The 111,054-nt window shown below is 68.9% G+C and carries 111 protein-coding genes (1 of these 111 only partly in view); 46 read left to right on the top strand and 65 right to left on the bottom strand.

The annotated features are described in order from the left end of the window. From JWP60_RS24045 to JWP60_RS23975, 15 genes are all read right to left on the bottom strand, one after another. Positions 1-37, bottom strand: partial view of an MFS transporter gene (locus tag JWP60_RS24045; RefSeq protein ID WP_299797193.1) — the beginning only. It extends 1,187 nt beyond the left edge of the window; the window shows 37 of its 1,224 coding nt (coding positions 1-37); it begins with the start codon at positions 35-37; its stop codon lies off the left edge, out of view. Further along, on the bottom strand, positions 34-510 hold the full coding sequence (locus tag JWP60_RS24040; RefSeq protein ID WP_299797190.1) for a MarR family transcriptional regulator: 477 nt from the start codon (positions 508-510) through the stop codon (positions 34-36). The genes JWP60_RS24045 and JWP60_RS24040 overlap by 4 nt, the downstream gene beginning before the upstream one ends. Positions 511-1,107: 597 nt before the next feature. Next, positions 1,108-3,408 carry a xanthine dehydrogenase family protein molybdopterin-binding subunit gene (locus tag JWP60_RS24035; RefSeq protein ID WP_299797252.1) on the bottom strand — a complete coding sequence of 767 codons (2,301 nt, stop codon included), beginning with the start codon at positions 3,406-3,408 and terminating at the stop codon, positions 1,108-1,110. 56 nt (positions 3,409-3,464) lie between these two features. After that, positions 3,465-3,932 (bottom strand): (2Fe-2S)-binding protein, encoded by a 468-nt coding sequence (locus JWP60_RS24030; RefSeq protein ID WP_299797187.1) that lies wholly within the window; start codon positions 3,930-3,932, stop codon positions 3,465-3,467. A gap of 175 nt (positions 3,933-4,107) precedes the next feature. Beyond that, entirely contained in the window at positions 4,108-4,389 is a 282-nt protein-coding gene (locus JWP60_RS24025) for a hypothetical protein (protein WP_299797184.1), read from the bottom strand. Between the two features lie 42 nt (positions 4,390-4,431). After that, positions 4,432-4,812 carry a nuclear transport factor 2 family protein gene (locus JWP60_RS24020; protein WP_299797181.1) on the bottom strand — a complete coding sequence of 127 codons (381 nt, stop codon included), beginning with the start codon at positions 4,810-4,812 and terminating at the stop codon, positions 4,432-4,434. 82 nt (positions 4,813-4,894) lie between these two features. Continuing rightward, on the bottom strand, positions 4,895-5,170 hold the full coding sequence (locus tag JWP60_RS24015) for a hypothetical protein (RefSeq protein WP_299797178.1): 276 nt from the start codon (positions 5,168-5,170) through the stop codon (positions 4,895-4,897). Positions 5,171-5,216: 46 nt separating this feature from the next. After that, a complete protein-coding gene (locus JWP60_RS24010; protein WP_299797175.1) occupies positions 5,217-6,917 on the bottom strand; it encodes a methyl-accepting chemotaxis protein in 1,701 nt (566 codons plus the stop codon). A gap of 264 nt (positions 6,918-7,181) precedes the next feature. Beyond that, the gene (locus tag JWP60_RS24005) at positions 7,182-8,138 is read right to left on the bottom strand and encodes a tripartite tricarboxylate transporter substrate-binding protein (protein ID WP_299797171.1); all 957 of its coding nucleotides are present in this window, start codon (positions 8,136-8,138) and stop codon (positions 7,182-7,184) included. Between the two features lie 93 nt (positions 8,139-8,231). Then, positions 8,232-8,864: a response regulator transcription factor gene (locus JWP60_RS24000; protein WP_299797168.1), complete on the bottom strand. Its 633-nt coding sequence runs from the start codon at positions 8,862-8,864 to the stop codon at positions 8,232-8,234. Next, positions 8,861-9,187 (bottom strand): hypothetical protein, encoded by a 327-nt coding sequence (locus tag JWP60_RS23995; protein WP_299797165.1) that lies wholly within the window; start codon positions 9,185-9,187, stop codon positions 8,861-8,863. The genes JWP60_RS24000 and JWP60_RS23995 overlap by 4 nt, the downstream gene beginning before the upstream one ends. Positions 9,188-9,371: 184 nt before the next feature. Further along, positions 9,372-10,361, bottom strand: a complete 990-nt coding sequence (locus tag JWP60_RS23990) for a tripartite tricarboxylate transporter substrate binding protein (RefSeq protein WP_299797162.1) — start codon at positions 10,359-10,361, stop codon at positions 9,372-9,374. 15 nt (positions 10,362-10,376) lie between these two features. Further along, entirely contained in the window at positions 10,377-11,267 is an 891-nt protein-coding gene (locus tag JWP60_RS23985; protein ID WP_299797159.1) for a TauD/TfdA family dioxygenase, read from the bottom strand. Positions 11,268-11,353: 86 nt separating this feature from the next. After that, positions 11,354-12,733 (bottom strand): amidase, encoded by a 1,380-nt coding sequence (locus JWP60_RS23980; RefSeq protein ID WP_299797156.1) that lies wholly within the window; start codon positions 12,731-12,733, stop codon positions 11,354-11,356. 42 nt (positions 12,734-12,775) lie between these two features. Further along, positions 12,776-13,375 carry a TetR/AcrR family transcriptional regulator gene (locus tag JWP60_RS23975; protein ID WP_299797153.1) on the bottom strand — a complete coding sequence of 200 codons (600 nt, stop codon included), beginning with the start codon at positions 13,373-13,375 and terminating at the stop codon, positions 12,776-12,778. A 70-nt stretch (positions 13,376-13,445) separates the two neighbouring features. On the opposite strand from JWP60_RS23975, the gene JWP60_RS23970 reads away from it, so the two are divergent. Next, positions 13,446-14,657, top strand: a complete 1,212-nt coding sequence (locus tag JWP60_RS23970; protein WP_299797150.1) for an MFS transporter — start codon at positions 13,446-13,448, stop codon at positions 14,655-14,657. A gap of 4 nt (positions 14,658-14,661) precedes the next feature. Here the strand turns inward: JWP60_RS23970 and JWP60_RS23965 are convergent, their stop codons facing one another. Further along, on the bottom strand, positions 14,662-15,432 hold the full coding sequence (locus JWP60_RS23965; protein ID WP_299797147.1) for a transporter substrate-binding domain-containing protein: 771 nt from the start codon (positions 15,430-15,432) through the stop codon (positions 14,662-14,664). A gap of 131 nt (positions 15,433-15,563) precedes the next feature. Between JWP60_RS23965 and JWP60_RS23960 the strand changes: the two genes are divergently transcribed. Both JWP60_RS23960 and mctP read left to right on the top strand, forming a co-directional pair. Continuing rightward, positions 15,564-15,794 (top strand): DUF3311 domain-containing protein, encoded by a 231-nt coding sequence (locus JWP60_RS23960; protein ID WP_299797144.1) that lies wholly within the window; start codon positions 15,564-15,566, stop codon positions 15,792-15,794. Beyond that, positions 15,791-17,341 carry a monocarboxylate uptake permease MctP gene (gene mctP / locus JWP60_RS23955; RefSeq protein ID WP_299797142.1) on the top strand — a complete coding sequence of 517 codons (1,551 nt, stop codon included), beginning with the start codon at positions 15,791-15,793 and terminating at the stop codon, positions 17,339-17,341. Before JWP60_RS23960 ends, mctP begins: the two co-directional genes overlap by 4 nt. Here mctP and JWP60_RS23950 read toward each other — a convergent pair. Next, on the bottom strand, positions 17,317-18,285 hold the full coding sequence (locus JWP60_RS23950; RefSeq protein WP_299797139.1) for a tripartite tricarboxylate transporter substrate binding protein: 969 nt from the start codon (positions 18,283-18,285) through the stop codon (positions 17,317-17,319). The two genes, mctP and JWP60_RS23950, sit on opposite strands and share 25 nt — an antisense overlap. 174 nt (positions 18,286-18,459) lie before the next feature. Here JWP60_RS23950 and JWP60_RS23945 point away from each other — a divergent pair, with 174 nt between their 5' ends. From JWP60_RS23945 to JWP60_RS23920, 6 genes are all read left to right on the top strand, one after another. Then, positions 18,460-19,761, top strand: a complete 1,302-nt coding sequence (locus tag JWP60_RS23945) for a M20/M25/M40 family metallo-hydrolase (protein ID WP_299797136.1) — start codon at positions 18,460-18,462, stop codon at positions 19,759-19,761. 113 nt (positions 19,762-19,874) lie between these two features. Continuing rightward, on the top strand, positions 19,875-20,672 hold the full coding sequence (locus tag JWP60_RS23940; RefSeq protein ID WP_299797134.1) for a substrate-binding domain-containing protein: 798 nt from the start codon (positions 19,875-19,877) through the stop codon (positions 20,670-20,672). 230 nt (positions 20,673-20,902) lie between these two features. After that, complete coding sequence (locus JWP60_RS23935) at positions 20,903-22,147, top strand: ABC transporter substrate-binding protein (RefSeq protein ID WP_299797132.1); 1,245 nt, start codon at positions 20,903-20,905, stop codon at positions 22,145-22,147. Positions 22,148-22,223: 76 nt separating this feature from the next. Next, entirely contained in the window at positions 22,224-23,099 is an 876-nt protein-coding gene (locus tag JWP60_RS23930) for a branched-chain amino acid ABC transporter permease (RefSeq protein ID WP_299797130.1), read from the top strand. Then, positions 23,099-24,037 carry a branched-chain amino acid ABC transporter permease gene (locus JWP60_RS23925; protein WP_299797129.1) on the top strand — a complete coding sequence of 313 codons (939 nt, stop codon included), beginning with the start codon at positions 23,099-23,101 and terminating at the stop codon, positions 24,035-24,037. Before JWP60_RS23930 ends, JWP60_RS23925 begins: the two co-directional genes overlap by 1 nt. Then, positions 24,030-25,499, top strand: coding sequence for an ATP-binding cassette domain-containing protein (locus JWP60_RS23920; RefSeq protein ID WP_299797127.1), 1,470 nt, complete (start codon positions 24,030-24,032; stop codon positions 25,497-25,499). The genes JWP60_RS23925 and JWP60_RS23920 overlap by 8 nt, the downstream gene beginning before the upstream one ends. A gap of 208 nt (positions 25,500-25,707) precedes the next feature. Here JWP60_RS23920 and JWP60_RS23915 read toward each other — a convergent pair whose 3' ends face one another. Then, the gene (locus JWP60_RS23915) at positions 25,708-26,193 is read right to left on the bottom strand and encodes a cache domain-containing protein (RefSeq protein ID WP_299797125.1); all 486 of its coding nucleotides are present in this window, start codon (positions 26,191-26,193) and stop codon (positions 25,708-25,710) included. 283 nt (positions 26,194-26,476) lie between these two features. Between JWP60_RS23915 and JWP60_RS23910 the strand changes: the two genes are divergently transcribed. Both JWP60_RS23910 and JWP60_RS23905 read left to right on the top strand, forming a co-directional pair. Further along, complete coding sequence (locus JWP60_RS23910) at positions 26,477-28,150, top strand: AMP-binding protein (protein WP_299797123.1); 1,674 nt, start codon at positions 26,477-26,479, stop codon at positions 28,148-28,150. Positions 28,151-28,241: 91 nt separating this feature from the next. Beyond that, positions 28,242-29,027: a transporter substrate-binding domain-containing protein gene (locus tag JWP60_RS23905; RefSeq protein ID WP_299797121.1), complete on the top strand. Its 786-nt coding sequence runs from the start codon at positions 28,242-28,244 to the stop codon at positions 29,025-29,027. A gap of 69 nt (positions 29,028-29,096) precedes the next feature. On the opposite strand, the gene JWP60_RS23900 is transcribed toward JWP60_RS23905, so the two are convergent. Continuing rightward, positions 29,097-30,014, bottom strand: a complete 918-nt coding sequence (locus JWP60_RS23900) for a dienelactone hydrolase (protein WP_299797249.1) — start codon at positions 30,012-30,014, stop codon at positions 29,097-29,099. A gap of 194 nt (positions 30,015-30,208) precedes the next feature. Here JWP60_RS23900 and dapA point away from each other — a divergent pair, with 194 nt between their 5' ends. Together dapA and JWP60_RS23890 are read left to right on the top strand one after the other, a co-directional pair. Next, entirely contained in the window at positions 30,209-31,108 is a 900-nt protein-coding gene (gene dapA, locus JWP60_RS23895; protein WP_299797119.1) for a 4-hydroxy-tetrahydrodipicolinate synthase, read from the top strand. Positions 31,109-31,163: 55 nt separating this feature from the next. Continuing rightward, the gene (locus tag JWP60_RS23890; RefSeq protein ID WP_299797117.1) at positions 31,164-32,159 is read left to right on the top strand and encodes an aldo/keto reductase; all 996 of its coding nucleotides are present in this window, start codon (positions 31,164-31,166) and stop codon (positions 32,157-32,159) included. A gap of 144 nt (positions 32,160-32,303) precedes the next feature. Here JWP60_RS23890 and JWP60_RS23885 read toward each other — a convergent pair whose 3' ends face one another. Genes JWP60_RS23885 through JWP60_RS23840 form a run of 10 tightly spaced genes read right to left on the bottom strand, consistent with a single transcriptional unit; the run spans position 32,304 to position 40,997 of the window. Then, positions 32,304-32,939, bottom strand: coding sequence for a flavin reductase family protein (locus tag JWP60_RS23885; RefSeq protein ID WP_299797115.1), 636 nt, complete (start codon positions 32,937-32,939; stop codon positions 32,304-32,306). Then, positions 32,939-34,045, bottom strand: a complete 1,107-nt coding sequence (locus JWP60_RS23880) for a BMP family ABC transporter substrate-binding protein (RefSeq protein WP_299797113.1) — start codon at positions 34,043-34,045, stop codon at positions 32,939-32,941. Before JWP60_RS23880 ends, JWP60_RS23885 begins: the two co-directional genes overlap by 1 nt. Beyond that, entirely contained in the window at positions 34,042-34,998 is a 957-nt protein-coding gene (locus JWP60_RS23875; protein ID WP_299797111.1) for an urea carboxylase-associated family protein, read from the bottom strand. Before JWP60_RS23875 ends, JWP60_RS23880 begins: the two co-directional genes overlap by 4 nt. Continuing rightward, on the bottom strand, positions 34,995-35,162 hold the full coding sequence (locus JWP60_RS23870; protein ID WP_299797109.1) for a hypothetical protein: 168 nt from the start codon (positions 35,160-35,162) through the stop codon (positions 34,995-34,997). Before JWP60_RS23870 ends, JWP60_RS23875 begins: the two co-directional genes overlap by 4 nt. Before the next feature lie 7 nt (positions 35,163-35,169). Next, positions 35,170-36,078: a polysaccharide deacetylase family protein gene (locus tag JWP60_RS23865; protein ID WP_299797106.1), complete on the bottom strand. Its 909-nt coding sequence runs from the start codon at positions 36,076-36,078 to the stop codon at positions 35,170-35,172. Positions 36,079-36,137: 59 nt separating this feature from the next. Then, positions 36,138-36,872 carry an aspartate/glutamate racemase family protein gene (locus tag JWP60_RS23860; RefSeq protein ID WP_299797246.1) on the bottom strand — a complete coding sequence of 245 codons (735 nt, stop codon included), beginning with the start codon at positions 36,870-36,872 and terminating at the stop codon, positions 36,138-36,140. Positions 36,873-36,877: 5 nt separating this feature from the next. Further along, a complete protein-coding gene (locus JWP60_RS23855; protein WP_299797103.1) occupies positions 36,878-37,771 on the bottom strand; it encodes an ABC transporter permease in 894 nt (297 codons plus the stop codon). 1 nt (position 37,772) lies between these two features. After that, positions 37,773-38,672, bottom strand: a complete 900-nt coding sequence (locus tag JWP60_RS23850; protein ID WP_299797100.1) for an ABC transporter permease — start codon at positions 38,670-38,672, stop codon at positions 37,773-37,775. Continuing rightward, complete coding sequence (locus tag JWP60_RS23845) at positions 38,659-39,933, bottom strand: extracellular solute-binding protein (protein WP_299797097.1); 1,275 nt, start codon at positions 39,931-39,933, stop codon at positions 38,659-38,661. Before JWP60_RS23845 ends, JWP60_RS23850 begins: the two co-directional genes overlap by 14 nt. 35 nt (positions 39,934-39,968) lie before the next feature. Then, a complete protein-coding gene (locus tag JWP60_RS23840) occupies positions 39,969-40,997 on the bottom strand; it encodes an ABC transporter ATP-binding protein (protein ID WP_299797094.1) in 1,029 nt (342 codons plus the stop codon). A gap of 114 nt (positions 40,998-41,111) precedes the next feature. Here JWP60_RS23840 and JWP60_RS23835 point away from each other — a divergent pair, with 114 nt between their 5' ends. The 4 genes from JWP60_RS23835 to JWP60_RS23820 all read left to right on the top strand — a co-directional run bounded on the left by JWP60_RS23835 (position 41,112) and on the right by JWP60_RS23820 (position 44,416). Beyond that, positions 41,112-42,212 (top strand): ring-opening amidohydrolase, encoded by a 1,101-nt coding sequence (locus JWP60_RS23835; RefSeq protein ID WP_299797091.1) that lies wholly within the window; start codon positions 41,112-41,114, stop codon positions 42,210-42,212. Between the two features lie 89 nt (positions 42,213-42,301). Next, complete coding sequence (locus JWP60_RS23830; RefSeq protein ID WP_299797088.1) at positions 42,302-42,739, top strand: DUF2844 domain-containing protein; 438 nt, start codon at positions 42,302-42,304, stop codon at positions 42,737-42,739. Further along, positions 42,736-43,926 (top strand): DUF3443 domain-containing protein, encoded by a 1,191-nt coding sequence (locus tag JWP60_RS23825; RefSeq protein WP_299797085.1) that lies wholly within the window; start codon positions 42,736-42,738, stop codon positions 43,924-43,926. Before JWP60_RS23830 ends, JWP60_RS23825 begins: the two co-directional genes overlap by 4 nt. A gap of 88 nt (positions 43,927-44,014) precedes the next feature. Beyond that, the gene (locus JWP60_RS23820) at positions 44,015-44,416 is read left to right on the top strand and encodes a hypothetical protein (protein WP_299797082.1); all 402 of its coding nucleotides are present in this window, start codon (positions 44,015-44,017) and stop codon (positions 44,414-44,416) included. Positions 44,417-44,444: 28 nt separating this feature from the next. Here JWP60_RS23820 and JWP60_RS23815 read toward each other — a convergent pair whose 3' ends face one another. Then, complete coding sequence (locus JWP60_RS23815) at positions 44,445-46,079, bottom strand: DUF2334 domain-containing protein (protein WP_299797079.1); 1,635 nt, start codon at positions 46,077-46,079, stop codon at positions 44,445-44,447. Positions 46,080-46,314: 235 nt separating this feature from the next. Between JWP60_RS23815 and JWP60_RS23810 the strand changes: the two genes are divergently transcribed. Then, the gene (locus JWP60_RS23810; RefSeq protein WP_299797076.1) at positions 46,315-46,659 is read left to right on the top strand and encodes a hypothetical protein; all 345 of its coding nucleotides are present in this window, start codon (positions 46,315-46,317) and stop codon (positions 46,657-46,659) included. A gap of 74 nt (positions 46,660-46,733) precedes the next feature. Here the strand turns inward: JWP60_RS23810 and JWP60_RS23805 are convergent, their stop codons facing one another. Both JWP60_RS23805 and JWP60_RS23800 read right to left on the bottom strand, forming a co-directional pair. Then, the gene (locus tag JWP60_RS23805) at positions 46,734-47,633 is read right to left on the bottom strand and encodes an alpha/beta hydrolase (RefSeq protein WP_299797073.1); all 900 of its coding nucleotides are present in this window, start codon (positions 47,631-47,633) and stop codon (positions 46,734-46,736) included. Between the two features lie 369 nt (positions 47,634-48,002). Further along, a complete protein-coding gene (locus tag JWP60_RS23800; RefSeq protein WP_299797070.1) occupies positions 48,003-48,944 on the bottom strand; it encodes a LysR family transcriptional regulator in 942 nt (313 codons plus the stop codon). Between the two features lie 141 nt (positions 48,945-49,085). On the opposite strand from JWP60_RS23800, the gene JWP60_RS23795 reads away from it, so the two are divergent. Next, the gene (locus JWP60_RS23795) at positions 49,086-50,306 is read left to right on the top strand and encodes an MFS transporter (RefSeq protein WP_299797067.1); all 1,221 of its coding nucleotides are present in this window, start codon (positions 49,086-49,088) and stop codon (positions 50,304-50,306) included. 33 nt (positions 50,307-50,339) lie between these two features. Here the strand turns inward: JWP60_RS23795 and JWP60_RS23790 are convergent, their stop codons facing one another. After that, complete coding sequence (locus tag JWP60_RS23790) at positions 50,340-51,128, bottom strand: pentapeptide repeat-containing protein (protein WP_299797064.1); 789 nt, start codon at positions 51,126-51,128, stop codon at positions 50,340-50,342. 139 nt (positions 51,129-51,267) lie between these two features. Between JWP60_RS23790 and JWP60_RS23785 the strand changes: the two genes are divergently transcribed. From JWP60_RS23785 to JWP60_RS23775, 3 genes are all read left to right on the top strand, one after another. Further along, entirely contained in the window at positions 51,268-51,873 is a 606-nt protein-coding gene (locus JWP60_RS23785) for a DUF2239 family protein (protein WP_299797061.1), read from the top strand. 98 nt (positions 51,874-51,971) lie between these two features. Then, positions 51,972-53,270, top strand: a complete 1,299-nt coding sequence (locus JWP60_RS23780) for an MATE family efflux transporter (protein WP_299797243.1) — start codon at positions 51,972-51,974, stop codon at positions 53,268-53,270. Between the two features lie 89 nt (positions 53,271-53,359). After that, complete coding sequence (locus tag JWP60_RS23775; RefSeq protein ID WP_299797058.1) at positions 53,360-54,094, top strand: siderophore-interacting protein; 735 nt, start codon at positions 53,360-53,362, stop codon at positions 54,092-54,094. Between the two features lie 31 nt (positions 54,095-54,125). Here JWP60_RS23775 and fahA read toward each other — a convergent pair whose 3' ends face one another. Genes fahA through JWP60_RS23745 form a run of 6 tightly spaced genes read right to left on the bottom strand, consistent with a single transcriptional unit; the run spans position 54,126 to position 60,593 of the window. Beyond that, positions 54,126-55,442: a fumarylacetoacetase gene (fahA, locus tag JWP60_RS23770; RefSeq protein WP_299797055.1), complete on the bottom strand. Its 1,317-nt coding sequence runs from the start codon at positions 55,440-55,442 to the stop codon at positions 54,126-54,128. After that, positions 55,439-56,737 (bottom strand): homogentisate 1,2-dioxygenase, encoded by a 1,299-nt coding sequence (gene hmgA, locus JWP60_RS23765; protein WP_299797052.1) that lies wholly within the window; start codon positions 56,735-56,737, stop codon positions 55,439-55,441. The genes fahA and hmgA overlap by 4 nt, the downstream gene beginning before the upstream one ends. A gap of 8 nt (positions 56,738-56,745) precedes the next feature. Then, positions 56,746-57,693 (bottom strand): tripartite tricarboxylate transporter substrate binding protein, encoded by a 948-nt coding sequence (locus JWP60_RS23760; RefSeq protein WP_299797240.1) that lies wholly within the window; start codon positions 57,691-57,693, stop codon positions 56,746-56,748. Positions 57,694-57,751: 58 nt separating this feature from the next. Then, a complete protein-coding gene (locus JWP60_RS23755; RefSeq protein WP_299797049.1) occupies positions 57,752-57,949 on the bottom strand; it encodes a DUF2783 domain-containing protein in 198 nt (65 codons plus the stop codon). 5 nt (positions 57,950-57,954) lie between these two features. Further along, the gene (locus JWP60_RS23750; protein ID WP_299797046.1) at positions 57,955-59,637 is read right to left on the bottom strand and encodes an FAD-dependent oxidoreductase; all 1,683 of its coding nucleotides are present in this window, start codon (positions 59,635-59,637) and stop codon (positions 57,955-57,957) included. A 2-nt stretch (positions 59,638-59,639) separates the two neighbouring features. Next, positions 59,640-60,593 carry an MBL fold metallo-hydrolase gene (locus tag JWP60_RS23745; protein ID WP_299797044.1) on the bottom strand — a complete coding sequence of 318 codons (954 nt, stop codon included), beginning with the start codon at positions 60,591-60,593 and terminating at the stop codon, positions 59,640-59,642. An 86-nt stretch (positions 60,594-60,679) separates the two neighbouring features. Between JWP60_RS23745 and JWP60_RS23740 the strand changes: the two genes are divergently transcribed. From JWP60_RS23740 to JWP60_RS23715, 6 genes are all read left to right on the top strand, one after another. After that, positions 60,680-61,486, top strand: a complete 807-nt coding sequence (locus tag JWP60_RS23740) for an IclR family transcriptional regulator (RefSeq protein ID WP_299797042.1) — start codon at positions 60,680-60,682, stop codon at positions 61,484-61,486. A gap of 268 nt (positions 61,487-61,754) precedes the next feature. Next, the gene (locus JWP60_RS23735; protein WP_299797039.1) at positions 61,755-62,303 is read left to right on the top strand and encodes a DUF6622 family protein; all 549 of its coding nucleotides are present in this window, start codon (positions 61,755-61,757) and stop codon (positions 62,301-62,303) included. 115 nt (positions 62,304-62,418) lie between these two features. Next, positions 62,419-63,288 carry a hypothetical protein gene (locus JWP60_RS23730; RefSeq protein WP_299797036.1) on the top strand — a complete coding sequence of 290 codons (870 nt, stop codon included), beginning with the start codon at positions 62,419-62,421 and terminating at the stop codon, positions 63,286-63,288. Positions 63,289-63,400: 112 nt separating this feature from the next. Beyond that, positions 63,401-65,587 (top strand): FUSC family protein, encoded by a 2,187-nt coding sequence (locus tag JWP60_RS23725; protein ID WP_299797033.1) that lies wholly within the window; start codon positions 63,401-63,403, stop codon positions 65,585-65,587. Between the two features lie 132 nt (positions 65,588-65,719). Continuing rightward, on the top strand, positions 65,720-66,529 hold the full coding sequence (locus JWP60_RS23720) for an N-acyl homoserine lactonase family protein (RefSeq protein WP_299797030.1): 810 nt from the start codon (positions 65,720-65,722) through the stop codon (positions 66,527-66,529). 208 nt (positions 66,530-66,737) lie between these two features. Further along, on the top strand, positions 66,738-67,580 hold the full coding sequence (locus tag JWP60_RS23715) for a polysaccharide lyase family 7 protein (RefSeq protein WP_299797027.1): 843 nt from the start codon (positions 66,738-66,740) through the stop codon (positions 67,578-67,580). Between the two features lie 295 nt (positions 67,581-67,875). On the opposite strand, the gene JWP60_RS23710 is transcribed toward JWP60_RS23715, so the two are convergent. Then, complete coding sequence (locus JWP60_RS23710) at positions 67,876-68,853, bottom strand: hypothetical protein (RefSeq protein ID WP_299797024.1); 978 nt, start codon at positions 68,851-68,853, stop codon at positions 67,876-67,878. Positions 68,854-68,985: 132 nt separating this feature from the next. Here JWP60_RS23710 and JWP60_RS23705 point away from each other — a divergent pair, with 132 nt between their 5' ends. Together JWP60_RS23705 and JWP60_RS23700 are read left to right on the top strand one after the other, a co-directional pair. Next, positions 68,986-69,957 carry a tripartite tricarboxylate transporter substrate binding protein gene (locus JWP60_RS23705; protein WP_299797021.1) on the top strand — a complete coding sequence of 324 codons (972 nt, stop codon included), beginning with the start codon at positions 68,986-68,988 and terminating at the stop codon, positions 69,955-69,957. Between the two features lie 2 nt (positions 69,958-69,959). Next, entirely contained in the window at positions 69,960-70,829 is an 870-nt protein-coding gene (locus JWP60_RS23700) for an isocitrate lyase/PEP mutase family protein (protein ID WP_299797019.1), read from the top strand. A gap of 262 nt (positions 70,830-71,091) precedes the next feature. Here JWP60_RS23700 and JWP60_RS23695 read toward each other — a convergent pair whose 3' ends face one another. From JWP60_RS23695 to JWP60_RS23660, 8 genes are all read right to left on the bottom strand, one after another. Then, positions 71,092-71,676 (bottom strand): YbhB/YbcL family Raf kinase inhibitor-like protein, encoded by a 585-nt coding sequence (locus JWP60_RS23695; protein ID WP_299797016.1) that lies wholly within the window; start codon positions 71,674-71,676, stop codon positions 71,092-71,094. 12 nt (positions 71,677-71,688) lie between these two features. Further along, positions 71,689-72,471 carry a transporter substrate-binding domain-containing protein gene (locus JWP60_RS23690; RefSeq protein WP_299797014.1) on the bottom strand — a complete coding sequence of 261 codons (783 nt, stop codon included), beginning with the start codon at positions 72,469-72,471 and terminating at the stop codon, positions 71,689-71,691. A gap of 8 nt (positions 72,472-72,479) precedes the next feature. Next, complete coding sequence (locus tag JWP60_RS23685) at positions 72,480-73,451, bottom strand: tripartite tricarboxylate transporter substrate-binding protein (RefSeq protein ID WP_299797011.1); 972 nt, start codon at positions 73,449-73,451, stop codon at positions 72,480-72,482. A gap of 44 nt (positions 73,452-73,495) precedes the next feature. Further along, positions 73,496-74,158, bottom strand: a complete 663-nt coding sequence (locus JWP60_RS23680; protein ID WP_299797009.1) for a glutathione S-transferase family protein — start codon at positions 74,156-74,158, stop codon at positions 73,496-73,498. 9 nt (positions 74,159-74,167) lie between these two features. Then, positions 74,168-75,694 carry a bifunctional 3-(3-hydroxy-phenyl)propionate/3-hydroxycinnamic acid hydroxylase gene (locus JWP60_RS23675; protein ID WP_299797007.1) on the bottom strand — a complete coding sequence of 509 codons (1,527 nt, stop codon included), beginning with the start codon at positions 75,692-75,694 and terminating at the stop codon, positions 74,168-74,170. Positions 75,695-75,734: 40 nt separating this feature from the next. Beyond that, a complete protein-coding gene (locus JWP60_RS23670) occupies positions 75,735-76,652 on the bottom strand; it encodes a VOC family protein (protein WP_299797004.1) in 918 nt (305 codons plus the stop codon). Continuing rightward, entirely contained in the window at positions 76,649-76,864 is a 216-nt protein-coding gene (locus tag JWP60_RS23665) for a hypothetical protein (RefSeq protein WP_299797002.1), read from the bottom strand. Before JWP60_RS23665 ends, JWP60_RS23670 begins: the two co-directional genes overlap by 4 nt. Positions 76,865-76,925: 61 nt before the next feature. Beyond that, the gene (locus tag JWP60_RS23660; protein ID WP_299797001.1) at positions 76,926-77,906 is read right to left on the bottom strand and encodes a tripartite tricarboxylate transporter substrate binding protein; all 981 of its coding nucleotides are present in this window, start codon (positions 77,904-77,906) and stop codon (positions 76,926-76,928) included. A 313-nt stretch (positions 77,907-78,219) separates the two neighbouring features. On the opposite strand from JWP60_RS23660, the gene JWP60_RS23655 reads away from it, so the two are divergent. After that, a complete protein-coding gene (locus JWP60_RS23655; RefSeq protein ID WP_299797000.1) occupies positions 78,220-78,579 on the top strand; it encodes a copper resistance CopC family protein in 360 nt (119 codons plus the stop codon). Beyond that, positions 78,579-79,559: a CopD family protein gene (locus JWP60_RS23650; RefSeq protein WP_299796998.1), complete on the top strand. Its 981-nt coding sequence runs from the start codon at positions 78,579-78,581 to the stop codon at positions 79,557-79,559. The genes JWP60_RS23655 and JWP60_RS23650 overlap by 1 nt, the downstream gene beginning before the upstream one ends. 165 nt (positions 79,560-79,724) lie before the next feature. Here the strand turns inward: JWP60_RS23650 and JWP60_RS23645 are convergent, their stop codons facing one another. The 9 genes from JWP60_RS23645 to JWP60_RS23605 form a co-directional block, all read right to left on the bottom strand. Next, on the bottom strand, positions 79,725-81,992 hold the full coding sequence (locus JWP60_RS23645; protein ID WP_299796996.1) for an ATP-dependent DNA helicase: 2,268 nt from the start codon (positions 81,990-81,992) through the stop codon (positions 79,725-79,727). A gap of 17 nt (positions 81,993-82,009) precedes the next feature. Next, positions 82,010-82,726 (bottom strand): RNA pseudouridine synthase, encoded by a 717-nt coding sequence (locus JWP60_RS23640; protein ID WP_299796994.1) that lies wholly within the window; start codon positions 82,724-82,726, stop codon positions 82,010-82,012. Beyond that, positions 82,719-83,369, bottom strand: coding sequence for a 3'-5' exonuclease (locus JWP60_RS23635; protein ID WP_299796992.1), 651 nt, complete (start codon positions 83,367-83,369; stop codon positions 82,719-82,721). The genes JWP60_RS23640 and JWP60_RS23635 overlap by 8 nt, the downstream gene beginning before the upstream one ends. Positions 83,370-83,435: 66 nt before the next feature. Then, positions 83,436-84,086: a hemolysin III family protein gene (locus JWP60_RS23630; RefSeq protein WP_299796989.1), complete on the bottom strand. Its 651-nt coding sequence runs from the start codon at positions 84,084-84,086 to the stop codon at positions 83,436-83,438. A gap of 144 nt (positions 84,087-84,230) precedes the next feature. Beyond that, positions 84,231-84,746, bottom strand: a complete 516-nt coding sequence (locus JWP60_RS23625; protein WP_299796987.1) for a hypothetical protein — start codon at positions 84,744-84,746, stop codon at positions 84,231-84,233. A gap of 33 nt (positions 84,747-84,779) precedes the next feature. After that, entirely contained in the window at positions 84,780-85,703 is a 924-nt protein-coding gene (locus tag JWP60_RS23620; protein ID WP_299796985.1) for an EamA family transporter, read from the bottom strand. 44 nt (positions 85,704-85,747) lie between these two features. Continuing rightward, complete coding sequence (gene arfB / locus JWP60_RS23615; protein WP_299796983.1) at positions 85,748-86,146, bottom strand: alternative ribosome rescue aminoacyl-tRNA hydrolase ArfB; 399 nt, start codon at positions 86,144-86,146, stop codon at positions 85,748-85,750. Between the two features lie 74 nt (positions 86,147-86,220). Then, positions 86,221-86,664: a hemerythrin domain-containing protein gene (locus JWP60_RS23610; protein ID WP_299796980.1), complete on the bottom strand. Its 444-nt coding sequence runs from the start codon at positions 86,662-86,664 to the stop codon at positions 86,221-86,223. Positions 86,665-86,807: 143 nt separating this feature from the next. Beyond that, complete coding sequence (locus JWP60_RS23605) at positions 86,808-87,611, bottom strand: hypothetical protein (protein WP_299796977.1); 804 nt, start codon at positions 87,609-87,611, stop codon at positions 86,808-86,810. A gap of 224 nt (positions 87,612-87,835) precedes the next feature. Between JWP60_RS23605 and JWP60_RS23600 the strand changes: the two genes are divergently transcribed. The 4 genes from JWP60_RS23600 to JWP60_RS23585 all read left to right on the top strand — a co-directional run bounded on the left by JWP60_RS23600 (position 87,836) and on the right by JWP60_RS23585 (position 91,181). Then, the gene (locus JWP60_RS23600; protein ID WP_299796974.1) at positions 87,836-88,675 is read left to right on the top strand and encodes a hypothetical protein; all 840 of its coding nucleotides are present in this window, start codon (positions 87,836-87,838) and stop codon (positions 88,673-88,675) included. Positions 88,676-88,733: 58 nt separating this feature from the next. After that, a complete protein-coding gene (locus JWP60_RS23595; RefSeq protein ID WP_299796971.1) occupies positions 88,734-90,344 on the top strand; it encodes a rhodanese-like domain-containing protein in 1,611 nt (536 codons plus the stop codon). 164 nt (positions 90,345-90,508) lie between these two features. After that, a complete protein-coding gene (locus JWP60_RS23590; RefSeq protein WP_299796969.1) occupies positions 90,509-90,715 on the top strand; it encodes a hypothetical protein in 207 nt (68 codons plus the stop codon). Between the two features lie 130 nt (positions 90,716-90,845). After that, positions 90,846-91,181, top strand: a complete 336-nt coding sequence (locus tag JWP60_RS23585; protein WP_299796966.1) for an H-NS histone family protein — start codon at positions 90,846-90,848, stop codon at positions 91,179-91,181. A gap of 17 nt (positions 91,182-91,198) precedes the next feature. On the opposite strand, the gene JWP60_RS23580 is transcribed toward JWP60_RS23585, so the two are convergent. From JWP60_RS23580 to JWP60_RS23570, 3 genes are all read right to left on the bottom strand, one after another. Then, positions 91,199-92,734 carry a tetratricopeptide repeat protein gene (locus JWP60_RS23580; protein WP_299796963.1) on the bottom strand — a complete coding sequence of 512 codons (1,536 nt, stop codon included), beginning with the start codon at positions 92,732-92,734 and terminating at the stop codon, positions 91,199-91,201. A gap of 282 nt (positions 92,735-93,016) precedes the next feature. After that, a complete protein-coding gene (locus tag JWP60_RS23575) occupies positions 93,017-94,363 on the bottom strand; it encodes a pitrilysin family protein (protein ID WP_299796960.1) in 1,347 nt (448 codons plus the stop codon). Positions 94,364-94,379: 16 nt separating this feature from the next. Further along, the gene (locus JWP60_RS23570; RefSeq protein ID WP_299796957.1) at positions 94,380-95,150 is read right to left on the bottom strand and encodes a hypothetical protein; all 771 of its coding nucleotides are present in this window, start codon (positions 95,148-95,150) and stop codon (positions 94,380-94,382) included. A gap of 118 nt (positions 95,151-95,268) precedes the next feature. Here JWP60_RS23570 and JWP60_RS23565 point away from each other — a divergent pair, with 118 nt between their 5' ends. Then, the gene (locus JWP60_RS23565) at positions 95,269-96,387 is read left to right on the top strand and encodes a PAS domain-containing sensor histidine kinase (protein ID WP_299796954.1); all 1,119 of its coding nucleotides are present in this window, start codon (positions 95,269-95,271) and stop codon (positions 96,385-96,387) included. 107 nt (positions 96,388-96,494) lie between these two features. Then, positions 96,495-96,680: a hypothetical protein gene (locus JWP60_RS23560; RefSeq protein WP_299796951.1), complete on the top strand. Its 186-nt coding sequence runs from the start codon at positions 96,495-96,497 to the stop codon at positions 96,678-96,680. Positions 96,681-96,705: 25 nt separating this feature from the next. Here JWP60_RS23560 and JWP60_RS23555 read toward each other — a convergent pair whose 3' ends face one another. After that, positions 96,706-97,242: a tripartite tricarboxylate transporter substrate-binding protein gene (locus JWP60_RS23555; RefSeq protein ID WP_299796948.1), complete on the bottom strand. Its 537-nt coding sequence runs from the start codon at positions 97,240-97,242 to the stop codon at positions 96,706-96,708. A 271-nt stretch (positions 97,243-97,513) separates the two neighbouring features. Here JWP60_RS23555 and kdgD point away from each other — a divergent pair, with 271 nt between their 5' ends. The 6 genes from kdgD (at position 97,514) to garD (ending at position 104,902) form a co-directional block, all read left to right on the top strand. Next, positions 97,514-98,425, top strand: coding sequence for a 5-dehydro-4-deoxyglucarate dehydratase (gene kdgD / locus JWP60_RS23550; protein ID WP_299797237.1), 912 nt, complete (start codon positions 97,514-97,516; stop codon positions 98,423-98,425). Positions 98,426-98,457: 32 nt separating this feature from the next. Then, on the top strand, positions 98,458-99,417 hold the full coding sequence (locus tag JWP60_RS23545; protein ID WP_299797235.1) for a tripartite tricarboxylate transporter substrate binding protein: 960 nt from the start codon (positions 98,458-98,460) through the stop codon (positions 99,415-99,417). Further along, positions 99,417-100,742, top strand: coding sequence for a glucarate dehydratase (gene gudD / locus JWP60_RS23540; protein ID WP_299796945.1), 1,326 nt, complete (start codon positions 99,417-99,419; stop codon positions 100,740-100,742). The genes JWP60_RS23545 and gudD overlap by 1 nt, the downstream gene beginning before the upstream one ends. Positions 100,743-100,887: 145 nt before the next feature. Further along, positions 100,888-102,327: an aldehyde dehydrogenase family protein gene (locus JWP60_RS23535; protein WP_299796942.1), complete on the top strand. Its 1,440-nt coding sequence runs from the start codon at positions 100,888-100,890 to the stop codon at positions 102,325-102,327. A 50-nt stretch (positions 102,328-102,377) separates the two neighbouring features. Beyond that, on the top strand, positions 102,378-103,343 hold the full coding sequence (locus JWP60_RS23530) for a tripartite tricarboxylate transporter substrate binding protein (protein WP_299796940.1): 966 nt from the start codon (positions 102,378-102,380) through the stop codon (positions 103,341-103,343). Between the two features lie 2 nt (positions 103,344-103,345). Further along, the gene (garD, locus tag JWP60_RS23525; RefSeq protein ID WP_299796937.1) at positions 103,346-104,902 is read left to right on the top strand and encodes a galactarate dehydratase; all 1,557 of its coding nucleotides are present in this window, start codon (positions 103,346-103,348) and stop codon (positions 104,900-104,902) included. Between the two features lie 114 nt (positions 104,903-105,016). Here the strand turns inward: garD and JWP60_RS23520 are convergent, their stop codons facing one another. The 4 genes from JWP60_RS23520 to JWP60_RS23505 form a co-directional block, all read right to left on the bottom strand. Next, the gene (locus JWP60_RS23520; protein ID WP_299796934.1) at positions 105,017-105,193 is read right to left on the bottom strand and encodes a hypothetical protein; all 177 of its coding nucleotides are present in this window, start codon (positions 105,191-105,193) and stop codon (positions 105,017-105,019) included. Positions 105,194-105,445: 252 nt separating this feature from the next. Continuing rightward, positions 105,446-106,486, bottom strand: coding sequence for an NUDIX domain-containing protein (locus JWP60_RS23515; RefSeq protein WP_299796932.1), 1,041 nt, complete (start codon positions 106,484-106,486; stop codon positions 105,446-105,448). A gap of 131 nt (positions 106,487-106,617) precedes the next feature. Further along, entirely contained in the window at positions 106,618-107,250 is a 633-nt protein-coding gene (locus tag JWP60_RS23510; RefSeq protein WP_299796929.1) for a hypothetical protein, read from the bottom strand. A gap of 140 nt (positions 107,251-107,390) precedes the next feature. Continuing rightward, positions 107,391-108,689 carry a lytic murein transglycosylase gene (locus tag JWP60_RS23505; protein WP_299796926.1) on the bottom strand — a complete coding sequence of 433 codons (1,299 nt, stop codon included), beginning with the start codon at positions 108,687-108,689 and terminating at the stop codon, positions 107,391-107,393. A 95-nt stretch (positions 108,690-108,784) separates the two neighbouring features. On the opposite strand from JWP60_RS23505, the gene JWP60_RS23500 reads away from it, so the two are divergent. Together JWP60_RS23500 and JWP60_RS23495 are read left to right on the top strand one after the other, a co-directional pair. Further along, positions 108,785-109,741: a tripartite tricarboxylate transporter substrate binding protein gene (locus JWP60_RS23500; protein WP_299796923.1), complete on the top strand. Its 957-nt coding sequence runs from the start codon at positions 108,785-108,787 to the stop codon at positions 109,739-109,741. Position 109,742: 1 nt separating this feature from the next. Then, positions 109,743-110,705, top strand: a complete 963-nt coding sequence (locus JWP60_RS23495; RefSeq protein WP_299796921.1) for a 2-hydroxyacid dehydrogenase — start codon at positions 109,743-109,745, stop codon at positions 110,703-110,705. Positions 110,706-111,054: the final 349 nt, after the last annotated feature.

Raw genomic sequence — 111,054 nt, 5'->3', positions numbered from 1 at the left:
AGTTGAAGTTGACCAGCGAGCGGAAGGTGGTCCTCACTGCGCGCGGTCCTTCGCGGCGGGCGCCGCGGGCTGCGCGGCGATCACACGCTGCAGCAGTGCGAGCGCGCGGGCCAGCTCCTGCTGCTCGCGGGCGCCGAGCTCCGAGGCGATCGCGCGCGACAGCCAGTCGTGCTTGGCCGCGCGGGTCTGGCGGATCCATTTGCGGCAGGCCGGCGTGAGCGACAGCAGGGTCTGGCGGCCGTCGGCGGGATCGGGCGCACCAGCGACGAGGCCCGCCGCCTGCAGCGCGGCGATCGTGGCGCCCATCGACTGCGAACGCATGCCGGCGCCGCGCGCGAGACCGCTGACGGTGAGAGGACCTTCGCTTTCCAGCCGGCGCAGCACCGTCACCTGCGAGGGCGGCAAGTCGCCGGCATCGGCCTGTTCGCGCATGCGTCGGCGCAGCTTGCCGACGATATCGTGCAGTTCGACCGCCAGGCTGGCGGCGAAGTCGGGGCTGGGGGCGGTCAAGACGGTGGGGCGCGCGGTCGAAGGATGACTGCGAAGTTTACCTTCGTATTGCCAAGTAGGGTGGATTGCCGCAGGCATCCCACCTGCGCACGCGGGAAACGGTGGGGCGCCTGCGGCGTCCCACCCTACGAGGTCACGTGTACCCTGCGCGTTTGCGCAGCAGTTCCTCGACGAGGCTGGCCACCTGCGCCACGTCGACCGGCCGCACGAGATAGCCGTATCGAACAGCACGTTGCGACCGTCATGCCGATACGGCAGCCTGCTGGCCCTGGAAACTCGCATGGGCCGGCTGGATCGTCCCCGCCCCGATCCGCGACGCCGCCTACCGTTCGGTGGCCCGCCGCCGCTATCGCATCTTCGGCCGCAGCGAGATGTGCATGCTGCCGCCGGTGGGCGCGAGCGGGCGGTTTCTCGACTGAGCGGATCGCATCCGATCGCTCATCGCGCGCAGCGCTGGTGGAGAGGCCGTCGTGGATCCCGGGTCAAGCCCGGGACGACATCCGAAGACTTTTCGGATGTCATTGCCGGCTCGAGCCGCGGATGACCTCCGAAGAGTTCTTTCGGATGTCATTGCGGGCTCGCCCCGCAATCCACGCGCTACACCGGCGGCGACAGCTGGTTGCGCAACGGCAGTGCGCGGATGCGCCTGCCGGTAGCCGCGTGGATCGCGTTCATCAGCGCCGGTGCGATCACCGGCACGCCCGGTTCGCCGGCGCCGCCCAGGGGCACGTCATACGTCGAGGGCATGATGTGCACGACGATCTTCTTCGGTGCGAGGTTCATGCGCGCCACCTCGAACTGGTGGAAGTTGTCCTGCTCGGCGCGGCCTTTCTTGAAGGTGATCTGGCTCAGCATCGCCTGGCTCACTCCCATCACGCAGGCGCCTTCCATCTGCGAGCGCACGCGGTCGGGATTGACCGTCGGCCCGCAGTCCACGGCAATGTCCACGCGCGGGATGGTGATGTCGCCCTTGGGGCTGACCTCCACGTGCACCACGGCCGCGATGTAGCTCACGAAGCTGTAATGCGCCGCGAGCCCCAGCCCCTGGCCGGCCGGCAGCTTCTTGCCCCATCCCGCTTCCTTGGTGGCCCTCAGCACCACTTGGCGCAGCCGCCCCGTGTTGATCGGATAACGCTCGGGCGACTCGCCGTGGTTCCAGCCTTCGCCGATCTTGCGCGGATCGATCATCCGGTCGGGGCCGAGCAGCTCCAGCAGGTAGTCTCGATGGTCCTTGCCCTGCGCCTGCGCCAGCTCCGCGACGAAAGACTGCGAGGCAAACGCATGCTGGATGTTGTTCACCGAGCGCAGCCAGCCGATGCGCGTGTGCGCGGTGGCCGCGGGGTTTTCGATCCGCACGTTGGGGATCTGGTAAGGCAGGCCGACCAGGCCCAGGCCCAGCTCAAAGGGCGCGAGCTGCTTCGGGTCGGGTCCGAAGATCGAGGTGATCGTGGGTTCGGCCGTGCGCTGCAGCCAGGCGACCACCTTGCCGTTGGCGTCCAGCCCCGCCTCGACGTGCTGGGCCGACACGGCGTGGAAGTAGTCGTTGTGCAGGTCGTCCTCGCGCGTCCACGTCAGCTTCACCGGCTGGCCGCCCATCTCCTTCGAGACGAGCGCTGCTTCCAGCACGAAGTCCTGCTTGGACTTGCGCCCGAAGCCGCCGCCCAGCAGCGTGACGTTGACGGTGACCTTCTCCGGCGCGAGTCCGAGCCGCTTCACCAGCCGGTCGTGCGCGGCCTGCGGCGATTGCGTCGGCGCCCACACTTCGCAGACACCGTTCTGGATGCGGGCGGTGGCCGCCGGGCATTCCATGGATGCGTGCGCATAGTGCGGCACGTAATAGTTGGCCTCGATCCGCTTTGCCGCACCGGCCAGGGCAGCGGCCGCATCGCCATCGTTGCGCACCACCTTGCCACCGGTCTTGAGCACCGCCTGCTCCAGTTCGAGGCGAAATGCGTCGGAGTCGTAGCTCGCGTGCGGGCCGTCGTCCCAGTCGATCTTCAGCAGGCTGCGGCCCTTGATCGCGGCCCAGGTGTCGCGGCCCACGACCACCACGCCGCCGACCGGCTGGAACTCCGAGGGCGGCGGCGTGCCCTCGAGCTGGAAGATCTTGACGACGCCGGGCACCTTCTGCGCCTCGCTCATGTCCACGGAGCGCACCTTGCCGCCCAGCACCGGCGGCCGCGCGATCACGGCGTAGAGCATGCCGGGCAGGCGCGTGTCGATGCCGTACTGCGTCTTGCCGGTGACGATGGCTTCGCCGTCGGTGAGGAAGGTATCGGTCTTGCCGATGTAGCGGAAGCGGGACGGGTCCTTCAGCCGCAGCTTCGCGGCCGGCGGCACCTCGAGCTTCGCGGCCGCGACGGCAAGCGCACCATAACCGAGCTTGCGGCCCGTGGCCTTGTGGATCACCTCGTGGTTGCGCGCCTCGACCTGCGCGACCGGCACCTTCCAGCGATTGGCGGCGGCCTGCTCCAGCATCTGGCGGGCGGCGGCGCCGCAGCGGCGCATCGGGTCGAACCAGTGGCGGGTGGAGCGCGAGCCGTCGGTGTCCTGGTTGCCGTACTTCGCCTCGTTGCCTTCGGCTTGCACGACGCGCACGTGCTTCCAGTCGGCTTCCAGCTCGTCGGCGAGGATCTTCGGGATGCTGGTACGCACGCCCTGCCCCATTTCGGAGCGGCTGCAGACGATGTGCACCAGGCCGTCCGGCGCGATCGAGACGAACACCAGCGGGCTCTCGCGCAGCCCCTGCGGCATGCCGTCGCCGCCGTATTTCTGCGGCTCTTCGGCGCGCCCCGCGAGCGGCAGGCCGACGGAGAGCACGAGGCCGGCGAGCGGAACGCCCTTGAGCAAGGTACGGCGCTTCAGCGCGCCAGCCCCGGTGGCTTCGGCAAGGTCCATGCCGGCGGCGAGGGACGCAGCGGCGGCGATGCCGGCCGGGAGCGTGGCGGGGTTGGTCATACGCTTTCCTCCCGCATGCCGGCGGCGCGCTTGATCGCCGTGCGGATGCGCGTGTAGGTGCCGCAGCGGCAGATGTTGCCGCTCATCGCGCCTTCGATATCGGCGTCGCTGGGTTTGCTCTTGCTTTGCAGCAGCGCGCAGGCGCTCATGATCTGGCCGGCCTGGCAGTAACCGCACTGCGGCACGCCGACCTGCAGCCACGCCGTCTGCACGGCCTTGCCGATGCGGGTGGCGCCGACGCCTTCGATGGTGGTGACCTTCTTGTCCGCCGCGGCCGAGAGCGGCGTCTGGCACGAACGCACCGCCTGGCCATCGAGGTGAACGGTGCAGGCGCCGCACAGCGCCATGCCGCAACCGAACTTCGTGCCGGTCAGGCCGACGTGGTCGCGCAGCACCCACAACAGTGGAGTGTCTCCCGGCGCGTCGACCGTGGTCGACTTCCCGTTGATCTGAAGCGTGGTCACATCGTTCTCCTCGTCAATACCAGCAAGCGAACGGCGCGCGACGGCTCAGGTGTCGCCCATCGCCGAGCCAACAAGCACAGCGGGGGATCATGCGCCCGCGGCAAGCGCTCGGGCAATGAGCGGATGAGACCCTGCTGAGGCAGTGCCTTTGTGTGCAGGCGTCACTTGCATTGCGCTACATCCCGGCTCCGCTGCTTGGCCGGCACTGCCAGGTGCTGGACAGCAAGCCGCTGGCCTCGCTGGCCAGTGACGCAGCCACTTCGTCGACCGGGCGACCGCCGCAATACGCGATCGCCTCGGCGCGCACGCGGGCCGCGTTGGTGACTTTCGGATTCCACCGGATGCGGATCGTGTCGGCCGCCGCAAAGACGATCTCGTCCCGGCCGCCGCTGCCAACCGGCACGCCGGCGCATGCCGCAAGCGCCGCGCACACCGTCGCCAGTTGGAGCATTCGCATCGCAGACCTCCGCGTGCGGCGATTGTCCTGCGGGGGCCGCGATCACGCCAGACCGGGATCCACGTAGTCGAGGAATCCGGTCACCGCCTCGAGCCTGCCGTCGGGCGCCAGCAGCGCGACGTCCGTACCCTCCGCCAGCTTCTTGCCGTCCACGGCCAGGGTCCACGAGAATCGGATCCGATCGTGGTGGCCTTCGGGCGTGCCCTTCAAGCTGAAGCGCGCGCCGGCGAACTTCGCCTGCATGCCGCCGATCAATGCACACAGCCCTTCGTGGCCGGCGACCTCGGCCAGGGGATCGACATAGCTGGCGTCGTCCGAAAGCACCTCGGCCACCAGCGCGCGCCGCCGCTGCGGATCCGATTCGTTCCAGGCCTGCAGGTAGCGGACGGCCAATTCACCCGGAGTGGAAACAGCTTGAACCATGAGGAAGCTCCTTGTGTTGAGGACGCTGTTGTCCCATGTCCGGGCCGTTCAAGCGATGACCTCCGGGGTCAAGCTTCGCGTGTCATCCTGCGCGGCAGGCCTTGACGACCGCGTCCAGCTCCTGGCCGTTCATGTCGGAGACGACGCGATGGGCCAGGCCGCCCTGGCGCCATTGCGCCATCTTGAAACCGCGCACCTCCTGCACGTCCACGCCCGTGTCGCGCCCCTCGGCGGGCCACATGTAGTGATCGACGATGTGCTTGCGGTAGCCATAGACCAGGACCGCCACCCTGCGACCCTGCACGTAGTCGACGCGGCCACCCAGCAGCGTGATGTCCGGCACGTCCAGCTCCCGCACGGAAGGGAGGGAGCAATACGCTATGAACCGCGCTGCCCGGCGTGGATCAGTACGTGCGCCACTCCTGCTGCGCGCGATTGCGCCCCGGCAGCGCCGGACGGTCCGCGCTCGCAGCCGCCGCATTGCTGCGCACGTACTGGATCGGCGCGATCGCCGCTGCCGGAGCTGCCGTGGATTCGGCGAGCCGGAAGCGGCCGACGGCCTGCAACAGACTCTCGGCCTCGCCCTTCATCGATTCCGTGGCGGCAGCCGCTTCTTCGACCAGCGAGGCGTTCTGCTGCACCACCTGGTCCATCTGCGTCACCGCGGTGTTGATCTGCTCGATGCCGCTGCTCTGTTCCTGGCTGGCCGATGCAATCTCCGCGATCAGTTCGCTGACCCTGGAGACCGACTGCACGATGTCCTGCATCTTGCGGCCGGCCACGTCCACCTGGTTGGTACCGGCTGCCACCTGCGCCACCGACTCGCCGATCAGCGCCTTGATTTCCTTGGCGGCCTGGGCACTGCGCTGCGCCAGCGTGCGCACTTCCGCCGCGACCACCGCGAAGCCGCGGCCCTGCTCGCCGGCACGCGCCGCCTCCACCGCGGCGTTCAGCGCGAGGATGTTGGTCTGGAAGGCGATGCCGTCGATCACGCCGATGATCTCGGCGATCTTCTTCGACGAACCCGAGATGCCGTTCATGGTGGCCACCACCTGGCCCACCGCGGTACCGCCTTCGCGCGCCACCGCCGCTGCGCCCGCGGCAAGCTCCTTGGCAACGCGCGCGTTCTCCGCGTTCTGCGAAACGGTGGAAGTCAGCTCCTCCATCGAACTGGCCGTTTCCTCCAGCGTGCTTGCCTGTTCCTCGGTGCGCTGCGACAGGTCCGCATTGCCTTGTGCGATCTGCACGCTGGTGTCCGCCACCGTGCGTGCGCCCTGGGCCACTTCACCGACCAGCGCGCGCAAGCGCGAGGTCATGTCCGCCACCGCCTGCAGCAGCTGCGCCATCTCGTCGCGGCCGCCCGTTTGCAGGTCGGTGCTCAGGTCGCCATCGGCCACGCGGCGCGCGCCGCGCACCGCCTCGTCGATCGGCTGGGTGATGGAACGGGCGATCAGCCACGATGCGAGCAGCGCCAGCAGGATGCCTGCGACGCAGAAGCCGCCCAGCAGCATGCGGCCGCTGCGCGCGCTCTCCGCGGCGCCAGCGGCATCGCGTGCCACCTGCTCGGTGTAGAAGTCGCGCACGGCCTGCACGCCACCGATGTAAGCGTCCTGCGCGGGAAGCATGGTGCTTTCCAGCAGGGCCATGGCGCCGGCGTTGTCACCCGCCTTCTTCTTCTCTTCAACCGCGAGGCGCACGGCCAGGAAGGCCTGGCGCTTTGCCTCGCCGGCATGCAGCAAGGCCTCGCCCGCCGGGATGTGCACGAGCGACTCCACTTCCTGCTGCTGCTCGTTGATGCGCTTCGTGCTGGCGATGAGTCCCGGCGCCAGCAATTGCAGCAGCGCGGGGTCGTCGGTGCGCGTCACGACCAGGCGGCGCAGCATGTTCACGCGCGACTCGGCGAGCCAGTCGCTCAGCACGCGCTCGATGCGCACGCTGACCGTCGCCATTTCGGTGGCGCGCTGATCGAGTTGCGCGAGCCGCCAGGCGCCGACGCCGGCCATCGCGGCCAGCAGCAGGATCAGCGAGCCGAAAGCGAGGATCAGGCGCGCACGGATGGTGAGCAGCCGCACGGCACCGGTGCCGCGGGAAGCCTTGTTCTTCATGTCGTGTTTTCGATGGCGGCGGGCCCGGCCCGCCGAGGGTTGTGCAATGACGGGTGGATGGCGCGGGCGGACGCCGCAACGCCCACTCCGGGCGCATCGCAGGCGGAACAGCCGCGCTACGGATGAGCAATGTAACGGAGACTTACGTGTCGCGGCGGCTGCCGGATGCGCGGCGGGCTGAGCAGGACCGACGGCGTCCGGCCCGCGCACCGCGCCCGTTTTGTGAACCGCGACGGCCGGCGTTGCGCCGGCCCTTTCAGTCGGTCAATTGGCGCGGATATTCGCGGCCTTGATGATGGGCACCCACTTCTCCGTTTCGGCCTTGTGCAGGGCGGCGAGGCCGCGCGGTGTCTGCTGTTCGGGCGGCGGGATTTCCTGGCCGAGGTCCGCGAAGCGCTTGCGCACCTCGGGATCCAGGAGCGCCTCGCGCACGGCGGCACTCAGCTTGGCGACGATCTCCGGCGGTGTTCCGCGCGGCACCCAGATGCCGTGCCACACGGACATGTAGAAACCCGGCAGGCCGGCTTCGTCGACGGTGGGAATATCGGGCGCGGAGGGCACCCGCGTGGCGGACGTGACCGCATAGGCGCGCACCTTGCCGGAGCGGGCGAAGTTCAGTCCCGTGGCCGCCTGGTCGAAGGAGATGTCGACGTGGCCCGCCACCACGTCCTGCATGGCGGGCGCGGCGCCGCGGTAGTGCACGATGTTGAGCGGCGCGATCTTCTGGCTGAAGTCGGCGGCCATGATGTGCGAGGGCGTGCCCGCGCCGCCGCTGGCATACGTCACCTTGCCCGGATTCGCCTTCACCCAGGCCACGAGCTCCTGCAGGTTCTTCGCCGGCACATCGTTGCGCGACAGGATCACTTCCGGGTTGGTCGCGACCACGGCCACCGGATCGAAGTCCTTGAGGTAGTCGGTGGTGAGGCCCTGCACGGCGGGTGCCAGCACGTGCGTGCCGAGGTGGCCGATGATCGCCGTGTAGCCGTCGGGCGCAGCCTTGATGACCTTGCTGTTGGCGATGGTGCCGCCGGCGCCGGTGACGTTCTCGACCAGCACGGTGTGGCCCAGCGTGCGTGACATGCGCTCCGCCAGGATGCGCCCCAGGGTGTCCGTGGGCCCGCCGGCGGCGAACGGCACCACCAGCGCGATGGAGTGACTGGGATAGTCGTCGGCCAGGGCCCGGGCCGTGGGCGCCGCCAGCACGGCGGCCAAGGCAAGCATTCGTATCGCAGCAATCCACATCGCGGTCCCCTTGTGCAGCATGGGCCGCCAAGTTAGCGCCCCGCGCGCGGCAACGCGTCGGTGCTTTCCCTGTCAGTCGATCAATTTGTGCTTCAGCGCGTAGTAGGTCAGGTCGCTGTTCGACGCCAGGTCCATCTTCTCCATCAGGCGGCTGCGGTAGGTGCTGACGGTCTTCACGCTCAATGAAAGATCCTGCGCAATGGCGCTGGCAGTTTCGCCGCGGCACAGCCGCAGGAAGACCTGGAACTCCCGCTCGGAGAGTGCCTGGTGCGGCTCGCCGTCGTGCTTGCAGGTCAATTGGCTGGCCAGCAGCTCCGACACGGCCGCCGAGAAGTAGCGGCGACCCAGCGCGATGGTGCGGATGGCGTCGGCGATCTCGCCCGGCTCGCATTGCTTGCCAAGATAGCCGCTGGCACCGTGGCGAATCAGGCTGACGGCGTACTGTTCCTCCGCATAACCGGAAAGGATCAGGATCCCCACGTCGGGAGCCTTGGCGCGGATCATCGCGATCGCGTCGATGCCGCTTTGCCCGGGCATCGACAAGTCCATCAGCAGCACGTCCAGCGGTGTGTTGCGCACCAGGTCGATCGCTTCCCGCCCGGAGCCGCCTTCGCCCACCACCTGGAAGTCCGGCTGCTGCGCGAAGTAATCCTTCAGGCCGGCGCGGACGATCGCGTGGTCATCGATGATGCCGATGCGGATCATGGCGCCCACCTTCCCTGCTGGCCGCCCGGCGCACACCCGGACTCCCGCGAACCCGGAGGCTCGTCGCCATGCCACGCCGCTGCCCGCACCTCGCTGGCGCTCGGCCCGAACAGTATCGCCAGCTTGAACAGGGTGTTCGCCCGCAGCCGGAGTTCCCTGGCTTCGTCGCGCTGTCGCTGTGAAGGCGCGCAACCGTGACCTTGCGCAAACGCGATGGTGGCATTGAACAGGTCGTGGCTGGCGAGATCCGCGGCGGCTTCGGCTGCCCGCCATCGCTCGAGAAGGGGAGTGCCGGGCGCCGCCTGGGCGGCTGGGTACTGCATGGCTGCACCGGTAGAAAGTGCGCAGACAGCAAGCCCTGAGCAGATACTCGTCGACTAGAAGCACTAGGGATAGCCGACTGGTGTGGGGCTGTGAAGGCCCAGTCTACGCGCCAGAGAGCCAGTGTGCCGGCTTGCGCGAGAAGAATCTCCGTCGAGCTGCTCCCGGGAGTCCGGCACCGACTGCTTACTCGCTCGTGACACCCAGTTGCTGGATGGCGCGCTCCCACTTGCCGAATTCCGATTGCACGAACGAAGGGAAGTCCCGGGTCGCGGCATCGGGCGCCGTCTCGAGATACAGCGCTTCGAACCTCGCGTGGTTCTGCGGCCTGGCGACCGCTTCGCGCAGTTGCGTGCGCAACGTCTGCACGACCTCGGGCGGCGTGCCGGCCGGGGCGAACAGTCCGAACCAGCCCGTTTCCTCCACGCCGGGATAACCCAGCTCGGCGACCGTTGGCACCTCGGGGAGGAAGCGGCTGCGCCGGTGCGAGGTGACGGCCAACGCGCGCAGCTGGCCGGACTTCAGGAACGGCACCGCGGCCCCCGGCGTGACGAACATCATCGAGATCTGGCCGCCCAGAAGATCCGTCAGCGCCGGTGCGCTGCCGCGGTAAGGCACGTGCAGCATGTTCACGCCGGCGGCCTTGGCCAGCGCGAAGCCGGCGATGTGCTGCGACAGGCCCACGCCCGGCGAGCCGTAGCTCAGGGGCTTGGGTGAGGCCTTCGCCTTGGCCAGCAGTTCCGCGAAACTGTGGATGCCGCTGTTGGCGGCCACCACGAGCACGTCGGGCGCGGTGCCGACGATGCCGATCGCGACGAAGTCCTTCACCGGGTCGTAGGGACGCGGACGCACCAGCGCCGGCACGATCGCGTTGGTGGACACCTGCCCCAGCAACAGCGTGTTGCCATCGGGCGCCGCGCCAGCCACGTACCTGGTGCCGATGATGCCGCCTGCGCCCGCGCGGTTATCGACGACGACGGTCTGGTGCAGCGACTCGTGCAGGTCGGCCGCGACGATGCGCGCGATCGCGTCGGTGCCGCCGCCCGGCGGCCCGGCCACCACGATGTTCACCGGCCGTTCGGGCCAGGTGCCGGTGTTGTGCACCTGTGCCTTCGCTGCCAGCAGTGCGGCCGAGGCGAGCACGGCCACTCCGGCGATGCGGATCGAGGCTTTCACGTGTGCGTCCTTCGCTCAGAGGGCCACGATGCCGGCGATCTGCGTCCGGTACATGAGGCGGCGGGTCGACGGATCGAAGGCATCGCGTCTGTGCATGGTGCACGTGTTGTCCCACATCACCACGTCGCCCACCTGCCACACCTGGGTCCACGTCAATTCCGGCCGCGTGGCGTGCGCCCACAGCGTATCGAGCAGGGCTTCGCTCTCCTGCACCGGCAGTCCCACGATGTAGGCATTGCGGCGGCGCCCCAGCAGCAGGCACTGCCGGCCGGTGACTGCATGCGTGGACACGAGCGGCTGCACGGCACCGCGCGTCTGCCGCGGATCGGTGACTTCCTCGTAGCCGATGCGCAGCTCGCCGGCGCTGTTGCGGCTGGCGTCATGGATGCAACGCAGTCCCTGGATCCGCTGCTTCAGTGCTTCGGGCAGCGTCTCGTAGGCGGCATACATGTTGGCGAACTGCGTGTTGCCGCCAGCCGGAGGCACTTCGACGGCGTACAGGCAGGCCCCCTTGGGCGGGATCTCGTTGTACGTCATGTCGGTGTGCCACGCGGCTTCGCCGTCGCCCAGCGCGCCGAGCGCCTTGCCCTCCACCTTCACGTTGGAGATCACCGCGATCTCCGGCGGCAGTTGCTCGTACTCGCGGCTCATCGGCTTGCTGGGTGTGGGCCGCTTGTCGAGGGCGCCGAAAGAGCGGGAAAATTGCGCGAGCCCGTCGAGCGTGAGCCCCTGCTGGCCGCGAAAGCGCAGCACCTGGTGGCGCGCCCAGGCCTCCTTCAGCGTGTTGGCCTCCGCCTCACCCAGCGGGCGATTCATGTCCAGGCCTTCGATGTCCGCACCAAGTGGCGCGCCGGTGGGCTTCACGGCCAGGGTGGCGGGACGATCGATTGCGGCTGCGCTTTGCATGGGCCTGTTTCCTTGGCTGCGGGGTGGTACAGGCGGCCGAAGATAGCACCCGAAAAGGCGCGGGCTCAGACAGAGTTGGGATGTGCTTATTCGCGAAGAGCCAGCGCATGCCGCGGCCACGGCCGCTCGCGCTCGATCTCCTGCGCGATCGCGAGCAGCAATGCCTCGGATCCCGCGCGGCCAACGAACTGAGCGCCGACGGGCAAGCCCTCGTGCATGCCCGCCGGCACCGAGATCGCCGGCAGCCCCGCGAAGTTCGCGGTGCCCGTGAACGGCGCAAACGCGAGCGCGGACCGCACGTGCGCGCCCCACCCCTTTTGCATCCATCCGTCCGCGGCGATCGCGGTACTGGCCGTCGTGGGTGTCAGCAGCAGGTCGGAGTCTGCGAGCATGGCTTCGAAACGTTCGCGCCAACGCTCGCGCGCACCGGGCCGCACCAGCTTCAGCCGTGTCATGAGGCGCCCGATCGCCACGTGCCGCCGGGTACTGGGCAACATGCGCGCGGGCTCGACCAGCGCATCGGCATCCAGCGCCGCCGCCGCGAACCAGTGTGCGAAGACCGCCAGGGCGACACCCGTGGGCGCCTGCAGGCGCATGGCTTGCACGCTGTGTCCCAAGGCGCGGAGCACGCTCGCGACCTGCTCCACCGCCGCCACGACGGCGCTGTCCGTTCGCGCACCGGGTACCGGGCTGGCCGTCGCCAGCGCGATGCGCAGCGCACCGGGTCGCCCGAGCGACGCAAGCTCCGCGCGGCCGGCCATCACGCTGGCCATGAGCGCAGCGTCGGCCGCCGTGGTGGCGAGTACGCCGTTGGCGGACATGCCGAACCAGGAGCCCTTGCCGACATCGGCCGGAACCACGCCATCGCCCGGCTTCCAGCCCACCAGCCCGCATGCGGCCGCCGGAATGCGCACCGAGCCGAGGGCGTCGTTGCCATGCGCGATCGGCACCATGGCCGCCGCGACGGCCGCGGCGCTGCCACCGGAGGAGCCGCCCGGCGTGCGTTCGACGTTCCATGGATTGCGGGCCGTGCCCAGCGCGCCGTCGGTGAACGGCCACAGCGAAAGCTCCGGCACCCGCGTGAGTCCCACCACGATGGCGCCCGCGGCGCGCAGCCGGCGCACCACCTCGTGGTCGCTGGCACTGGGCGCTGGCGAGCTGGCCGCGGAGCCGGACCGCATCGGCTCGCCGGCGACGGGGATGTTGTCCTTGATCGCCACCGGAACCCCGGCCAGCGGCAGTGACGCCAGGCGCGGATCGTCGGCCAGCGCGGCCGCCTCGCGCAAGGCGGCTTCCCTGCGCACGCATTGAAAGGCGCCTATGCGTCCGTCGTGCGCCTCGATGTGCTGAAGGTGCTGGCGCACCACGTCGACCGGGGAGAGCGCGCCTGAGCGCACGCGCTGCGCAATCTCGGTCGCGGTCCAACCCACGGTCTGCAACCCGACCAGCGACTCGGCGATTTCCATCTGTGTCCTCCGGCAGCGTGGCCGGATTCTGCCGCAGGCAGCTCAGGTCTTCGTCGCCGCGTCGAGCAGCACAGCCGCCGTCGCCCGCGCCACCGCCGCAGCTTCGGGCCCGCGGCCATCCATCTGCGCCGCGACCGCCGCTCCGTCGTAGAGCAGCAGCAATTGCCGCGCGAGCGCATCGGGCCGGCGCACGCCGTTCTCCTTCACCAGTTGCACGAGCAGCGCGCGAATCCAGTCGCGGTAGTCGTCGCAGACCGGCTTGCCGCGGGACTCGCCCGGCTGTTCGGCACTGGCCATGAGGAACGGGCAGCCGCGAAAGCCCGGCTCGGCCATCGCCTCCGACTGCGCGTCGAAGATGGCAAGCAGCCTTTCGCGCGGCGAACGCCTGCCGGCCATGTGGCGCTCGATGCGCGCGCGCCGCATGCCGTGGCGTTGCTCCAGGTAGGCGCGTACCAGTTCGTCCTTGCTGCCGAAGGTGGCGTAGAGCGACGCCTTCGCCACGCCGGCGTGCTCCAGGATGCGGTCGATGCCGACGTTGTTGATGCCGTCCCGGTAGAAGAGCTCGCCGGCCGAGGCGAGCAGCCGCTCGCGCACCGGCCGCCGGTCGCCCTTGGCGGGTGGCGAAAGAGTTGCAGTGGCCATGCCTTGACTTTAACAGACCGGTCTGTATAGTTCAAGCAGACAGATCGGTCTGTTCATTCCAGGAGGCCCCATGAACTGCCCCGCCGCCGCGCTCCCTGCGTCCGTGCATCCGCTTGCCGATGGCGTGACCAGCCGCCGCCACTTCTACCTGCTGGCATCGGTGACGATCAGCTTCCTGGCCGGGTCCAGCGCGCCCACGCCCCTCTACCCCGTGTACCAGGCGATGTGGGGCTTCGCGCCGCTGACCGTCGCCGCCATCTTCGCGACCTATGCCCTGGTGCTGCTCGCCGCCCTGCTGGTGCTCGGGCGCCTGAGCGACCATGTCGGCCGGCGGCCGGTGATCGTGGCGGCCGCGCTCGTGCAGGTGGCGGCCATGGCCGTGTTCGCGTCGGCGCCGGACACGTCGGCGCTGTTCCTTGCGCGCATCGTGCAGGGCTTCGCAACCGGCGCGGCGATCGCCGCGATCGGCGCTGCCATGCTGGACCTGGACGGACGCAAGGGCACGCTCGCGAATGCGGTCGCGCCCGCGCTGGGCACGGCCTCCGGCGCGGTGCTTTCGGGGGTGCTGGTGCACTGGCTGCCGCAGCCGACGCACCTCGTGTACGGCGTGCTGGGCGCCATCTACCTGCTGCAGGCCGTGGGCGTCGCCCTGATGCCGGAGCCGGGCCGCCGCGTGCCGGGTGCGCTGGCATCGCTGCGCCCGCGCTTTGGCGCCTCCCCGCAGGCACGCGCGGCCTTGCGCAGCGCCGCCCCGACGGTGCTCGCGGGCTGGTCGCTCGCCGGTTTCGCCGCTTCACTGGGCCCGGCGCTCGTCAAGCGCGAGTTGGCGCTCGACCCCTCGCTGGGTGGCGGCCTGGCGCTGTTCGCGCTGGCCGGCAGCGCCGGCGCCGCCGTGCTCGTCCTGCGCCGGTCGGACGAGAAGACGCTGCTGTCGTTCGGCGCCACCGCCTTGCTGGCCGGCATGGCCGGCATGCTGCTCGCGCTACAGGCAGGGTCGGCCTTCGCGTACCTGGCCGCCTCGATCGTGGCCGGCGCCGGCTTCGGCGCCAGCTTCCAGGGCGGCGTGCGCTCGGTGCTCGCCGCGGCGTCGGTGGCGGACCGCGCCGGTGCCCTGTCGGTGCTGTTCGTGCTGTCCTATCTCGCGATGGGCCTGCCTGCGGTCGCAGCCGGCGCGATCGTTGCCGCGACGGGCAACCTGCACGCCACGGCGATCGGCTTCGGACTGGGCGTCATCGGCCTGGCGGCGTTTGCGCGCCTGGGGCTGCAAACGCGAACCGGCTGATGCCTCAGCGCACCCAGCGCGCCAGCACCGCGTCGTATTCGCCCGTGGCCTTGGCCAGGTGCAGCCACTGGTCCATCCACGCCTTGAAAGCGGCATCGCCACGCGGCAGCAGCCAGGCCATCTCGCCGTACTGCAGCGGCTTGTCGGGGTTGACGGCACACAGGCCCGGACGCGCTTTCTGCTGCGCCAGCGTCTCGACCGATTCCGAGATCATCACGTCGGCGCGGCCCTGGAGGATCTCGTCGAAGATCGTCGTGTTGTCGTTGAAGATGACGATCTTCGCCGTGCGGAAGTTGGCCCGCGCAAAGCGCTCGTTGCTGCCGCCGGGGTTCTCGATCACGGTCACGGTGGGCTTGTCGATGTCGGCCACGCTCTGGAACTTCGCCACGTTCTCGCAGCGCGTGATGGGCGCCTTGCCGTTGACCATGTAGGGGGCGCTGAAGAAGGCGGTCTTCTGCCGCTCCAGCGTCACCGAGATGCCGCCGACCGCGACATCGCACTTCTCGACGAAGTCCTTCATCAGCGTGGGCCACGCGGACTTGACGAACTCCACCCGGGCGCCCAGGGCCTTGGCCGCGGATTGCACCAGGTCGACGTCCAGTCCCTCGAAGGCGCCATCGGCGCGCGCCAGGCTGAAGGGTTTGTAGTCGCCCGGCGTGCACACGCGCAGCCTGCCAAGCTTCTGCACCGTGTCCAGGCGGGAGGCGTCCTGCGCGAGCCCCTGCAAGGGCAGGAGAAGAGTCGCAAGAGCGGCGAACAGGCAGGCAAGGCGCATGGCTTCTCCAGGAGTGATGAGCCATTGTAGGGATGCGCCCCGCCGCGCCAAGGGTCGAACTCAGGGTCCGGCGCGGCTCCCCCGGACCCTGGGCTTTCGTGCAAGACTTGCGGGTCGCGCGAGGTGAACACATGAGCAAGGACTCTGCTTCGCGGCAGTCGAACCGGCATTGGCTCTGGCTGCTGCTGCTGCCCTGGATCGCCATGATCTGGGTCCCCTCCTACAACCGCATCGAGCCGCAGTTGTGGGGCTTCCCCTTCTTCTACTGGTACCAGCTGCTCTGGGTGCTGATCAGCGCGGTGATCACGGCGCTGGTCTACTTCATGACGAGGCCCGGCGTGCCCGCAGCGGGGGAGCCATGAACGCCACCGCCACCACCGTCTTCGTGCTGCTGTTCGTGTTCGTGACGGTGCTGGGTTTCTTCGCGGCGCGCTGGCGCCAGGGGGACCTGGCACACCTGCACGAGTGGGGCCTGGGCGGCCGGCGCTTCGGCACGCTCGTCACCTGGTTCCTGCTCGGCGGTGACCTCTACACGGCCTACACCTTCGTCGCGGTGCCGGCCCTGGTCTTCGGCGCCGGGGCGACCGGCTTCTTCGCCTTGCCGTACACCGTGCTGATCTATCCGTTTGCCTTCATGGTGTTCCCCAAGCTGTGGACGGTTGCCAAGCGCCACGGCTACGTGACGGCCGCGGACTTCGTCACCGCGCGCCACGGCAGCCGCATGCTCGGACTGGCAGTGGCCGTCACGGGGATCGTCGCGACCATGCCCTACATTGCGCTGCAGCTGGTGGGCATCGAGGTGGTGATCGGGGCGCTCGGCTTCAAGACCGGCGGCTTCGTCGGCGACCTGCCGCTGATCATCGCCTTCGTGATCCTCGCCGCGTACACCTACACCTCGGGGCTGCGCGCTCCCGCGATGATCGCGATCGTCAAGGACCTGCTGATCTACCTGACGATCATCGTCGCCATGTTCGTCATTCCGGGGCAACTGGGTGGCTTCGGCCACATCTTCGCCGCGGTGCCAGCCAAGAACCTGCTGCTGAAGCCGCCGGATGCGGAGAGCCTGAACGGCTACAGCGCCTACGCGACGCTGGCCGTGGGCTCGGCGCTTGCACTGTTCCTCTACCCGCACTCGATCACGGCGCTCTTCGCATCGTCTTCGGGCAACACGATTCGCCGCAACACCGCGCTGCTGCCGGCCTACTCGCTGCTCCTCGGGCTGCTGGCGCTGCTCGGGTACATGGCCCTGGCGGCGGGCGTGAAGGACATGCCGGAGTTCGCGCCCTACTTCAAGGCCTTCGGCCCGAACTTCGCGGTGCCGGCGCTGTTCCTGCACTTCTTCCCGCCGTGGTTCGTGGGCGTGGCGTTTGCGGCCATCGGCATCGGCGCGCTGGTGCCGGCGGCCATCATGTCGATCGCGGCGGCCAATCTCTACACGCGCAACATCCACAAGGAATTCGTCAACCGCAAGCTGCAGCCCTCGGAGGAAACGAAGGTCGCCAAGCTCGTCTCGCTGGTCGTGAAGTTCGGCGCGCTGGTCTTCATCCTCGGCCTGCCGCTGACGTATGCGATCCAGCTGCAGCTGCTGGGGGGCATCTGGATCATCCAGACCCTGCCGGCCATCGTGCTGGGCCTCTACACACGCGTGCTCGAATACCGCGGCCTGCTGGTCGGCTGGGCAGCGGGCATCGTCCTGGGCACGTGGATGGCGGTCTCGCTCAAGCTCGCCGGCTCGACCTACACGATCCACTTGCTCGGGATGGCCATCCCGGGTTATGCCGCGGTGTGGTCGCTCGTCGTCAATCTCGTGGTGGCGATCCTCGTCAGCCTCGCAGTGCGCCTCGCCGGGCTGGCGCACGCCGAAGACCGCACGCGACCGGAAGACTACCTCGATGCGGTCGAGGGCTGAGCAGCCGACGCCCTGCGAATCTGCGGCTTCCAGGCCTCGAGCCCGGCGCGCACGAGTTCGCCCAGTTCTTCGGCCGGACCGCCCACCGGGTCCAGCCCCTGCTCGCGCAATGCCGCGATCACCCGCGGCTTGGCAAGCGCCGCCCGCACGGCCGTGGTGAGTCGCGCGTGCGCCGGCTGCGGCATGCCGGCCGGCGCGAAGTAGGCGAGCCAGCCGGTGACCACGACGCCCGGCCAGGTTTCGCTGAGCGTCGGCACATCCGGCAGGGCCGGACGGCGCGTGGCGTCGCCGATGGCCAGGATGCGCACCTTGCCCGGATACGCCATCAGCGCCGACAGCGTGGTGATCGCCATCGGCAGGCGGCCTTCGGCCAGCTCGCGGGCCGTGGCGGCGGCGCCCGGCTGCGGCACGTGTTCGAAGCTGCCCCCCGAGCGCTGCGCGAGCAGCAGGCCGATCAACTGCTGCGGCGAACCCTCGCCGGGCGAGCCGAAGGCGATGGGCCGCGTCTTCGCCACCGCGAGCAATTGCGCCAGCGTCTCCACCGGCAAGAGCACGGGGTTCACGGCAACGGCCATGGTGGTGCGCGCAGCAAGCGTGAGCGGCGTGAAATCGCGCACCGGGTCGTAGGCCGTCCGGACGGTCAGCAGTGGCAGCGTGACGTGGGTGGACTCGTTGCCCATCCCGATCACGGAGCCGTCGGCGGGCGCGCGCGCCAGGCTGCCGACCCCCACCCGGCCGGCTGCGCCGATCTGGTGCTCGATCACCACCGGCTGGCCCAGGGTGGCCCTGAGTTCCTCGGCGACCAGTCGGGAGACGAGGTCGCCCGCGGTACCGGGCGCAAACGGCACGATGATGTGGATCGGCGGGCGCGGCACATCCGCGGCCTGTTCGACCGGCGCCCCCAGCACGAGGGCCAGCGCCATCACACCGAGGATCCGTTTCATCGCTTCCGCCTGCTGTGGATGAAGCAATGTAGCGTGACACCGTCCGCGTGTGATCAGGCGAAGGGAGGAGGAGGCGCAGATCGCGACCTTGGTTCCGGGGGGGCGGAACCTCGGTTCCCCTGCCACAATGCCGCCCTGCCAAAGCTGACCGTTCCACTCCGAGGATTTCGCCGCATGCCCACCAGGTTTGTCCCTGCCGCCCTCCTGCTCGCCTGCCTGAGCATCGCCGCCAGCGGCGCGCTCGCGCAGGGCGCCGACGCGCGCATTGCGCAACTGGCGGCCCGGCAAAGGCAGCCGTTCCTCGACTCCCTGTCGCAATTCGTCGGCATCGAGAGCGGCAGCCGCGACTACGAGGGACTGAGCCGGCTCGCGGCGCTCATCGCCGACAAGCTCGCGGCGCTCGGAGGCGAGGTGCAGATCCTGCAGCCGGGAAGCCCCGCCTCGCCCGACGTCTACCGCATGGAAGACACGCCCGAGAAGATCGGCCCGATGGTGCGCGCCACCTTCCGCGGCACGGGCAGCAAGAAGATCATGCTGATCGCCCACATGGACACGGTGTACCTGAAGGGCATGCTGGCCAGGCAGCCGTTCCGGGTCGACGGCGACAAGGCCTATGGGCTAGGCATCGCCGACGACAAGCAGGGCATCGCAGTGATCCTGCATGCGCTGGCGGTGTTGCAGGCGCTGGACTTCAAGGAGTACGGCCAGCTCACGGTGCTGATCAACGGCGATGAGGAAATCAGCTCGCCGGGTTCGCGCGCGATGATCACGAAGCTCGCCTCCGAGCATGACTTCGTCCTGTCGCACGAAGGCGCGAGCCTCACCGACGACAAGCTGTCCCTCGCCACGGCCGGCATTGCCTCGGCCACCATCCACGTCAAGGGCCGGGCGTCGCACGCGGGCGCGGCGCCGGAGCGCGGCGTCAACGCCCTGTACGAACTGGCGCACCAGGTCCTCAATGCGCGCGACCTGTCCGATCCCGCCACCGGCATGAAGCTGAACTGGACGGTCGCGCAGGCGGGCACGAACCGCAACGTGATCCCCGCCGATGCGACGGCCACCGCGGATGCGCGGGTCACGCGCGTGGCCGACTTCGATCGCCTCGAGCGCCTGTTGCAGCAACGCACGCGCCTGCAATTGGTGCCCGAAGCGAAGGTGGAATTGACTTACGAGCGGCGCCGCCCGCCGCTGGAATCGAACGCGGCAGGGCTGGCGCTGGCACGCCGATCGCAGCAGATCTATGCCGAACTCGGTCGCCCGCTGGGCGCGGACGATCGCGTCGCGGGCGGTGGCACCGATGCCGCTTTCGCCGGCCTGTCCGGCAAGCCCGGCGTGGTGGAGCGTTACGGGCTGGTCGGCTTCGGCGCCCATTCCAGCGACGCCGAGTACGTGGTGCTCGATTCCATCGAGCCGCGGCTGTACCTGGTGGTGCGGACGGTGATGGACATTGCGCGGGGGAAGGTGGGCGCGCGATAGGCGTTCGACGCAGCATGTCATTGCGGGCGTGACCGGGCTTGGCCGGCCATCCATGCCCTGGAGCGCGCCGCCGCCGTGCCATCATGTCGCCCCCATCCCCGGCGAGCCCCAACATGATGCCCAAGCTTTCCTCCCCCACGTTCGTGGCCCGCGCGGCCACCATCCTCTCGGCCCTGCTGTTCGCCGGCGCCGCCTGCGCCGACCCGCTGAATGTCGTCTCCTCCGGCGGCTTCGCTGCCGCGTACAAGAAGCTCGCGGCGCAGTACGAGCGCGAATCCGGCCAGCAGGTGCACGCCGAATGGGGGCCGTCCATGGGCCAGACCGTCAATGCGATCCCGGCACGGCTCGCCCGTCATGAGCCCATCGATGTCGTGATCATGGTCGGCGACTCGCTCGACAAGCTGATGGCCGCCGGGCAGCTGGCCCCCGGCAGCAAGGTCGTGCTGGCCGACTCGCGCATCGCCTGCGCGGTGCCGCAGGGCGCCGCGCATCCCGACATCCATGACGTCCAGGGCCTCAAGGCGGCGCTGCTCGCAGCGCATTCGGTGGCATGGTCCGACAGTGCCAGCGGCGAGTACATCGAAAAGGAAATGCTGCAGAAACTGGGCGTGGCCGATGCCGTGCGCGCCAAGGGCCACAAGATTCCGGCTACGCCGGTGGGCGAGATCGTCGCGCGGCACGAAGCCGATTTCGGCTGCCAGCAGCGCAGCGAATTGCTCCCCATCGCGGGCATCGACATCGTGGGCGACCTGCCCGATGAAGTCCAGTACGTCACCGAATTCTCGGCGGCGGTGGTGGCGGGCAGCGCCCACAGCGCCGAAGCCCGCAAGTTCGTGGCCTACCTCTCGGCGACCAGCAATTCGGCGGTGATCCGCGCTACCGGGCTCGTGCCGCGGGCGGGCGGGCACTAGCTCTGGCTGCACGAGCGCGGCGGCTTCACGCTGCTGTCGCAAGGCTCGGGCCGAAGACGCCGGCGTGAAGCGCTGCCGTCGAGCTGCCCTCACGTTTATCAGCGGAAAAACACGCTGTCGATTGGTGATTGTCTGCAGCGGGTGCGGCGCGGTCGCCGGAACAATGGCCTGCCGAAATGTTGTCGTCCGGGCTGCAGCACGTGCCGCGCCCTTCTTCCGCTGGAGGTTCCATGCGTCAACACCTGCTACGTCTTTCTTCGACCGTCGCGAGCGCCTGTCTCGCCACTCTCGCGCCCACCCTGGCCCTCGCGGCCGACCCCCCGATCAGGATCGGGGTCATCTCCGAGGCGCAGGCGGTCGCCGGCTCCTCGATCGGCCCGGCCGCGCAACTCGCCGCCGAGGAGATCAATGCCAAGGGCGGCGTGAACGGCCGCAAGGTGGAAATCGTTGTCTACGACAACCACGCCTCCGCCGCCGAATCGGTGCGCGCCTTCCAGCGCGCGGTGAACGAAGACAAGGTCAATGCCGTCATCGCCAGCTACATCTCCGAGGTGGTGCTGGCGCTCGAGCCCTGGGCCGGCCGGCTCAAGACGGTGATGATCACGCCGGGCGCCGCCTCGGACGTGATCACGCAGAACATCGCCAAGGATTACGAGCACAACAAGTACACCTTCCACGGCTATCTCACTTCCAGCTCGCTGGCGGAGCTGGTGTGCGACGCCGCCAAGGACCTGCTGGTCACCCAGCACAAGATGAAGACCGCCATCATCGTCAGCGAGGACGCCGCCTGGACGACGCCGCTGGATGCCGGCTACGAGCAGTGCCTGCCCAAGACCGGCCTGAAGGTGCTGGACCACATCCGCTTCTCGCCGGACACCACGGACTTCACGCCGATCTTCAGCAAGATCGAAGCGCAGAAGCCCGACGTGATGATTACCGGCATCTCGCACGTGGGCACCCAGCCCACCGTGCAGTGGAAGAGCCAGCAGGTGCCGATCCCGATGTTCGGCATCTCCTCGCAGGCGACCAACTCCACGTTCTGGAAGGACACCAACGGCGCCACCGAAGGCGTGCTGTACCAGGCCGTGTCCGGCCCCGGCGTGGCGGTCACGCCGAAGACGCTGCCCTTCGTCGCCGCCTATGTCAAGAAGTTCGGCAACAACCCCTCGTACTCGGGCTACACCTCGTACGACGAGGTCTACATGATCGCCGAGGCCGTGCGCAAGGCCGGCTCCACCGACAGCGACAAGCTGGTGGCCGCGATGGAGAAGACCGACTACGTCGGCACCATCGGCCGCGTGGCCTTCAAGCCCAAGGGCGACCCGCACGTGCACGGCCTGCGCACCGGCCCCGGCTACATCACGGGCCTGATGCTGCAGTGGCAGGACGGCAAGCAGGTGAACATCTGGCCGAAGAACCTCGCTTCCGGACAGATGAAGTTCCCCGCCTTCATCAAGCTGTCGTCCGCGCGCTGATCTTGGATCGCGTCCACCTGCAGCGGGTGATGCAGCCGGCGTCCCGCCACCCCCGCTAGACGCCGGCGCCTGCTCCATGCTCTTCTGGCAGATCCTGATCGACGGCTTCGCCATCAGCTCGCTCTACGCCCTCGGGGCGACCGGCTTCACGCTGATCTTCGGCGTGTCCGGGGTGCTGAACCTCTCGCACGGCGCCATCATGGTCGCGGCGGCCGTGGCCTCGTGGGCGCTGGCCGGGCTGCTGAATGCCGGCCCCTACCTGTCGGCGGTCGGAGGCGTCGTGTTCGGCGTGGTGCTGACGATGCTCACCTACTTCATCACGGTGCGGCCGATCCAGCGTTCGCCGCGCGTGGCCGAGGCGGAGAAGGAAATCTTCATCCTCACCGCCACGCTGCTGTGGGGGATCATCATCTCCGAGACGGTCGCCTACTTCTTCACCAACAACGCCAAGACCGTCTTGCCGATCGTGGAAGGCGTGGTCACGGTGGTCGGTGTGCGCACGCCGACCAACGAGTACTTCACCGCGGTGATCTGCTGGCTGGCGATCGGCGCGCTGTGGGTGCTGGTGAACAAGACGCGCCACGGCAAGGCGGTGCTGGCCGCCTCCATGAACCCGCGGGGCGTGACCTTGCTGGGCATCGAGCTCACGCGCATCCACCTGGCCGTCTGGTTGATCTACGGCTTGCTGGCCAGCATCGCCGGCATCCTGCTCGGGATGTTCCTCGGCGTCAGCTCGTACAGCGTCGGGCCGCTCACGGCGAGCGCGTTTTCGATCGTGGTGCTGGGCGGGCTGGGCAGTGTCACCGGATCGCTGATCGCGGCCTATGTGGTGGGCTACCTGGAGACGGTCACCGCCTATCTCGTGTCGCCGGCCTACCGCTTCATCCCCTCGCTGCTGCTGCTGGTCGTCGTGATGTACCTGCGGCCGCAAGGCCTGTTCGGAAGGCGTTGATGGCGCGACCGGCCTGGCTGCAATCGCGTCCCGTGCTCGCCGGCCTGGTGCTGCTGGCGATCGGTGCCTGCGTCCCTCTCGTGGGCTCCGGCTACGTGCTGGGCCTGCTGACGGTCGCCTTCTACACGGCGGTGTTCGCGATGTCGTGGGACCTGCTGTTCGGCTTTGCCGGCGAGGTGAATTTCGGCCCCACCTTCCTGATCGGGCTGGGTGCGTACACGGCGGGCATTCTCGATGCGCGCCTGTCGCCCGGCGTCTCGCTGTGGCTGTGCGTCGTGGCCGGCGCGGTGGCCGCGGTGATCGGCGGGGTCGTGCTGGCCTTGCCCGCGCTGCGCGTGCGCGGCCCGTACTTCGGCCTGACCACCCTGGTGGCCGTGCTGATGCTGCAAAACATGATCGTGGTGTTTGCCGGCCTCACCGGTGGCGAGATCGGCTTGTCGGTGCCCGACGTGATCTCGGTGAGCGCGACCACCAACTACTGGATCGCCTTCGGCTTCATGGCCGTGAGCGGCGCCATCCTGTACGGCCTCTCGCGCTCACCGGTCGGCCTGGTGCTGCAGGCGAGCGGGCAAGACCCGGTGCAGGCCGGCGCGCTCGGCTTCAACGTCACCAAGCACAAGCTCTTCGCCTTCATCGTCAGCGCCTTCTTCTCGGGGCTGGCTGGCGCGCTGATGGTCTTCTACATGGGCACGGCCTCCGTCGGCACCTTCGTGGACATCTCGATCGGCGTGCAGATCATCGTCGCCGCAGTGCTGGGTGGGCGCCGCACGGTCATCGGCGCGGCGATCGGCGCCGTGTTCCTGATCAGCGCCGGCGAGGCGCTGCGGCCGCTCGGCGAACTGGCCACGCTGCTGGTGTCGGTGGCGGCGCTGCTGGTGGTGCTGTTCTTCCCGAACGGCTTCCTCGGCATGCTCCAGGGCAGGGGGGACCGTGGCTGAGACGCCGATGCTGGAAGTCTCGCAACTGACCAAGCGCTTCGGCGGCCTGGTCGCCGTGAAGGACCTGAGCTTCTCCATCCGGGGCGGCGAGATCCTCGGCCTGATCGGTCCGAACGGCTCGGGCAAGTCCACCGCGATGCGCAGCGTGATGGGCGTCGACCCGCCCACGTCGGGGTCGGTGCGCTTCGAGGGGCGCGAGATCGCCGGCTTGCCCTCGCACAAGGTGGCGCGGCTGGGCGTCGGGCTGGTGTTCCAGCATTCGCGGCCGCTCAATCGCCAGACCGTGGTGGAGAACATCCAGGTCGCCCTCATCCCCGATCGCCTGAGCATGATCTTCCACAGCGCCGAGGTCGCCGAGCAGGCGCGCGCCATCGCGCAGCGCGTCGGTCTTGGCGGCGTGCTCGATCGCAAGCCGCCGACCCTGGCCTTCGCCGACCTGCGCCGGCTGGAACTCGCCAAGGCCATCGCGCTGCATCCCAAGCTGCTGCTGGTCGACGAGCCCTTCGCGGGCCTCACCGCTTCCGAGGTCGCCGGCTTCTCCGAGCTGATCTCCGGGTTTCGCGCCGAGGGCCGCGCGGTGCTGCTGGTCGATCACAACGTCAAGAGCGTCGCCGCCCTCGTGGATCGCGCGGTGGCCATGTACCTGGGCGAGAAGATCGCGGAGGGGACGGCCACCGAGGTGATGCGCGACGAGACCGTGCGGCGCGTCTACCTGGGTGGCGCCCTGATGCGCGCCGAGCGCGCGCCCGAGCGCAGCGCCGAAGGTCCGCCGCTGCTGGAGGTGCGCGACGTCGAGGTGCGCTACGGCAAGGCGCTGGCCGTGCAGGGCGTGTCGCTGCAGGTGCGCGAGGGCGAATTCGTGGCGCTGGTGGGGCTGAACGGCGCCGGCAAGACGACGCTCTTCAATGCGATCTCGGGCCTGGTGCGTTACTCGGGCGAGGTGCGCTGGAGCGGCGCGCCGCTCGCCGGGCTGACCGCTGCCGCGATCGCGCGCGGCGGCATCGTGCAGTGTCCCGAGACCCGCGAGCTGTTCGGCGACATGACCGTACGCGAGAACCTCGACCTCGGCGGCCACGCCCTGGCCCCGGCTGCGCTTACCGAGCGGCGCGAGTGGCTGTTCGACCTTTTTCCCATCCTGCGGGACCGCGCCACGCAGGTCGCGCGCACGCTCAGTGGCGGCGAGCAGCAGATGCTGGCGATCGCGCGCGCGCTGATGATGAAGCCGCGCCTGCTGATCCTCGACGAGCCGACGCTCGGACTGGCGCCGGTGATCCTGGAGACCTTGTCGAAGGCCCTGCATCGGCTGCGCAGCGACGCGGGGCTGACGGTGCTGCTCGGCGAACAGAACGTCACCTTCGCATTGCCGCACGCAGACCGCCTCTACGTGATGGACCACGGCAAGATCGCGTGGGAAGGCGCACCCGAGCGCTTCGAGGAAGAGGCGGCGGAGATGTACCTTTGAGATCGGCTGCTTCGCCGATCGGCGATGTCGGCGGATGCCTCGGCGGATGTCTCGGCGGATGTCATCCCGGGCTTGACCCGGGATCCACGACAGCGGGTACGCGCATCGGGCGTGGATTGCGGGTCGAGCCCGCAATGACATGATTGGGTGCGCGCATCCGGCCTGAATTGCGGGTCAACCCGCAATGACATATTGCCGGCCGAACCGCTTACTGGCCGGAATAAACCCCTGAGCACACGATGGTCTCGCCGGCGCCGCGCTGGCAGTACGCCTTCTTCACCTCGACGATGTTCGTCACCGGGTTGTTGAACTTGTACGGGCCGGACCAGCCGCTGCCCTTGGTCTTCACCAAGGCAACCTGGCCCTTGATCATCTCGTTGCCGTCGAAGTCCCTCAGCCCGATGAGGTTCTTGCCCACCATCTTCGGGTTGGCGCCCTGCGCCAGGCAGTTGCCATCGAAGTCATAGACGAAGACATAGAGGTCGCGGTCCTTGAAGGCCCCGCCCGGGTGGTCGGTGAAGGTCTTGTAGGCGCTCTCCGGGCCGGCCGAATTGACCAGGGCGACGGCTTTCTTCACCATCTCCTGCGCCTCGGCGTCATTGCCGTGCGGCGAAGCAGCGGCCGCGGCCGCGGTGAAAACGTGGACGCCGGCGAACAGGGCCGCAGCCACGCAGGTCTTCAGAGTCTTGCTCATTCACTCTCCTCGAGGATTGGAAACAGCGCCGGCCAAGGACGTCGAATGGGCCGCACCGAAAGTGATCCTGGCGGATGTATCCAAATATTTCAATCGGTAAACACTTGCGTTTACCTTCGTTTGCAGGCAATCACGTGAAGAACTGCTCAGTCGGCGGACTGGCTGGGTCGCAGGGGGGTCGCTTGCAAACAACGCACGGCCTGCCAGCCCCGGGACAACACCGCACCGCGCCCACCTGCTCCCGTCCTATTCTGGCGACCTGCGCCATTCCGGAGACCGAGTCATGACCCGTCCCACGCGAGTCGCCCACGCACGGGGCGCCACCGGCACGCCCTTGATCGAGCAGACCCTGCCCGCCTTCTTCGCCGCCATGGCGCAACGCCAGGCGGAGCATCCCGCGCTGGTCAGCCGACACCAGCAGCGCCGCTCCACCTATGCCGAACTGCACCGCCAATCGCGCCAGCTCGCAAGTGCCCTGCTCGATCTCGGCCTGCGCAAGGGCGACCGCGTCGGCATCTGGTCGCACAACAACGCGGAATGGCTGTTGCTGCAACTCGCCACTGCGCAGGTCGGCCTGATCCTCGTGAACATCAATCCCGCGTACCGCACCGCGGAACTCGAATACGCGCTGAACAAGGTCGAGTGCCAGGCGCTGGTGACGATGGCGCGCTTCAAGACCAGCGACTACCTCGGCATGCTGCGCGAACTCGGGCCCGCGAAGCTGCCGCATCTTCGTCACACCGTCTGGATCGACGAGGCGGCCCGGGGCGAGGAGCAGGCCGGCATGCTGCGTTTTTCCGAGCTGCTCGCGCGCGGCAATCCCGACGATCCGCGCATCGACACGATCGCCGCCTCGCTCGCGCCGCAAGAGGCGATCAACATCCAGTTCACCAGCGGCACGACCGGTTTCCCCAAGGGCGCGACGCTCACCCATCGCAATATCCTGAACAACGGCTTCTTCATCGGCGAGGCGATGAAGCTCACGCCGGCCGACCGCCTGTGCATCCCGGTGCCGCTCTATCACTGCTTCGGCATGGTGCTGGGCAACCTGGCCTGCCTCACGCACGGCGCGACCATCGTTTATCCGAACGATGCCTTCGACCCGCTCACTGTGCTCGAGACGGTGCAGGCGGAGCGCTGCACCAGCCTGCACGGCGTGCCCACGATGTTCATCGCCGAACTCGATCACCCGCGCTTTCGCGAGTTCGATCTCTCCTCGCTGCGCACCGGCATCATGGCCGGCTCGCCCTGCCCGATCGAGGTCATGAAGCGCGTGGTGAACGAGATGCACATGAACGAGGTCACCATCGCCTACGGCATGACCGAGACCAGCCCGGTGAGCTGCCAGAGCAGCACCGACACGCCGCTGGACAAGCGCGTCTCCACCGTCGGCCAGGTGCAGCCGCACCTCGAAGTGAGGATCGCCGACCCGGAGACGGGCAGCACCCTGGCCACCGCCACGCCCGGCGAGCTGTGCACGCGCGGCTACTCGGTGATGCTTGGCTACTGGGAAGACCCGGAGAAGACCCGCGAGGCGATCGACAGCGAGGGCTGGATGCACACGGGCGACCTCGCGACCATGGACGACGAGGGCTACGTCAACATCGTGGGCCGCATCAAGGACATGGTGATCCGCGGCGGCGAGAACATCTATCCCCGTGAAATCGAGGAGTTCCTCTACCGCATGCCGCAGGTGCAGGACGTGCAGGTGGTCGGCGTGCCCGATCGCAAGTACGGCGAGGAACTCTGCGCGTGGATCATCGCCAAGCCCGGGCAGTCGCTCGGTGAAGAAGAGGTGCGGGCCTTCTGCAACGGCCAGATCGCGCACTACAAGGTCCCCCGCCACATCCGCTTCGTCGATGCCTTCCCGATGACGGTGACCGGCAAGATCCAGAAGTTCAAGATCCGCGACGCGATGAAGAACGAGCTGGGGCTGCAGGAAGAGCGCACTGCGTGAGCTCGGCGCCTTGTGCAAGGCATGCCACGCGCATTGCGTGCCGGCCGCGCAAGCGCAATACTGCGCCGGATCCGATCACGGAGGCTCGCCCATGCTGAAACTCCTTATCCTCGCACTCGCCATGACACTCACCTCCCTGCACGCCGCCCCTCCTCCGCTCACCGACGCCGTCCGCGCTGAACTTGCCCCAGCGGGCAAGCTGCGCGCGGGCATGAATCTGGGGAATGCCCTGTTCACCCAGAAGGACCCGGCCACCGGCGCCTTGCGCGGGGTGAGCGCCGACCTGATGCGCGAGCTCGGCGCCCGACTCGGCGTGCCGGTGGAGTTCGTGGTCTACGACACCCCCGGGCAAGTGGCCGACGCGGCGGAATCGAACGCGTGGGATGTCGCCGTGCTCGCCATCGAGCAGGCGCGCTCGCGCACCATTGCCTTCTCACCGCCGATGACCGAGATCGAGGCCACCTACGTCGTCCACAAGGATTCGCCATTGCATGCCGCTGCGGACGTCGACGGCGCCGGTGTGCGCATCGCGGTGGCCGAGAAGGCGGGGTACGAGCTGTACCTCACGCGCACCGTGCGCGCCGCAACCCTGATCCGCACCAAGGGCCTGCCGGCGGGGATCGAACTGTTCAACGGCCGCGGCGCCGATGCCATCGCCGCCCTGAAGCCGCAGTTGCTGGAGTCGGTGGCGCTGTTGCACGACGCGCGCATGGTCGAAGGCAACTTCATGATCGTCAATCACGGCCTCGGCACGCCGCGCGGCCGGCCGGCGGCAGCGGCCTGGCTGCAGGCCTTCGTGACGGACCTGGTGGGTGCGGGCTTCATCGCGCGTTCGATCGCGGCCAACGGCGTGCAGGGGCTGTCGGCGGTGAGGTAGGAAGCAGCGCCTCGACAGCGCGACGATCTGGACGGTACCGCCACACTGCTCTGAGGCGGTCCGCCACCGTCAATGAAGCGTGCGCCGGAAGAACTCCACCACCTGCGCGTTGAATGCATCGTGGAAGGCCTGGCGGTCGAAGCCCGGCGCGTCGGTACAGATCTCGCGCGCCGACTGCCGGAGCGCCTCCGGACACGGAGGCAGGAAGGCGAAGTGGCCGGCCGCCGCAACCGTATGAAGGTCGGGCTTCGCAGGCAAGCCGACGGCCACGGCGGCCACGCCCTCGGGCGTGACACCGTCGCCGCCCTGCTCGGAGCGCCAGAGCTGGATCGGGATGCCGACCGCGCCAAACGCGTCTGGCGCAAAGAAGAGAGTCAGGGGATCGGCGATCACGGCCGCCTTGATGCGGGGGTCGTGCGCCACAGGCGTGGGCTGGCCCTCGCGCAAGCGGGGAACGGCACCGGCCAGCACGAGCCCGGTATAGCCGCCGCGCGAAAAACCGAAGAAGCCGATGCGGTCGGCAGCAACGACGGACGCGGACGGCCAGGCGCCAAGCAGGTGGTCGACCAGCCGCTTGATGTCGGCCGGGCGCTGGATGAACGCCGACACCTCGTTGGAGGAACTGCTGTCCTGCGCGTTGTCGCCGGGGTGCGAAATGGCCGCCACGATGAATCCGGCGTCGGCCAAGGCCTGCGCGGTGTCGCGATGGCCGAGGAAGGTCCCGGCGCGGCCGTGCGACATCACGATCAATGGCAACTTCGTACCTGCAAGCGGGCAGTCCCTGGCGGCCGATACGAGAAATGGGCCCAGCCGCAACTGCGTGGGCGGCAGCGCGCAGGGATACCACACCGCCCCGGACATGGCCGGCGACGAAGCATCGGCCGGCACATTCAGCGCCTGGATACCGGCGGCGAACGAGGCAGACGCTGCGAGCATGGCTGCCAGCAGGATGGCGCTGCCGGCAACGAGGCGCTGGGTCGAATGCATGGTCATGATCTCCTGATTGGCAATTCGGCAACTCCGGATCGCGAGTCTCCCGCAGGCGCAAGGCGGCATGCATCGCATTGCGATGGAATGCAGAGATCGCACCGCGGAATGCGCCAGGCGCGGACCGATCGCATCAATGCTGCCTTCTTTTTGCATCAATGGCGGCAGGCGCCCTGCCTACCATCGCCCGTTCCATGCCCGACCAGATTCCCGCTCCGCGCCATTGGGGCGCCGTCCTGACCGCGATGGTCACGCCCTTCGACGCCAGGGGCGACCTCGACCTGGAGAGCGCCCGCAAGCTGGCGCGGTGGCTGCAGGAGCATGGCAGCGAAGGCCTGGTGGTGGCGGCGACCACCGGCGAGGCGACAGTCCTCTGCGACTCCGAGCGGCTGGACCTGATCCGCGCCGTCTGCGCGGCGGTGACCATTCCGGTGGTCGCCGGCACGGGCAGCAACGACACGCAGCACAGCGTCGTGCTCACACGAAGGGCGAAGGAGCTCGGCGCCGCCGGAGTGATCGCCGTCAGCCCGTACTACAGCCGCCCACCGCAGGCGGGCATCGAAGCACACTTTCGCGCGATCGCCGAGGCGACGCCGCTGCCGGTGATGCTGTACGACGTGCCGCTGCGCACCGGGCGACGCATTGCCCGCGAGGTGCTGCTGCGACTGCTTCGCGAGGTACCGAACATCGTCGCCCTCAAGGATGCGACCGCAGACCCGGCCGCCTCTGCCGCATTGCTGGCCGACGCCGACTTCGACCTGTATTCCGGCGACGACGCCTGCACCTTGCCGCTGCTGGCCGTGGGCGCAGTCGGCGTGGTCGGCACCACCACGCATTGGACCGCAGCGCTGTTCGCTTCGATGATCAGCGCAATGCGCCGCGGAGAGCTGGCGCAGGCGCGCGCGATCAATGCGCGGCTGCAGCCTTCCTTTGCCTACGTGAACAGCGACGACTGCGTGTTTCCGATGGCGATCAAGGCCTTGCTTCCCCTCCTGGGGCTGGACGCCGGAGTGTGCCGCCTGCCCTTGCCCGCCGCGCCCGGCGGCACCCAGGAGCGTGCGCTTGCCGTGTGCCGCGAGCTCGGCATCGCCTGAGCCACAGCTGGCTGTCCCGGCACACACCTCGCCGCGAATCGTGTACCGTTCCCGCATGGACAAATGCAAGCTCGGGCGCAGCGGCCCGGAGGTTTCGCGGATCGCGCTGGGATGCATGGGAATGTCGGGCATGTACGGCCCGGCGGAGCGCGGCGAGAGCGTCGCGACCATTCACGCGGCCCTGGATTCCGGCATCAACCTGCTGGACACCGGCGACTTCTACGGCATGGGGCACAACGAGATGCTGATCGCCGAAGCGATCGCCGGCCGCCCACGCGACAGTGTCCTCCTCAGCGTCAAGTTCGGCGCCTTGCGGGACGCCGCGCACCGCTGGAACGGCTACGACGCGCGGCCGGCGGCGGTGAAGAATTTCCTCGCCTATACCTTGCAGCGTCTGCGCGTCGATCACATCGACATCTACCGGCCCGCGCGGCTCGACCCGGAGGTGCCGATCGAGGACACCGTCGGCGCGATCGCGGACATGGTGAAGGCGGGGTACGTGCGCCACATCGGCCTGTCCGAGGTGGGCGCGGCCACCATCCGCCGCGCCGCCGCCGTGCACCCGATCGCCGACCTGCAGATCGAGTACTCGCTGATCTCGCGCAGCATCGAGGACAACGGCATCCTGGCCGCATGCCGCGAACTCGGCATCGGCATCACGGCCTACGGCGTGCTCTCGCGCGGCCTGATCAGCGGCCACTGGAATCCGGGCGAGCGCGCGCCGGGCGACTTCCGCACGATGACGCCGCGCTTTGCGCAAGGCAACGTCGAGAGCAACCTGCGACTGGTCGAGTCCCTGCGGCAGTTCGCGCAACGCCGGGGCGTGACGGTGGCGCAGGTCGCGATTGCCTGGGTGCTGGCGCAGGGAGCGGACATCGTGCCAGTGATAGGCGCACGCCGGCGCGACCGCTTGCAGGAGGCGCTCGGCGCATTGGCGCTGCAACTCACGGACGCCGACCTCGCGGAGATCGCGCGGGCCGTGCCCAAGGGAGCAGCGCAGGGCGGCCGCTATGCGCCGGAACAGCTCGCGCACCTGGATTCGGAGCGCTGAGGTCAGCCAGAGGATGTCATCCCGCGCCAAAGGATGTCATCCCGGGCTCGACCCGGGATCCAGGCGGCGCTCGTGCCACCGCTGTCGTGGATTGCGGGTCAAGCCCGCAATGACATCGCAGCATCGAGCCATCGCCCCAAGCCACTACATCTCGTCAATCCCCGTACGAGTCTCCGGTGCCGCGGCGCCCTCGCCCAGCGCGAACCGCTCCCGCGTGCGCACGTAGAAGCTGGCGCCGAAGCGGCCTACCGGATGGTAATCCTGCAGCCGCACGCGCCAGGTCTGCGGGTCGACCAGGCCTTCGCGGGCGTGCAGCCACAACACGCGGCCGATGAAGATCTGCCGGCTCGCCGTTTCCAGCAATTCCCACAGATTGCACTCGAAGGCGACCGGCGCCTCGGCGATGCGCGGCGGCTTCACCGCGCGCGAGGGCTGCGTGTGCAGGCCCACGCGCGCGAGTTCGCTTTCGTGCGCGGGCAGCCGCTCGCCGCAGCGGTGCATCTGCTCGGCCATCGCTTCGTCGGTCAGGTGCACCACGAACTCGCGGCTGCGCACGATATTGGCCGCGGTGTCCTTCAGGCCGCCGCCCTCCAGCCGGTTGATGCTGAGCATCACGATCGGCGGCTCTTCACCCAGCATGTTGAACATGCTGAAGGGCGCTGCGTTCACCACCCCGCCCTCGCCCAGCGTCGTGACCAGCGCGATCGGCCGTGGCACGATCAGGCTGGCCATCAGCTTGTAGCGCTGGTACTCCGTGAGCGTGGCGAAGTCGACGTCCATCAGACCGAGCCCACCACGCCTTCGATCAGGTAGTCCATGCGATCCAGGTAGGGGTCGTAGTTGCCGTAGCTCCGGTCGATCACGAGCTTGCCCGTGTTGCTCTTCACCGGGCCGACGAAAATCGGTTTGCCCGCCCTGAGATCGGCCATGGCCATGGTGGCGGCGTTGCGCGCCTTGTCGCTCGCGCCGGGGCCGAACGGCGTGCTCTGCACCATGTCCTTGTCGTAGCCGCCGAAGAAGGTGTTGGGCAGCTTCTCGCCGCGGCCGATCGAGGTGGCGAAGGACGTGTAGACCGTCTCCCACTTGTTCTCGGCGCCGGTGATGAAGGCACGCGGCGCGAGCCTGGCTTGCGACGCGTTGTGGCCGAGCGTCTTGATGTCCTTGCGGTCGGCGGTTTCGATCACGACCTTGGGGCTGTCCACATGGCACGCGATCACGTCGCAGCCGGCGGTGATCAGCGCGTTGGTCGCTTCCGCTTCGCGCACCGGCAGCGACCAGTCGCCGGTCATGATCACCTGCACGGTGGCTTTCGGATTGACCTTGCGCACGCCCATGGTGAAGGCATTGATGTTGCGCAGGACGATCGCGATCGGCTTGGCGGCGACGTAGCCGATCTTGTTGCTGGTGGTCGAGAGCCCCGCGGCGACGCCGTTGACGTAGTGCGCCTGGTCGAGGTAGCAGAAGTAGCCGCCCAGGTTCATCGGGTGCTTGTCGGCCGACCACAGCGAGGTGGGATGGCGGAACTGCACCTGCGGATACTTCCTGGCCGCCTCGATCATGTACGGATCGAAGTAGCCGAAGGAGGTGCCGAACACCAGCGAGGCGCCGTCGGACTGCACCATCGCGTCGAGTGTCTTGCGCACCGCCACCGTCTCCGGCACGTTCTCCTCCTCGACCACCTTGACGCCCGGCACCTTGGCCAGCGCCTTGGCGGCCACCGCGTGTGCCTGGTTCCAGCCGTAGTCGTCGCGCGGGCCGACATAGATGATGCCGACCGTGACGTTGGCGGCGTGGGCGGCGCGCGGCAGTCCGGCCACCAGGGCGCTGGCGCCGGCCGCGGCCTGCGCGAGGAAGTGGCGGCGGGAACGAGGCGAGGAATCGGTCATGGCGTGAGGCCTTCGTCGGGAGTGGAGGAAACCGTGGGTGCGCCGTTGGGGCTGGTGACGAACCGCTCTTCCCACCAGGAGAAGAACAGGTCGCGCAACGCCGCCCCCAGGTCGTCGGCATACAAGGCCCGGTGCTCGTACCCCTGCAAGGCCGCGAGCTCCGCGTCATCGAGTTCGACCACCACCTCGGCCACGGTGAGCGGCGTATTGAGGAACTGCGGCTCGTAGCCCTTGTCGCGCCGCAGTTCGCGGTCGGCCTTGATCGTCGGGTTGCGGAAGTCGCGCGGCGTGCGCTGGCTGGCCAGCACCGGCAGGCGCGGCACGCGTGCCAGGTCGGCCTCGGCCGCCTCGAGCACCTGCACCTTGATCGGCTTCAAGAAGAAGTTGCTGGTGCGCATGACGTCGGCGCCGCAGACATTGGGAACGGCCAGCGTGTCGACCAGCGCCAGCAGCTCGATGTAGTCGCCCGCCACGGTGTCCTGCCGGGTGATCTTCACGGCGCCGCCCGCCTGCACCTCCGTGAACATGAACAGGTTGAAGCTGTCGTGCACGTCGTCCGGCGTCAGGCCGTACTCGCGCTGCGCCTCGGCCTGGATGTCGTGGCAGTTGGTATGCGCGTGAAAGCCGTAGGTGCTCTCGTAGACGTAGGCGCTGCAGCGCGGGAACAGCACGTCGTTGCGGCCGACGCTATCCGCCAGGATGTAGAACATGGCGCGCTCGCGCGGCGGTGCCGACCACAGGAAGGAGCCCGTCGTCGGGTTGAAGCCATGCACCGTGCGCGTGCGGCCGCAGTGCATGAATTCCTTGTAATCGTGCAGGTTGAAGGCATTGAAGTCGACGCACTGGCCGCCCTCCACCTGCTCGATGCGCAACACCTGCCCCGCCCGCAGTTCGATCGCCTTGCCGGTGCCGGGTTGCAGGATCCATTCGGCGACGACGGCGCGGGCGCTCACGTGCGAGGCTCCCGCGGCTGCGCGGGCTGCGGCTGCGCGCGTTGCGCATGTTCGCGCAAGGCGAGCTTGAGCAACGCCGCGCGGTCCGGTGCGAGGCCGCGCGCGATGGTGCGATCCAGCAGTTCGAGCTGCTGGCGATTCAGGAGCACGACAAGCCGGTGCATGCCGGGCTCATGCAAGGCGCGTGCCGCTCGATGCGCCGCTCACCGCGGCGAATACCTGCCCCGGCGTGGTCCACCAGGTGCGCTCGGGCGCATGCGCCGCCACGTGCCGCAAGGCGCGTCGCAGGTGCAGCAGCCGGTGCGGCTGGCCGACGATGTACGGGTGCAGCGCGATGCCCATCACCAGCGGCTGTCGCTCGCATTGCCGCAGCATCTCGTCGAACTGGTCGACGATCATGTCGGCGAAGTCGCAGCCGGTCATCAGCCGCGCCATCATGGCCGGGATGTCGTTCAATTCCTGCGGATAGGGGATCGACCACAGCGGCTGGCCGCCGCGCGTGTGCATCGCGACCGGCTGGTCGTCATGGCACCAGTTGAGGGTGTACCGGTAGCCCGCTTCCACCAGCAGGTCCGGCGTCCGGGCGCTTTCCGAAATCCAGGGCGAGAGCCAGCCCGCCGGCGCGATGCCAGCCGCGGCCGCCAGCCGCTCGCGGCAATAGCGCAGCAGCCGCGCCTCCTCGTCCTCGTCCATCTCGCCCTGGCGTTGCGCGTTGGTGTGGCCGTGGCCGACGATTTCGTAACCGCGCTCCACGCACGCCTGCACCAGCGTCGGACAGTGATCGAGCAAAGCGGTGTTGACCAGCGCCGCGACCGGCAGCCGCAGCTCGTCGAACAGCTCCAGCAGCCGCCAGGCGCCGACCCGGTTGCCCCATTCGCGCCAGGCGTGATTGAGCACGTCGGGCTGCGGCTGCGGCGGCGCCAGCGAGGCGCCGAGGCCGTCGCCGAAGGAGAACTGCTCCAGGTTCAATGCGACGTACACGGCGAGCCGCCTGCCTTGCGGCCACGTGTAGTCGGGGCGCTGCGTGATGGCGGAATAGTCGAAGCGGCCGTGGCTGCGCAACTCGTAAGGGGCTTTCATGGGAGGTCTCCGGGTTCTGGGTCGCGCCGGAACAGCGGGCGCTACGCATCGCAGCAGTGTCAGTCGCGCAAGGCCGCGGCGATGCGGCGCGCGCCCGCAGCCACGCTGTCGATCAGCGGCACTGCGCAACGCCCTTGCAGTTCGGCCGCCATGCCGGCCAGCGCCGCACCGCCGACGATGACGGCACGGGCGTCGAAGCGGCGCGTCGCCTCTGCACAAGCCTGGGCCAGCAACGCACGCGCGCCGTCCCGATCCGCCGCGAGTTCGGCGCCCGTCGGCGCCACGGTGTGGATGCCCGCCAGCGCGGCGTCGAAACCGAGCGCCTGGGCGAGTCGCCGCAGCATCGGCTCCCAGCGGGCGCCGCCGGTCACGATCGCGAACCGGCCGTGACGCGCGGCTTCGATGAACGATGCTTCGGCGAGGCCGGTGACCGGCACGGGGCTGCTCTCTCGCAGCGCGAACAGGCCCGGGTCGCCGAAGCAGCCGATCAACACGGCATCGGCCGCTTTGCTCCTTCCCCCTCCGGGGGAAGGTGGGGATGGGGGCGCTCCGGGCGCAGTGAACGCCGCAGCGCCCCCACCCCAGCCCTCCCCCGGAGGGGGAGGGAGCAAGACATCGAGCACGGCATGGGCCGCCACTGCGTAGCTCGCCTCGTCGGCGATGTAGGGCGCGCCGAAACGCGCGGTGACTGCACGCACGACGAAGCCCGAGCCGACCTCTCGCTGCACGTGCTCCTGCAGGAGCCTTGTGATCGCCTCGGTTGTGTTCGGATTGATCACGAGCAAGTCGCGCACGGTGTTCACGGTCGGCTCCGCTTCTGCCGCCTGCCAAGCCACAGCACCAGCGCCAGCGTCGCGCCCATCACCAGGAAGGAGACGATGGTCGTCACGGTGCCCAGCGCGTAGATCGCCGGCGTGGTGACGGTGGAGGTCAGGGCTTGCAGTTCCAGCGGCAGCGTGTTGACGTCGCCGATCGCCTGCGACGTTCGCGCGATTTCATCCCAGCTCAGGGTGAAGCCGAACATGCCGATCCCCACCACCGAGGGTGCGATCAGCGGCAGCACCACGTGCCGGAACGATTGCCACGGCGTGGCGCCGAGATCGCGCGCGGCCTCCTCGTAGGCCGGATCGAAGCGGTTGAACACCGCGAACATGATCAGCAGGCCGAAGGGCAAGGTCCATGTGAGGTGCGCGCCGAGCGCGGAGGTGAGCAGCCCCAGCGCCGTGCCGTAGTTCTCCAGCACGCCTTCCGCTCCGAGGGCGGTCAGCGCATTCTTGATGCCGCCATCGAGCAGCCGGAACTCCAGGCCGATGCCGAGCGACACGATGATCGAGGGCATGATCAGGCTCGCGATCGCGACGTAGAACAGCGCGTCGCCGCCGCGCAGCCGCTTGCGAAACGCCAGCCCCGCCAGCAGCGACAGCACGATCGTGCAGCCCATCACCACCGCCCCCAGCAGCAGCGATCGGCGAAAGGCCGCGGCGATGTCCACGGTGCCCAGGCCTCGGGCCAGTTGCGCGAACCAGTGCAGCGACACGCCGCGCAAGGGAAAGGTCAGTCCGCCCTCCGGCCCCTGGAAACTCAGGACGACGATCGTGAGCATCGGGCCGTAGAGGAACAGCACGAAGAGGGCGAACACCATCGCCAGCGGCCAGAAGCCGGGGGCGCGGGAATCGGAGACCCGGGCTTGCATGTCAAAGCTCCCGGCGGATGTCGACCAGCCGCGTCAGGCCCCAGATGATCATCAGCACCACCGCCAGCAGGATCACCGCGTTGGCCGCGGCCAGCGGGAACTGCAGGTAGGAGGTCTGCACCTGGATGATCTTGCCGACCGAGGCGATCTGCTGGCCGCCCATCACGCCGACCGTCACGAAGTCGCCCATCACGATGGTGATGACGAAGATCGAGCCGATCAGGATGCCGGTGCGCGACAGGGGCACCACCACGTTCCACAGCGTCTGCCAGGCGGAAGCGCCGGCATCGCTGGCCGCTTCCAGCAGGCTGCGGTCGATGCGCATCATGCTATTGAAGATCGGCACGATCATGAACATCGTGTAGAGATGCACGAAGGCCAGCACCACCGAGAAGCTGGAGAACAGCAGCCACTCCACCGGCTGTCGCACCAGGTGCGCTCCCACGAGCAGGTCGTTGACCAGGCCGTTGCGCCCCAGGAGCGGCACCCACGAGATCATGCGGATCACGTTGGAGGTCCAGAACGGGATCGTGCACAGCACGAACAGCGCGGTCTGCACCGAGGGCGAGCGCACGTGGAAGGCCAGGAAATAGGCAACGGCGAATCCCAGCCCCAGCGTCGCGGCCCACACCAGCAGGCAGAACTTCAGTGTCGACAGATAGGTGGCGAAGGTGACGCACAGGTCCCCGCGCGCATTGAGGCCGCCGCAGCCCTCGAAGATCGCGAGGTAGTTGCGCCCGGTGAAGGCGGGCAGCAACTCGTACTCGTTGAAGTTCCAGAAGCTGACCGCCAGCACCAGCGCCAGCGGCAGCAGGAAGAACAGCAGGAACACGAACGCGAACGGCCCCGCCTGCCACCAGGCGGCAACCGTCTTCAGCAGGCCGGGCTCATGCCGCGACAAACTCGTTCCACTTGCGGACCATGTATTCGTTCTCGTCCATCACCGCGTTCCAGCAGGCGATCGAACCCATGCGCTGTTCGTAGCTGCCGCCGTCGCGCACCGAACCCGCCTTGGCCAGCAGGTCGCCGTGCGGGCTCTTGATGTCCTGCGCAGCCGGCTTGCCTTCCATCCAGTAGGCCCACTCGTAAGGCTCCATCTTCGCCTTGGCCGTCTCCAGCACCGCGCTGTAGTAGCCCTGGCGATTGAGGTAGGCACCGGCCCAGCCGTCGAGAAACCAGTTGATGAACTCGTAGGCCGCATCGAGCTTCCTGCCTTGCAGCGTCGCCGGCAGGCCGAAGCCGGAGGCCCAGGCGCGGTAGCCCTCCTTGAGCGGCTGGTACACGCAATCGATGCCCTTGGTGCGCACCGCCGTCACGGCCGGCGACCACATCGACTGGATCACCACCTCGCCCGAGGACATCAGGTTGACCGACTCGTTGAAGTCCTTCCACAACGAGCGGAACTGGCCGGCCTTCTTGGCTTCGATCAGCGTAGCGATCGTGAGGTCGATCTCCTTCTTCGTCATGTTCCCCTTGTCGGGGTACTTGTACCTGCCCATGGACTCGACCACCATGGCGCCGTCCATGATGCCGATGGAGGGGATGTTGAGGATCGAGGCCTTGCCTTTGAATTCGGGATTGAGCAGCTCGGCCCAGGTGGTGATCGGCCGCTTGATCAGGTCGGGCCGGATGCCCAGCGTGTCGGCGTTGTAGGTCGTCGGGATCAGCGACATCCACTGCGTCGGCGATTTCGCGAAGGTCTTGCTCTTCTCGCCTTCCAGGAAGATCACCTTCTTGGGCGCCGTGCCCTGGTCGCCGACCTTCTTGCCGGCGACCTCGCCGCGCGTGAAGACGGACGCGATCTTGCCGGCGTTCTTCACCCGCTTGACATCGATGCCCTTCAGGTTGCCGGTGGGCACGATCTTCTTGAGCGAGAAGAATTCGGAATCCAGAAGGTCGAAGCTGTTGGGGGCCGTCACGGCGCGCTTGGTGACGTCGTCGGTGGTCACCGCCACGTACTGGATCGTGATGCCGGTGTCGGCCTTGAACTTGTCCGCGATCTCCTTGTCCTGGTTCACGGCCGTGCCCAGGTAGCGCAGCACGGGCTTGTCCTGCGCGTGGATCGCGGGCGCCAGGCCGGTGGCCAGGATGCCGGCGGTGCCCTTGAGGAGGGAGCGGCGCTGCAGGCCGGTGTCGGCGTGCTTGGGATCGTTGTCGGACATGGGGAGAGCTCCTTCAGTGGGAATCGGTGGGGGCTTCAGGCGTGCAGGGGGTGCGCGTGTTCGCGCGCCCAGGAAAGCTGCACCGGCTCGCCCGGCGCATAGCGGCGCGCCACGAACTGCGCCTCGGGCAGCATCACGCTGACGCCGGTATCCCCCGCGGCGTCGCGCGCCCGCAGGCCCAGCATCACGTAGGTGCCCTGGTATTCGACGTCGGTGACGGTGCCCGCAATGGCAAACGCCGCATCGCCGGCCTGCGCCACCGGCACGATGCGCATGTGGTCGTTGCGCACGGCAACCTTGCCGAAGGCCGTTGCGATCACGTTGTGGCCGCCCATGAAGCGGGCGATGAACTCGGTGGCCGGCGCGTTGTACAACTCGCGCGGCGCGCCGACCTGCTCGATGCGGCCCTGGTTCATCACCACGATGGAATCGGCCAGCGCCATCGCCTCCTCCTGCGAGTGCGTGACGTGGATGAAGGTGAGGTCCAGATCCTGCTGCCAGCGCCGCAGCTCCGCGCGCATCTGCACGCGCAGGAACGGGTCGAGCGCCGACAGCGGCTCGTCGAGCAGCAGCACGCGCGGCTGCGTGATGAGCGCGCGCGCCAGCGCCACGCGCTGCTGCTGCCCGCCCGAGAGCTCACCCGGTTTGCGTTGCGCGAGTTGGCCCATCGCGACCCGCTCCAGCAGTTCCTGCGCGCGGCGATGGCGCTCCGCCTTGGCCACGCCCTTCATCTTCAGGCTGAAGGCAACGTTGTCCAGCGCCGAGAGATGCGGAAACAGCGCGAAGCTCTGGAACATCATCGCGGTGCCGCGCGCCGCCGCCGGCGCCCGCGTGATGTTGCGGTTCTCCAGCAGGATGTCGCCGCTGCTCACGCCTTCGTGGCCGGCGATCATGCGCAAGGTCGTGGTCTTGCCGCAGCCCGACGGTCCGAGCAGGCAGCAGTAGCTGCCGCGCGCGACGCGCAGGTCGATTGCATCGACGGCAGGCGGCACCCCGGGCGCATAGCGCTTGGTGAGTGCGACCAGTTCGATCGCGTGCGTGACGAGGGGCGCTGATGCGTCCATATGGGGGCGAACATGCACGGGCCGTGCCAGCCGCTTGCGGGGCGCGCGCACGACAACGGTGCAAGGCGCGGAACTTGCGGTCGCGGTCCTTCATCGAGTCAAGGACACAGCAAGATGGCGCAACAAGTGGATCTCTATCGCCTGCCCATGCGGGGGCCAGGCGACATTTCGGGGCTGCAGCGCCTGCTGCAAGACGGTGCATTCGCCGCGCACGAGATCGTGGCGATCCTCGGCAAGACCGAAGGCAACGGCGGGGTCAACGACTTCACGCGCGAATACGCGTCGGCCTCGTTCTGCAGCCTGCTGGCGCCGGCCCTCGGCTGCACGCCGGCCGAAGTGGAGCACCGCATCGCACTGGTGATGTCCGGCGGCACCGAAGGCGTGCTCAGCCCGCATGCGTCGGTATTCGTGCGTCGTTCGGTGCAGCAAGCGCCCGCCGCCGGCGCGCCGCGCATGGCGATCGGCGTCGCGCACACCCGCGACTTCCTGCCCGAGGAACTCGGTCGCCGGGCGCAGATCGAGGAAACCGCGCGCGCGGTGCGCTCGGCATGGCGCGACGCCGGCATCGAAACGGCGGCGGACGTGCACTTCGTGCAGGTGAAGTGCCCGCTGCTGACCGCGGAGCGGGTGGAGCAGGCGCGCCAGCGCGGCCGCGAGCCCGTCACCAGCGAGTCGTACGCCTCGATGGCGTGGTCGCGCGGCGCTTCCGCGCTGGGGGTGGCGGTTGCCCTGGGCGAAGTCGGGCCCGAGGTGCCCGATTCGGCCGTGCTCGCCGACTGGAACCTGCATTCCTCGGTGGCCTCCACGTCGGCCGGCATCGAGCTCGCGCACAACGTGGTGGTGGTGATGGGCAATTCGCGCGCGGCGGCCGGCGAACTGGTGATCGGCCACGCCGTGATGCGCGACGCCATTGACCTGGCCGCCGTGCGTTCGGCCCTCGCCAGCGCCGGGCTGCGCGAGGATGGCGCCGACGCAGCGCGCATCGTCAATGTCTTTGCCAAGGCGGAGCCCTCGCCGGACGGCGCGGTGCGCGGCTTTCGCCACACGATGCTCGACGACACCGACATCAGCGCGACGCGACACGCGCGCGCGGCCGTCGGCGGACTGATCGCAGGCGTGGCGGGCACCGGGGCCATCTACGTCTCCGGCGGCGCCGAGCACCAGGGACCGGCCGGTGGCGGTCCGGTGGCCGTGGTGGCCCGCGCCCGCGCGTGAATCTTTGCAGACGGCGTGCAGGCCCGGGAAACCAAAAGACTGCTATCTTCGCTGCGTGCCCGGTTCGCCCTCCGGGCAGGAGTCGCATCGTGAAGAGAATCATCCTGGTCGGCCTGCTGCTGGCCACGCGGCTGGCGCTGGCCGCCCTGGCCGACCAGCCCATGGACGCCACCACGACAACCCCGGTGCAGAAGACGGCAGCCACCACTTCGGCCGGCGTCGCCTATACCGACATCAGCCGCACCCTGCGCAACAAGACGCAGGTGCATGAATTCGCCAATGCCGCCGGCACCGTGTTCGCCGTGAGCTGGTCGGGTCCGTTCAAGGCGGACCTGAAGCAACTGCTCGGCCGCCACTTCCAGGAATTCCAGAAGAGCCAGGGCCAGCGCTCCGGCAACCGCTCGCACGAGCGCGTTGATACGGGCGACATGGTCGTCGTGTCGAGCGGCCACATGGGCGCGTTCGAAGGGCGCGCCTGGCTGCCCTCGCAGTTGCCCGCCGGCTTCGATCCCGAGGAGATGAAATGAAGCGGCAGCCAGCTTGGCGGAGCCTCGCCGCCATCGCCTTGATCGCGTTGCTGTCCGGCTGCGGCGGCGGGTCGGACAACTCCACGACCACGCCTGCGCCGCCGACGACGTCCTTGGCCGCCAATCAGCTGGACATCAGGGTCGACGCGGGCACCGACGGCCGGTCCGTGAACTCGCCCTACGTGACGGTCACGGTCTGCCAGCCGGGCACCGCCAGCTGCCAGACCATCGACCACGTGCTGCTCGATACCGGCTCGTTCGGCCTGCGGCTGGCCGCATCCGCAGTAACGGGCGTCACCCTGCCGCAGGTGGCCGCGCCCAATGGCAGCCCGCTGGCCGAATGTGCCGGCTTCGTCAGCGGCTTCTCGTGGGGATCGGTGCGACGCGCGGACGTGCAACTGTCCGGGGAGCAGGCCGCCAGCATCCCGGTGCAGCTGGTCGACGACCCGGCCTTGCCCAACGTGCCGGCCGCTTGCAGCAACACGGGAACGTCGATCGGCGTCGGCGCCGGTGCCAAGGGCATCCTCGGGGTCGGCCTGGAGACGCAGGACTGCGGCGCGGCATGCCTCAACAGCACCGCCCCGGCGCTTTATTACGCCTGCCCGAGCACCCCGGCCGGCACCCCCTGCGCGGCGTCGACCGCGCCGCTGGCCTCGCAAGTCACCAACCCGGTGGCGCTGTTCGCCGCCGACAATAACGGCGTGACGATCGCCTTGCCCCAGGTCCCGCTTGGCGGCCTGCCGGTCGTGACCGGCATCCTGACCTTCGGCATCGGCACGCAGGCCGACAACCAGCTTGGCGCGGCCACGGTGTACACGGCCGACAGCCAGGGCAACATCACGACGGTCTACAAGGGCCGCTCGCTGAGAGGCTTCGTCGACAGCGGCTCCAACGGCATCTTCTTCCGCGACACGACCCTGCCCTGCACGCCGGGCTTCTACTGCCCGCCCACGCCGCTGACCCTGGACGCCACATTCACGGGCACCAACGGCGCGACGGCGGACATCCCGTTCCAGGTCGAAGACCCGGCCAAGCTCCCGGGCAATTCGGTGGTGGGCCACCTGGCCGGCGGCCTCGGGGCCGGCCTGTTCGACTGGGGCTTGCCTTTCTTCTTCGGCCGCACGGTGTTTTCTGCCATCCGTGGCGCCACCACACCGGCGGGACCGGGACCGTACTGGGCCTTCTGAACGAGCGAAGGGCCGGGGTCCCGGAATGACCGCCGGCCGCCATCACGAGGAGCGTTGAACTGCCGTTGCGGGCGGCCTTGCGCGAAGCATGCAAATCCGGGATCACACCCACACCGCGGCAGCCATCCTGCTGGCGGGAGTGGTTGCGCTCTTCGCACTCTGCGGCGACGGGCCGGGGCGCGACCTGCTCTCCGCCACCTCCCTGCCGCGACTGCCGCCACCCGGCAGCAATGCGCGCGTGCGCTTCGACGCCTGCCTGCAGAACGTGGCGGTCATCCACGATCTCTATTGGGCCAGCGCCTGTTCGGTGGTCGCCGCGGAAAAGCGGCGGCGCCGCGCCTGGGACCTGCAGGACGAAGACGATTCCCCGGACTGCATGCTCCCCGAGGACCGCGCCCGCCGCCTCAACGAGGGGCGCGCCGCGGCCGAGCGGGAGTGCCAGGACGAGGCGGGCGCAAGCGCCAGCGATGCGGCAGCGCTGCCGCGATGAGAGCCGCCCGCGGCAAGGCCGCAGTTGCTCAGCGCAAGCCGCTCGGCGCCACCCAGGTGTAGCCCAGTTTGGTCATGGCGGTGACCAGGGCCTTGAGGTCGGCCAGCGCCGGCAGCCCGTACGCGGGTTCCAGCAGGAAGGGATGGAAGAAGAAGGAGCCGAAGCCGTCGCGCACCGTCAGCGCGTATTGCGCATTGGTCAGGATGTCCTTGCCGGTGTAGACCACGTTCGCGGTCGGATCGCCCGGCAGGGCGTATTCGAAGTTGCCCAGGTTTTCCGGCAGCACTCTCTGGCCGTAGTAATCCTGGTTGATGATGTAGGGATAGAACTGGCCGACGGCCATGTCCGGCCCGACGGCCGCCGTGAAGTTCGGCGTGTCCGAGGTGTAGTACACGACGCGCTGGTAGGTGGTGGGGAACACCTGCGGCGTGGCGCGATAAGCCGCGGCGGAACCCTGGTAGTGCGGCATCTCCCAGGCGACTGGCGTGTAGCCGTTGCTTTGCAGTTCGGTCAGGCCGGCGCGCAGGCGGCCGAGCGCCCAGGCCTGCGAGTCTTCCGCCACCGGCGAGTTGGCCACGATGTTCCACATCTCGTAGTCGTCGCCACTCACCGCATCGTAGGGGTTGCGCAGCGCTGCGTACTGGTGGGTATAGCCGTGCATCACGACCTCGCCGCCGCGCGCCAGTGCGTAGTTCAATTCCTTCTTGAGATTGCTGGCCTGCGAGAGCGGGATGGTGAGCGGCACGCCGTTGTTGTAGATGCCGAGTGCATCCGTGAAGTGCGGAATCGTGGCGATCGAGAACGGGATCGCCTTGACATGCAGGTAGTCGGTAAGCGTCTTCATCGACGCCACGGAGGTCCAGGCATTCACGTCCTCGAGGCGGATCATCGCCTTGTGGCTCTCGGCGGCGGGGCTGCCCAGCATGTCGTGCAGCAGGTCGGCAAGCACCAGATAACGGTCGCGCGGCCCGATGAAACTCAGGGGCGCGTCGGCCACGTACCAGAAATTGCCCGAGCGCACGACGTAGGGAGCCGTCTCCTTGGTCTTCGGGTTGGTCATCGTGACGAGCGTGGTCGCCTTGGTGGGGTCGGCAATGGCCGTGATCCCGACGTCCGGGTCGGCGCTGACCGTGCCGTCGCTGTTGAAGGTGTAGTACTTGACGAAGGCCTTGCCCTTGTACTGGATCGTGTCGAAGAAGCCGGGCGTGGGATTGGCTGCGCTCGGCGCTGCGTTCATTCCGCGCAGGGCGCTAAAGGACACGCCGCGCGTCGCGGTGAAGTTATAGGCCGGGTTCCAGGCCAGCTGCCAGATGTTGTAGCGAAACCAGACGAGCGTCTTCGCGGTGCTTGCCGCATCGCCGAGAAAGGCCGCCGGCAACTGGAAGTCGTAGGCCGATCCGAGGTAGAAGGTGGCGTCGTACGCATTGACGGTGCCCGCCGTGTATCCGGCCACGGGCGCCAGGGTGACCTGCGCATCGAAGTGGCCCAGCAGGTTGCGCAGCATGATCGAGTAAGCGAACCCGATCTTGTCGTAGGTCGTGCCAGTGGGTGTGTCGTAGAGCACCAGCACCTTGGGCGGCGGGGGTGTCTGCGCTTGCGCGGGAACGCAGCAGATGCAGATCATCCAGGCAAGCACGACAAGGTAGCGGACGAGTACTTTCATGGTGCATCCAGTCAATGGCAACGCCCATCATTTCCCGGTCGGGCCATGGTGGCGACCGGCATCCGGGTCGCATTTACGTGTAGGAGGGGACGCCGCGTCGCAAGCCAGGCCGCTGAGGTGAGGACTTGCCGTAAGGAGGTTCCTACGCCAGAAGCAGCCTTCTTCTTTCCTGCCGGCTGAGCGGCCGGGGCACATTCGCAGCAGAGCCTTGCAACCCGGAACCTGGAGAGATCAGATGCGCGCATTCGGACTGCGGGTCGTTGCCGCCAGCATGGCCTGGACGGCTTTTGCCGCGGCCGCACAGACCGTGACTGCGCCACCGCGCCCGCCGGGGTTCTCGCTCGTGCGTCCGGTCGCGGGCATGCCACCGCAGTCCATGCACGACTCCGGCGAGAAAGAACACAAGTACGTCCACCCGGACGCCACGCGCGACGACAGCATCCCGACTGCCAGCGCAAGTTCCGGCACGGCGGCCGGCACCGCCAGCAGCGCGGACACCGGCGGCAAGGGCACCGGCCCGGCCCGCGAAATGGGCGACAAGGGGGCGAGCTCGTATTTCTACGATCGTGGCAAGAAGTAGCAACAAGTAGGGTGGGTGGCCGCAGGCAACCCACCGTTCGGCGCTACATGGTGGGGTGCCTGCGGCATCCCACCCTACGCGAAGAACCCCCGCAACTCCGCATAGGTCTCGTCGGGGCACTCCTCCTGCAGGTAGTGCCCCGAGGGCACGGTCGCGGCCCGGACGATGCGGGTAGCGTACTCGGCCCAGACCTCCGCGGCCTTGTGGTTGCGGCCGACGCCGCCATGCGCCCCCCACAGGATCAGCGTCGGGTTGCGCACGCGGCGGCCGGCGTTGTGGTCGGCCGTGTCCATCTCGAGGTCGATGCCGAAGGTGGCCCGGTAGTCCTCACACATCGCATGGATGGTGTCCGGATTCCGAATGCAGCGGATGTATTCCTGCAGTGCTTCGGGGCCGAAGAAGGCCGTGCCCTCGGCGGTCTTGGACAGCTTGCGGCGGATGAAGAATTCAGGGTTGGCTCCCATCATCGTTTCCGGGGTCGGATAGTCCTGCGCCATGAAGCTCCAGTGCCACGAGAACCGGCACCAGCGCAGCGTGATGTGGTTCAGGAGATGGTGCTGCGGCAGCATGTCGAGGAAGGCCGCCTTGAGCACCTTGTCGCCGTGGTCCAGGCAGAGGCGATGCAGCACGCGCGCGCCGCGGTCATGCCCCGCGGCATGGAAGCGGTCGAAGCCAAGCGCCTGCATGACCTCGATCTGGTCCTGGGCCATCGCGCGAAAGGAATACTCTTCGTGGGCGCTTCCGCCCTTCGGCTTGGAGCTGTCGCCATAGCCCCGCAGGTCGGTGCAGACGACGGTGAATTCGTCGGCCAGGCGCGGCGCGATCTTGTGCCAGGACAGGTGCGTGAACGGATTGCCATGCATCAGGAGCAAGGGAGGGCCGCTGCCGCCCACCGTGGTGACGATCTCCGCACCGCTGGTCCTGATGACGGACCTGGTGAATCGCTTGCGGAACTGCTCGAAATACTCGCTCATGCTGTCTCCCGGTGGATCCGAATCGTCGGCGCGATGCGGGGCATCAATGCAGGTTCCGGGGCGCATCGGCCAGCCGCTCGTCGAGCCGGCCGCCCGGGCGGCAGTCCTGCGAGAGCGTGGGGCAGTAGCAGGCAAGCCCACGGCGCAACGACTGCCAGCGGCACCAGCGGAAAGCGGGCCTCGAGCGGGTTCTTGTCCGGGCTGCGGCGCGCCCACCGCCACAGGTACCAGCCAGCCAGCAGCACGCAGACACAGGAGACAAGAGCCATCTGCGCCCCGTTGTACGCGCGCGGCAGCGGCAAGGCAAGCAGCGATTACCAGCAGCGCCGGGGCGCTGCCAATGAGTTGGCACCGATGCAGGCGGTGTCGTCACATGCTACGACCATGCGCGTCGCCCGTGGGGCACGGCAGCGCGGCCTGTCCCTGGTCGCGGATCGCGTCGATCACGAGCCGCATCGCGCGCGAGGAATTGCGGCGGCTCGGGTAATACGCATGCAGGCCCGGGAAGCTGGGACACCAGTCCTCCATGACTCTGCGCAAGCGGCCGGCGTCCACATGGGGCTGCGTCATTTCTTCCGGCAGGAAGGCCAGGCCGTATCCGCTCAAGGACGCGTTCAGGATCTGGTAGGCGCCATTGAAGGTCACCTGGCCGCTGACGCGCGCCTCGATGGCGCGGCCTTCATGCTGCAGCTCCCACGCATAGATGCCGCCACTGCCGGCGAGGCGCAAGGAGATGCAGTTGTGCCGCGCCAGGTCCTGCACGGTCAGCGGCTCGCGGTGGGTCTGGAAGTAGCGCGGGGATCCGACGATGGTCATGCGCACGTCGGGGGTCAGCCGCACGGCGACCATGTCCTTGTGGACCTGGTCGCCATGGCGCACGCCGATGTCGAAGCGCTCCGCCGCGACATCGACCAGGCGGTACTCCGAGCTCATCTCCACGCGCACGTCGGGATACTTCTCCAGCACCGCGGCCAGGCGGGGCCACAGGATGCTGTCGATGACGTGATCGATCGCGGTGATGCGGATGGTGCCGGCGGGCTTGTCGCCCAGGTCGCTGACGGCCGCCAGCTCCTGCTCGATTTCCTGCAGGCGCGGCTGCACGGTGAGGATCAGCTGCTCGCCGGCGTCCGTGGGCGAGACGCTGCGCGTGGTGCGCGTGAGCAGGCGCACGCCCATGCGGGTTTCGAGGGCCCGGACCGTGTGGCTCAGCGAGGATTGCGAAACGCCGAGCCGTGCCGCGGCGCGCGTGAAGCTGCGCTCCTGGGCGACCGCGAAGAAGGCAAACAGGTCATTGATGTTCTCGCGCGACATTCGGGTCCCGGGCGGATCGGCTGCGGCGATTCTAGGCGCGGCAGCGCTTGCGCCAGCAACCGTGGCATTCATCGGCTCCGCGCATAGAGCCATGCACCCGGGAGCGCTACCGCTGCCGGCATGCGCCCCTACCATCGATCGATGTCTCCTGTTTCTCCAAGCAAGCAAGTGCAGCCGGCCGCGCCGGCCTGGAGCGCCGTCGGCGCGATGACCTTGTGCGTGGCGCTGCTGATCGCCTCCGAGTTCATGCCGGTGAGCCTGCTCACGCCCATTGCGCACGACCTGCACGCGACCGAAGGCATGGCCGGCCAGGCCATCTCGATCTCCGGGCTGTTCGCCCTGATCGCGAGCCTCTCGATCCCGGTGATCGCCAGCCGCTTCGACCGCCGCCACGTGCTCGCCACGATGACGGCCTTCATGCTGGCATCGCTGGTCCTGATCGCATGCGCGCCGAACTTCACCGTGCTCATGGCCGCACGCGCGCTCCTGGGCATCACCATCGGCGGCTTCTGGTCGCTGGCCACGGCCACCATCATGCGGCTGGTGCCCGAGGCATCGGTGCCCAAGGCGCTGGGCGTGATGTACATGGGCAACGCGGTTGCCACTGCGATTGCCGCTCCCATCGGCAGCTACCTGGGCGGTGTGATCGGCTGGCGCGGCGTGTTCTGGGCGCTGGTCCCGTTGGCAGCGGTGAGCCTGGCCTGGCAATGGCTCAGCCTGCCGGCGATGCGCTCGTCCGGCGCGCTTCCGGTGCGCAGGGTGCTGGACCTCTTGAAGCGGCGGCACGTGGCCTTCGCGGTCGCTGGCGTGATGCTGGCCTTCGGCGGCACCTTCGCCAGTTTCACCTACCTGCGGCCCTTCCTGCAGACGTACACGCATGCCACGCTGCCGCAGTTGTCGCTGCTGCTGCTGGCGTTTGGCTTGGGCGGCTTCGCCGGCACCCCGGGGGCGACTGCGCTGCTCGGGCGGCACCTGCACCGGATGTTGCGCGGCCTGCCCCTCGCAATTGCCGCGGTCACCATGGCGCTGCTGGCCGTGGGTCACCGGGTCTGGCCGGTGGCCGTCCTCCTGCTTGCCTGGGGCGCGTTGAATGCGGCAGTTCCGGTGGCGTGGTTCAACTGGCTCGCGGTGGAAGTCGCTGACGAACCGGAGGCGGGTGGTGGCCTGATGGTGGCGGCGGTGCAACTCGCCATCATGTCGGGGGCTGGTTTAGGCGGCCTGCTGCTCGATCACCTCTCCATCGCAGCCACGTTCGCGGCAGGCGCGGCCTTGCTGGTCGCCGGCTCGCTGGTGGTGGGCAGCGGCGATCGCCTTCGGCCGCGCCGGCGCATCGCCTTGCGCGAGACGGCGCCGGTCTTCTGATCCACTGCGCGGCAGCGCGGCAGCGCGGTGCGATCAACGCACGGCCTTGTCGAGGTTCTCCGCGCGGTCCAGTCCCTTGGCCTGCGCCAGACCCTTGGCCCCACGCAGGATGGCGCCTGCGAGATCCGCTTCGGTGAGGTCGGCCTCGGCGAGGTCAGCGCCCGTGAGGTCCGCGCCGGAGAGCTTGGCGCGGAACAGGTTGGCTCCGCGCAGTTTGCTGTTGCTCAGGTTCGCGAACGCCAGCAGCGAGCGATTCAGGTCCGCGCCTTCGAGGTTGACGCCGGCGAGGTTGGCGCCCGTGAGGTCGGTGCGCATCTGACCCATGCCCTGGTTGCGGATCTCCACGCCGATCCGTGCCTGGCCCAGGTCGGCGCCGCTCAGGTCGGCGCCCGGCAGATCGGCAATGATCCGCGTGCCGCGCAGATCGGCGTTGCGGAAGGTGGGCATCTTCTTGACCGTCCCGCCCAGGATCACGAGCGAGAGCATGCTGGCGCCGCGCAGCTGCGCGCCGGTGAAGTCGGCGCCCATCAACCACGCGCCATTGAGGTTGGCACCGGCGAGGTCGGCGCCGCGCAGATCGGCCGACACCAGCTTGCTGGCGAAGAGATTGGTGCCGCGCAGGCTGGCACCGCGCAGGTCGAGGCCACTGAGGTCCAGGTCGGAGAGGTCCTTGCCGTCGAAGACCGCGCGCTCGCCCGGCGTCTTGGCGAGCACGGCCAGCACCTGCTCACGCGAGAGATCGGCCGCAGCGGCGCCCAGCGCAAGCAGCGAGATGCCGGCCGCAGCGAGGCCCGCTCGAACGCGCGTGCGCGATGGAGTCACGGAGGCCCTCCTCTTCCTTGCCGGTGCAGATTAGCACCGCGCTGCGGGGCAGGCCATCATTTCGCCGGTGTTGACTCCTTCTCCATATTTACCCGGGTGTAATTGACTTTGCAATTAATGCCCGGGTAAAATTCGAACGATGATCGCGACGACTTCCCCCTCCTATTGCGCCTTCCTGGGCTGGCGCCGCTTGGCCGAAGGCCCCCTCACCGAGGTCGCGCGCGCCGCCGCAGTGGCCCAGGCCGGCACGCCCGACGAGCCGCTGCTGGTGTTCGATCCCGAAGGCCGGCAGGTCGACCTGGACCTGCGCGGCACACCGGACGAAGCCGCCGCGCGCGCGGGCTCCGGCAATGACGCGCCGGCCGCGCCGGCACCGGCCAGCCCGCCCTTGCGCGGGCGCGGTCGTCCGCAACTCGGTGTCGTCGCCCGTGAGGTCACGCTGCTGCCCCGCCACTGGGAATGGCTCGCCGCGCAACCGGGCGGTGCCTCGGTCACGCTGCGCCGGCTGGTGGAAGGCGCCCGGCGCGAAGGCGGCGCCCAGCCGGAGCGCGTGGCGCAGGAGCGTGCCTACCGGTTCCTGCACGCCATCGGCGGCAACCTGCCCGGCTACGAGAACGCGCTGCGCGCACTGTTCGCCCGCGACGCGGATCGCTTCGGGCAAGCCCTGTCCGAGTGGCCACAGGACATCCGCGCGCATGCGCAGGCACTGGCCGCGGGCGCCTTCGAGGCGGAGGCGCGGGCATGAACCACAACCACATCGCCAGCGCCCTCGCCGGCCCCGCTCCCGCGTCCGCGCCCGCGCAGCCGCCGCTGTGGCGCAGCTTCCTCGTGTTCCTCGGGCCGATGATCCTGGCCAACCTGCTGCAATCGCTCTCGGGCACCTTGAACAACGTGTTCGTCGGCCAGATGCTCGGTACGCAAGCGCTGGCTGCCGTGGCCGGTCTCTTTCCGATCCTGTTCTTCTTCATCTCGCTGGTGATCGGCATCGGCGCCGGCGCCTCGGTGTTGATCGGCCAGGCCTGGGGCGCGCGCGAACCGCACAAGGTGAAGGCCATCGCCGGCACCGCGCTGACGCTGGGCCTGGTGCTCGGCGGACTGGTTGCGCTGTTCGGTGGCGCCTTCACCAACGCGCTGCTGGGGGCGCTGGGCACGCCGCCGGACGTGATGCCCGTCGCAGTCGGTTATGCCCGCGTGATGATGCTGGCCATGCCGGCGCTGCTGGTGTTCCTCCTGCTCACGCAACTGATGCGGGGCGTGGGCGACACGGTCACGCCGCTGCTGGCGCTGGGCATCTCCACCGCGGTGTCCTGCGTGCTGACGCCGGCCTTCATCCGCGGCTGGTTCGGATTGCCGCAACTGGGCGTGACCAGCGCGGCGGCGGCGGCCGTCGCGTCCTTTATTTCGGCGCTCGCCTTTCTCGCGTGGTACATGCGGTATCGCAAGCACCCGCTGGCACTGGATCGCGAACTGCTGCACGCGATGCGTATCGACCCGCGGCTGCTGAAGCTGGTGGTGAAGATCGGCCTGCCGACCGGGCTGCAGATGATCGTGATCTCGCTGGCGGAAATCGCCCTGCTCTCCATGGTCAACGGCTTCGGCTCGCAGGCCACGGCGGCTTACGGCGCGGTCAACCAGGTGGTGAACTACGTGCAGTTCCCGGCACTGTCGATCGCGATCACCGCGTCCATTCTCGGCGCGCAGGCCATCGGCCGCGGCACGCCGGAGCGCCTGCGGGCGATCACCCGCACCGGTCTGAAGATGAACCTGGTGGTGACGGGCACGCTGGTGGTCCTGGGCTATCTCTTCTCGCGCCACCTGATCGCGCTGTTCATCACCAGCGCGCCGGTGCTCGAACTCGCGCAGGTCCTGCTGCACATCATGTTGTGGAGCAGCCTGGTGTTCGGCTGCGCCTCGGTCCTGAGCGGGGTGATGCGCGCCAGCGGCACGGTGCTGGTCCCGACGGCGATCTCCATCTTCTGCATCGCCGCCATCGAGGTGCCCTCGGCCTGGGTGCTCAGCCACCGGCTGGGGCTCAACGGCGTGTGGATCGCCTATCCGATCACCTTCACGGCCATGCTGGTGCTGCAGGGTTTGTATTACCAGTTGGTCTGGCGCAAGAAGAAGGTGGTGCGGATGGTGTAAGCGCTTGCGCCGACTCCGCGCTCCTTGCGCCGGCCTGCTTCGGCCACGCGCATGATCGATGGCATCGCCCACCAACCAGGCAGTCAGTGATGGATCCCACCCCTGTCGTGCGGCGCGTCGAGCGCGTGCGCCACGAACTCAAGCGCCGCGAGCTGGAAGTCGTCGCAGTCGAGCGGCTCAGCCCCGGCTTCGTCGCAGTCACCCTCGGCGGCGAGTCGCTCGTCGACTTCATCTCCCTTTCGTTCGACGACCACGTCAAGTTCATGATAGACGGCCCCGGCGACGAGCCGGTGCGCCGCGACTACACGCCGCGCAGCTTCGACCCGGCGCAACGCCGGCTCACCATCGAGTTCGCGCTGCATGGCCACGGCGGCGCGTCCGAATGGGCGCGGCAGGCGCGCGTCGGGCAGCGTGTGGTGGTCGGCGGCCCGCGCGGTTCGATGATCATCCCGACGGACTACGCCTGGCACCTGCTGGCCGGCGACGACACGGCCCTGCCCGCGATCCGTCGCCGCCTCGAGGAACTGCCGGCCGGCACGCCGGCAATCGTGATCGTGCACGCCGACGAGGCCGATCGCTTGCCGCTGTCGACGCAGGCGCAGCTCACGGTGCGCTGGGTCGACACGAGCGATGGATTGATCGAAGCGGTACGTGCCGAAGCCCTGCCCGAAGGCGAGGGCTTCGTGTGGTGCGCCGGCGAAGCGGCCAGCATGGCGGCCGTGCGCCAGGTGCTGCTGCAGTACAAGAAGCACCCGCGCGAAGCGATGCGGGTGGCCGCGTACTGGAAGCGCGGGGCTTCCGAGTTTCACGAGAACCTCGAGTAAGCCGCGCTGCGGGCCAGTGCCCGCAGGCGTATCAGGAGACGGCCGGCAACACCGTCCCGCTGCACTCCCCGAAGCCGATGCGGCGAGCGCCTGCGCGCTCGCAGTACGCGCGCAGCGTGAGCGTGTCGCCGTCGCGCAGGAAGGTGCGCTCCTCGCCATTGGGCAGGCGGATCGCTTTCTTGCCCCCCGCGCTCAGCTCCAGCATCGAACCCGCCTGCTCCGGCGCCGGTCCCGATAACGTGCCCGAGCCGAGCAGGTCGCCCGGCTGCAGGTTGCAGCCGCCGCAGGCATGGTGCGCGATCAATTGCGCCGCGGTCCAGAAGCCGGCCTCGGCGGCGGAACTGGTGGCGATGCGAACGGCAGCTGCGCCCTCTTCGCGCATGGCCGCGGTCTGCAACCAGGTTTCCAGCTGGATGTCGAACGCGCCATGCGCGCGATTGTTCTCCGAGTGCAGGTAAGGCAGCGGATCGGGGCGGCCCGCGGGCCGCTGCAGCGGCGCACGGAACGGCGCCAGCGCTTCCAGCGTCACGACCCACGGCGAGATCGTGGTGCCGAAGTTCTTGGAGAGGAAGGGCCCCAGCGGCTGGTACTCCCAGGGCTGGATGTCGCGCGCGGACCAGTCGTTGAACAAGGTCACGCCAAACAGGTGGCCCTCCGCCTGCGCAATGGGAATCGGCGTGCCGAGTTCGTTGCCGGGCCCGATCAGGAAGCCGAGTTCCACTTCGTAATCGAGTCGCTCGCTCGGCCCGAACACGGGGGCACTCGCCGACGGGCCCTTCGCCTGCCCGTTCGGCCGCCGTATGGCGTTCCCGCTGGGCACGATCGAGGAACTGCGGCCGTGATAGCCGATGGGCACCCAGTCGTAGTTGGGCAGCAGCGGGTTGTCGGGCCGGAACATCTTGCCGACCGCAGTGGCATGGTGGATGCCGGTGTAGAAGTCGGTGTAGTCGCCGATCGCGCAGGGCAGCGTCAGCTCGCATTGCGCTTGCGGCAGCAGGCATGCTGCGAGTGCGTCACGCTGGCTGCTGCCTGCGCGCAGCGCATCGGAGAGCGCCGCGCGCAATGGCCTGCGCGCCGACGCACCCGCGGCCATCAGGCTTTTCAGCTCGCCCCGAGCCAAGGGCTGCAGCAGCGCCGCCAGCTCGGCGCTCCACTGGCCTTGCGCCAGCGCGGCGTGCAGATCCAGCACCTGGTCGCCAATCGCCACGCCGATGCGCCACGCATCGCTGCTGCCGGCGCGACGCAAGCGCCCGAACGGCAGGTTCTGGATCGGAAAGTCGGTGTCCGCCTCATTGGCAGAAACCACCCAGCTGCGCAGGGCGGGATCGTGCGTGCCATCGACGGTCATGGCTTCCCCGCGGCGAAGCGATCGGCCAGGCCCGACCAGCATTGCGCATACGAGCGATCGAGCGCGCCGCCATTCAGCGCGAAAGCGGTGGGCTGGAAGCGCCACCGGCTTTCGAACATGAAGGCCAGCGTGTTCTCCAGCTTGTGCGGCTGCAGCGATGCGCTGCTGGCCCGCTCGAACGCTTCCTCGTCGGGGCCGTGCGGCACCATCGAGTTGTGCAGCGAGGCGCCGCCGGGGCGAAAGCCCTGCGGCTTGGCATCGTACTGCCCGTAGACCAGGCCCATGAACTCGCTCATCACGTTGCGGTGGTACCAGGGCGGGCGGAAGGTGTCCTCGGCCACCAGCCAGCGCGGGGGGAAGATCACGAAGTCGCAGTTGGCGGTGCCCGGCGTGTCCGAGGGCGAGGTGAGCACGGTGAAGATCGACGGGTCCGGGTGGTCGAAGCTGATCGAGCCGATCACCATGAAGTTCGCGGTGTCGTATTTCAGCGGCGCGAGATTGCCGTGCCAGGCGACCACGTCGAAGGGCGACTGCTTCAGCTCGGCACGCCAGAGGTGGCCGCCGAATTTCTTCACCAGCTCGCAGCCTTCGCCGGTCTCCTCGTAGGCGGCCACGGGCGCCTGGAAGTCGCGCGCATTGGCCAGCCCGTTCGAGCCGATCGGGCCCAGCTCCGGCAGGCGGAACAGCGCGCCGTAGTTCTCGCACACATAGCCGCGCGAATCGCCATCGGGCAGTTCCACGCGAAAGGCGATGCCGCGCGGCAGCAGCGCGATCTCGCCCGGCTCGACCTCCAGCACGCCCAGCTCGGTACGCAGCACCAGGCGCCCTTGTTGCGGCACCAGCAGCATCTCGCCGTCCGCATTGACCAGGGCGCGCTTGTGCATGGAGCGGTTGCACAGGTACACGTGGGCGGCCATGCCGGTCTGCGCCTCGACGTCCCCGTTGACGGCAACGGTCCGCAGGCCATCGATGAAATCGAGCGGCTGCGGCGGAATTTCGAAGGGGGCCCAGCGCAGCGGCTCGGGCGGGATCACCGCGCCCGGCTGCGCGCCGGTGAGCCACCATGGCTGCTCGTATGGCTGATAGGCGCCGGCGACCACCGAGGGCTGCCGGCGGTACACCCAGGTGCGCCGGTTCTCGGCGCGCGGCGCGGTGAAGGCCGTGCCGGAAATCAGTTCGGCATACAACTGCAAGGGCGCGCGCTGCGGGCTGTTGCGCCCCTGCGGCAGCGCGCCGGCCACGGCCTCGCTGGCGAATTCGTTGCCGAAGCCGGTCTGGTAGCGAAGAGAGTCCATGCCCGGCCTCAATCCAGCTTCACGCCCGCGCTCTTGACGACCTTGCCCCAGCGCTCGCGCTCGGCGCGCGTGTAGTCAGCCATCTGCTGCGGCGTGCCCGGCAAGGCCTCCAGCGACAGGGCCTGGAAGCGCGCCTTGACGTGGGTGGAGTCCAGCGCCGCCGCCAGCGCCTTGCTGAATTTCGCGACCGTCTCGGGCGGTGTGCCGGCCGGCACGACCAGGCCCTGCCAGGCATAGGCGACGAAATCCTTGAGGCCCTGCTCGGACAGCGTGGGCACCTCCGGCAGTGTCTTCAGGCGCTGCGGACTGGCGACGCCGATCGCGCGCAGCTTGCCCTGCGCCAGGTACTGCTGCACGGTGGCCGTGTCCATCATGGCGCAGGGCACCTGGCCGCCCAGCAGGTCCTGCACCGCCGGCGCCGCGCCGCGATAGGCAACGTGTTGCATCTTCAGCCCCGTGCGCTCGCGCAGCAGTTCACCCGCCAGATGATGCGGGCTGCCGATGCCCGCGGAGGCGAAGCTCACGCCATTCGGCTGCGACTTCGCCCAGGCGACGAATTCCTGGTAGTTCTTGACCGGCACGTTGGGGGCCACGACCAGCAGCAGCGGAAAGCGGGCGAGCATGCCGACCGGCACGAAGTCCTTCTCGGGGTTGTAGGGCAGCTTGGTGAACAGCCACGGATTGGCGGCCAGCGTCGCGAAGTCGGCGGTGAACAGGATGTGGCCGAAGTCCTTGGAGTTGGCGACGTAGCCGGCGGCGATGTTGGTGGCGGCGCCCGGCTTGTTGTTGATCAGGATGTTTTCGCCCAGCGTCTTGCTCATGGCATCGGCGACGGTGCGGGCCACCACGTCGGAGCCGCCACCGGCGGGATAGCCGACCACCCACTCGATCGGGCGGCTGACCTGCGCGAGGGCGAGTTGCGGCAGCACGCAGGCGGCAGCGCCCAGGGTGAGCAGCGTGCGACGAAGGGTTTGCTTGGAATTCAAGTTCTGTCTCCAGGAAAAAAGTTGCAATTCACTCGGGGCGCTCGCCGCGCGCTGCCCGCAGTGCCTCGCGCAACACGGGCAGCGAGCCGATGTGATTGGCCAGCAGCAGCACCAGCCGCGCATTGAGCGCGTGGCTTTCCTCGGGCGCAAGACCTTGGTGCGTTTCGATCAGCGCCTGGTAGAAATCGTCCGGGGCGCTGAGATTGGGGGCGGTGACGAGCGTCATGGAGTTCAGGCGTGGGCCAGCGCGCGTTCCAGGCCAGCGCGCAGTGCCTGCGCATCGAGCTTGCGCCAGCGGGCGCACACATGCTGATCCGGGCGCAGCAGGATGACCGTGCCGGGTTGCAGATCGTAGCGCTGTGCGAGCAGGCCTTGGGGGTCGCGCAGATCGCCTTCCGCGCCGACGCACAGCACGGTGAGGCAAGCCAGGCCTTCGCCGGCGCGGCGCAGGTCGCCGCGCATCCGGGCATCGAGGCTGCCCGCGATCAGCACCGTGAAGCCGGGGCCAAGACAGCGCAGCAGCCAATCGCCCGTGCCATCCGCGCCCTGCACCGGCGCATCGGCCGCCGGCGCGCCGGGCAACATCCGGCCTTGCACCGCATGGTCGAGGGGCGTATTGAGCGGTGACTCGTGCAATGTGGCCGGCACCGAGAGCCGACCGCTGTTCACCAGCGTGCGCGCAAAGGGCTGGGTCTTGGCCAGTTCCAGCACCGCGTCGCGGAACAGCCGGCTGATCTCGCTCTTGGGCGTGATGAAGTCGGTGGCCCGCGTGGAGTTCAGGATGTTCTCGTCGGCCGCGTATTCACGCTCGCAGGCATAGGTGTCCAGCAGTGCGTCAGGCGCGTGACCGCGCAGCACGGCGGCCAGTTTCCACGCGAGGTTCTCGGCGTCCTGCACGCCGGAATTGGCACCGCGCGCCCCGAACGGCGAAACCCCGTGCGCGGAGTCTCCTGCGAACAGGATGCGGCCATGCCGGAAGCGCTCCATGCGCAGGCACGCGAAGGTGTAGACGCTGGCCCATTGCAGCTCGAACTCGGCGTCCTTCCAGGCGGAGTGCGCCAGCATCTCCCGGACCCGCGGGATGATGTTCTCGGGCCGCTTTTCCTGCTCGGGGTCGGCATCCCAGCCAAGCTGGAAGTCGATGCGCCACACGCCATCGGGTTGCATGTGCAGCAGCACACTCTGACCGCGGTGGAACGGCGGGTCGAACCAGAACCAGCGCTCCGCCGGTTGCGCCAGCTTCATCTTCACGTCGGCGATCAGGAAGCGGTCGCGGAACACGCGGCCCTTGCTCTCCTGTCCCAGCAGCTGGCGCACCGTGGACCGCGAGCCGTCGCAGGCCGCGAGGTAATCGGCCTCGAAGGCATACGGGCCCTCGGGCGTTTCGACGTGCACCAGCACGTGATCGCCGCGCTGCTCCACGCCGGTGACCTTGTTGCACCAGCGCATTTCGACCAGCGCAAGTTGCGCGGCGCGCTCCGCAAGATAGCCCTCGACGTAGTACTGCTGCAGGTTGATGAAGGCGGGCCGTGCATGGCCGCTCTCGGGCAGCAGGTCGAAGCTGTAGATCTCCTCGTCGCGCAAGAACACGCGGCCACGGTTCCACGACACGCCCTTGTCCACCATCCGCTCGCCGCAACCGAGCCGGTCGAATATCTCCAGCGTGCGCTTGGCGAAACAGATGGCGCGCGAGCCGGTGGAGAGGCGGCAGTCGTTGTCCAGCAGGACCACCGGCACTTCGCGCTGCGCCAGGTCGATGGCGAGGCTCAGGCCCACGGGGCCGGCGCCCACGATCACCACCGGGCGGCGCACGCGCGCGGGCGCGTCCTGATCGCTCGAGCGGCGGTAGGGGAACGCGAGCGCCTGGTAGTCGACGTCCGCGCCCGCGGGCGCAGGCTGGCCGGCCCGCTGCACGCTCAGCCCTCCAGCGTCTGCCACATCTGGATGTCGCGTTCGGCGGTCCAGATGCGCGGGTCCGGGTATTGCGTGGCCTCGTCGTAGCAGCGGGTCACGTCGAACGGCATGCAGTGGTCGAAGATCACCCAGTGCGCATAACGCGGCTTGAGTTGCGCGTAGACCTCGTGGTAGACCGCGTTGAGCTCCTTGCCCGCCTCGACGCCGGCGCGCACCAGCTCCCAGACATCGCTGATGAAGGCGCGGGTGCCGGCCACGCCCTGGCGCACCTGCTCGGGGGTGGTGAGCGCGGCGCCGCGACCCGGCACCAGCGCGAGCGGATCGAGCTTCGCCAGCTTGTCCAGCGTCTGCGGCCAGTCGCGGAAATACGCGTCGCCGGCATAGGGCGTGGCACCGAACTCCACCAGGTCGCCGGAGAACAGGATGCGCTGCTGCGGCAGCCAGGCCACCGTGTCGCCCTTGGTGTGGCCGCGACCGAGTTGCAGCAATTGCACTTCGAGCTGGCCCAGCCAGATCGACATCGCACCGGTGAAGGTCATCGTGGGCCAGGTCAGGCCGGGCGGCACCGATTCGACCGCCTGGAACAGGCGCGGGAAGCGGCCGATCTCGCTGGCCTTGTCCTGCTCGCCGCGCTCGACGATCAGGTCCCGGGTGTCGCGGCTGGCCACGATGTGCTCCGCCCCGTAGCCCGAGGCGCCCAGCACGCGCACCGCGTGGTAATGGCTCAGCACGACGTACTTGATCGGCTTGTCCGTGACCTCGCGGATGCGGCGGATCACGTCCTGCGCCATCACCGGAGTGGCCTGCGCATCGACCACCATGACGGCGTCGTCGCCGATGATGACGCCGGTGTTCGGGTCGCCCTCGGCGGTGTACGCATAGGCGTTGTCGGAAAGCTGGATGAAGCTGACCTTCTTCTCTTCGAGGTCGGCTTGGGAGGCGAAGGCTTTGCTCATGTGAAATGGATTTGGGTATGACTAACGCTTGATCTTAGTCAACGCGTTTGATAATGTCTAATCGGTTTGTCTAGGTAAAAACCCGAATGAGTGGCCTTCCAGAAGAAAACGACTCCGTCGCCCGAGAGTCGCGCGGCATCCAGAGCATCGAGGTCGGCGGCCAGCTGTTGCGCGCGCTGGCGCACTTCGGCCGCCCGACCGCGCTGAAGGACCTGGCGCGCGAAGCCGGCATGAATGCGGCCAAGGCGCACCCCTACCTGGTGAGCTTCGGCAAGCTCGGCCTCATCCAGCAGGACCCGGCGACCGGCTACTACGGGCTCGGCCCGCTGGCCCTGCAGCTCGGCCTGATCAGCCTGCAGCAGGTGGACCCGATCCGCCTGGCGACGGCGGAACTGCCACGGCTTGCCCAGGCCATCGGCCACACCGTGGGCGTGGCGATCTGGGGCAACCGCGGTCCCACCTTTGTGCGGCTGGAGGAGGGGCCGACGGCCGTGCACGTCAACATGCGCCACGGCACGGTGGTCTCGGTGCGCGGCACGGCCTCGGGCCGGCTGTTCGCCGCCTTCATGCCGCGCGAGCAGGTGCTGGCCGCGCTGGCAACCGAAAGCGGCCACCGCACCGCGAAGCTCGATGCGGCGCTGCAGGCCGATCTGACGCGCATCCGCGAAGACCGCTTCTGCTCGCTCGTGGACGGCTCGGTGCACGGCATCACGGCACTGTCGGCGCCGGTGTTCGACGGCTTCGGCAAGATGGTGCTGGCGCTCACCGCGATTGGCCCGAGCGCAACGCTGCCGGCGAGCACCAAAAGCGCGGCGGCCCGCGAACTGACCCGCGCCGCCACGGCGATCTCGGGACAGCTCGGAGCCCGGACTTCGCAGGCGCAGGCGGACTGAGCCTCGCCTTCAAAGGCTGTTCTTGTCGGTAGGGTGGGTCGCGCGCAGCGCGCCCCACCGCTCCGGCCCTCGAACGTGGGATGCGCTACCCGCAGCCCACCTCCACGAGCGAACCCTACCGTAGCGGACCGGCTCCACTCGCTTGCCCCCTGCGGCAGTTCGCGCCCCGAATCCGACGGTTCGTCGCAGCTGCCTCGCCTCGAGCGGTCGTCGCTTGCACAGTGGCTGCCTGGCACTTCCACTTCGACCCTCGCACCAGGAGAACCCCATGCTGCTCCAACTTCTTGCCAGCCATCCGGAAGCCACCGTCCCCATCCTGCGCGGCACGCCGACCTGGGTGTGGGGCCTGCTCGCCGGCCTGATCGCGCTGGGCGCCACCCAGCTGCGCGACCGCACGGTCGGCCTCACGCGCGTGTCGCTGCTACCGGTCACGATGACGATCTTCTCCGTGTGGGGCACGTTCAGCGCGCTGGGGCGCTCCAGCCACTTCGAAGCGGCGATGTTCGTCTGGATCGCGGCGGCCGGCGTGGCCTTTGCGCTGCTGGGCGCCGGCCGCAGCAATGCGCAGTTCGACCCGGTGCGCCGCACCTACGCCTTGCCGGGCAGCATCGTGCCGCTGCTGCTGATTCTCGGCATCTTCCTGGTGAAGTACGTCGTCGGGGTCGAGCTCGCGATGGCGCCGCATCTGGTGCAGGACAACCAGTACGTGCTGACCGTCGCCGGTCTTTATGGCGCCCTGACCGGAATGTTCGTGGGCCGCAGCTTCCGCCTCTGGCGCCTGGCGCTGCGCCCCGCGTTGGCTGCCGTGCCGGCGTGACGGTGGGACGGGGGCATGGTCGGCAGTGTCCTACGCCCAGGCAGTGCAATCGGGAATGCCCGGCTGCGGCTCATGCTTCTAAGCTGCGTCCGTTGCCCTTGTTGTCGTGCCAACCATGCCCCTGACGATGCCCGCCCACCTGAAACTCCTGCGCTCCGGCTGCGCGGTATTTGCCGCCGTCGCCGCAGTCGCCCTGGTGTGCCCGGCGGCCGGTGCCGCGCCACCCGGTGAGCCGGCCTCGGCCGCCAAGCATCCGGCCACGGTCGAAGCAGCCCAGGTCGTCGCCCATCCCGGAGCGCTTGCCGATTTCCATGGCACGCCCGCGTCGCCAGGCGTGCGCGAGGTGGCGAACTGGGCCTTCCATACGCGCGACAACCACGGGCGCGCCGTCGTGATCCTCGACAAGAAGGAAGCCACCGTCTACGCCTTCACGCCCGACGGCCTGCTGCTGGCCAGCGCACCGGCGCTGCTGGGCATGGCAGTGGGCGACGGCACGGTGCCCGGCGTCGGCGACAAGCCGCTCGCCCAGGTCCCCGAAGACGAGAGGACCACGCCGGCCGGCCGCTTCGTCGCCGAGCCGGGCGTGGACGACACGGGCGTCGACGTGGTCTGGATCGACTACGACTCCGCGGTCGCCATGCACCGCGTGATCACCACCTTCCCGGAGCAACATCGGCCGGAGCGGCTTGCATCGCCGGATCCGAAGGTGCGGCGCATCTCCTATGGCTGCATCAACCTGCCGATCCCGTTCTACGAGCAGGTGATCAGCCCCACGGTCCGCGGCACGGGCGCGATCGTCTACGTGCTGCCGGAGACGAAGCCGCCGCGCGAGGTCTTCGGCTCCTGGGACGTGACCGATCCGAATGCACGTCCGCCCGCGCTGCCCAGGCACTCCGGCGCGAGCGATGCCGGCGCGCCGCGGCCACCGCAGCAACTGCGCGAGCCGCAAGCCCTGCGGACCTCCGTCTCCGCCTCCGGCCTCTGAAGCAGCTGCCGGCGGGACGCCGCACGCGCGGCTGCTCCTGCGCACGGCTTGTCCACGGCGGGCCGGCAGCGCGCCAATGCAACAATCCGGCGCAGACAACGATCTGCACGCGATGCCCAAGAAACCGGGACTCCAGTTCCTCGCCCTGCTGCGCACGACTCGGCGCATTGCACTGAGTTCCTACGTCGCCAACGGCATGGTCGCGGCGCTGGGCCTGCTGCTGGTGACGGCCTTGGTCCACCTGTTGCTGGGTGCCGCGGCCGGCGCGGCTGCGGGGGTCGGCGCGATCGTGGTGACGCCGCCGGACCAGCCCGCTCCCAAGCGCGGCAAGTTCACGCACTTCCTGCCCGCCGTGCTGATCGGCACGCCGCTGTTCTTCGCGACCGGCGTGTTGCGACAGTCGGGGCCTGCATTGGCGCTGCTGCTGGTGGGCGCCACCTTCTGCGCCTTCCTCGGTGCCGCGTGGGGACGGCGCGGCCTGCCGGTGTCGGTCTCGGTGATGTTCTCGATGGTGTTCGCACTCGCGGCGCCGCGGCCGGGCGACATCGACCAGGCGCTGCGCGAGACGCTTGCCTTCGCGCTGGGCGCCTGGATCTACATCCTGTGGGGCACCACGGCCAACTCGCTCCTGAACCCGCGCTATCGCGTGCTGGCGGTGGCCGATTCGCTCTGGGCCATCGCGGCGCTGATGCGCACGCAAGGCCTGCACTTCACCATGGAGCCGGAAGCGCAGCGGCGCACCGCGCTGGTCGGCCGCCTGATGAAGCAGCAGGCCACGCTGGCCGACCAGTTGCAGGCCGCCCGCAACCTCCTGCTGGAGGCGCCCACCACCGAGCGCCGCCTGCAGCTCGCGGGCATGCTGATGCAGGTGCTGGACATGCGCGATCACCTCGTCGCCTGTGCACTGGACCTGGACGCCTTGCGCGCCGCGCCCGGGCAGCAGGAGCTGTTGCGGATCCTCGGCATCGAGCTGCAGGCGCTGGCCGGCGACCTCGAGCAACTCGCCGAGGCGCTGATGCTGCAGCGCCTACCGCCCGCCTTCGCGCACCAGCGGCCCGCGCTGGCCGCGGCGGCGGCGCAGGCACCCGCGCCCGGACTGGCCGACCTCCACGCACCGGCGCCGGAACTGCTCGGCGGCGCACTGTCGCGGCGCGTCGGCTATGTGCACGACGAGGTCACGCGGCTCATGCAACTGGCGCGCGGCGAGCGGCCCCCCGATGTCGCCATCGTGCGCACGGCCTGGCAGCTGTTCGTGAGCCCGACCCAATGGACCTGGCGGCCCTTCCTGTCGCTGTGGCGCTGGGACGCGCCGCCGCTGCGCCACGCCATACGCGCCGCACTGGCCATCGCGGCCGGCTATGGCGTGGGCATGGCGCTGCCCTGGGGATCGCACGAGTACTGGATCCTGCTGACGATCGTCGTGGTGCTGCGCGGCAGCCTGGCGCAGACGCTGGAGCGGCGCAACAGCCGCGTGGCGGGCACCTTGCTGGGATGCGTGCTGGCCGGCGTGTTGTTGCGCGCGCAACTGTCGCCGCTGGTGCTGGTGCTGGTGGTGGCGGGCGCGCAAGGGGTCGCGCATGCGTTCGCCCTGCAGCGCTACCTGGTCACCGCCGTCTCGGCCACGGTGCTCGCGCTGCTGCAGGCGCACCAGCTGGCGCCCGACGTCTCGCCCGTGTTCGAGGTGGCCGAGCGCGTGCTGGACACGCTGCTCGGGGTCTCGATCGCGTGGGTCTTCAGCTATGTACTGCCCTCCTGGGAACGCACGCAGGTCGGCGCGCTGGTGGCGCGCACGCTGGCGGCGCAGGCGCGGCACGCGGAGCTCGCACTCGCATTGGCGCAGCCCAGCGCCGGCGGCGGCCAGCCGGAGCTGGCCTGGCGCCTGGCGCGCCGGGAGGCGTACGACAGCCTCTCGGCGCTGGTGCAGGCGGTGCAGCGCTCGCTCTCGGAGCCGCGCGCGGTGCGCCCGCCGCTGCAGGACCTGGAGCGGCTGCTCGGGCACGGCTACCAGTTGCTGGCGCAGCTCACCGCGATCAAGACCATGCTGCTGCAGCGGCGTGACCGGCTGGACTTTCCGCGGCTGAACCCGCCGCTGGAGGAAGCGAAGCAGGCGATCGCCGGCGCCCTTGCGCGCGCCGCTCCGCAACCAGCCGCCACCGGCCACGAGGATCCGCCGCCGATGCTGGAACTGCCGGATGCGGGGGAACGTGACCTGACGCCCTGGGTGCAGCGGCGGCTGATGCTGGCGGTGGATATCGCGAGGGAACTGCAGGCCGATGCGGCGAGGGCAGCGGCGGGGTGAGGTCCGGCCGCAAGCCCGGGCGGGAGTGCTACGGCCGCGCAGGCGCGCGTATCCCCCGCTAGCTCAAACGAAAGGCTTCAGGCACACTCGCCGCCGTTTCGCCAGAACCCCAACCCTCCAGAGGAGAAACGCATGCGAAGGATTCTTCACGCCCTGTTCGTCGCCGGTGCCTTCGGCGCGCTGTCCGCCTCGGCGCAGCCGGCCGCACCGGAAGTCACCCTCACCCGGCTCGAATGCGGCAACGGCTTCAACGACCAGCGGCGCTTCAGCGACACCTTCGCGTACAGCAACCCGCGCGTGCCTTTCACCTTCAGCTGCTATGTGATCAAGCATGGCGACGACTACATGGTCTGGGACACCGGCTACGCGCCCGGCTCCAACCCCAGCGCGCCCACGGTGTCGCTGGGCGAGCAACTCGCCCGGATGAAGGTGCGGCCGGACCAGGTCAAGTACGTGGGCATCAGCCACTTCCATGCCGATCACACCGGCCAGCTCAATACCGTGCCGAACGCAACGCTTCTGATCGGTGACCGCGAATGGACTGCGCTTACCGCCGCGACGCCCATGCAGGGCGCCAACGTCGCGGGCTTCACGCACTGGATCAGCGGCGGCGGCAAGGTCGAACCGCAGCCCGGCGACAAGGACATCTTCGGCGATGGCACGGTCATGATCCTGCGCACCCCGGGCCACACGCCCGGCCACCAGTCGCTGCTGGTGCGCCTGAAGGAAAAGGGCCCCGTCATCCTGCTCGGGGACGCGGCGCACTTCCACGAGAACTACGACAACGACGGCGTGCCCAGCTTCAACTACGACCGTGCCGACACGGTGGCCTCGATCGAGCGCATCAAGCAGATCCAGAAGAACCTGAACGCCACGGTCATCATCCAGCACGACCCGCGCGACATCGACAAGCTGCCCGCCTTCCCGGCAGCGGCGCGCTGAGCGCGACCGGGCGCTCTCAGCCCGGCCGCGCGTTCGAGGCCGCCGCTGCGCGGCCTTGAAGGCGGGGCTGCGCGTGCATCGGTAAATGTTCACGCTTGGCGGCCAAGGTCAACTGGGCAAGGGGGTCAGTGGCCGGAGTTCCTGCGGTGGGTCGCGACAATCCTGGCTGGGCTTGCGGATGGCGCGACCCGATCAGACGCTCTCCCCCATGCATTCCTTGCTCTCCCACCCCCGGCTCGCCGGCTCGGCCACCCTCCTTCTTGTCTCGACCCTGGCCGCTTGCGGCGGCGGGGGCGCGGCCGCACCGGACACCGCGCCAGCGGCGGGCGTTTCGAGCAGCATCGCCGCCACGGTCACGCCGGCCAGCCTGATGGATCTTTCCGGCTGGAAGCTGAACCTCCCCGTGGATTCCGCCGGCAGCGACAGCCCGCAGAACGGGGCGCGCACGGTGTTGCCGCAGGAACTGGTGGCCGGCTTCACCGACGACTACTTCCGCGCCGACGGCCAGGGCCGCATCGTCTTCACCGCGCCGGCCAATGGCGCGGTCACCACGCCGGGGGTCGGCACCGACCACACGCGGTCGGAGCTGCGTGAGTTCGACCGCCAGGGCGATGCGCGGGGCGACTGGACCGGATCGGGCGCGCTCTCCGCCAGGTGCGAAGTGCGGCAGGTCGCCACCGCCTCAGCGACGGCAGTGATCGGCCAATTGCGCAGCGAGAACCATGTGTTCGCGCAGGTCGTGTACCGGGTGGCCACCCAGGACATCGCGGTCGACGTGTACCAGAGCGACACCGACGGCAGCCGGCATGCGCTGACGGCGCTCGTGTCCGGCGTGGCGCTCGGCCAGCCAGTCGCCTATACGCTGTCCTTCGCGGCCGGTGTGCTGACCGCCAGCGCAAATGGAACGCAGCGCAGCTTCACGGTGGACAGCAGCTGGAACGCGGCGCCGCTTTACTTCAAGGTCGGCGCGTATCACACGGCGCCGAACGCGGGCAATCCGGCGGGGGATGCCACCAGCGTGGCGTGTTCGGCGATCGCGGTGACGCACTAGGACGCGCGGCCCGGCGATCGCATCTGGTTGCGCGCGCAACCGGCGCAGGCGCATGTGTTCGATGCGGCGAGCGGGGAGCGGCTGAACCAGGCCGCCACGACGGTGGCCGCCGCTGCAACCGGCAAGCCGGGCACTGCTGATCGAGACGGCGCGGCGGCTGGATGCGATGGCGCTGCGCTGGGGGCGCCCCGGCTCTCGTCGTAGGCTGGGCTGCCGCAGGCACCCCAGCGATCGTGCGCCCGAATGCTGGGGTGCCTGCGGCAGCCCAGCCTACGAGGACGCACAGGGCTCACATCTACTCGACGAACCAGAGGCCTTCGTGCCGCATGATCTGTTGCTCGAACACCCGGTGGCTCTCACTGGTGATCCGGACCACCGTCTGCACCGCGACGATCTCGTCTGCCACGTAGTCGGCACCGACATACACGACGTCTCTCGCGAGCGCCGCAATCCCCGGGCCAGCCGCCAACAAGTCATGCGCCAGCCGATTCCGCGCCCCGTTCGCCAGGTGCGCGACGGCCAGCTTGGCGTCGCCGCTGTTCGCCGCCTTCAGAAAACTGTTCCAGACGGCCACTGCCGACGCAGCGGGATCCATCGCATAGACACCGTCGGGCCGGCGGGCGAGCGCGCCTCGCGCAGCATCGCCCTCGGACACGACCAGGGTCGGTGCGCCATTGCCATTGCCATTGTCATTGCCGTCGGCGTCGGCGTCAGCGCCGGGCGCAGTCACCGACCATTCATAGCGCGCCGGATCAAATCCCAGCGTTTGCGCTGTGAGCGACTGCACATCGGCAACGACACCGCGGGCGTCGAAATGCACCAACGCGCTCGGCACGCCAGCGCGCTTTGCGTGCAGCAGCAATGACGCGCAGGGAGAAGCAGGCGTGGCGACGGCCGCGACGGATACTTCGCTCGATCGCGGCGGACCACTGTCGGCCAGTCGCTGCGGAAGTGTCTGTGGCTCCATCGTCCCCGCCGCGGAGGCAAGCAGCAATGCGACGAGAGGCCTGTTCCAGATCGACGAAGCGACGTTGGCCGTGGACGGCGCATGCTGTCGCAGCGCGATCGCCGGAGCGCCACCAGGGCCAGCGGCGACGATCCACGCATCGAAGACGTCCCCTGGCTGTGGACATGCAAGCGCTGCGAGCGTGCTCGCGCCGAGGCCGAACCCCAGTGCCAAGCCGCGCGCCACCCTGAGCACAGCGCGTCCGCAACCCGCTCCCTCCCCTTGTCCGTGCCGGCGATCCGCCATGAACTCATCCTCCTGCTGCATGCTGGCGCAAGTTCAGGAGCCTGGCAACCCATGCCCATGCGTTGCGTCCACGAAGCGGCCTTTCGCGGCCGGCGATAATTTCGCCCCAGGCTCGCCGCGCCCGCGGCGGCTCCTTGCATTCCGGAGATTTCCATGACCGTTTCCCGCCGTTCCGCCCTGGCCTGCGCCGCTGGCCTGCTCGCGCTCACGCAGGCCGCGCCCGTCCTGGCCGCTGACAAGTGGCCCAGCCACCCCATCCACTTCGTCGTGCCCTTCGGCCCGGGCGGCGCCAACGACCTGCTGGCGCGCGCTGCCGCCGATGGTGCCTCCAAGGTTCTCGGCCAGCCGATCGTGGTCGACAACAAGCCGGGGGCCGGCACCATCGTCGGCACCGACGTCGTCGCCAAGGCCGCGCCGGACGGCTATACCTTCCTGGTCAGCTCCGCGGGCGTGGTCTCCAACAGCATGATCCGCAAGGTGACGTACAAGGACAGCGACCTGGTGCCGGTGGCCATGATCGGCCTGGCGCCGTCGGTGATCATCGTGCCGGCCAACTCGCCGTACAAGGACCTGAAGGAGTTCGTCGCCGCGTCGAAGAAGGGTGCCGGCCTGCACTGGAGCACCGCGGGGGTGGGCAGCACCCCCCACTTCGTGGAAGGCATGCTCACCACCGGATACGGCGCCAAGCTGGATGTCGTGCCGTACAAGAGCGGCAGCGAATCGGTGTCTGCCGTGCTGGGCAACCAGGTCGACGCGACCTCGGAAGCGAGCATCGTCGTGCTGCCGCAGATCCAGTCCGGCAAGCTCAAGGCGCTGGCCACCACCTGGACCCAGCGCATCTCCGCCTATCCGCAACTGCCCACCGCCATGGAGCAGGGCTTCAAGGACGTGCAGATCGCCCACTGGGCGGGTGTGCACGCGCCCGCCGGAACGCCGGCGGAGATCCAGGACAAGATGGCTGCGGCGGTCGACAAGGCGATGAAGGACCCCGCGGTGGTCGAGAAGCTGCGCGCGATGGGCATCGAGCCGATCGGCGGCACCCGCGCTTCCTTCGTGAAGTTCTGCGACGACGAGCGTGCGCGCCTGGGCAAGGTGGTCAAGGCCACCGGCATGAAGGACGAATGACGATGGCGACCCAGAGCACGCGCGCGGCGCTGCGCGCGCTGGCGCAGGCCAAGCGCGGGGTGCTCGTGCCGGGGGCCTTCAATGCGCTGTCGGCGCGCGTGATCGCCGATCTCGGCTTCGAGGCGATCTACATCACGGGGGCGGGCGTCACCAACATGGCCATGGGTCTGCCGGACCAGGCTTTCATGGGCCTGGCGGAAATCGCGGACCACACCGCCCGCATCCGCGACGCGGTGGAACTGCCGCTGATCGTCGATGCGGACACCGGGTTCGGCAATGCGCTGAACGTGCGCCACACGGTGCGCACGCTGGAGCGCGCGGGCGCGGACTGCATCCAGTTCGAGGACCAGGTCGCGCCCAAGCGCTGCGGCCACTTCAGCGGCAAGGAAGTGATCTCCACCGAGGAGGCCGTGAGCAAGATCAAGGCCGCCGTCGATGCCCGACGCGACCCCGACCTGCTGATCATGGCCCGCACCGACGCCTGCGCCACGCATGGCTTCGAGGCGGCGATCGAACGCGCGCAGAAGATGAGCGAGGCCGGCGCCGACATCCTGTTCGTGGAGGCGGTGACGAAGCCGGAGGAAGTGCGCGCCCTGCCGCAGCGCCTGCAGGCACCGCAGCTGATGAACATGGTGATCGGGGGCCGCACGCCGATCTTTGACGCCGAGGAGCTGGGCCGACTGGGATTTGCGATCGTGCTGTATGCGAATGCGGCGCTGCAGGGGGCCTTGGCGGGAATGAACCGGGCGTTGTCGGTACTGCGGGACACCAGGCGCATCGACGAGGACCCGACGCTGGTCGCCAGCTTCGCGGAGCGACAACGGCTGGTGGGCAAGCCGGAGTGGGATGCGCTGGAGAAGCGGTATAGCTGAAGGAGGTGTCATCCCGGGCTGTTGGATGTCATCCCGGGCTTGACCCGGGATCCACGACTGCGCCCGCACTAGCGCCGCATGGATTGCGGGTCAAGCCCGCAATGACATCCAAAAGCCCGCAATGTGCCCCTGGGCCGCAATGACATCGAAGGATGTCACCCCGGGCTGTTGGATGTCATCCCGGGCTCGACCCGGGATCCACGATGGCCTTTACACCAACGCCGCGTGGATTGCGGGTCAAGCCCGCAATGACATCCAGGACTCAAGGCCGCCCGAACCGCAGCACGATGCTGCTCGCCCCCTTTGCGTGACCGCCGGCCAGGCGCTCCTGCACCTCCGGCCAGGTGAGCCCCGGCTGCAACGCGCCCGGCTCGAGGTCGGTTGCGATCGCGGTGTACAGGTAGTGGTGATGTCCGGTGTTCGGCCCGGGGCACGGGCCCATGTAGTTGGGCAGCCCCTGCGTGCTCTTGCCGCCCACGTACCTGGGCGAAGGCGCGCTGACCTCGTTCTCGGCGAAACCCGAAACGGTGGGCGCGATGCCGTAGGCGATCCAGTGGACCACGCCGGTGCCGTTGCGGCCCTCCTGGTCGTGCACCATCAGCGCGATGCTGCGCGTGCCGGCCGGCACGTTGCTCCAGGCGAGCGGCGGCGACACGTTGGCGCCGACGCAATTCGGATTGCTGGCGATGTTGCCCGAATAGCGCTGCGGCAAGTCGGCGCCGTCGGCAAAGCCGGGCGACCACAGCGTGAAGCCGGTGCTCGCCGGCGGCGCGCTGGCCGGCATGGCGGTGCAGGCAGCAAGCGCGGCAGCGCAAGCCATCAGCGCGAGAGTGTTCGTTGTCTTCATCTTGTCTCCTGGTCAGCGATGGGTTTCCCTGGCGACGGCCAGCCCCGAGATGCCGCTGCCCGCGATGGCTTTCTGCACCGTTCCGTCGGTGCGCACATCCACGATGAAGCGGTTGACTTCCGCCAGGCGCGCCGGCTCGCCGCGCCGCGTCACCACCGCCTGGTCGACGGCCAGGAAGTTGTCCGGCAGCACCTTCAGCCGGCCGCCCGAACCCTGGGCCACCAGTTCCGCGTCGTGCCGGTTGGCGGCATAGACATCCGCCTGGCCGGAGCCGAGCAACTGCACCGCGTCGGGTTTGCGATCCAGCAGCACCATCGTCCCCTGCTTGACGGTCTGGCTCAGGACGATCTCCTGCGTCTGCCCCTTCACCGCCGCGATCTTCACGCCCGGTCGGTCCACCTGCGCGCTCGCCGCGATCGGTGAATCGGCCTTCGCCACGAAGGCATTGAACATCAGCGCATACGAGTCGGAGAAGTCGACCTCGCGGGCGCGCTTCTCGTCATACGCCATGAAGCCGATGTCGGCGCGGCCTTCCGCCAGACGCTTGACGATGTCGGCTGCGTTGGCGGCGGGCTGGATCTCGTAAGGCAGGCCCAGGCGCGCGGCCAGGGCTTTCACCAGGTCCGGCACGATGCCGGTGATCTCGCCCGTTTTCGCATCGATGTGCGCCTGCACGGGATTGGTCCCGAGGAAGGTGGCGCGCAGCACGCCGGTGGGTGCCACGTCCTCCTTCGCTCCGGCGAAGGACCAGGACGCGGCAAGCAGGAACAGCAGGAAGGCGAGGACGTGTTTCATGGTGCGCCTCATTCCGGCAGGATGCCCACGTCGCGCGTCAGCTTGCTCCAGCGCTGGTGCTCCGCCTGCAGGAAGCCCGCCATCTGCTCCGGCGTGCCGGCGCCTTCGGTGATCGGGCCCACGGCGAGGATCCGTGCGGCCATCTCCTTGTCGGTAAGCAAGGCGTCGAGGTCGCGGTTGAAGCGCTGGATCGCCGCGGCCGGCGTGCCCACCGGCGCCACCACGCCATGCCAGCCCGCATAGTCGAAGCCGGGGATCACGGTGGCCATCGGCGGCACGCTCTCCAGGCCGAACACAGGCTTGGCCGTGGTCACGGCAATGGGACGCAGCTTGCCGGCCTTGGCCATCTGCATGATCGCGGGGACGTCGACCAGCACGGCCTCGGTCTGGCCGCCTATGGTGTCGACCACCGCCGCCCCGACGGAGACATAAGGGACCGGGTTCACCTGCAACCCGAGCTGCTGCGCGAACAGGCGCGTCATCATGCCGCCGAAGGTCTTGGGCCCTTCATTGGCGATGGTCAGCTTGCCCGGATTTGCTTTCGCATAGGCCACCAGGTCGGCCAGCGACTTGATCGACGAGTTAGTGTTCACGCACAGGGCGAAGGGCACCATGCCGATCATCGCCACCGGCACGAAGTCCTTGCGCGGATCGTAGGGCAGCGTCTTGAACAGGTAGGGATTGGTGACCAGTGCCGCGGTCGTCGCGTAGTAGAAGTTGTAGCCGTCGGGCGCCGCCTTGGCGGCGGCCTGCGCGCCGATCGCGTTCTGGCCCCCGGGCTTGTTGTCCACCACCACGGCCTGGTTCCACTTGCGCGCAAGCTGCTCGCCCAGCATGCGCGCCATCGCATCCGGCCCCGATCCGGCCGGCTGCGACAGGATCAACTTGACCGGCTTGTCGGGCCAGGACTGGGCCCACGCAGGCAGCCCGCCCACCAGCGCCGCGGCGCCAGTCGAAACAAGGAACGCTCTACGCTTCATCTGCGGTCTCCTCGATCTGGGCCGGCGGGCGGCCTGTTGGAATTTCAGTGAGAGGCGGGCGGCGGCAGTGCCGCTGCAGCGGCGGCCTCGCGTTCGAGCGCCCGCAGCACCACCGCGTCCTGCTGCAGTCGCGCGAAGTGCGCGGCGACGTTGGGCAGCTTCGCCAGGTCGACGCCGTTTTCCGTGCCGCGCGTGACCACCCAGAACAGGTAGACATCGGGCGCCATCCAGTCGTCAGCGGCCAGCCAGGGGCGGCCGGCCAGGCGCTGGTCGGCCAGTTGCAGCGAGCGCTGCAGTTCGGCGACCCCCATTGCCTTGACGCTGGCCTGGGCCTGCTCGCCCTCGGCGATCCGCTGCGGCGAGCGGATGCGGCCCACCAGCGGCTGCAGCGTGGTCGCGCCCCAGGCCAGCCAGGACAGCGCCTGCGCGTAACCCCAGCCATCGAGCGGATTGGGCAGCAGGCGCGCCTGCTGGAACTGCTGCGCGAGGAAGCTGACGATCGCGACGTTCTCGGTCAGCGCCTCGCCGTTGCGCACCAGCACGGGCACCTTGCCCTTGGCATTGACCTGCTGGAACGCCGGTGCGCGGTGCTCGCCCGCGGGGATGCGAACGATGCGCAGGTCGTAGTCGGCCTGCGCCTTGGCAAGCAGGATCAGCGGCACGCGCGAGCACGCGCCGGGGGAGTGGTACAGGGCCAGTTCAGTCATGCGATCAGCTTAGATCAAACCAAGTGCCGCGGCCGCTTCCTCGACCAGCGCACCCGCCTGGTCGGCGCCCGGCGCCACGCCAAAGACGTAGTTGTCGGGCCGCACGAGCGCACCCGCAAGCTCGTTTTTACCGAACCAGGCGGCCAGCACGCCTTCGGTCTCGTTCAGCTCCTCGCTGCGCAGCACACGCAGGCCGGGGAGCGCCTTGGCTGCGGCAGGCACCGGCGTGCCCGCCGCAAGCACCAGGCGCCAGCCGTTGCCGAAGACCTCGTCGAGGTGGCGGCGTCCTCCCTCGGCCGCGATCCACGGCTGCGGAAAGAGCTGGCCGCGCGCGGCATGGGCATGGCGCGACAGCAGGCCTTGCGACAGCGCCGGCAGCAGGTCTTGCCGCGGCGTGTCTTTCACCACACCGCCGCACTCGGCCAGCAGGCGCTCGTCGCGGGCACGGGCGCGGGCGGGATCGCGCTCGCAGATCACCGCGCCGACGGCCTTGATGCGGCTGGTCAGTTCGCGCACGTGGGCCTTGCGTTCGACGCCGTAGGAGTCCAGCAGCGCCTCGGCCGCCGCAGCCTGCACCTCGCCGTGCAGCACGGCGGCGAGCTTCCAGCTGAGGTTGGCGGCATCGCGCACGCCCTGGCACATGCCCTGCCCCAGAAAGGGCGGCTGCATATGCGCCGCATCGCCGGCCAGGAAGACGCGGCCGCGCCGCCATTGCGCGGCGACCAGCGCGTGAAAGCGGTAGCTCGCCTGGCGCCACAGGGTGCCGTCGGCCGGGGTGAGCCAGCGGGCGAGATGCTGCCACGTCGCCGCGGGCGCCGCGGCTTGCTGCGGGTCTTCGCCGGGCTTGAGCGAGATCTCCCAGCGCCGGTGATTCTTCGGTCCGATCACCAGCGTACAAGGCCGATCGGGCTCGCAGTACTGCACGCTCACCGCCGGCAGCTTGGCCAGGCCCTGCTCGTTCACGAGCACATCGACCACCAGCCAGGGCTCGTCGAAGTCCAGGTCTTCGAGCGGCATGTCGAATTGCGTGCGGACCGTGCTGGAGCCGCCGTCGCAGGCGATCGCGTACTTCGCCTGGACCTGCGTGAGCCGGCCCTCCGCGCTTTCGATCTCCAGCTGCACGCCATGCTCGTCCTGCGTGATGCGGCGCATCTCCACGCCGAGCTCCACGCGCACTCTGGCCATTTGCGCAACGCGCTCGCGCAGCACGCGCTCCACCTCGGGCTGCGTGAAGACCATCGAAGGCGTGTAGCCCTGCGGATAGGGCGGCGCCACCATCGTCATCCGGCGGATCAGGCGGCCGTCGACGCCGTAGTACTCCGAAGGCGTGAAGGGCTCGCACCAAGGCCGGATCGCCGCCTCCACCCCGAGCTGCTGGAACACGCGCAGGATCTCGTGATCCAGGGCGACCGCGCGCGGGATCCGGTAGACCTCGGCGAGCCGGTCGCAGGCGTAGACCTGCAGCCCCGCCTGCCCGAGCAAGGCGGCGGCCACCTGCCCCGCCGGCCCGTAGCCGACGATCGCGACGTCGAACACGTTCAGGCCGCTTCGGGTTGGCTGACGAACTTCATGCTTGTCAGCTCTCCAGGTAATCGGGGTGCGGCGCGAAGAGCACGCGCCTTTGCGCTTCCTTCAAGGTGGCGGAGGGCGCGCTCGCAATGCCCCACTGGTCCAGGCGGCCCGGCGGCCACTTCCAGAACTCGGGGCCGTGCGACTCGTAGCTGTCGTCGACCTGCTGCACTTCGGCCGTGTACTCGATCACGACGCCGAAGGGATCGATGAAGTAGTTGAACAGGTTGTTGCCGGGACCATGCCGGCCAGGTCCCCAGTGAATCGGGAAGCCCGCGTCCTTCATGCGGCCGCCGCCGCGCATCACCGACTCGAAGTCCGGCATCAGGAAGGCGATGTGGTTCAGAGCGTCGTTGTCCGTGATGCCGATCGCGATCGTGTGGTGATCGCTGTTGCAGTTCATGAAGGCCATGATCCCCGTGCGGTCCGCGACCCGGAAACCCAGCGCGTCCTGCAGGAACTGGCGCGTCTCGTCCACCGCATGGCTGTTCAACACCGCGTGCGTGAGGCGGATCGGCCGGTCCCTGACCGGCGGCGCCTCGGCCCGGCGCGCGTCGCCCCAGACCACCTGCAACGTGCGGCCATGTGGATCCTGCACCGTCAGGCCAGTACCGCCAGCGGGATCACCTGCGAGTTCCTGCGGCTCGGCCAGCACCTTGCCGCCGGCGCGCAGCACGTTGGCGCGCACCGCGTCCAAGGCTTCGCGGCTGCGCGCGCGCAAGGTGACGTGGCGGATCTGCGCCGCGCCGCCGCCCTGATGCAGCGCGAACAGGTAGGCATCGCTGCCGCTGCCCCGCAGGTAGAGCACGTTCTCGCCACGCCCCGCCACTTCGAGATGCCAGGTGCGCGTGTAGAACTCCTCGGCGTGCGCGAGGTCGGGCACGTTCAGCGCCACGCTGCGCAGTCCATCGATCCAGGGGCTCATGGGGTCGTTTCCTTGGTCAGGCCGAGAAAGCGCTCGGCATTGCGATGCACCAGCCGCTGCACCGTGGCTTCATCGAAGCCGGCGGCCGCCACCATCGAGGGCCAGTCGACCGGCATGGCCGCGCCTGCGTGTTTCGGGAAATTCTCGGGCACGACGTGGGCGTGCGCGTCGATGCCGCAGGCGCAACGCGATGATGTATTGATGGCGCTCAATGCGGGTCTCCGCCGGGGATCGCAGGAATGTGCCCCGCCCTCGTGCAGTCGATCATGCACCCTACTCCGCCTGCACGCCCGCCGCCGCAATCGCATGCCGCGTCGTCTCGATGTCACGCACCAGGTACGCGCGGAACTCCTCGGGCGTCGAGGCGTGCGCCACCGCGCCATTGAGCTCGAAGGACTTCTGCACCTCGCTGCGCTGCACCGCCACGGCAACCGCCCTCACCAACGCATCGGTCGCGCCCGCCGGCAGCCCCTTGGGCGCCATCAGCCCGATCCAGCTGGCGAATTCGAACCCCGGCAACTCGCTGCCGATCGCAGGCGTGGCGCCGAGCGGCTGCGTGCCTGGCGCCATGCTGTGCCCGAGCAATTTCAAGCGCTTGCCGGCCACCAGCGCCATTGCAGCGGGCGCCGGCGTCAATACCCAATCGGTCTCGCCCGAGACGACCGAAGCCACGCCCTGGCTGCCGCCCTTGTACGGCACGTGCAGCGCCTTCACGCCGGCAGCCGTCTGAAAGGCCGCGCCTGCCAGGTGGCTCACCGAGCCGATGCCGGCCGAGGCCATGCGCAGGTCCCCATTCTTGCTCCTGGCATAGGCGATGAAATCGCGCACGTTCTGCACCGGCAGCTGCGGGTTGCACACCAGCACGTTGGGCAGCAGGGCGATCAGCGAGACCAGGTCGAAGTCGCGCAGCGGCTGGTAAGTCACGGCCTTCTGCAGGAAGGGGGCGACCGAGATCGCGCTGCTGGAGCCCACCAGCACCGTGTAGCCATCCGGCGCGGCATTGCGCACCGCCTCCACGCCGATCGCACCGGCCGCGCCCGCGCGGTTGTCGATCACGAGCGGCTGGCCCAGCACCTTGGCCATCTCCATCGTGGCGACCCGCCCTATGGTGTCCACCGAGCTGCCGGGCGCATTGGGCACCACCGCCTTGATCGGGCGCTCGGGATACGTGCGCTGCGCGCGCAGGCCGGGTACCAGCAGGGCGCCGGCGGCGGCCAGGCAGGTGCGGCGGCGTAAGGGAAGGCTGGCGGGCATGTTCGGTCTCCAGGCTCCGGTCGTCCATGAGGGCGACGCGATTCTGTGGCCCCCGGCGCCAGCCCCCCTCCGCGTTTTCCCGAGGCCGGCCAATCCGCGCTACGCTCGCGCCGAGAACGACCACCACATCCGCCATGCGCATCCACTGCCGCCACCCTCGCTGCCTTGCCGGATCCAGCAGGCGCCCACGGCTCCGTCGGCCAGCGGTTCTTTCCACGACCGACATCGGCGTGGGCGTGCTTGCGCAGCTGCACTTCTTCCTCGACGATCTGTTCCCGCAATCCCTGGGGCGCCCCCTGCTGGCGTCGGCCCGATGAAATCACGCAACTTCCTGGTCGCGGTGCTGGCGGCCTGCTTCTGTCTCGCCGCCGGCGCGCACGCGTTTCTGGACAAGGCCGATCCCAAGGTTGGCTCCACCGTGAAGGTGGCGCCGCCGGAACTGCGCCTGTGGTTCACCGAGGGGGTGGAGCCCGCGTTCAGCAGCGTGCAAGTGCTCGATGCCCAGGGCAAGCGGGTGGACACGGCGGCCGTGCAGGTGGACCCCAAGGACCGCAAGCTGCTGCACGTGCCGCTCACGAAGCTGGGCGCCGGCGCCTACCTCGCGGTGTGGCGCATCGTCTCCGTCGACACGCACGTTTCCGAAGGCCGGTTCGCGTTCCACGTCGCGCCCTAGTGTCCGCTCTCGCCTGGGTCAAGGCCGCCCACATCGCCGCGTCGGCGCTGCTGGCCGGCGCCTTCGCGTTCCAGATCCTGGTGCTGCGCCGCATCGCCCCGCCTGCCGGCAGCGCGGCACTCGCCCTGCGGGTGCGTGGCCAGTTGCGCGCGCTTGCGATCAGCGGCGTGGTCGCGGGGGCGGTCTCGTGGCTCGCCTGGCTGGGGCTGCTCGCGATCAGCATGAGCGGGCGGCCGGCGGCCGAGGCCCTCACGCCTTCCGTCCTGGGCACCGTCGTGGCGCAGACCACCTTCGGCCACGTGTGGTCGCTGCGCGCGACGCTGTGGCTGGCGATCGCGGTGCTGTTGCTGTGGCCCGCGGGCAAGCAAGGTGGCGGGTCGCCACCGCGGCACTGGATCACTGCAGGTCTGGCCCTGCTGGTCGTCTGCAGCCTCGGGTGGGCCGGGCACGCCGTCGGCACGCAGCCGCTGCACGCGCTCGTGGATGCCGTGCACCTGCTGGCCGCCAGCGTGTGGCTCGGGATGTTGCCGCCGCTGTGGCTGGTGATCCGGCGCGCGTGCAAGAGCGCGGAGCCGGCCTCGGCCGACCTGGCCGCCGCAGCGGCTCGCCTGTTCTCGCTGCCCGGCATGGTTGCCGTGGGCGTGCTGGCATTGACGGGCCTGGGCAATGCCCTGTGGTTGCTGGACACGCCGCGCGATCTCGTCGCCACGAAGTACGGCCTGGTGCTGCTGGCAAAGCTGTCCGCGTTCGGGCTCATGCTGCTGCTGGCCGCGAGCAATCGCCTGCTGCTGGCGCCGGCCGCGCAATCGGCAGCGTCGCAGGCCGCACGCCTGCAGGCGCTGCGACGGCTGCAGGCCAGCGTCCTGCTGGAAGTGGCGCTGGGTGCGCTGGTCCTGGTGCTGGTGGGCATCCTCGGCGTGACGGCACCAGGCACGCATGGCGCCGGCGCGCATCACATGCACGACATGCGGGACATGTGATGGTCGGATGACATTGCGACCCGGCGCTGGTGCATACGCCGTCGTTCTCATTTCCACGCGATGAAGATATCCCTCAGACCTTTTTGCCTGAATGCGGCGCAGCCCGTGGAAATGGCGGAACAGTCCTAGGTGCCGTCGATCAGGTCGATGAGCACGCAACGATCCTCAGGCCGTGGCGGGCGAACCGATGCGCCACCAGGCGGGCAGCAACTCGCGCACCGCAGGGCGGGCGAAGCGGTCGTCGATCAGGTAGACGATGCCCCGATCCTCCTGCGTGCGGATCACGCGGCCCGCGGCCTGCACCACCTTCTGGATGCCCGGATAGAGATAGGTGTAGTCGTAGCCGGCGCCGAACACCGTGTGCAGGCAGGCCTTGAGCTGCTCGTTGCGCGGGTTCATCTGCGGCAATCCGAGTGTGGCGACGAAGGCACCGATGAGGCGGTCGCCGCGCAGGTCGATGCCCTCGCCGAAGCTGCCACCGAGCACCGCGAAGCCGACGCCCGCGCCGCCCGGTGCGAAGCGCTCGAGGAACTGCCGGCGCTGCGCTTCATCCATGCCGCGCGCCTGCATCCACGTGGGGATGTCGGGGTGGCTGCGCGCGAACTCCGAGGCCACCAGTTCCAGGTACTCGAAGCTGCTGAAGAAGGCGAGATAGTTGCCCCGCCGCCTTGCGAACTGCTGCGCGATCAGCGCGCAGATCGGCGCCACCGAACGCTGCCGGTCGCCATAGCGCGTCGAGATGCGGCTGACCACCTCCACCTGGAGTTGATCCGGCCCGAACGGCGAGTCGACGTCGATCCAGGCCGTGTCGGCCGGCAGGCCCAGCATGTCGGTGCAATAGCGCGCCGGGGTGAGCGTCGCCGAGAACAGCGTCACCGAGCGCGCCGCGGCGAAGCGCGGCTTCAGGAAAGGCGCGGGAATGAGATTCTGGATGCGGATGGTGGCGGCCGGCCGGCCGCCGGCGCTGTCTGGCTCGGACCATTCCAGCACCGAATGGGAACCGAAGGATTCGGCCAGGCGCACGAAGCCCAGGATGTCGAAGTACGCCTGCTGCAGGCTGCCGTGATCCGCGCCCGGCGGCGCTTCGGCGAAGTGCGCCTCGAAGGCGCTGCTCGCGAATTTCAGCGCGGTGACGAAGCCGTCGGGCAGGGTCTCGAGCCGGCCCTCGGCCTGCGCCTTGCGCAGAGAGGTCCAGGCGCGGCTGACCTTGTCGAGCGCGGAGCGGATCAGCGCCGGCGCCGTGGCGCGCAGCGCGCGCAGGTCCGCCTGCCGCAGGTCCGCGGAATACATGGCGCGCGCGCGTTCGACCAGGTTGTGCGCTTCATCGGCGAGCACGCCGACGCGCCACTCGCCGGCCAGCGTCATCGCGTGCAGCATCGCGCTGCTGTCGAAGAAGTAGTTGAAGTCGCCCACCACCAGGTCGGCCCAGCGGCACAACTCCTGCGCCAGGTAGTAGGGGCAGACCTCGTGCTGCAGGGCGACGCTACGCAGGGCGGCGCTGTCCATGCGTGGCAAGCCGAGGCTGGCACGGCGCGCGGCCGGCAGGCGATCGTAGAAGCCGCGCGCCAGCGGACAGGCGTCGCCGTGGCAGGCCTTGTCGGGGTGCTCGCAGGCCTTTGCGCGCGCGGTCAGTTCCAGCACGCGCAGGCCCAGCGCGGGCGCGCTGTCGCCGATCTTCCGGGCGGCGTCCAGCGCCATGGCGCGGCCGGTCGACTTGGCGGTGAGATAGAACACCTTGTCGAGCCCGTGCGGCTTGGCGCCCTTGAGCATGCCAAAGACCGTACCCATGGTCTTGCCGATGCCGGTGGGCGCCTGCGCCAACAGGCAGCGGCCGCTGGCCACGCCCTTGTAGACCGAGGCGGCCAGCTCGCGTTGGCCGGTGCGAAAGCTCGGATGCGGAAAGGCCAGCGCCTGCAGGCCGTCGTCGCGGCGGCTGCGATGTTCCGCCTCCTGTTCGGCCCACGCCAGGAAGTCCTGGCAGGATGCTTCGAAGAACTCGCGCAGCGCCTGCGCCGAGTGCGTCTCGACGAAGACCGTTTCCTCCTGGCTGGCGATGTCGAAGTAGATCAGGGCGACATTCAGCTCGGCGAAGCCGCGCGCCTCGCACAGCAGCCAGCCGTAGACCTTGGCCTGGGCCCAGTGCAGGTAGCGATGGTTCGCGGGCTGCCTGGCCAGGTCGCCGCGATGCGTCTTGATTTCTTCCAGACGATGCCGCGCGGGGTCGTAGCCATCCGCCCGGCCACGTACCGTGAGGCCCGCGAATTCGCCCCGCAGGCTGATCTCCGTCTCGTAGGAATCGCCGCGCCGCCCTGCGACCCATTGATGCCCGGCGATGCCCTCCTGCGCGCTGGGCGAGGGGGTGAAGCGCAGGTCGAGGTCGCCGCGCCTGGCCGTGAAGTCGCACAGGGCGCGAACGGCGACGGTATAGGGCATCGCCGGATCGTATGCGATCAGAAGCGCTCGCCCGTCGGCAGGTAACGCCACTGCCCCGGCGGCAGACCGGCCATCGCGACGCGGCCGATGCGCAGGCGGCGCAGCGCGGTGAGTTCCAGTCCCACTTGCGCGCACATCCACGGCAGCCAGTCCGGCGCGATGCCCTTGACCGCGAAGCGCAGGCGCGCCTCGCTCTGCCAGCTCACGCGCGCCGGCGGCATGGGCTTGCCCTCGCGCAGCAGCCCGCGGCACAGGCGCTCCAGGCCGCCGGGTGCGATGGTCCCCGTGACCTCGGCCAGCAATTCCTGCTCGATCACTGCCGCGTCTTCCTGCAGCTTGCGGACGATGCGCCCGTCCTGGCTGAAGACCGACAGGCCGTTGGCCGGCGTCGGCAGCGGCAGCAGCGCGACCAGCCCGGCGGCATGGCTCTTGATGCGCCGGATGCCCGATGCGTCGCCACTCCAGTGATTCCCCGCCACCAGCAGCGAGCGCGCTTCCTCGTTCGTCATGCGCGCCGGCTTGTGCAGCAGGAACGTTGCGGGCGCAAGCGGCTGCAGTTGCGCCCGGCTGTCGACCTCGACGCGCTGCCCGGAGGCCACGCGAAACTGCGGCTCCTCCACCTTGCGGCCGTCGACGGTGACGCGCCCCTCGACGATGTACTGCTCCGCCTCCCTGCGCGAACAGGGCACCAGCGCCGCGACGGCCTTGGAAAGCCGCTGTGCCTCGTCAAGCATGGTCGCGCAGTCCCTCGAAATAGGCGGCGATCGCCTTGGGCATGGAGCGGCGCTGGCAGCGCTGCAACTGCACCAGCAGGTCGTGCGGCGCCTCGTCGACCTGGTAGCGCTCCTGGAGATCGCCACGAATGCGGCAAAGCAGCGAGGCGGCGACCTCGGCGTCCGCCAGCGCGCGGTGAGCACGGCCCGCGTCGGGCAGTGCGTGAAAAGATGCGAGCGCCCCGAGCCGATAGCTGCCGGCCTGCGGATACAGCCGGCGCGACAAGAGCATGGTGCAGGCGAAGGAAGGCGGCGAGGTCCACACCGGGTCCGGCCGCTTGCGCCCGCTCACGCGCCGCAGCTCCGACTGCCAGAACTGCTGGTCGAAGGAGGCGTTGTGCGCCACCAGCGGTGCACCCTGCACGAAGCGCGCGGCCTCGGTCATCACGTCGGCCGCGGGTGGCGCCGCCTGCACCATCTCGTTGGTGATGCCGGTGTATTCCTCGATGAAGGGCGCGATGCGGCGGCCGGCGTTCATCAGCGACTGGAAGCGGCCGACCACCCGGCTGCCCTCCAGCAGCACGATGGCGATCTCGGTGGCGCGGTGGCCCGCAGCGGGGGACAGGCCGGTGGTCTCGAAGTCGATAACGGCAATGGGAGGCATCCGGGGCCCCGGAGTCGATGAGGCCCGTATGCTAGCGCTTGCGCAAGGATGCGATCCCCCGGGATGTCATCCCGCCGCGTAGCGCATCACCGCCACGAAGTGGCAGCCGCTCGCGCCCAGCACCAGCAGGTGCCACCCGAAGTGCGCATAGGGGATGCGCTCGTCGAGGTGGAACACGATCGCGCCCAACGTGTACAGCACGCCGCCGGCCACGATCAGCTGCAGGCCTTGCGGCGGAATCGCCGCCATCAGCGGCTGCAGGATGAACACCGACACCCAGCCCAGCCCGAGGTACATCGCGGTGGAGGCCACCGGGTGCGTGAGGCGGTTGGCGCACTTGGCCACCGTGCCGATGGTGGCGATCGTCCAGACCAGCGCAAGGAACCAGTAGCCCCCTTGCTCCGCCAGGCTGCCCAGCATGAAAGGCGTGTAGGAACCGGCGATGAACAGGAAGATCGCCGCGTGGTCCAGCCGGCGCAGCAACTGCTTGGTGCTGCCCGCCGGCAGCCAGTGGTAGACGGCCGACACCGAGAACAGCAGGATCATCGAGGCGCAATACACCGCCCCGGCTGCGCCCTGCAGCGTGCCGGCCCGCAAGGCCGTGGCGATCAGTTGGGGGCTGAACAACGCGGCCAGCACCGCTCCCAGCCCATGGCTCAGTGAATTGGCGACTTCTTCGCTGGGCGATTGCGCGCGGCAGGCAGTCGTGTGGGCCATGGGACCTCCCTTGTTCGACTCGATCGTGAGCGCGCGGGCAAGCTGACCTTGTCAGCCCCGCCAGCCAAGGCGTTGTCGGAGAAGCGCCGCAGCAAGCTGCAGGAATCGGGAGCTCGCGGGCCGGACACGGCCGGCGCACCACCGCTAAAGCTCGCTGCCGTCCCTGCCGGCAAGCAGCTTCACCACCAGGCGCAGTTGCGCCCGCGAGGTGCCGCTGGACTGCTGCAGGTAGGCCTGCACCTGGCCGGTGGTCCAGGCCGCGTACGTGCCTTCGGTGCCCTGCGATGCAAGCTCGGGGCCCCAGCTCGCACGGCCCCAGGCCAGCAGGGACTCGTACGCGTTCGCGGCCGAGCGAGCGTCGGCCACGTACTCGACCCGCCGCAATTCGCCGTCGGCAAAGAAGAAGGTCGGTGCCAGCGGCACGCCAGCGATCTCCAGGGCCGGACCGCGCCAATTGCCCGCCAGGCCACCCGCCATGTGCACGGGGCGCGGCACGCGCTGCAGCGCAGGAACCGCCTCGCGCAGTTGCTGCGCGTTCATTCCGAGCTGCGCGCCACCGGGCAGGAACTGCGCGTCGGCAGCGAAGGCGAGCAAGGCAAGAGAGAGGCAGGCAATGGCGCGCGGCAACAGCGCGCGCGGGGGTAAGCAGGTACTTCGCATGGACGCAAGCAGCATAGCGCAGTGGTCTGCCGCTCAGGCGCGCACCGCCCGCCCCCGCAGCAGGCGATCGCCGAACAGCACGCACCCCAGGGCGCAGAACACGAGCAAGGCGCCGGCCCACTGCAGTGGCGTGACCACCTCGCCCAACAAGGCGATGCCGGCGGCCAGGCCGATCAGGGGCACGCCAAGACTGAACGGCGCGACGCGACTGGCGGGATAGCGTTTCAGCAGTCCGGTCCACAGGCCGTAGCCCAGGCTGGTCGCCAGCCAGCCCAGGACGGCGACTGCGAGCCAGCCCTGCCACGGCGCGCGCGCCCAGTTGCCCTGCGCGTCCGTGGGATCGAGCCACCACGACATCAGCAGGAAGGGGACGATGGCCACGGCGCTGCTCCAGACGACGAAGCCGACCGCATGGAAGCCGCCGCTTTCCCTCTGCGCCTTGCGCACCACGATGTTGGAGGTGGCCCACATCGCCGCCGACGCGAGCGTCAGCGCCAGGGCTGGGCCGCTCGCGCCGCCGCCGGATCCGGTGGCGGCGGTGTTCGTCGCGAAGCACGCCAGGCCCGCCGCGGCAAAGCCGAAGCCGACGCGCAAGGGGCCGCCGATGCGCTCGCCCAGCAGCAGCACACCGAGCCCCGCCGTGAAAAACACTTGCGTCTGCAACAACACGGAAGCCAGCGCCGCCGTCATGCCCAGGTGCAGGGCGACAAACAGGAAGCCGAACTGCCCGACGCCTTGCGCCAGCCCGAAGGCCAGCAGCCAGCGTCGCCGCACGCGCGGCATCGGGATGCGCAAGGCGAGCGGCAGGAAGGCGAAGGCGAAGCGGGCCGCCCCCAGCTGGAAGGGCGTGAAGTAGGCCAGGCCCACCTTCATCACCACGAAGTTCAGGCCCCAGATCACCACCACCACCACGATGGCCACGAGATCGGCGGGTCGGAAGGGAACGGGCTGCGTCATGGCGCGCATTGTCCCCGCGCCGCGGATCAGGGCCTGTTGCGGCCCTAGAGGCGCTCGTTGCCGCGGCTCGCCTTGACCTGCGAGCGCACGTTCTTGGCTTTGAGCCGCCGCTGCTTGGAGCCGTAAGTGGGCTTGGTGGGGCGGCGCGGCACCGGGATCGCGGAGGCCTCGTCCACCATCTGCGCCAGCCGCTCCATGGCCTCGACCTTGTTCTGCTCCTGGCTGCGCGCGGTCTGCGCCTTGATGACGACCACGCCGTCGCGGGTGATGCGCTGATCGCTCATCGCCAGCAGCTTGTGCTTCACGTGGGCGGGCAGCGAGGAGGCGCGAATGTCGAAGCGCAGGTGCACGGCGCTCGAGACCTTGTTGACGTTCTGCCCGCCCGGCCCCTGGGCGCGGACGGCGGTGAACTCCACTTCATGCTCGGGAACGGTGAGCCGCATGCGTGCATTGTGGCGTGACCGCCGTGTGCCCTCACCCCCACCCTCTCCCAGAGGGAGAGGGAGTAAGACCGGAATCACCCCGCGTGCGCGGCCAGCAACTCCATCTTGCGCGCCTGCAGCTGCTGCGCCAGCTGCATCAGGTCCAGCCCCTTGGTCTTGCGCGCTTGCGGGAACATCTTCTCGCGCTCGTCGTTGACGTGGTCGAGGATCACGTCTTCCAGCTCCAGCATCAGCCGCGCCTCGGTCGGCTTGTCCTCGAGTTGGGCGATCAGTTCGCGGGCTTCCTGGTGCTCGCGCTTCGACTCCTGCACCAGAGGCTGATCGCCGGTGGCGCGCTGGAAGGCCGGATAGAAGATCTCGTCCTCGATCTGCATGTGCACCAACAGTTCCTGGCAGATCTCGCTGGCCAGCAGGCGCTGCCGGTTCGGGTCGTGCGCGGCCTTGTACTGTTCGAACAGACCGGCAACCTTGTTGTGGTCCTCGTCGAGCATGGTGCATGCGTCGTCCTGCTGGGGCATCGTGTTCTCCTTGTGATTTGAATCGGAGTCCAAGATACCCACCGGGCCCGCCACCGCAGCCCGCGTGCGCGGGCATCCTGCGTAGGTCGGCTCTTACGCCCCGGCGGAAACAGCTTCTCCGGCTGCCCGGATGTCCGGTCTCTTCAGCGCGGCTTGACGAAGCGCAGCACGAATTCGTCCTTCGGCATGGGCGGCTCGGGCGTGTTGCGGTCGCGCGGATCGTTGGTGTTGCGCAGGAAGTCGCCGTGGCCCGCCAGGCGGAAACCGGCCGCCTCCACTTCACGCACGACAAAAGCCTCTTCCACGCGATGCAAGCTGCCGGCTTCCGAGATGCCGGTGCCCGGGCGCCCCGAGTGATCCGCGATCACGTACATGCCGCCCGGTTTCAGCCCGTTGAACACGGCGCGGTTCATCTGCGCGCGATCGACGCCCATGTAGCCGAAGTCGTGATAGTTGAACATCAGCGTCACCAGGTCGAGCCGACCTTGCGCCTCGGCGGGCACCGGGTCTTCGAACGGCTGCGTCACCGGCATCAGCACGTCGGCCAGCGCCGGGTTGTCCACCCGCTGCGACAGCGTGGGCATGGGCGCCGGCGCGCTGGCCGCGGGCGGCGCAGCCGCGCCTTCCGGCTGTGCCGGTGGCGTGCGCGCCGGCCCACGGGGCGGGTTCTGCGCGTACACCCGGCCGCCCGGCGTGACGGCGCGGGCCAGCAGTTCGCTGGTGTAGCCGCGCGCCGCGCTGAGGTCTTCCACCACCATGCCGGGATGCACGCCGATGAAGGCCAGCATCTCGACGGGCTTGCGCCGCACGTCGTTGGCGCGGTCCGCCGGACTGCGGTCGCGTGCGGCGACGATCGCCGCATAGCGACCCGGGTCTGCCCCGAGCGGAACGCTGCTGCAGGCGGCCAGGGCAAGGGCCATGAGGGCCGACGCGGCGAGATGGCGCATGGGGGTCTCCTTCGCAAAAGGCCGCATTCTCGTCGCAATCGCGCCAGCAGGCATCGGCTGGCTCGTCCACCTGCCATGGTTCGGCTGCCAAGGGCTGTCACCCCGCCGGGAAACCGGCCGCGGTGATTGCCGGCTGTGTTCCTACGCCCACTGCCGTGCGGGCACGGACGCGCAGGCTGCGGCGACCCGCTTAACCTGCAGGCACAAATTCAGGAGGGCCGGACATGCAGGATGGTACGCAGGCGGAGCGCGCAGCCTCCGAGCGGGTCACGCAGCCACGCAAGAAACCGCTGCTGGGGCTGGCACTGCTGGCCCTGGCAGGGGCGGCGGCGTTCGGTTTCTATCAGCACGAGCACCACGCCCCGCCGGACGCGGCGTCGCCAGCGGCCTCCGCGGGCGCACAGACGCCAGCGCACCTTGCGGACTTCCGCGGCGAGACGCCTTCGCCCGAGGCGAAGCTCATGGCGAACTGGGTGGTCGGCACCGGCGACAGCCACCAGCATGCGTTCGTGCTCGTCGACAAGAAGGACGCGCGCGTCTACGTCTTCACGCCGCAGGGCCGGCTGGAGGACAGCGCGCCGGCGTTGCTGGGGCAGGCGCACGGCGACGACTTGGTTCCAGGCACTGCCGACAAGTCCCTGGCGGAAATGAAGCCCGATGAAAAGATCACCCCGGCCGGCCGCTTCGTGGCGGAGCCGGGCGTCAACGCGGAAAAGGAAGACGTGATCTGGGTGAACTACGACGCTGCCATTTCCATGCACCGCGTGCGCCCGATGGTGGCGCGCGAGCGCCGGCTCGAGCGGCTGGCAACGCTGAGCACCGACGACAACCGCATCTCCTTCGGCTGCATCAACCTGCCGGTGAGCTTCTACGAAAACGTGGCGAAGCCCACGGTGGCGAAGTACGGCGCGATCATCTACGTGGTGCCCGAGGTGAAGACGGTGCAGCAGGTGTTCGGCGCCTACGACGTCACCGATCCCGCCCAGATCGCGGCTGCGCACCAGGCGGGCAACGTGGCAACGGCCAACAAGGACGAGGGCAGGAGGGCCACCGCGCAAGGCTGATCGCGCGCAGGGCACGCCCGGGTGGCGCGCCCCGGCCGCCTTGGCCACAATCGCGCGCATGCCCACCGAGCCCCCGCCCACCACCTCCAGCGAAACAGTCCGCGCCGCCCTGCGCAGCGGCGCGGAAATCGCCTTGCTGGACGTGCGCGAGGAAGATCCCTTTTCGCGCGCGCATCCCTTGTTCGCGGCGCAGCTTTCGCTGGCGCGCCTCGAACTCGATGCGCCCTGGCGCCTGCCGCGGCGCGATGTCTCGATCGTCGTCTGCGATGACGGTGAAGGCCTCGCAGAGATCGCGGCCCGGCGGCTGCAGGCCCTGGGCTATCCGCAAATCACGCTGCTCGCAGGGGGCTTGCCGGGTTGGCGCGCCAGCGGCGGCGAAGTGTTCCAGGACGTCAACGTGCCGAGCAAGGCCTTCGGCGAGTTGGTCGAGCACGAGGTGCACACGCCTTCGCTGTCGGCCGACGAGGTGAAGGCGCTGCTCGATCGCGGCGCGGACATCGTCGTGCTCGATGCGCGCCGCCTCGAGGAATACCAGACCATGAACATCCCCGGCGGCATCAGCGTGCCGGGCGCGGAGCTGGCGCTGCGCGTGCGCGACCTCGCGCCGGATCCCGCGACGCGCGTGATCGTCAATTGCGCCGGCCGCACGCGCAGCATCATCGGCGCGCAGTCGCTGATGAACGCCGGCATTCCCAATCCCGTGTCGGCACTGCGCAATGGCACGATCGGCTGGACGCTCGCGGGCCTGGAGCTGGAACACGGACAGTCGCGGCGCTTCGGCGAGGCAAGCGCGGCGTCACGCGAAGCGGCGCGGCACGCCGCGCGCGCACTGGCGGAACGCGCCGGCGCCCGGTGCCTCCCGGTCGAGGCACTCGCCACGCCGGCGCCGGCCGGGCGCACCGAGTACCGCTACGACGTGCGCACGCCCCAGGAGTACGCGGCCGGACACCTCCCCGGTTTCGGCAGCGCGCAGGGCGGACAGCTGGTGCAGGAGACCGACGTGTTCGCTCCGGTGCGCGGCGCCCGCATCGTGGTGGCCGATGGCGGCGACGAGGTGCGCGCGCCGATGACCGCCCACTGGCTCGCGCAGATGGGATGGGACGTCGCCTGGATCGAAGGCCTCTCTCCAGAGCGCTGCAAGGACCGCACGCCCTGGCCGCCGCGCGTGGCCCTGCCGCCGGCGCCCGGCGTGCAGCCCGAAGAACTGGCCGCGGGGCTCGCCACCGGCGCAGCCTGGTTGCTCGATGTGAGCGCCAGCGCCGCTTACGTGCAGCGCCACATCCCCGGTGCGTGGTGGGCGCTGCGTTCGCAATTGCCACAGGCCCTCGCGCAGATCGCGCGCACCGCGCCGGCGCCGCGTTCGATCGTGCTCACGGCTGCCGACGAACAGCTCGCCCAGCTCGCCGCGCACGACCTGGCCGGCCACGCACCGGCGCCGGTCGCCGTGCTGGCGGGTGGAACGGCGGCCTGGTTCGCGCAGGGGCGGCCCGCTGCCAGCGGTGAAGAGCGGCTGGCCAGCCCCCGCATCGATCGCTACCGGCGCCCTTACGAGGGCACGGAGAACGCGCAGCGGGCGATGCAGGCCTATCTCGATTGGGAGTACGGGCTGGTCGAACAACTGGCGCGCGACGGCACCCACCGGTTCCGCGTGCTGCGCCACCCTGCCTGAGGCACGGCTGCAAGCTGCGCCGCGCGCCGGTCGGCGCGCGGCACCTTGGTTCATGCACGGTCGGCACCATGCGGGCTGGCGGCGGCCCGCGACTCTCGTGACACTGTCGTTGCAGTTGTTTCAGTGTTCACGGCCGCGCGACGGCCGGCGTTTCGGGAGAGCATGTGGCCGCAGCGACCTTGAAGGATTGGGTAAGCGCCCATGGACGGTACCTCCAGGAGGAGAGCCGGCTGTTCGAACTCGCCGGACAAGTCGCCGCCCAGGCCTGCCCGCTGGAGGAACTCGAACGCCAGCGCGACCGCTTCATTGCCGCCCAGGTCCTCGCCGACGCGCTCTACGAACGCGCAATGGAAATGCTGCGCGCAGGCTGATCGCCGCATTGCACCCGCAACATTGCCAATTGCCTCAATTCCCGGGGCGATTGCGTTGCCCTTGACATTGCACGGCTGTTTTCAATGGACACCCTGTGCTGTAATGCGCTTCGCAACTCTCGCAAAGCACATGGCCACTTACATTGAACTCCAGAAACAGATCGAAGCCCTGCAGAAGGAAGCCGAAGCGCTGAAATCGCACGAGCGGGATGGCGTCATCGAGCGGATGAAGGAAGCCATTGCGGTGTATGAAATCAGCGCCGAAGACCTCGGCCTGGCCTCCGGCCGCGGCATGCGCTCGGGGCGCGGTGGGCCGGGCGGCCGCCGGGGACCGCAAAGGCGCGCCGAGGGCGTGGCCTATACCGACGGCAAGGGCAATACCTGGGGCGGCCGCGGCCCGCGGCCGCGCTGGCTCAAGGACGCGCTGGCCAACGGCGCCCAGCTGACCGACTTCGCCAAAGGCTGAGATCAGGGCCGGCAACCTCATTGCGCCCGGTCGAACCACGGCCGGGCGCGGTCATGCCAGGCCTTGAGCGCCACCACGGCACCCTCGGCAAGCGCCAACGGTTCCTCGAATCCGTAGATGGTGTGTTGCCAATTCGAAACCGCACGCCGGCGCGCCGGATGGTTCTCGAAGACGATGCCATGGCCCAGCTCTATGCGTATCCACTGGATCACGCCGTGGCACTGGCCTGCTTGCGTCGCGCGCATTTCGATGCGCTTTCTTTCGGCGGGGAAATGCGAGCGCTTCATGAAATCGAAGCGGAAAGCCTCGACCGCATCGCTCAGCAGCAATGGCGCCAGGTCTTCGCGGTACAAGGGTCGCTTGCGCGGGTGGATGGCATTGAAATCGCGCAAATCGAAGCCGAAGGATGCGTCCACGTGCACATGGCGCGCCAGTTCGTCTCCGCCGACGAGTGCAATCATGATGCTGGCCGCCGCCGGCAGGATCTGCCCCCCGGCGCGCAGCAGGCGCGCCTTGGCATCCTCGATGGCGGGCAGCACGTGCTCGCCGAGCAGTTCGCTGGAGAAGATTTCGTGCACCAGCAGGTCGGCCTTGGCGGGCAAGTCGGTGCCGACCTGCACCGCAGCCGACGGCTTGGCCAGCACCGTGACGCGATCCGCCAGGCCGTTGCGCGCGACGATGGTGCGTGCCGTCTGCGCAATCAACGGGACGGCCTCGCAGGTGACGACCTGGCGCGCGCCCAGCCGCGCCGCCATCATGGCGAGCAGCCCGGAGCCGGTGCCGATCTCGAGCACCGTCGTTGCAGGCGTGATCGCGGCCTGCAACGCGTCGTGAAAGGCCTGGTTGCGCTCCTGCTCGTTCATCATCGGGATGTGCCACAGCGGCACCAGCCGACTGAGCAGCCATTCCGCCCCGAGCCGCGCCGTGAGGTTGTCGGGATCGCTGAGCAGGATCTCGCGACACAGCGCGATGCCTTCCTGGCCACGGTTCGCTTGCAGCAGGCACAGCGTCGCCTTCTTCAAGGTGGCCGCGTCGCCGGGCACCATCGCCAGTGCCGCGCCGTAGTGATCCGCGGCCGCTGAGAGCTGGCCGGCCTCCTGCAGCTGGTCGCCCCGGGCGACGCGCGAGGCAGCCAGCTCGGTGGCCAGCGTGGGCTCGCGCTCGAGGGCCAATCGCGCGAGCCGCAGCCCTTCATCGAAGCGGTCCAGCGCGAAGTTGCATTCCGCGAGATTGGCCCAGCCGGCGGGGTCTTCCGGAAAGGCTTGCGTGTAGCACGTGAAGGTGGTCGCCGCGGCCTCGAACTCCTGCAGCGCCTTCTCGCAATTACCGATGTTGAACAGCAGCTCGGCGTCTTCCCGCGCCGGGTCGCGCAGTGCGCGCAGCAGTTCGAGCGCCCGCGCATGCTGGCCGGTGAGGATATGCATCGTGGCGCACAGCCGCCTCGCTTCGCGGTTGGCCGGCTCCCGCTGGCACCAGGCCTCGCAGGCAGCGATCGCATCGGCGTGCCGCCCCTCGCGAAAGAGGCGTTTGAGTTGTTCGATGTTCGAGGTCATGCGGCTGGCATTTTGCCCGCACAAAAAAAACGGCCCGCACTGGGCGGGCCGGAAGCATCGCGTAGAGACAAGCCTGAGGAGCTGAATACGTTGCTTCGATGCAGAGCCTAGGTTAACCCCGGCGCGGCGCCCTTCGCTCGCTTGGGCGCAATCGCTTACAAGGGCAGCACGTAGGTGGACCTGCGAGGCGGCACCTTGGTCTTGTCAGTGCCAACTATCACCGGCACGTTGCGGTCTTTTGCCCTCTCGATCGGCAATGCCCGTGTTGTTGACGCGGGCTCGTCAGGCAGAGGCCGCGAGTGCCGCAACGAGTTGCCGCGCCGCGCGCGTGCTGGCTCCCTTGCCGGTGATGGACAGGGCCGGTGAATGGTGCAGCATCCGCTCGAAGACCGCGCGCACTTCGTCCGCCGTGATCGATTCGATGATCGCGATCGTCTCGTCGGTCGACGTCACCGTGCCGCGCACGAACAGCTCCTCGACCGCGCGCTCCATCGTCGCGTAAGCGCGCTCGGAAGAGCGCACGCGCGAGACGGCGAGCTGGTTCTTCGCGCGCTCCAGGTGCACGGGAGCGATCTGCTGGGTGTGCGCGCGCAGCAGGTCGCCGGTGGCGGCCAGCAACTGCTGCAGCTTGTCGGGCGTGGTGACGGCATGGACGATGAAGTTGAACCAGGCATCGCCGCTGTCCGAGGTGGATTGCGCCGTATACGCCAGGCCCATGCGCTCGCGGATGGTGTCGGTCAGCGGCGACGACATGCCGCCCCCGAACAGGATGGTCGCCAGCGAGGCGGCCAGCCGCCAGCGCAGCTGCGGCATCTGCTCGCCGGCCGGCGGCAGCACCGGGTACCCGAGATTCACGAACACCTGCGAGACCTGGGCGAAGCGCTGGCCCAGCGCACTGCCGATGTAGCGCGGCGCCAGCACGGGCGCGCTGCCCGTATCCGCACCCGCCGCGCGCATCCCGGCAAACAGCCGCTCGCCCTGCGCCAGGAAAGCCTCCACGTCGAAGTGCCCCGCCGCGGCGACCACCGTGTTCTCCGCCACGTAATGCGCGTTCACGTGCGCGACCAGGTCGTCGCGCTTGAAAGCGTCGATGTTCTCCACGGTGCCGATCACCGGCATGCCCATGGGGTGCTCGCCCCAGGCGGCGCGGTCCAGCAGCTCGCTGGAGCTCTCCTCGGGATCTTCGGCGTACTCGATCGCCTCCTGCCGGATCACGTCGAGTTCGCGCTGGAGCTCCACCTGCGGAAACGTGCTGTTCAGGACGATGTCCGCCGTCATCTCGAGGAAGCGGTCGGCATGCCGGCCGAGGCCGGTCATGAAGTAGCCGGTGGTGTCCTTGCTGGTGTACGCGTTGACGTCGGCGCCCAGTCGCTCGGCATCGAGGTTGATGGCCTGCACCGACCGGCTGGCCGTGCCCTTGAAGGCCATGTGCTCCAGCACATGGCTGATGCCGTTGCTGGCGGCCGTTTCATTGCGGGAGCCGACGCGCAGGAACACGCCGACGCTGGCGCTTTGCACGTGGGGGACGGGGATGGCCAGCAGCCGCACGCCGTTGGCCAGCGTGCGCAGCACGGGACCGTGGCCGGCGGAGGAATCTTGGGCGGGGTGGGTCTGGGCGTGCAGGGACAAGTGAGGCTTTCCGGTTTCAGCAGGCACGCGGGCCTGCATGGCAGGGCAACAGGGCCTTGGCGGCTTCGATGCGCAAGTTCAGGGCTACGGCCGGGTCGTTCATGATCCCGAGCAGGAAGCGGCGCGCGTCTTCATGCTGGGCGCCCGGTGCGGCGGCGGGATCGGCGCTTGCCACCGCGATGGCAGCGGCAGGCGCAGCTTCGGCAACCACAGCAGCGGCGAGCCGCTCGCGCGCACGCTGCCAGTCGGCCAGAGCCGTCGACTGCACGCGGGACAGCAGGTCGGCCTGCGCCTCGGCACTCGGCGGCAGGTCGAGCCAGGGCTCCTCGTTGAACAGGGCGGCGAGATCGGTGGCGACGAAGGCGGACCAGCGGCCGGGCCCGATCTCGTGGGGCGGCAGCCTGGGCGCGCCCCCAGCCGGCGCGGCCGCATCGGCGGGAAAGGTGGCGATGCGCTCGGGGCGCGCAGCGCCGAGGTAGCGACTGCGCAGGGCCGCGAGGAAGGCAAGCGCCTGGTCCGCCGGCACTGCTTCGGCCAGCGAGAACCACAGTTGATAGCCCGCGCTGCCGGCAACCGCGATCGCCGGCGCGGGCAGTTGCAGATCCGCCTGCACGCCCTGCCACACAGCGCGCACGCCGTCCCAGGCGCCCGGGGCGGCCAATGCCAGCACGAGGGCGCGCGTGCGGCCACCGGCCAGGGCCGGCGCGGTTGGCTCGGCACCGGCGGCCTCGCTGGCTGCCGCGGCCGGCAGGTAGAGGCGGCGCCATTCGGCTTGAAGTCTGTTCATGGATACGGGGAAAACGGGGCTGCGCCCGGCACTCTACTCTGCCAGGGCACCCGGGCACCCGGGCACGCGGGCCGCGGCCGGCACCTTTTCCGTGACGCAGCCTGTGTACGATAGCTGGATGCGCGATAGCGACCCCGGCAGGCTCCCGCCCGTTTCCCGTACGCTCGCCCTGTGGCTGCAGCAGTCGCGCGACCTCGCGGTGATCGTGCTGGATCCGAGCGGCATCGTCACCGAGTGGCTGGGCGCCGCCCCAACCACCCTGGGCTACCTGCCCCAGGAGACCGTGGGCCGGCACATTGCGCTCATCTTCACCGAGGAGGATCGGGCCAGGGGCTACCCCGATTACGAGCTGAAGGTGGCCGCCGACGACAGTTTCTCGGAGGACTCGCGCTGGCACGTCCGCAAGGACGGCACGCGTATCTGGGCGACGGGCAGCGTGTCGGCCGTACGCGAGGCGTCGCGCGTCGTGGGCTTCGTCAAGGTGCTGCGCGACATGACGGACCAGCGCGCACATACCGAGCGCTTCGAAAACGAGGTTTCGCAGCTGGGCCAGGCGCGCGAGCAGACCCGCAGCTTCCTGCGCACGCTGGGCCACGAGATCCGCAATCCGCTGTCCGTGCTGAACAACATCTCGGTGATCCTCGAGCGGCTGGTGCAGGACCCGCGGGTCACCCGCACGCTGCAGCAGCTGTCGACGCAGATCGGCGTGCTCAAGCGGCTGGCCGACGACCTGATGGACGTGAACCGGCTCGAGCTCGGCAAGGTCAAGCTGGACCCGGAGCGCATCGACCTGCGCACCCTGCTCGAGGAAACCGTCGCCGGCATGCAGGAGCTGGCCGGCGAAAAAGGGCTGCAGCTCGAGGCCGTGCTGCCCCCGAGCGCGCTGATGGTCGACGCCGACGTGGCACGCCTGCAGCAGGTGGTGGTCAACCTGCTGAACAACGCGATCAAGTACACGCCAGCGGGCGGGACGGTCTGGGTCAGGGCCATCCAGGAAGGCGCCGAGATCGTCTGCCGGATCCAGGACACGGGCATCGGCATTCCGCCCGCCATGCTGCCGCGGATCTTCGAGCTGTTCACGCAGGCCGAGGAGGGTGAGAGCATGCGCGAGGGCGGCATCGGCATGGGACTGGCGCTGGTGCAGCAGCTGGTAGAGCTGCATGGCGGTTCCGTCCAGGCCAAGAGCTCGGGCGCCGGCAAGGGCTCGGAGTTTTCCTTTCGCCTGCCAGCCCGCTAGCTCCCGCTGCTCCCTGTCAGCCGCCGCTGACAGCGAATGGGTGTCGCGACGGACAAATCCCCGCAGTTGCAACTGTATGGTTTCGTATGCAACTCAAGGGGTTTCTCATGCGTGTTTCCTTCTTCAGCGAACAGCCGAACCCGAAGTGGACCGACGAAACCCTGCCAGTCGAGCTGCGCAAGCAGATCCTGGCGGATGAATTGCGCCGCGTGACCCGGCATACGCAGGGCCCCGCGGCCACGCCGACCGCGCGCAGCGCAGCGCCGGCGCAGCGCACGGAGCACGCGACTTAGGTCCGGTTCACGGGCCGCTCGGCGCTCAATCCATCTTGATGTTGCCCGCCTTGATCACGCGGGCCCACTTCTCCACCTCGGACTTCTGAAACGCCGAGAGCTCGGCCGGCGTCATGCCACCGGGCTCGACGCCCTGGGCAAGCAGCTGGGCGCGCAGGGCGGGGTCCTGCACCGCCTTGATGAACTCGCCGGCCAGCCGGTCGACGATGGGCTTGGGCAGGCCGGCGGGGGCGAAGATCGCCTGCCACGAAACGATCGAGAAACCGGGCAGCACTTCCGCGATGGCGGGCACGTCGGGCAGCGACGAGGCGCGCTGTTCCGAGGTGACACCCAGCGCGCGCAGCTTGCCTGCCTTGATCTGCGGCAGGGCCGGCGCGAGGTTCTCGAAGATGATGTCCGCGCCTTGTCCCGACAGCAACGCGTTCAGCGATTCGGCACTGCTCTTGTAAGGCACGTGGGTCATCTTGCCGCCGGTGAGCTGCTCGAGAACACGCCCGAGGGGTTCTTGTCTCCTGCTCTTTGAATTGGATGGCAGCTCAGGTCCGCGATGACCTGCGACCATGAGACGGCGAGTGCGTCGTCTCTTATCAGTTGTCATACAAGTATTGCCATAGCGATCGTGTCGCCGGAAGAGGGGTTTACCCCTGACCATTCCTGGCGCCCGGGCTGCAGGGGCGCGACGCGGTTCGCTCCGACTTCACTTGCACCTGCCAAAACCCGCTAGTGCCGCCGGCCTCGCGGAAGTCCGCTAAAGCCCCTCGCGATCCATCGGACATCGTTGGCAGACCTCCGTCACTGGTTGTACGATGTCCTATCTCTTGAACGGAAGCACCATGTCGCCCAATGAATTGAAGAAGGCCCTGTCCACCGGCTTGCTGTCCTTTCCCCTGACCGACTTCGACAGCGAACTGCGCTTCGAGCCCAAGGGGTATGCCGGCCGCCTCGAGTGGCTGATGCCTTATGGCGCGACGGTGCTGTTCGCCGCTGGCGGCACGGGCGAATTCTTCTCGCTGGAGCCGCAGGAATACGCGGCGGTCATCAAGACCGCAGCCGAGACCTGCAAGGGCCGCGTGCCGATCGTCGGCGGCGCCGGCGGCGGCACGACCCTGGCCATCAAGTACGCGCAGGAAGCCGAGCGCAACGGCGCCCAGGGCGTGCTGCTGCTGCCGCACTACCTCACCGAAGCGACCCAGGAAGGCCTGGTGCTGCACATCGAGGCCGTGTGCAAGAGCGTGAAGATCGGCGTGATCGTCTACAACCGCGGCGCCACGCGCCTCACCGCCGAATCGCTGGCCCGGTTGGCCGAGCGCTGCTCCAACCTGATCGGCTTCAAGGACGGCACCGGCGACATCGAGCGCGTCGTGGCTATCCGCCAGAAGCTGGGCGACCGGCTGGTCTACATCGGCGGCATGCCGACGCACGAGGTCTATGCCAACGCCTACAAGGCGCTCGGCGTGCCCACCTATTCGTCGGCGATCTTCAACTTCATTCCGCGCACCGCGATGGAGTTCTACAACGCCTACTGGGCGGGCGACACGGCCACCACCGGCCGCCTGATCGACGAATTCTTCCTGCCCTACCTGGCCATCCGCGCCAAGGGCGAAGGCTATGCCGTGTCGATCGTCAAGGCCGGCGCCACCATCGTCGGCAAGAGCGCCGGCCCGGTGCGCCCGCCCCTGTCGGACCTGAAGCCGCAGGAAGTGGAAGAACTCGCGGCCCTGATCCGCAAGCTGGGCCCGCAGTGAAGAAGCAGCAAGCAAAAAGCAGAGACATGATGATCAAGAAGACCCTGATCGGCCTGGCCCTCGCGGCCGCCGCCACCGTGAACGCCTTTGCGGCCTATCCGGACAAGACCGTCACCATCGTCGTGCCCTTCCCGCCGGGCGGCTCGACGGACGCGATCGCGCGCGTGGTGGCGCAGAAGCTGAACGAGAAGTTCCACCAGAGCTTCATCATCGACAACCGGGCAGGCGCCACCGGCACGATCGGGGCGGCCTTCGTCAAGCGCGCGCCGGCCGATGGCTACACGCTGTTCATCTCCTCGCTCGGGCCGTTCGTGATCACGCCGCACCTCCTCAAGAGCGTGCAGTACAACGCGCTGAAGGACTTCGATCCGATCACGATCCTGGTGCAGGCGCCCAACGTGCTGTGCGTGCCCGTGAACTCGCCCGACAAGACGGTGGCCGACCTGCTCGCCCACCTGAAGAAGGACCCCGGAAAGGTGAGCTTTGCGTCCTCGGGCGCGGGCTCTTCGGACCACCTCTCGGCTGAACTGTTCTGGCAGCAGACGCACACCGAGGGCCTGCACGTTCCGTACAAGGGCGGCGGCCCCGCGATCACCGACCTGCTGGGTGGCCAGGTGAACGCGGCCTTCGTCAACATCAACAGCATCCTGCCGCAGATCAAGGGCGGCAAGGTCCGCGCGCTGGCCATCTCCTCCGACAAGCGCTCGCCGCTGCTGCCCGACGTGCCGACCCTGGCCGAACAGGGCATCAAGGGCGCCGAGGTCGAGTCTTGGCAGGCGGTGGCCGCGCCCAGGGGCATCCCGGCGGACGTGAAGGCGAAGTTGCATGACGCGATCGTGGCCGCGCTGAACGAGCCGGACGTCAAGGACAAGCTGCTTGCCCTGGGCTTCGAGATCGTCGGCGACTCGCCCGATCACTTCGCGAAGTACCAGGCCTCGGAGTACGAGCGCTGGAAGCGCCTGATCGAGACGCGCAAGATCTCGGCGGACTGATGACCGCTCCCGTCGTCAAGAGCATGCGTGTGGTCCCGGTCGCCGGCCGGGACGGGATGCTGCTGAACCTCTCGGGCGCGCATGCGCCCTTTTTCACGCGCAACATCGTCATCGTCACGGACAACGCTGGCCACACCGGGCTGGGCGAAGTGCCGGGTGGCGAGAGGATCCGCCAGACGCTGGAGGACGCGCGTCCCCTGGTGGAAGGCCAGACCGTCGGCAACCTGCAGGCGATCCTGAACGCGATGCGGACCCGGTTTGCCGATCGCGATAGCGGCGGCCGCGGCAACCAGACCTTCGACCTGCGCACCACCGTCCATGCCGTGACCGCCGTCGAATCCGCACTGCTCGACCTGCAGGGCCAGCACCTGGGCGTGCCGGTCGCGGCACTGCTGGGTGAAGGCCAGCAGCGCGATGCGGTGCAGATGCTCGGCTACCTGTTCTACGTGGGCGATCGCAAGAAGACCAAGCTGCCGTACGCGAGCGAACCGCAAGCCCAGGACGACTGGCTACGCCTGCGCCATGAAGAAGCGCTGACGCCCGAGGCCGTCGTGCGCCTGGCCGAAGCGGCGCAGCAGCGCTACGGCTTCCAGGACTTCAAGTTGAAGGGCGGCGTGCTCGCGGGCGATGCGGAAGTCGAAGCGGTGACCGCCCTGCACGAGCGCTTCCCGCAAGCCCGCGTCACGCTCGACCCGAATGGCGCCTGGTTGCTCAAGGACGCGATCCGTCTCGGCCACAAGATGCGCGGCGTGGTCGCTTATGCCGAAGACCCGTGCGGCGCCGAGGAAGGCTTCTCCGGCCGCGAGGTGATGGCGGAATTCCGTCGCGCCACCGGCTTGCCCACCGCGACCAACATGGTGGCCACCGACTGGCGCCAGATGGCGCATTCGCTGGCGCTGCAGTCCGTGGACATCCCGTTGGCGGATCCGCACTTCTGGACGATGGCCGGCTCGGTGCGCGTGGCGCAGACCTGCCGCGACTGGGGGCTGACCTGGGGCTCGCACTCCAACAACCACTTCGACATCTCGCTGGCGATGTTCACGCACGTGGGCGCCGCCGCCCCCGGCAAGGTGACGGCCATCGACACGCACTGGATCTGGCAGGACGGCCAGCGCCTGACCAAGGATCCGCTGAAAATCGTGGGCGGCTACGTGCAGGTGCCCAAGCAGCCGGGTCTCGGGATCGAGATCGACGAAGCCGAACTGGAAAAGGCCAACCGCCTGTATCAGCAGCATGGACTGGGCGCGCGCGATGATGCGATGGCGATGCAGTTCCTGGTGCCGGGGTGGAAGTTCGATCCGAAGAAGCCTTGTTTGGTCCGATAGACAATCTCACGCCGGGCCGAGCCCGCAACCGACAACCATGTCGTTGCGGGCTTGACCCGCAATCCAGGCGGCGCTCGAGCAAGCGCCGCCTGGATCCCGGCTCGAGGCCGGGATGACATCCATCGACATCCAACGGAAACCCCGCATGTTCAAGAACCTCATCAACGGCGAGTGGGTCTCCGGCCCCCGCGCCTCCCGCAACATCAATCCCTCGGACACGCGCGACCTGGTCGGCGAGTACGCGCAGGCCGATGCCGAGCAGGCGCGCGCCGCCATCGGCGCAGCGGTCAAGGCGCAATCCGCCTGGGGCCTTTCCACGCCGCAGCAGCGCTTCGACATCCTCGATGCCGCGGGCAGCGAGATCCTCGCGCGCCGCAACGAACTGGGCGACCTGCTCGCGCGCGAAGAAGGCAAGACCTTGCCCGAAGCGATCGGCGAAGTCGCGCGTGCCGGCAACATCTTCAAGTTCTTTGCCGGCGAAGCGCTGCGCACCAGCGGCGACGTGGTGCCTTCCGTGCGCCCGGGCGTCGGCGTCGAAGTGACGCGCGAGCCGGTCGGCGTGGTCGGCCTGATCACGCCCTGGAACTTCCCCATCGCGATTCCGGCGTGGAAGATCGCGCCCGCCCTGGCCTACGGCAACACCGTCGTGCTCAAGCCCGCCGACCTGGTGCCGGGCAGCGCCTGGGCCATCGCCGACATCCTGCACCGCGCGGGCCTGCCGGCCGGCGTGTTCAACCTGGTGATGGGTCGCGGCTCGGAAGTCGGGCAGGTGCTGCTCGATGACCAGCGCGTCAACGCGATCAGCTTCACCGGCTCGGTCGCCACCGGCCAGCGCATCGCGCAGGCCTGCGTCGCGCGCATGGCGAAGTTCCAGCTCGAGATGGGCGGCAAGAACCCGATGATCGTGCTCGATGACGCGGACCTCGACGTCGCCGTCAATGCCGCGATCAACAGCGGCTTCTTCTCCACCGGCCAGCGCTGCACGGCGTCCTCGCGCCTGATCGTCACCGAAGGCATCCACGACCGCTTCGTCGATGCCATGGCCAGGCGCATCCAGACCTTGAAGGTCGACGACGCGCGCAAGGCCGGCACCGACGTCGGCCCGGTGGTCGACGAGAAGCAGCTCGCGCAAGATCTCGAATACATCGCCATCGGCAAGCGCGAAGGCGCGCGCCTGGTCGCGGGCGGCGAAGCGATCTCGCACAACGCCGACGGCGCACCCGGCTACTACCTCGAGCCCGCCCTGTTCGCCGACACCACGCAGTCCATGCGCATCAACCGCGAAGAGATCTTCGGTCCGGTGGTGAGCGTGATCCGCGCGAAGAACTACGACGAGGCGCTGGCCCTGTCCAACGACACCGAGTTCGGCCTGGCCGCCGGCATCGCCACCACCTCGCTGAAGTACGCCACGCACTTCAAGCGGCATTCGCAGGCCGGCATGGTGATGGTCAACCTGCCGACGGCGGGCGTGGACTACCACGTGCCCTTCGGCGGTCGCAAGGGCTCCAGCTACGGCCCGCGCGAGCAGGGCCGCTATGCCGCGGAGTTCTACACCACCGTCAAGACGGCCTACACGCAGGCCTGACATCGGCAGCGCCCCCCGGGGCGCTTTTCGCTTTCTGCAGGAGACAAACCATGAGCTTCACCCGCCGCCAGATCCTCGCCGGCACCGCCGCCGCCCTTGCCGCCCCCGCCTTTGCGGCGGACGCCTGGCCGTCCAAGCCGATCCGCCTCATCGTGCCCTTCCCGCCCGGCGGCTCCTCGGACATCATCGCCCGCATGATCGGCAACCAACTGGCCGAGGCGCTCAAGCAGCCCGTGCTGGTGGACAACAAGTCCGGCGCCAACGGCAACCTGGGCGCCGACTACGTCGCCAAGGCGCAGCCCGATGGCTACACGGTGCTGCTGTGCGACGTCGGCGCGCTGGCGATCTCGCCCTCCGTCTACACCAAGCTGTCCTTCGATCCCTCCAAGGACCTGCGCGGCGTGACCATGCTGGCCTATTCGCCGCACCTGCTGGTGGTGAACCCCTCGGTCCCCGTGAAGAACCTGAAGGAGCTGGTGGCCCTGTCGAAACAGAAGGAACTGAACTTCGCGACCAGCGGCACCGGCGGTGCGAACCACCTCGCCGGCGTGGCGCTGCAGCAGGCCACCGGCGCTCGCTGGCAGTACGTGCCGTACAAGGGGGGCAGCCAGGCGATCCAGGACACGGTGGCCGGCCAGTGCGAGCTCATGATGAACGGAATGCTGGCAACGCTGCCGCACGTGCAGAGCGGCAAGCTCAAGCTGCTGGGCGTCTCCAAGGGCACGCGCATGCCCCTGATCGGCGACGTGCCCACCATCGCGGAACAGGGCGTCCCGGGCTACGAGACCGGCACCTGGCAGGGCGTACTGGCGCCGCGCGGCACGCCGGAAGCGATCGTGCAGAAACTCAACATGGAACTGGTGCGCGCGATCCGCGGCGCCGACGTGCGGGCGCGCCTCGCGGGCCAGGGCGCCGAGGTCGTCACCATGAGCCCGGTGCAGCAGGACCAGTTCTTCGACAAGGAACGCAAGCGCTGGGCCAAGGTGGTCGCCTCCGCGAACATCCACGCCGACTGACCATGGCCAGCGATCCGCTCTACATCACGATGCACGCGGCGGACAACGTCGCGATCGTCGCCAACGACGGTGGCCTGCCCGCCGGCACGCAATTCCCTTCGGGCCTGGTGCTGCGCGAGAAGGTGCCGCAAGGCCACAAGGTTTCGCTGGTCGACATTCCGGAAGGTAGCGCCGTGCGCCGCTACGACGTGACCATCGGCTACGCACTGCAGGACATCGCCGCGGGCAGCTGGGTGCACGAGCGCCTGCTGCGCATGCCGGCGGCGCGCAGCCTCGATGACCTGCCGTTCGCCACCGCGGTGCCCGTCGACGGCACGCCACTGGCAGGCTACAGCTTCGAGGGCTACCGCAACGCGGACGGGTCGGTGGGCACGCGCAACATCCTGGCCATCACGCAGAGCGTGCAGTGCGTGGCCGGCGTGACGCGCTTTGCCATCGATCGCATCCGCTCCGAGCTGCTGCCGAAGTACCCGAACGTCGACGGTGTGGTGGCCCTGGAGCATGGCTACGGCTGCGGCGTGGCCATCGACGCGCCCGATGCGGTGATCCCGATCCGCACGCTGCGCCACATCAGCCTGAACCCGAACTTCGGCGGCGAGGTGATGGTGGTGAGCCTGGGCTGCGAGAAGCTGCAACCGGAGCGCCTGCTACCTCCGGGCAGCATCGCCATCGTCGACCAGCGTGGCGAGCCCGAGCCGCTGGACGTCGTCTGCCTGCAGGACGAGGAGCATGTCGGCTTCATGTCCATGGTGGAGTCGATCATCCGACAGGCCGAAGTGCACCTGCGGCGCCTGGACCGGCGGCGCCGCGAGACCGTGCCCGCCAGCGAACTGGTGGTGGGCGTGCAATGCGGCGGCAGCGATGCCTTCTCCGGTGTCACGGCCAATCCGGCGGTGGGCTTCTGCACGGACCTGCTGGTGCGCGCCGGCGCGACCGTGATGTTCTCGGAGACCACCGAAGTGCGCGATGGCGTGGCGCAACTCACGGCGCGCGCAGCGACGCCGCAAGTGGCCGAAGCGATCGTGCGCGAGATGGCCTGGTACGACGCCTACCTGCAGCGCGGCAGCGTCGACCGCAGTGCCAACACCACGCCCGGCAACAAGAAGGGTGGCCTGTCGAACATCGTCGAGAAGGCGATGGGCTCGATCGTGAAGTCAGGCACTTCGCGCATCGATGGCGTGATTGCGCCGGGCGAGAAGATCAGGGGCAAGGGGCTCTATTACGCAGCGACGCCGGCCAGCGACTTCATCTGCGGCACGCTGCAACTCGCGGCCGGGATGAACCTGCACGTCTTCACGACGGGCCGCGGCACGCCCTATGGCCTGGCCGAAGTGCCGGTGATCAAGGTGGCGACGCGCAGCGATCTTGCCCGCCGCTGGCATGACCTGATGGACATCAACGCCGGGACCATCGCGGAAGGCAAGGCGACGATCGAGGAAGTGGGCTGGGAGATGTTCCGCCTGATGCTCGACGTGGCGAGCGGGCGCAAGAAGACCTGGGCCGAACAATGGAAGCTGCACAACCAGCTGGTGCTGTTCAACCCGGCGCCGGTGACTTGACGCGCAAGATGTTGTGCATGTCATCCCGGGCATGACCCGGGATCCACGGCGGTTTGTGCATCAGCGCCGCGTGGATTGCGGGTCAAGCCCGCAATGACATCCGAAAGGCTTGCCTCAGTTCGACCCCGACTTAGGCTCCTTCGGATCGGACTGCAGTTCCTTGCCGCCCTCCCGTGCCAGGCGTACCGTCTCGTCCAGCACCTTGTCGTCGGAGGCGCTGGGAATCGGCTCGTCTTCGTGCATCGTTCCGTCGTTCTCCGCTTCCTGGCCTCGTTGCTTCTCGGTGGGCATGTGCGCTCCTTGGATGGGTCGCGCCATCGTTGGGCGGCACTCACCCTGCGGGCGTAGTCGCCGACCTGAGCTCAGCGTCAGCCGTGGCCTGCATACCCGTTCAGGGCAATGATGAGTGCGGAGGTGGCGTGACATTCTTGAACGCAGAAGACGCAGAAGCTGCGCAGAAGACGCCGAAAAAGTCAGAAGACCAATCCAAATGGATTTTCTTCTGCGACTTCTGCGTTCAAAGTTCTCCGCCCAGAACAGTGCTCATTCCTTCGTCACGCGGAGGAAGGAATCGAGAATATGGAAGTGATCGTCGTGGAACTCCTGTTCGAGCGACGGCAAGTCGACGATGGGCGCCCAGAGCGCTTGCGCCGCGTCGTCGCTGCCCGCGATCTCCGGGCGTAGCCGGTCGCCCAGATCGAAGAAGAAGGCATGCGTGATCACGCGGCCGCGCTGGCTGCGGTCGGGGTGGTCGAACACCCGCGTGGCCTGCAGCGCATGCTCCATCTCCTGCGGCAGCAGCGCAAAACCGGTCTCCTCCTCCAGCTCGCGCAGCGCCGATTGCCAGGCCGTTTCGCGCTGCTCGATGAAGCCGCCCGGCATCGCCAGCAGGCCCTTGCCCGGCGCGCGGCCGCGACGGATCAGCAGCACACGGTCGCCGATCTTCACCACGGCATCCACCGTCACGAACACCGGCGGATAAGGCGAGCCTGCCCACTTGTCGTGCTCCAGCGCCAGCTCCGCCCATTCCGAACGCAGTCGCTGCAGGAAGGGCAGTTGCGCCCACGCGCGCAGGAAGTCGACCGTGCTGGGCGGCACCTGCGAGGCCAGCGCCGCCAGCGCGCTCTCGACCGACTCGCCCGAATACAGCACGGCGCGCAATGCCTTGCCATGCACTTCGCCCTGGCGGCCCAGGTCGTGCATCGTCCAGCCGGGAAAGGCATCGAGGTAATCGCTGGTGGGGTCCTTGTGATGGCCCACCAGCACGACGCGGGCACGCGGCCCGGCAAGCCTGGCCATGGCGGCTTGCACGGCTGCCACCCAACGCTGCTCGTCGTAGACGTCGCGCACCGGCAGGAAGTCCACGCGGCCGCGCTCTTCCTCGCTCAGCGCGAGCCGGATCTGCTCGACGCGCTCGGCAAAAGTGAAGGGATTGCGCGGCGACCGCGCCTGCCAGGCCGAGCCCACCAGTACGGCGCAGCGTGGTGCCAGCCGCAGCGCCTCGCGCAGCAGCGCGAGCTGCGCGTTGTGGAACAGCTGGAAGCGGCCTATGCAGGCCGCCCATTCGAAGGTGGGCTGCGTCATTTGGCGGATTGTCCCTGTGCTTGGCGCACAGGGGATCCAGGCCAAGCGAAGACTGCGCGGAATAACATGCAGCGCAGTCTCCCTTGCGATCAGGATCCGGCTCTGCCGGGCCTGATCGCACCGATCAACAACTAGAAGCGGCCCAGGCCGGCGAAGGTGCTGGCCTCGGCGGAGGCGTGCGGCGGCAGCGTGATCGACGCGCAGGTGACCGTCTCCTCGTCGAGCTCGGTCATCACCAGGCCGCCGCGCACGTGCTCGGCGATCGTGTCGCCCAGCGCGTTGTAGGTCTCGCCGCAGACGTAGATCGTGCCGGGCACGGACTCGGCCACCGCGAGTTCGGCGCGCTCGATCTCGGGCCCGACCAGGATGCGGCGCACCACGCCGTCGATCTCGACGACGGCAACCGTTCCCGCCACGCTGGTCACGGCGGTGCGAACACTGCGCCCGGCCGACAGGCGCTGCAGCACCAGGGCGGCGCGCACGGCGGCCGTCGGGCTGCGGAAGGACAGCAGCAGATCGGACGTGGTCGTCGGCTGCTCTTCGGCGCCGAGGCGGTCGGCCAGCAGTGTCTTCTCTTCGGCGCTGATCGTCCCCAGCGGCGAATCGCTGGCCAGCACGGTGTAGCGCATGGCCTCGAAGCGCACATTGGCCTGGGCTGCGTCCAGGAAGATCGCGCGCCACACGTTCACGTCGGCGTGCCGCAGCAGGCGCTCGGACAGGGCTTCCATCGTCGCGGGCCCAACGTCCGCACGGGGATTCGTCATTGGTTTCCTAGTCTCGTCTGATGCGGCACTCGGCTCTACCGCGTTGTTTCCAATTGTTGCTGCGACCGACGAGATGGACAAGGAGCCACTTCCCTATGCGGCACTGGAGTTCTGCGTAACCCCTATGGGCTATGCGCGGCTCAGGACGGCTGCATCAGCAGGCGCACCGTGCGCTGTCCGACGCGGCGCCCCGGCGGCAGGCCCTTGGCCGCGCGTTCCTTTTCGATGGCGTCGCGCGTCCTGCGGCCCATCACGCCATCGGGCACGATCTCGGTATAGCCCTTCTGCACCAGCCACGCCTGCAGTTCGTGCACCTGCGCGCGCGTGAGGCCGGGGTCGTCCGTGGGCCAGGGCGTGACGAAGTCGTGGCCGCCCGCCATCTTGCGCGCCAGCAACGCGACCTCCATCACGTAGCGCTCCGAGCGGTTGTAGCGCAGGAGGGTGTCGAAGTTGCGCGTGACGAGGAAGGCCGGTCCGGGCAGTCCCACCGGCAGGAAAGGATAGGCCTCCGGGTCGCCCGCCACCTGCAGCGGCTGGCTCGTGCCGTCGCCAGCGAGGGCGCGCCAGCCCGCCGCGTTCCATTGCGACAGAGGCTTGGCGCGATCGCTCAGCCGGATCGACTTGCCGGTCGCGGCGAACTCGGCGCGCTGTTCGGGCGGAATGGCCACCTCGATATAGACCGGCGCGCCCATGGTCCAGCCGCCGCGCTGCTTGAGGTGGTTGGCCGCGGTGGCCCAGGCGTCGGGCTCGGAATGGATGATGTCGGGAATGCCGTCGCCGTCGAAGTCCACGGCCAGCTGCTCGAAGCTGTCCGGCTCGAACTGCGTGCGGCCGAAGGCGCCCGCCCAGGAGCCTTGCCAGCCTTCGGTGGGCACGCGTTTGTCGCGCACCACGCGCACCGCCGCAAAGGCGCGTTCGCGCGCGCTGCAGGAGCCGCGCGCGGTGGCGGTCTCCGGGCAGGGCCGCAGGCAGGCCAGGCTGAGCGCCGCATTCAGCACCGGGATCTTCCCCTGCGCCGGGCCGAAGTTGGTCTCGATCCCGTAGATCGCGATGACGATCTCGCGCGGCACGCCGAACTGCGCCTCGATGCGGTCCAGCGTGGGCGCGCTGCGCGCCAGCACGGCGCGGCCGGCCTCGACGCGATCCTCATCGGTCGTTGCGGCAAGCTCGTCCCACCAGAAGGTCGGCTCGGTCGTGGTGACCAGCAGCGACTGCCGCACGCGGTCGTCGTATTGCGCGGTGCCGGCAATGCGCTCGAAGTCGGCGCGCGCGAGCGGCCGGCCGGCCAGGTCGGTCTGCCCGGCCAGCTGCTGCACGCAGGCGGAGAACTCCTCGGGCGCCATCGGTTCGTTGAGGGAAGCCGCCTGCGCAGCGGCGACGGCCAGGAGGCCGAGCGCGGCGAGGCCGGCACGAACGCGGAAGGAAGAGGAGTGGGCCATGGCTTCGGTCCAGTATAGGAAGCACCCCGCGCTGGCGGGGCTCGCTGTAACCGTCGCCTCCTTACACTGTCGGCCTTTCGAGGAGACAAAACCTGATGAAGAAGTTGCTGCCCCTGCTGCTGGCCACGCTGGCCACCGCCGCCTCCGCCCAGTCCTGGCCCAGCCATGCAGTCACCATCGTCGTGCCCTTCCCGCCCGGAGGCGGCACCGACACCGGCACCCGCATCCTGGCCGAGCAACTCGCGCGCAAATGGGGCCACCCGGTGCTGGTCGACAACCGCGGCGGCGCGGCCGGCCTGATCGGCGCCGATTTCGTCGCCAAGGCCAGACCGGACGGCTACACGCTCCTCATGGGGAACATCGGCACGCAGTCGATCAATCCGTCGCTGTACCCGAAGATGAACTACGACGCGGACAAGGCCTTCGCGCCGGTGGGCCTGGTGGCCGAACTGCCGCTGGCGATGATGGTCAATCCGGCCGTGCCGGCCAGGAACGTGCGCGAGTTCGTGGCACTGGCAAAGGCGCAGCCGGGCCAGCTGACGTACAGCAGCTCGGGCGCCGGCGGTGGCCCGCACCTGGCCGCGGAGATGTTCAAGGACGCCACCGGCAGCTTCATCCTGCACGTGCCCTATCGCGGCGGCGGGCCGGCGATCGCCGACCTGCTGGCGGGCCATGTGCAGCTGTCCTTCATGACGGTGCTCGAGGCCAGCGGCCAGATCAAGGCCGGCAAGCTGCGCGCGCTGGCGGTGACCAGCGACAAGCGCGTGAGCGCGCTACCCAACGTGCCGACGCTGGCGGAGTCCGGCCTGCCCGGATTCAACAGCATCTCCTGGATCGGCCTGCTGGCACCGGCCGGCACGCCCAGGGACCTGGTCGAGAAGATCTCCGCCGACGTGCGAGAGGTGGTGGGGCGCGACGACGTGAAGGACAAGCTGGTGCAGCTCGGGGCCGTGCCCGCCGCCGGCACGCCGGCCCAGTTTTCCACCTTGATCGACAATGACAGGAAGCGCTACGCCCAGATCATCCGCGAACACAAGATCACCGTGAACTGACATGAACCCACGTCCCGTCCTGCTGCAATCCCTGTCCCTGCTGCCCACGCTCGAGCGGCAACTCGCCGAGAACTACACGGTGCATCGCCTGCCGTCCGCCGGCGCCGAGCGCGACGCCTTCCTCGCCGCACGCGGCAGCGAGTTCGATGGCCTGGTCACCTCCGCGGCCGGCGGCGCCAACGCCGCCTTGATCGCTGGCTTGCCGAAGCTGCGCGTGATCTCGAGTTTCGGCGTCGGCCTCGACCAGATCGACGTGGCAGCGGCCAGCCGCCGCGGCATCCCGGTGGGCTACACGCCCGACGTGCTGAACGACTGCGTCGCCGACCTCGCCTTCGCCCTGCTGCTGGCGATCGGCCGCCGCATTTCGGAGGGCGATCGCTTCGTCCGTGCCGGCCGCTGGGCAGCCAAGCCCGCAACGCCCTTCCCGCTGGGGCGGCAGGTGAGCGGCGCCAAGCTGGGCATCGTCGGCCTCGGCCGCATCGGCCGCACGATCGCCAGGCGCGCCAGCGGCTTCGACATGCACGTGCGCTATCACAGCCGCCGGCCGGTGGAAGCCGTCGCCTGGGACCATGAGCCCCAGCTGCTGGAACTCGCGCGCTGGGCCGACTTCCTGGTGGTGATCACCGCCGGCGGCGCCGAGACGCGCCACCTGGTGAACGCCGAAGTGCTGGATGCGCTGGGCCCCAAGGGCTTCCTCGTCAACGTCGCCCGCGGCACTGTGGTCGACGAAGCGGCGCTGGTGCGCGCGCTGCAGGAAAAGCGCATCGGTGGCGCGGCACTGGACGTGTTCGAACGCGAGCCGCATGTGCCGCCCGAGTTGTTCACGCTGGACAACGTCATCGTGGTGCCGCACATCGCGAGCGCCACGGTGCAGACGCGCGAGGCGATGGCGCAACGGGTGGTGGACAACCTGGCGGCGTTCTTCGCGGGCAAGCCGCTCCCGAGCGCCGCGCCGACCGCCTGATCGTCCTGGATGTCATCCCGGGCGTGACCCACTGCTGTCCGGAATCCCGCAGCATTGCTGCTTGGCGCTTGCGCCACTTCCGCTGTTAAGCAGCAGGGCGGTCGCGCAAGACACTGTGCGGTGCGGGCCCGCGGGGTGGCGTCCCGATCGCGTGAACGCGCTCGGGCAAACCTGCGCTGGCCGGTCTTGCGGCCCACGCGAAGAACTCGTCTGCAGCTTGGCCTGCGGCCCAACTGCGAACTCGACCAGCTTCGCGAATCAGAGACGTACGCGCTCCTCGATACGCGCTGCGCGCTCTCGTAGGAGCGCTGGGCCGCAAGACCGGCCAGCGCAGGCGCCACCCCTTTAT

Source organism: Ramlibacter sp. (assembly GCF_028291745.1).
In the GTDB taxonomy this organism is placed as follows: Bacteria; Pseudomonadota; Gammaproteobacteria; order Burkholderiales; family Burkholderiaceae_C; genus Ramlibacter.
The sequence above is the reverse complement of the archived record's forward strand: the minus strand, read 5'-3'. Positions and strand labels throughout refer to the sequence as shown.

Bases quoted from the DNA above. Each gene is read 5' to 3' on its own strand.
- JWP60_RS24035 (WP_299797252.1), bottom strand. From the start codon at position 3,408: ATGGACCTTGCCGAAGCCACCGGGGCTGGCGCGCTGAAGCGCCGTACC.
- JWP60_RS24025 (WP_299797184.1), bottom strand. From the start codon at position 4,389: ATGCGAATGCTCCAACTGGCGACGGTGTGCGCGGCGCTTGCGGCATGC.
- JWP60_RS24020 (WP_299797181.1), bottom strand. From the start codon at position 4,812: ATGGTTCAAGCTGTTTCCACTCCGGGTGAATTGGCCGTCCGCTACCTG.
- JWP60_RS24010 (WP_299797175.1), bottom strand. From the start codon at position 6,917: ATGAAGAACAAGGCTTCCCGCGGCACCGGTGCCGTGCGGCTGCTCACC.
- JWP60_RS24005 (WP_299797171.1), bottom strand. From the start codon at position 8,138: ATGCTTGCCTTGGCCGCCGTGCTGGCGGCGCCCACGGCCCGGGCCCTG.
- JWP60_RS24000 (WP_299797168.1), bottom strand. From the start codon at position 8,864: ATGATCCGCATCGGCATCATCGATGACCACGCGATCGTCCGCGCCGGC.
- JWP60_RS23995 (WP_299797165.1), bottom strand. From the start codon at position 9,187: ATGCAGTACCCAGCCGCCCAGGCGGCGCCCGGCACTCCCCTTCTCGAG.
- JWP60_RS23985 (WP_299797159.1), bottom strand. From the start codon at position 11,267: ATGCAAAGCGCAGCCGCAATCGATCGTCCCGCCACCCTGGCCGTGAAG.
- JWP60_RS23980 (WP_299797156.1), bottom strand. From the start codon at position 12,733: ATGGAAATCGCCGAGTCGCTGGTCGGGTTGCAGACCGTGGGTTGGACC.
- JWP60_RS23975 (WP_299797153.1), bottom strand. From the start codon at position 13,375: ATGGCCACTGCAACTCTTTCGCCACCCGCCAAGGGCGACCGGCGGCCG.
- JWP60_RS23970 (WP_299797150.1), top strand. From the start codon at position 13,446: ATGAACTGCCCCGCCGCCGCGCTCCCTGCGTCCGTGCATCCGCTTGCC.
- JWP60_RS23965 (WP_299797147.1), bottom strand. From the start codon at position 15,432: ATGCGCCTTGCCTGCCTGTTCGCCGCTCTTGCGACTCTTCTCCTGCCC.
- JWP60_RS23960 (WP_299797144.1), top strand. From the start codon at position 15,564: ATGAGCAAGGACTCTGCTTCGCGGCAGTCGAACCGGCATTGGCTCTGG.
- mctP (WP_299797142.1), top strand. From the start codon at position 15,791: ATGAACGCCACCGCCACCACCGTCTTCGTGCTGCTGTTCGTGTTCGTG.
- JWP60_RS23950 (WP_299797139.1), bottom strand. From the start codon at position 18,285: ATGAAACGGATCCTCGGTGTGATGGCGCTGGCCCTCGTGCTGGGGGCG.
- JWP60_RS23945 (WP_299797136.1), top strand. From the start codon at position 18,460: ATGCCCACCAGGTTTGTCCCTGCCGCCCTCCTGCTCGCCTGCCTGAGC.
- JWP60_RS23940 (WP_299797134.1), top strand. From the start codon at position 19,875: ATGATGCCCAAGCTTTCCTCCCCCACGTTCGTGGCCCGCGCGGCCACC.
- JWP60_RS23935 (WP_299797132.1), top strand. From the start codon at position 20,903: ATGCGTCAACACCTGCTACGTCTTTCTTCGACCGTCGCGAGCGCCTGT.
- JWP60_RS23930 (WP_299797130.1), top strand. From the start codon at position 22,224: ATGCTCTTCTGGCAGATCCTGATCGACGGCTTCGCCATCAGCTCGCTC.
- JWP60_RS23925 (WP_299797129.1), top strand. From the start codon at position 23,099: ATGGCGCGACCGGCCTGGCTGCAATCGCGTCCCGTGCTCGCCGGCCTG.
- JWP60_RS23915 (WP_299797125.1), bottom strand. From the start codon at position 26,193: ATGAGCAAGACTCTGAAGACCTGCGTGGCTGCGGCCCTGTTCGCCGGC.
- JWP60_RS23910 (WP_299797123.1), top strand. From the start codon at position 26,477: ATGACCCGTCCCACGCGAGTCGCCCACGCACGGGGCGCCACCGGCACG.
- JWP60_RS23905 (WP_299797121.1), top strand. From the start codon at position 28,242: ATGCTGAAACTCCTTATCCTCGCACTCGCCATGACACTCACCTCCCTG.
- JWP60_RS23900 (WP_299797249.1), bottom strand. From the start codon at position 30,014: ATGCATTCGACCCAGCGCCTCGTTGCCGGCAGCGCCATCCTGCTGGCA.
- dapA (WP_299797119.1), top strand. From the start codon at position 30,209: ATGCCCGACCAGATTCCCGCTCCGCGCCATTGGGGCGCCGTCCTGACC.
- JWP60_RS23890 (WP_299797117.1), top strand. From the start codon at position 31,164: ATGGACAAATGCAAGCTCGGGCGCAGCGGCCCGGAGGTTTCGCGGATC.
- JWP60_RS23885 (WP_299797115.1), bottom strand. From the start codon at position 32,939: ATGGACGTCGACTTCGCCACGCTCACGGAGTACCAGCGCTACAAGCTG.
- JWP60_RS23880 (WP_299797113.1), bottom strand. From the start codon at position 34,045: ATGACCGATTCCTCGCCTCGTTCCCGCCGCCACTTCCTCGCGCAGGCC.
- JWP60_RS23870 (WP_299797109.1), bottom strand. From the start codon at position 35,162: ATGCACCGGCTTGTCGTGCTCCTGAATCGCCAGCAGCTCGAACTGCTG.
- JWP60_RS23865 (WP_299797106.1), bottom strand. From the start codon at position 36,078: ATGAAAGCCCCTTACGAGTTGCGCAGCCACGGCCGCTTCGACTATTCC.
- JWP60_RS23855 (WP_299797103.1), bottom strand. From the start codon at position 37,771: ATGCAAGCCCGGGTCTCCGATTCCCGCGCCCCCGGCTTCTGGCCGCTG.
- JWP60_RS23845 (WP_299797097.1), bottom strand. From the start codon at position 39,933: ATGTCCGACAACGATCCCAAGCACGCCGACACCGGCCTGCAGCGCCGC.
- JWP60_RS23840 (WP_299797094.1), bottom strand. From the start codon at position 40,997: ATGGACGCATCAGCGCCCCTCGTCACGCACGCGATCGAACTGGTCGCA.
- JWP60_RS23835 (WP_299797091.1), top strand. From the start codon at position 41,112: ATGGCGCAACAAGTGGATCTCTATCGCCTGCCCATGCGGGGGCCAGGC.
- JWP60_RS23825 (WP_299797085.1), top strand. From the start codon at position 42,736: ATGAAGCGGCAGCCAGCTTGGCGGAGCCTCGCCGCCATCGCCTTGATC.
- JWP60_RS23820 (WP_299797082.1), top strand. From the start codon at position 44,015: ATGCAAATCCGGGATCACACCCACACCGCGGCAGCCATCCTGCTGGCG.
- JWP60_RS23815 (WP_299797079.1), bottom strand. From the start codon at position 46,079: ATGAAAGTACTCGTCCGCTACCTTGTCGTGCTTGCCTGGATGATCTGC.
- JWP60_RS23810 (WP_299797076.1), top strand. From the start codon at position 46,315: ATGCGCGCATTCGGACTGCGGGTCGTTGCCGCCAGCATGGCCTGGACG.
- JWP60_RS23805 (WP_299797073.1), bottom strand. From the start codon at position 47,633: ATGAGCGAGTATTTCGAGCAGTTCCGCAAGCGATTCACCAGGTCCGTC.
- JWP60_RS23800 (WP_299797070.1), bottom strand. From the start codon at position 48,944: ATGTCGCGCGAGAACATCAATGACCTGTTTGCCTTCTTCGCGGTCGCC.
- JWP60_RS23795 (WP_299797067.1), top strand. From the start codon at position 49,086: ATGTCTCCTGTTTCTCCAAGCAAGCAAGTGCAGCCGGCCGCGCCGGCC.
- JWP60_RS23785 (WP_299797061.1), top strand. From the start codon at position 51,268: ATGATCGCGACGACTTCCCCCTCCTATTGCGCCTTCCTGGGCTGGCGC.
- JWP60_RS23780 (WP_299797243.1), top strand. From the start codon at position 51,972: ATGATCCTGGCCAACCTGCTGCAATCGCTCTCGGGCACCTTGAACAAC.
- JWP60_RS23775 (WP_299797058.1), top strand. From the start codon at position 53,360: ATGGATCCCACCCCTGTCGTGCGGCGCGTCGAGCGCGTGCGCCACGAA.
- fahA (WP_299797055.1), bottom strand. From the start codon at position 55,442: ATGACCGTCGATGGCACGCACGATCCCGCCCTGCGCAGCTGGGTGGTT.
- hmgA (WP_299797052.1), bottom strand. From the start codon at position 56,737: ATGGACTCTCTTCGCTACCAGACCGGCTTCGGCAACGAATTCGCCAGC.
- JWP60_RS23755 (WP_299797049.1), bottom strand. From the start codon at position 57,949: ATGACGCTCGTCACCGCCCCCAATCTCAGCGCCCCGGACGATTTCTAC.
- JWP60_RS23745 (WP_299797044.1), bottom strand. From the start codon at position 60,593: ATGAGCAAAGCCTTCGCCTCCCAAGCCGACCTCGAAGAGAAGAAGGTC.
- JWP60_RS23740 (WP_299797042.1), top strand. From the start codon at position 60,680: ATGAGTGGCCTTCCAGAAGAAAACGACTCCGTCGCCCGAGAGTCGCGC.
- JWP60_RS23735 (WP_299797039.1), top strand. From the start codon at position 61,755: ATGCTGCTCCAACTTCTTGCCAGCCATCCGGAAGCCACCGTCCCCATC.
- JWP60_RS23730 (WP_299797036.1), top strand. From the start codon at position 62,419: ATGCCCCTGACGATGCCCGCCCACCTGAAACTCCTGCGCTCCGGCTGC.
- JWP60_RS23725 (WP_299797033.1), top strand. From the start codon at position 63,401: ATGCCCAAGAAACCGGGACTCCAGTTCCTCGCCCTGCTGCGCACGACT.
- JWP60_RS23720 (WP_299797030.1), top strand. From the start codon at position 65,720: ATGCGAAGGATTCTTCACGCCCTGTTCGTCGCCGGTGCCTTCGGCGCG.
- JWP60_RS23715 (WP_299797027.1), top strand. From the start codon at position 66,738: ATGCATTCCTTGCTCTCCCACCCCCGGCTCGCCGGCTCGGCCACCCTC.
- JWP60_RS23710 (WP_299797024.1), bottom strand. From the start codon at position 68,853: ATGCAGCAGGAGGATGAGTTCATGGCGGATCGCCGGCACGGACAAGGG.
- JWP60_RS23705 (WP_299797021.1), top strand. From the start codon at position 68,986: ATGACCGTTTCCCGCCGTTCCGCCCTGGCCTGCGCCGCTGGCCTGCTC.
- JWP60_RS23700 (WP_299797019.1), top strand. From the start codon at position 69,960: ATGGCGACCCAGAGCACGCGCGCGGCGCTGCGCGCGCTGGCGCAGGCC.
- JWP60_RS23695 (WP_299797016.1), bottom strand. From the start codon at position 71,676: ATGAAGACAACGAACACTCTCGCGCTGATGGCTTGCGCTGCCGCGCTT.
- JWP60_RS23690 (WP_299797014.1), bottom strand. From the start codon at position 72,471: ATGAAACACGTCCTCGCCTTCCTGCTGTTCCTGCTTGCCGCGTCCTGG.
- JWP60_RS23685 (WP_299797011.1), bottom strand. From the start codon at position 73,451: ATGAAGCGTAGAGCGTTCCTTGTTTCGACTGGCGCCGCGGCGCTGGTG.
- JWP60_RS23680 (WP_299797009.1), bottom strand. From the start codon at position 74,158: ATGACTGAACTGGCCCTGTACCACTCCCCCGGCGCGTGCTCGCGCGTG.
- JWP60_RS23670 (WP_299797004.1), bottom strand. From the start codon at position 76,652: ATGAGCCCCTGGATCGATGGACTGCGCAGCGTGGCGCTGAACGTGCCC.
- JWP60_RS23660 (WP_299797001.1), bottom strand. From the start codon at position 77,906: ATGCCCGCCAGCCTTCCCTTACGCCGCCGCACCTGCCTGGCCGCCGCC.
- JWP60_RS23655 (WP_299797000.1), top strand. From the start codon at position 78,220: ATGAAATCACGCAACTTCCTGGTCGCGGTGCTGGCGGCCTGCTTCTGT.
- JWP60_RS23645 (WP_299796996.1), bottom strand. From the start codon at position 81,992: ATGCCCTATACCGTCGCCGTTCGCGCCCTGTGCGACTTCACGGCCAGG.
- JWP60_RS23640 (WP_299796994.1), bottom strand. From the start codon at position 82,726: ATGCTTGACGAGGCACAGCGGCTTTCCAAGGCCGTCGCGGCGCTGGTG.
- JWP60_RS23635 (WP_299796992.1), bottom strand. From the start codon at position 83,369: ATGCCTCCCATTGCCGTTATCGACTTCGAGACCACCGGCCTGTCCCCC.
- JWP60_RS23630 (WP_299796989.1), bottom strand. From the start codon at position 84,086: ATGGCCCACACGACTGCCTGCCGCGCGCAATCGCCCAGCGAAGAAGTC.
- JWP60_RS23625 (WP_299796987.1), bottom strand. From the start codon at position 84,746: ATGCGAAGTACCTGCTTACCCCCGCGCGCGCTGTTGCCGCGCGCCATT.
- JWP60_RS23620 (WP_299796985.1), bottom strand. From the start codon at position 85,703: ATGACGCAGCCCGTTCCCTTCCGACCCGCCGATCTCGTGGCCATCGTG.
- arfB (WP_299796983.1), bottom strand. From the start codon at position 86,146: ATGCGGCTCACCGTTCCCGAGCATGAAGTGGAGTTCACCGCCGTCCGC.
- JWP60_RS23610 (WP_299796980.1), bottom strand. From the start codon at position 86,664: ATGCCCCAGCAGGACGACGCATGCACCATGCTCGACGAGGACCACAAC.
- JWP60_RS23605 (WP_299796977.1), bottom strand. From the start codon at position 87,611: ATGCGCCATCTCGCCGCGTCGGCCCTCATGGCCCTTGCCCTGGCCGCC.
- JWP60_RS23600 (WP_299796974.1), top strand. From the start codon at position 87,836: ATGCAGGATGGTACGCAGGCGGAGCGCGCAGCCTCCGAGCGGGTCACG.
- JWP60_RS23595 (WP_299796971.1), top strand. From the start codon at position 88,734: ATGCCCACCGAGCCCCCGCCCACCACCTCCAGCGAAACAGTCCGCGCC.
- JWP60_RS23585 (WP_299796966.1), top strand. From the start codon at position 90,846: ATGGCCACTTACATTGAACTCCAGAAACAGATCGAAGCCCTGCAGAAG.
- JWP60_RS23580 (WP_299796963.1), bottom strand. From the start codon at position 92,734: ATGACCTCGAACATCGAACAACTCAAACGCCTCTTTCGCGAGGGGCGG.
- JWP60_RS23570 (WP_299796957.1), bottom strand. From the start codon at position 95,150: ATGAACAGACTTCAAGCCGAATGGCGCCGCCTCTACCTGCCGGCCGCG.
- JWP60_RS23565 (WP_299796954.1), top strand. From the start codon at position 95,269: ATGCGCGATAGCGACCCCGGCAGGCTCCCGCCCGTTTCCCGTACGCTC.
- JWP60_RS23560 (WP_299796951.1), top strand. From the start codon at position 96,495: ATGCGTGTTTCCTTCTTCAGCGAACAGCCGAACCCGAAGTGGACCGAC.
- JWP60_RS23555 (WP_299796948.1), bottom strand. From the start codon at position 97,242: ATGGTCGCAGGTCATCGCGGACCTGAGCTGCCATCCAATTCAAAGAGC.
- kdgD (WP_299797237.1), top strand. From the start codon at position 97,514: ATGTCGCCCAATGAATTGAAGAAGGCCCTGTCCACCGGCTTGCTGTCC.
- gudD (WP_299796945.1), top strand. From the start codon at position 99,417: ATGACCGCTCCCGTCGTCAAGAGCATGCGTGTGGTCCCGGTCGCCGGC.
- JWP60_RS23535 (WP_299796942.1), top strand. From the start codon at position 100,888: ATGTTCAAGAACCTCATCAACGGCGAGTGGGTCTCCGGCCCCCGCGCC.
- JWP60_RS23530 (WP_299796940.1), top strand. From the start codon at position 102,378: ATGAGCTTCACCCGCCGCCAGATCCTCGCCGGCACCGCCGCCGCCCTT.
- garD (WP_299796937.1), top strand. From the start codon at position 103,346: ATGGCCAGCGATCCGCTCTACATCACGATGCACGCGGCGGACAACGTC.
- JWP60_RS23520 (WP_299796934.1), bottom strand. From the start codon at position 105,193: ATGCCCACCGAGAAGCAACGAGGCCAGGAAGCGGAGAACGACGGAACG.
- JWP60_RS23515 (WP_299796932.1), bottom strand. From the start codon at position 106,486: ATGACGCAGCCCACCTTCGAATGGGCGGCCTGCATAGGCCGCTTCCAG.
- JWP60_RS23510 (WP_299796929.1), bottom strand. From the start codon at position 107,250: ATGACGAATCCCCGTGCGGACGTTGGGCCCGCGACGATGGAAGCCCTG.
- JWP60_RS23505 (WP_299796926.1), bottom strand. From the start codon at position 108,689: ATGGCCCACTCCTCTTCCTTCCGCGTTCGTGCCGGCCTCGCCGCGCTC.
- JWP60_RS23500 (WP_299796923.1), top strand. From the start codon at position 108,785: ATGAAGAAGTTGCTGCCCCTGCTGCTGGCCACGCTGGCCACCGCCGCC.
- JWP60_RS23495 (WP_299796921.1), top strand. From the start codon at position 109,743: ATGAACCCACGTCCCGTCCTGCTGCAATCCCTGTCCCTGCTGCCCACG.